We start from the raw sequence: 115,343 nt of genomic DNA, 5'->3' as shown, positions 1-115,343 counted from the left end.
GGACATCATCGCCTACCTGGTGGAGCAGCGTGAGCCGAACCCAGGCGGGTTCAGTCTCGGGTCGCTCGGCCCCGTCTCTGAGGGCTTATGGGTATTCGTCGTCGGAATGGGCGTGCTCATCGGTGCCGCCGTCTGGATCGGAGCGCGGTCATCATGAGCTCACCTCAGCACACTGGCCACAACGAGCTGACAACTGCCGAGCCGGACCGGTTCGAGAATCCAGGCCTGGCACCGCACCGGCCCCGGCTCGGTGACGAGGACCCGAAGGCGGCGAAGCGGTCCGAGCGACAGGTCGTTGCACTGTTCACCGTCTCGATCCTCGCCACGATCGGCGGGATCGTCGGATATGTGGCGTTCCCGGTGGCCGACCCGGACGCCGGTAATCTCCGGATGAACACCTTGGTGCTCGGCGTCGGGCTGGGGCTGGGCATGCTCGGCATCGGCGTCGCCGCGGTCCACTGGGCCAAGACATTGATGAACGACCACGAGAAGGTCGAGGAGCGCCACGCCCAACGCGGAGACGACGCGACCCGCGAACGCGCCGTGGAGATGCTGCGCGAAGGCGCCGACGATTCCGGCATCGCTCGGCGTCCGGTCCTCAAGGGCGCCTTCGGTACGGCACTCGCCCTCGCCCCGTTGACCTTCCTGGTGCCGCTGGTCGGCAACCTCGGCGCCGACTGGAACGTCTCGAAGTTCCGCCACACCGCATGGGCCGGCGCCCCGGACGGAGGGCGCCGCTATCTGGCTACGGACCCCACCGACCGCCGCCTCAAGGCCTCCGACATCACGCGCGGCAGCATGGTTCACGTCATGCCCTGGCGCCTCCCGGAGGAGGAGCACTACCTCGAGGAGAAGGCGAAGGCTGTGGCCATCGTGATGCGGGTCGACCCCTCCATCCTGAAGGAGCCCGAGGAGCGTCAAGGGTGGTCCTACGACGGGATCGTCGCCTACTCCAAGGTGTGCACACACGTGGGTTGCCCTGTTGCCCTCTACGAACAGCAGACGCACCACGTGCTCTGCCCGTGCCACCAGTCCACCTTCGACGTCACCGATCAGGCCAAGGTGGTGTTCGGCCCCGCCAAGCGGCCCTTGCCCCAACTTCCGATCGCCGTCGATGACGAGGGATATCTGTACGCGCAGGACGACTTCAACGAGCCTGTCGGCCCGAGCTACTGGGAGCGTGAGCGATGAGCGCCCGTACTGAGGTCTCGAACGGACCCACGACCTCCCCCGCCGCCGCAGCCGGGGCCGACTACCTGGACACCCGGGTGGGCGCGTCCAAGATGGTCAAGGAGTTCGCCCGGAAGATCTTCCCCGACCACTGGTCCTTCCTGCTCGGTGAGATTGCTCTGTTCAGCTTCGTGGTGCTGATCCTGACCGGGATCTTCCTCACCATGTTCTTCGTGCCGAGCATGACCGAGGTGCACTATCCCGACGATGCTCTGCCCGTGACGATGCAGGGCCTGGAGATGTCCGAGGCGTTCGCCTCGACCGTCTGGATGTCGCACCACGTGCCGGGCGGGCTGCTGATGCGGCAGATCCACCACTGGGCGGCACTGATCTTCGTCGGTGCGATGACCGTGCACATGATGCGTGTGTTCTTCACCGGCGCCTTCCGCAAGCCGCGCGAGCTGAACTGGCTCGTCGGGTTCACGCTCCTGATCCTCGGCCTGGCTGCCGGCTTCTCCGGCTACTCACTCCCCGACGACGTGCTCTCCGGCAACGGCCTGCGCATCGCGGACGGGGTGCTGCGCGCGATGCCGATCATCGGCAGCTACGGCAGCTACATGCTGTTTGGCGGCGAGTTCCCCGGTACCGACATCATCCCGCGGCTGTTCACCGTACATATCCTGATCGTGCCGGGATTGATCCTGGCGCTGATCGCGGTGCACCTGTTCCTGATCGTCTGGCACAAGCACACCCAGTTCCCCGGCCCGGGACGCACCGACAAGAACGTAGTCGGCTTCCCGCTGTTCCCCGTCTACACGGCCAAGGCGGGTGGCTTCTTCTTCATCGTCTTCGGCGTCCTCTCCCTGATGGGCGCGTTGATGAGTATCAACAACGTCTGGGCCTACGGCCCCTACGACCCGTCGATCGTCGGTGCCGGTGCCCAACCGGACTGGTACATGCTGTTCCTCGAGGGCTCGCTGCGTCTGATGCCGGGGCAGACCGAGTTCGTGCTCGGTGGCTACACGCTCTCGCTCAACGTGCTGATCCCGGGTGTGGTCGTACCAGGAATCCTGTTCACTGCGCTGGCGCTGTTCCCCTTCATCGAGGCGTTCGTCACGAAGGACACCGGCGAGCACCACGTGCTGGACCGGCCCCGCAACGCCCAGGTGCGGACCGCATCCGGCGTCGCGATCCTCAGTGCGTTCTTCGTTCTCAACGCTGCGGGTGCGAACGACCTGATCGCCACCCACTTCAATTTGTCACTGAACGCGATCACCTGGGCGTTCCGGATCTTGATCTTCATCCTTCCGGTGATCTGCTTCATCGTGACTAAACGGATCTGCCTCGGACTCCAGCGCAAGGATCGCGAGCTAGCCCTGCACGGCCACGAGACAGGTCGTGTGGTGAGGTTCGCCTCCGGTGAGTACATCGAGGTGCACCGTCCGCTGGACGACTACGAGCGGTGGGTACTGGTCTCCCACGAGCCACGTCGCCCCGTTGAGATCGCCGCCGAAGAGGACTCTGCGGGCGTCCGCCGACCTGGATACCGCAAGGACCGCCTGCGGCAGCGCATCTCGCGCTTCTTCTACGAGGACCGCGTCGAGCCCGTCACCCCAGCAGAGCTTGCCGCCTCGCACTCCCACGGAGAGCATGACGAGCTCGAATCCGATCCAGCTCGCGAGACGCTCGAGGCGCGCTGACGCGAATGCGGGTTACGGTGGGAAGGCCTCGATACATCAGGGCAACATGATGTCCGTCTCCCCACCGCTCTGCGGTGCGGAGACGGTCAACGCGGCGCCCCACGCGTTGCGTATCACGGAACGTCACGTCTACACGGGAGGAACCCGATGGCCCAGTACACGCTTCCTGACCTGCCCTACGACTACTCGGCGCTCGAGCCGCACATCTCCGGCAAGATCATGGAGCTGCACCACGACAAGCACCATGCTGCGTACGTGGCGGGCGCCAACACTGCGCTGGAGAAGCTCGCGGCAGCACGGGAGTCGGGCGACCTCGGCACGGTGAATCTGCTCGAGAAGAACCTTGCGTTCAACCTCGGGGGGCACATCAACCACACCATCTTCTGGAACAACCTGTCCCCGGACGGCGGCGGTGAGCCGGAAGGCGAGCTGGCGGCTGCGATCACCGAGTTCTTCGGCTCGTTCAGCGCCTTCCAGCAGCACTTCGCGGACAACGCGGCCGGCATCCAGGGGTCTGGTTGGTCCGTGCTCGGGTGGGACAGTCTGGGCGAACGGCTGGCCATCTTCCAGCTCTTCGACCAGCAGTCCAACGTGCCGGTTTCCATCACACCGCTGCTCATGCTGGACATGTGGGAGCACGCCTTCTACCTCGACTACCTCAACGTCAAGGCGGAGTACATCAAGGCGTTCTGGAACATCGCGAACTGGCAGGACGTCTCCGCACGTCTGGAGAAGGCTCGCGCCCACTCCACAGTGTGAGCCGAACCGTTCCCCACGGGTCGGTGCCGTCACTGGAGCCGCGCACGCGCACCACAGAGGTACCAGTACCTCGTGACGGCCGGACTCAGGGCCTGCAGGCTCGCTGAGCTCGCCACGCAGCACGAGGGGCCCCTCACCACAGATCGTGGTGAGGGGCCCCTCGCTATGCGTTCGGTGCTTGAAGGTCAGTGGGCGAGCCCGGCCCTGCCGCTCTCAGTGGGCGTGGTGCCCGCGGCTGAACTCCATCACGTGACCGACCAGGCCGATCAGTGCGAGGCCGACGCCGATGCCGAACAGCCACCATCCGACGGCGACGCCCAGAAAGACGAATGAGACGGCGATCCCGAGGACCAATGGCCACCAGCTCCACGGCGAGAAGGTGCCGTACTCCCCCGCAGCGGTGTCCACATCAGCCATCGGGTCGTCCTCGGGCCGAGGATCGATCCGCCGGCTCAGCAGGAACAGGTAGAAGCCCACCATCGACCACAGACCGACGACCAACGCCAGTGCGGTCGACCCCACGGGTTCCCACCCGGACCAGAGCCCGTAGATCACGAACATCGGGATGAAGAACACCAGCAGGCCGAGGAAGAAGACGGCTTCGGTACGGATCGGCTTGTGCGGTTCCGTGCGAGGACCGTGGGTCTTGGCGCTCATCACTCGTCTCCGCTCTGTCGTTGCGCACGGTCGTGGGCGACCTCGGCCTGGCCGTCCCGTTCAGCCTCGCCGTAGACCTTGTCCAGCAGATCCCGCTCGGGCTGGGCGTGGTCTAGCGCTGACACCTCAGGATGATGGAGATCGAAGGCTGGCCGCTCCGAACGGATCCTCGGCAGCGTCACGAAGTTGTGCCGGGGTGGCGGGCAGGAGGTGGCCCACTCCAAGGAGTTGCCATGCCCCCACGGGTCATCCACGGTTACCTTCGGTGCCGAGCGCCAGGTCTTGTACACGTTCCACAGGAACGGCAACGTGGACAGCGCCAGGATCACGGCAGCGATCGTGGACAGCTGGTTCATCCACACGAAGTCGTCCTCGGGGAGGTAGTCGGGCACGCGGCGTTGCATGCCCATCACACCCAACCAGTGCTGGATCAGGAATGTCCCGTGGAAGCCGAAGAACAACAGCCAGAAGTGCACCTTGCCGAGTCGGTCGTCGAGCATCTTCCCGGTGAACTTCGGCCACCAGAAGTAGAAGCCGGCGAACATCGCGAACACGACTGTCCCGAACACCACGTAGTGGAAGTGCGCGACGACGAAGTAGGTGTCGGTCACGTGGAAGTCCAGCGGCGGGACAGACAGGATGATCCCCGTGAGCCCGCCGAAGAGGAAGGTCACCAGGAAGCCCACGCACCACAGCATCGGCGACTCGAAGGTCAACTTGCCGCGCCACATGGTGCCGATCCAGTTGAAGAACTTCACGCCAGTGGGGACGGCGATGAGCATCGTCATCAGGGAGAAGAACGGCAGGAGCACCTGACCCGTGGAATACATGTGGTGCGCCCACACCGTCACCGACAACCCTGCGATCGCGATGGTGGCGAACACCAGACCGACGTAGCCGAAAATGGGCTTCCGCGAGAACACCGGAATGATCTCCGAAACAATACCGAAGAACGGCAGGGCAATGATGTAGACCTCGGGGTGCCCGAAGAACCAGAACAGGTGCTGCCATAGCAACGCACCACCGTTCTCGGCAGCAAATATCTGCGCTCCGAGCACGCGATCCGCCCCGAGGCCGAACAGTGCGGCGGCCAGGATCGGGAACGCCATCAGCGCCAGGATCGAGGTGAGCAGGATGTTCCAGGTGAAGATAGGCATCCGGAACATCGTCATCCCCGGCATCCGCATGCACAGGATGGTGGTGATGAAGTTGACTGAGCCGAAGATCGTACCGAATCCGGTCATCGCCAGACCCATCACCCACAGGTCTCCCCCGAGTCCCGCAGAGTACGTGGCGTTCGACAGCGGTGTATAGGCGAACCACCCGAAACTGGCCGCGCCACGCGGCGTCAGGAATCCCGCGGAGGCGATGATGCCTCCGAACAGGAAGAGCCAGTAGGCGAACATGTTCAACCGCGGGAAGGCGACGTCCGGTGCTCCGATCTGCAGCGGGACGAGGATGTTGCCGAAACCGACGAACAGCGGTGTGGCGAAGAGCAGCAGCATGATCGTGCCGTGCATCGTGAACATCTGGTTGTACTGCTCGCCACTGGCAACGATCTGAATGCCGGGCTCGAACAGTTCGGCACGGATCACCAGAGCGAGGAGACCGCCGAAGCAGAAGAACACGAACGAGGTGATCAGGTACAGGTACCCGATGGTCTTGTGGTCGGTGGTCGTCACCCACGACACCACCGTCTTCCCGAGGCTCTGGCGTTCCGGCCGCAGACCGGGCACCGCGTCACCGGCCGGTTCCTCCGCACCGGCGTCTGCGCGCAGGTCGTCCTGGATCGCCATCAGTGGTCAGCTCCCTCGTCATCGACGCTGGTGGAGCTGGGTACATCGGCGGCGTTCTGCCGGTCGTACTCGGTTCCCAGCTCACCCGTCTGGCCTGCCTCGCGCAGCTCTTCAATGTGCGCCTGGTACTCCTCCGCCGAGACCACGGAGACGTTGAACAGCATGGAGCCGTGATACTCGCCGCACAGTTCGGCGCACTTGCCGATGAAGGTCCCTTCCTCACCCGGGGTGAGCTGGAAGGTGTTCACTTCACCGGGGATCATGTCCATCTTGTAGAGGAACGCGGGCACCCAGAACGAGTGTGCGACATCCCTGCTGCGGATCGTGAACTCCACCGTCTCGCCGACCGGAAGGTACAGAGTCGGCAGGTCCTCGGCGGGTGCCATCGTCCCGTCCAGCTGAGCCGGCACCCCGGTGTCCCAGACACCTTCGTCGGTGTAGACGAAGTCCCACGTCCACTGGCGGCCATAGACGTCGATCTGCACGTCCGGCTCGGCCTCGGGGTTGGTGATCTCCTCCTGGAGCGTGGCCGTGTAGTAGAAGAGCACGCCGACCATCACGAGCGGCACGAAGGTGTACAACAGTTCCAGGGGCAGGTGGTAACGCAGCTGGATCGGGAGACGGTCGTCCCCCTTGCGCTTGCGGTAGACGATGATGCACCAGATGATCAGGCCCCACGTGATCACGCCGACGGCCAGCGCGGCGATCCAGGATCCGTTCCACAGCGTGACCACATCGTCACTGAACTCGGTGATGCCTGGCGTTCCGGGCAGCCACCCTCTCGACACCTGTTCGGCGGAGCATCCGCCCAGTGCGAGGGCGGTCACGAGCCCGAGCGCCCCGAGGCCGACAGTGCGCCGCCTCGTGGTCTGGGGAGAGGGCGATGGCACGATCCTCAAGCCTTCCGACGTCACGATCTCAACTAGTACCGACTGGGTCCGGAACGCTCGTCCACCGCACGGTCTCGGGCGGTGTCCCAGCGTTCGTCTCCGGCGCCTGCTGGTCCGCTGCCACCTTATCGTCAAACAGGCCGGTCCGTGTGCAGGACGCTCGGTCGCGCAGCAGATTACCTGACGCTCTGTCAGGTCATGTGCTCCGCGTTTCAGGCTGTGCCCAGTACGTCCACCACGTAGGCCACCGCCGGTGCCTGCTCACTTGCCGGCGCGAGCACCAGAACGCGTGAGCCGACGGGGACGTCGACCGTAGCGTCCACGACCGTGCCGCGACCGACGACGTCCGAGAAGGGCCCCGATCCGGGCGTGCCATCCATGCTCCAGCTACTCCCGGCGGGCGATCCGTCCCAGGCGGTCCCGGCGATCCCGATGGCGACCGAGTCTCCGGCCTGAACCGGCTCACCTGAGCCCTCGGCGACGACGATCGTGACCACCTCCGTCGGTTCATCGGCACTCTCGGGCACGGTGATCGTGGCAGGCTCTCCCAGCGCCCCCTCGATCGTCACCGGCAGGTCCGCAGCGGGAGTCACCTCACTCGCCCCAGCCTCGCCGGCCTGCTCCGGGTTGTACACCTCGACCAGGTCGACCACGAACACAATGGTGTCCTCCGGCCCGATCCCTGCATCGGAGTTCCCGCCATTGGGCCCGTATCCGAGCTCAGCTGGGATGCTCATCAGCAGCCGTGAGCCAATCTGGTGCTCCGGGATCCCGTCAGTCCAGCCCTGCACCACTGCATTGAGGGAGAACATCGACGGCGCACCACGGCTGTAGGAGTCGTCGAAGGTTTCCTCCGCACCCCAGACGATCCCTGCGTAGTTCGCCACGACGACGGCACCCGGCTCCACGGCGGCACCGTCACCCTCAGAGAGCACCTCGACTTGCAGGCCCTCAGGTGGCGTCTCGCTGGAGAAGGTGAACTGCGGTGCCTCCCCGAAGGCACCTGACGCCTCGGCGTCAGTCACCTCACCCTCGACAGCCGTGGCGCTGGGCGACGTGCTCGGCTGGCTGGTCGGATCGGTGCTGCTTGGTTCGTCGGCGCATCCTGCGAGGGCCAGTCCACCGGCCACGAACAGGGCAAGGGCGCGCAAGGGTCGCACGGTCACGGTGTCACTCGTCTCGTTGTTCGGGGCGTCCCACGTGACGACGGCCGCGCTGCTCGACGAGGAGCGGCGCGGCCGTCGACGTGCGGTCGCTGGTCTGAATCAGATCAGTGGAAAGAGTCGCCACAGGCACAGGAGCCTCCGGCGTTCGGGTTGTCGATCGTGAAGCCCTGCTTCTCGATGGTGTCGGCAAAGTCGATGGTGGCACCTGCCAGATACGGCACACTCATCTTGTCCACGATCACCTCGACGCCCTCGAAATCGCGGACGGCGTCGCCGTCAAGGTAGCGCTCGTCGAAGTAGAGCTGGTAGATCAGTCCTGAGCACCCGCCGGGCTGTACAGCGACGCGCAGCCGCAGGTCGTCCCGGCCCTCCTGCTCGAGGAGCGCCTTCACCTTGGTAGCGGCCACATCGGTCAGGGCCACCTCGTGCTCGAGTGTTTCCGTGGTGGGTGTGGTCTGCGTCATCTGTCTCTCCGAAGGTCGTGCGCGCCGGTCGGACCGGCCTGCTGAGGGGGCAACGCACCGGAGCCCACTCCTGTTCCCGGCTCGGCATCGGGCGCGATCCGGTTCCTCCCAGGGTACGTCACTGCGTCCACGTCCGGCGGATCCGCTCTCCCCGTCTCACCAGCGCGGTCCATGGGTCCGATTCGACGGTCTGGCTGGTCCGGCTTCTCGTCGTGGGAGCGTCGACGACCGGGTATGTCGCACTCACCCCTACCCGGGCGCCGTCCCGGCGACTCGTCTGTACCTCGGCACCGACGGCCACCACCGGTAGCCCCACGGCCATCGCGGCCCGCCCGACCGTCGCGACCACGGACTCGTGCATCGCGCTCCCGTCCAACGTCGTGGTGCCGGTGACCACAAGGTCGGCGCTCTCGACGGCGGCGGCGAGCTCGATCTCCGCGGCAACGACGTCTGCGCCCGGCAGGAGCCGCGCTCCGAGCATCGCGAGCGCACTGGCAGCGCCACCGCCGGCGCCGGTGCCGTAGTCGCGGGACGGACGGACCACCGTATGCGGCGCGCGAACGGTCGGGACGAGCCCGCCGAGCCCGGGATCGGTCCGGTGACCGGCCTCCGCGACCGCGTCGGCTGCCTCTGCGGTCTGGAGCAGTCCGGCGGTGTATTCACCCACCACCCGCTCGGCGTCCTGAGCTGCGGCCGCGGTGATTCCCGGCCAGCGGGCGAGCGCCGCCCCCGCTCCCGTCAGGCCGAGCAGCGGCAGGTCGGTGGCCACCGCCACCACCAGGTGCACGCCGGCGAGGCGCGCACGCAAGGCCGACCACGGCGTCGAACTGCCGTCCCCCGCCAGCCCCCAGCGCTCGGTGAGACGGTCGAGGAGGCCGCGACCGCCGTCGTGCACGGCCGCCTGATCAAGGCCGAGGATGACGCGAGAGGCACCCGTACCCAGGGCCGCGAGCAGCAGGTCTGCCACCGGTGCCGTGGTCCCGGTGGCCAGCAAGCGCTCATGATCGTCCGTTCCCGCGCCCAGCACGAGCGAACCATCGACGTACGCCGTCCCCCCGCTACGACCGGGCACGTGCAGCAGTTCCACCGGCACGGGCCGGTCCCCGCTGCCCGCGCCGGCCGGAACCACGGGGACCGGCAGCAGATCGCCACCCCGCACGGCGCGGATCACTTCCACCATGCCGGCGCTGCCGTCACTCATCGGCCGTTCGAGCACCGTGTGACCGTGCTCGCGCCATGACTGGGCGAGGGCACGCGCGACCTCCCCGGCGGCCAACGGCGCGATCCGGTCCGGACTGATCAGCACATCCACCCCGTCATCCTCCCAGGCCGGCGGCACCGGAAGAGCCGAGGCTCGACTAGGCTGCTGGATGTGTTCGGACGGAAGAAGATCGAGGACGCCGCCCCTGCTGTCGAGGAGGAGTTGCCCGCTGGTAAGGGGCGCCCCACGCCCCGGCGACGGGACGCCGAGGCGCGGAACAAGCGACCCCTGGTGCCCACCGATCGGCGCGCAGCCCGCCGGGAGCAGCGCGCGAAGTACGCCGAGGCCCGGGAACGGATGAACCAGGCGATGGTCACCGGCGACGAGCAACACATGCCGGCCCAGCACCGTGGCCCGGTTCGACGTTATCTGCGTGACTACGTCGACGCCCGCTGGAACCTCGGCGAGATGTTCCTGCCCATCGCGGCGCTGATCGTGCTCATCATGCTCAGTGCTGGCTTCCTGCCGATCCCTCCCGATGTGGCGCTGATCGCGTTCTACTCGCTGTACATCCTGGTCTTCGTCGCCCTCACCGATGCCATCATCCTCGCCGTGCGGCTCCGCCGGAAGGTGCGTGCGAAGTACGGCACGGACCGGGTCGGTCGCGGCATCATCATGTACGTCGTGATGCGGGCATTCCAGCTCCGGCGCACCCGGCTCCCGAAGCCTCAGGTCGCGCGGGGGTCCTTCCCCAGCTGAGCTGAGGGCCAAGCGCACCCTGCGCGCTAGGATCGTGGAATGCGCTTTCGTCACCTCGGCCGCTCCGGCCTGAAGATCAGCGAGATCACCTACGGCAACTGGATCACCCACGGGTCCCAGGTCGAGAACGACACGGCCGCAGCGTGCGTGCGGGCCGCCCTCGATGCCGGCATCACCACCTTCGACACTGCCGACGTGTACGCGAACACGAAGGCCGAGGAGGTGCTCGGCGACGCGCTGGCCGGCGAGCGTCGGGAGAGTCTGGAGATCTTCACGAAGGTCTACTTCCCGACGGGCCCGAAGGGGCACAACGACACCGGCCTCTCGCGCAAGCACATCATGGAGTCCATCAACGGTTCGCTGCGCCGCCTCGGCACCGACTACGTCGACCTGTACCAGGCGCACCGGTTCGACTACGCGACGCCGCTGGAGGAGACCATGCAGGCCTTCGCCGACGTGGTGCGGTCCGGCAAGGCGCACTACATCGGTGTCAGCGAGTGGACGGCCGAGCAGCTGCGCTCCGGGCATGCCCTGGCACGTGAGCTGGGCATCAGTCTCGTCTCCTCGCAGCCGCAGTACTCGATGGTGTGGCGGGTCATCGAGGAGGAGGTCGTGCCTACCTCAGCAGAGCTCGGTATCTCCCAGATCGTGTTCTCGCCTGTGGCTCAGGGCGTTCTCACCGGCAAGTATCTGCCCGGTCAGCCTGCCCCGGAAGGCTCCCGGGCCGCTGACACCCAGGGCGGCGCGACGATGATCGGCGGTCTGCTCGGCAAGGAGGAGCTCTTGCGGCGCGTCCAGGACCTGCGACCCGTGGCGGAGGAGCTGAACCTCACGATGGCGCAGCTCGCCGTGGCCTGGGTGCTTCAGAACGACAATGTCGCCGCAGCCCTGATCGGCGCCTCACGCCCGGAGCAGGTGGCGGAGAATGTCGCGGCGTCCGGGGTGGAGATCCCTGAGGAGATGCTCACCCGGATCGACCAGATCCTCGGTGAGACCGTGGTGCGGGATCCGCGGATCACCGACGACGTGTCTCCGAAGGAACGCCTCTGCTGACCACGCGGTCGCGTCAGTCCCTGCGCAGTGCTCGGTTGACCTGACCGGGCCAGGCCGGCCCACCATAGATGAAGGCCGTGTAGGCCTGGACAGCCGTGGCCCCTGCATCGAGGTACGCCTGCGCGTCTGCCGACGTGGAGATACCACCGACGCCGAGCACGACCGGCTCGGGACCGAGGACGTCCCGCACCCGGCGCACCACCTGCAGGCCGCGCTCCCGCACCGGCGGACCCGACACTCCCCCGGGTCCGAGGTCGTGCGCGATGGTGGTGTTCACGGCCACCACGCCGGCGAGGTCGAGCTCCAGGGCGAGCCGTGCCACGGCGTCGACATCCGGGTCCGCGAGATCGGGAGCGATCTTGACCAGCACCGGGACCTCCCGGGCGGCCGCCGCCCGCGCGGCGTCCCGTACAGCCGCGAGGATCGGTCGTAGAGCGTCGCTCTGCTGCAGATCCCGCAAGCCCGGCGTGTTCGGCGAGGAGACATTCACCACGAGATAGTCCACGTGCGGCGCCACAGCCCGGGCACTCGCGACATAGTCACCCACAGCCTCGGCCGCCGGAGTCACCTTCGATTTACCGATGTTCGCCCCGATCAGCATGCGCCGGCCGTGCGGGGTGCGCCGCAGACGGCGCAGCCGGGCCGCGGCGGCCGCCGCCCCGGCGTTGTTGAAGCCCATCCGGTTGCGCAGGGCGCGCTCAGGCACCAGCCGCCACAGTCGAGGAGGCTCGTTGCCGGGCTGCGCCCTCGCGGTCACGGTGCCGATCTCCACGAACGCGAATCCCATCGCGTCCAGTGCCGTAGCCATCGTCGCGTCCTTGTCGAAACCCGCTGCGGCACCGAGAGGTCCCCTGATGTCACGGTCGAACAGACGCCAGGAGGGCCTGGCCGGACGACCTAGTGAACGGCGCAACGCCTCCCGAATCGGTGGCACGCGACCGGCAACCTGAATCAGCCGACCGGCAATGCGGTGGGCTGTCTCGGGATCGATCCGAGTGAAGACGGAGGAGAAGAACACGCTGTACGGGCTGGCCACGATTTCAGCGTACTGGCACCGGCCTACCGCTCAGGCCTGCGCGATACGGGCCGGAGAGGACCGCCACATCCAGAACAGTCCGAGCAGCGGGAGCACGGCCGGCACATAGCCGTACCCGGCACCGTACCGGGACCATACCGTGTCGTCGCCGAAGAGCTCGGTGTGCCAGAGGCTGAGGGTGCCCACGGCAAGCACTCCGGCCAGCTCGATGCCCACCGTGACCCACGCGAGGCGACGCATCCGCCGGCCGTTGTGTGCCATCGCGACGGCGGCAGCGATGTAGATCACCGCGGCAACGGCCGAGAGGGTGTAGGCCAGCGGGGCCTCGCTCGCGGACCGGATGAGCTGCACGCTCGCCCGCGCGGATGCCGAGAGCGCGAACACTCCGTAGACGAAGATCAGCACACGGCCCGCGCCATAGGCCGGCCGCCGGGTGTCCTCCGCGGAGTCCTGCTGCGTCACGGAATCACGGCCCATTCAGACACCCCCGGTCCACAGCTGGTGCACACGCACCTGCATCGCCACCACTGTCAGGCATGCGGCTCCGAGCACCACAGAGCTCCACCGGCTGCGTTCGGCCACAGCCACGACCGCGGCTGCCGGGAGCAACAGCAACGCCGTGATGAGGTATCCCCAGAGCAGCACGGGATCGACCTCATGGCCGCGGGCGATCTGCACCCCGGCCACAATCATCTGAACCACGAGGATTCCCTCCAGAACCGCCCCGGCGATCAGCTGGCGGAGGATTACCGGCTGGTCCCGGAGTGCTCGCCAGCCGGCCCAACCGGCCAGCACGAGCGACGCCGCGATGAGCACGACAGGCATGAAGGACACTGCAGCAGAGTAGTGGCTCGGCGCACGGTCTCGACGGAACCGCCCGCAGCGCGGGATGCGCCGGGCCGGTGCCCGTCGCCCCACCCGCACGCCTGGCTCGCCTACGATGCACGGTGTGACGGAACTCAAGCTCAGCACCAAGGACCCTGCCCGCCTGGTCACCGACGCGCTCGTCGTCGGGGTCGCCGCCGATGGCGGAGCACCACGGTTGGAGGGAGCCGAGGGTCTCAGCCGCTCCGCGCGCGCCGGAATCGAGAGAGCGATCACCCTGCTGGGCGTGACCGGTGAGGTCGGCGAGGTCACTAGGGTGCCCGCGGGTGGCGAGCTCAAGGCGGACCTGCTGGTGCTCACCGGGACCGGCGCTCCGGCCGAGGACGCCGCCACCGCCCGGGAACGGCTCCGCCGGGCGGCCGGGGCGGCGCTCGCGGCGCTCGCCGGTACGGCACGGGCCGCCGTGGCACTCCCGATCGCCGACCTCGACGATCTGCGTGCTGTGGCAGAGGGGGCGCTACTCGGCAACTACCGGTTCTCCGAAGGGCCCGCCGGCAAGGTGCCGGTGGAGACGATCGAGCTGATCGCACCCTCCGTGCGCGCGCGGGAGGGCAAGGAGGCCATCGCCTGGGCCGTGGCCGTCGCCGATGCCGTGCACGGCACCCGCGACCTGGTGAACCTCTCCCCCAACCGTCTCTACCCCGAGTCCTTTGCCGAACGCGCCACCGCCGCGGTGCGGGGCACCAAGGTCAAGGTCTCGATTCTGGACGAGAAGGATCTGCGTGCCGGTGGCTACGGCGGACTGGTCGGCGTCGGACAAGGTTCTGCCCGCGGTCCTCGTCTGGTCAAGCTCAGCTACCGGCCGGCGCGCGCCCGGCGGCACGTTGCCTTGGTGGGCAAGGGGATCACCTTCGACTCCGGCGGCCTTTCACTCAAGCCCGCCAAAGGTATGGAGGCGATGAAGAACGACATGGCGGGCGCGGCCGCCGTCCTGCACACCGTCGTGGCCGCCGCACGTCTGGGTCTGCCGGTCGCCGTCACGGGGTGGCTCGCCCTGGCCGAGAACATGCCGTCGGGTTCCGCGCAACGCCCCTCCGACGTGATCACGATCCGGGGCGGAAAGACGGTCGAGGTCCTCAATACCGACGCCGAGGGCCGTCTCGTGATGGCCGACGCTCTGGTGGCGGCCACGGAGGAGGGACCGGACGCCGTCATCGACATCGCCACCCTCACTGGTGCCCAGATGGTGGCGCTCGGGCACCAGGTGAGCGCGGTGATGGGCTCCGAGGTTGTCCGTGAGGACGTGGTGGCCTCGGCTGGTCGTGCCGGAGAGCAGTTCTGGCCGATGCCGTTGCCGGACGAGCTGCGCGCGTCAATGAACACACCGATGGCTGACATCGCCAACATCGGGGATCGTTTCGGCGGCATGCTCGTCGCTGGGCTCTTCCTCCGCGAGTTCGTCGGCGATACCCCGTGGGCACATCTCGACATCGCTGGACCGGCGTTCAACGACGGCGCCCCGCGCCACTATGTCCCCAAGGGCGGCACCGGCGTCGGCGTCCGCACACTCCTCGAACTGCTGAGCGGACCTCACTCGGCGTGAGGTACCCCACGGCCGGCCGCGGCGTTCCAAGTTGGGCGTGATCGCCGTCAGTGCCAAGATGGTGGTGCGCCCAGCGCCCGGTGGCGGTGGCGCACACCGGACCAGGAGGTGCACGTGACGCAGGACGAACCGTGGGACGTGCTCGTCCTCGGTGCCGGCAGTGGCGGGTACGCCACCGCACTGCGTGCTGCACAGCTCGGGTTGCGTGTTGCTCTCGTCGAACAGGACAAGGTCGGTGGGACGTGCCTGCACCGAGGCTGCATCCCCACCAAGGCTCTGTTGCATGCCGCTGAGGTGGCCGACCAGGTGCGCCACGCCCACGACGTCGGAGTGCGCGCCTCGTTCGAGGATGTCGACCAGGCGGCGCTGCAGCGCTACCAGGAGCAGGTCGTTCGGCGGCTGTACCAGGGCCTCCAGGGTCTCGTCTCCGCCAGCTCGGTCGACCTGTTCGCCGGCCATGGCCGGCTGGTCGGACCGGATGTCCTCCGGGTCACCGGCCCGGACGGGAGCACCCAGGACCTCACTGGTCGCCACGTGGTGCTCGCCACCGGGTCTCGGAGCCGCACCCTGCCTGGGATCACCGTGGGCGGGCGGATCATCACCTCGGACGACGCTCTCGAGAACGTGCAGGTGCCCCGGCACGCGATCGTTCTCGGAGGCGGCGTCATCGGTGTCGAGTTCGCCAGCCTGTGGCGCTCCTTGGGCGCGGACGTGACGGTGCTCGAGGCCCTGGAGACGCTCGTCCCTGCCGAGGACCCGTCGCTGTCCACCGGTCTCGCCCGTGCCTTCCGGCGGCGAGGTATCGACGTGCGTACGGGCGTGCGCGTGAGTTCGGCCACACAGGATGCCGACGGCGTCCGTGTCACCCTGGCCGACGGGAGCGCCGTCGACGGAGACCTGCTGCTCGTCGCAATCGGTCGAGAGCCCGTCACGGACGAGTCCGGACTTGCCGAGCAGGGCGTTCGCATCACCGACGCCGGGATCCACACCGACGCTGCCCTGCATACCGGGGTCGGTTCGATCTACGCGGTGGGCGACGTGGTCCCTGGGTTGCAACTGGCCCACCGCGGCTTTGCGCACGGCATCAGTGTGGCCGAGCGAATCAGCGGTATGACACCGCAGCCGATCGCCGAGGAGACGATTCCCCGGGTGACCTACAGCGATCCTGAGCTCGCCTCGGTGGGTCTTACCGAGCCCGAGGCCCGCGACCGGTACGGCGATGATGGTGTGCGGGTCCTGGAGTACTCTCTCGCCGGGAACGGGCGGAGCCAGATCTTGGGTTCGACCGGGCTGGTGAAGATCGTGCGGCAGACTGAGGGACCGATCGTCGGCGTTCACCTGATCGGCGCGCGCGTCAGTGAGCAGATCGGGGAAGCGCAACTGTGGGTGGGCTGGGAGGCATACCCTCAAGACATCGCCGCTTTCATCCACGCACATCCGACACAGAACGAGGCACTGGGCGAGGCCGCGTTGGCCCTGGCCGGTCAGCCGTTGCACTCTCACACCTGAAAGATTCCGCGAGAAGGAGACTGAAGAGGTCATGTCCCAATCCGTACAGATGCCCGCCCTCGGCGAGAGCGTCACCGAAGGCACTGTGACGCGCTGGCTCAAGGCCGTGGGAGACACGGTGGAGGTGGACGAGCCCTTGCTCGAGGTCTCCACTGACAAGGTCGACACCGAGGTCCCTTCACCGGTAGCCGGTGTGCTCGAGAAGATCCTCGTCGATGAGGACGAGACCGTCGAGGTCGGTGCCGATCTCGCCATGGTCGGCTCCGGTGATGGTGCTGCCGCTGAGGAGGCACCGGCCGCCGAGGAGGCCGCACCGGCAGCTGAGGAGGCACCCGCGAACGACGAGCCTGCTGCTGAGGAGGCTCCAGAACCGGCCGCCGAGGAGGCACCTGCACCACAGAGTGACGACGCGAGCTCCGGCGACCGGACCGCGATCACCCTTCCTGCGCTCGGCGAGAGCGTCACCGAGGGGACGGTCACCCAGTGGTTGAAGTCCGTCGGTGACTCGGTCGACGTGGACGAGCCCTTGCTCGAGGTCTCCACCGACAAGGTCGACACCGAAGTGCCGTCACCGGTGGCCGGAACCCTGGTGGAGATCCTCGTCAACGAGGACGACACTGTCGAGGTCGGTGGCACGCTTGCCTACGTCGGAGCAGCAGGCAGCGCACCGGCGCCCGCTCAGGAAGCGCCCGCCCAGGACGCTCCGGCTGACGAGGCCCCCGCCCACGAGGCTCCGGCCGCGCCTGCTCCGTCGGCACCGACTCCCGAGCCCGCTCCCGAGCCGACCCCGGCTCCCGAGAAAGCTCCCGAGCCTGCTGCGGAGGAGGCACCGGCACCTGCCGCGTCCGAATCCTCCGGTACTCCGTACGTGACGCCGCTGGTGCGCAAGCTGGCCGCGGACAAGGGCGTCGACCTGTCCTCACTCACCGGAACCGGGGTGGGTGGACGCGTGCGCAAGCAGGACGTGCTGGACGCCGCAGAGAAGGCTGCCGCCGCCGCGCAGCCGGCCGCAGCGGAACAGGCACCGTCGGCACCTGCTGCCCGCAAGCCGGCCGCTCAGCCCGCCGTCTCGCCGCTGCGTGGCACCACCGAAAAGATGTCCCGCCTGCGCAAGATCGTCGCGCAGCGCATGGTGGAATCACTGCAGACCTCCGCGCAGCTGACCACCGTCGTCGAGGTGGACGTGACCAAGGTGGCGCGACTGCGCGCTCGGGCCAAGTCCGAGTTCCAGGCCCGCGAGGGCGTCAAGCTCACATTCCTGCCGTTCTTCACGTTGGCCGCGACCGAGGCGTTGAAGCAGTTCCCGAAGCTCAACGCCAGCATCGACGGCGACGAGGTGGTCTACCACGGCAGCGAGAACGTCGGGATCGCGGTGGACACCGAGCGTGGCCTGGTAGTGCCCGTGATCAAGGATGCCGGTGACCTCAACATCGCCGGGATCGCCCGTAAGATCGCCGACTTGGCCGCCCGCACCCGGGACAACAAGGCCACGCCGGACGAGCTCGGTGGCGGCACCTTCACCATCACCAACACCGGGTCGGGCGGCGCTCTGTTCGACACCCCGATCCTGCTGCAGCCGCAGGTGGGCATCCTCGGCGTCGGCACGATCGTGAAGCGCCCTGTCGTCGTCGCCGACGCCGACGGTGCCGAGGTGATCGCGGTGCGATCGATGGTCTACCTGGCACTGTCCTACGACCACCGTCTCGTCGACGGTGCGGACGCCGCCCGCTTCCTCACAGCGATGAAGGATCGCCTCGAGGAGGGCGAGTTCGAGGCCGCGCTCGGCCTCTGACCGACCAAGGCGACCCGTACGCGGTCGCCCAGCAGCACCGATCAGGGTGCCCACGGCCACTGCCGTGGGTACCCTGACTCGTATCGAGCCAGGGAGGCACGTGTGGCTGTTGTGGTGATCGCCGGATCCTCTGGCTTCCTCGGCACTGCGCTGACCGAACGGCTGCACGCCAACGGGCACCAGGTTCGGCGGCTCGTGCGACGTCCCGCCACGGAGCCCTCGGAGATCTCCTGGGAGCCGGCTGCGGGACGATTTCCGGACGAGGCGCTCACCGGTGCCACCCACGTGATCAACCTCGCTGGCGCCGGGGTGGCTGACCGCCGGTGGACGTCGGCGCGTCGGCAGACGATCTTGACCTCACGTGTGGCCCCGACGACGCTGCTCGCCACGTCGATCGCAGCCACCGGCCGCACGGATCTCACCCTGGTGAACGCCTCCGCCGTCGGCTACTACGGCGATCGCGGCGAGGACGTGCTCGACGAGAGCGCGGCGCCGGGCGCGTCCTTCCTGGCCCGGGTGTGCCGCGCGTGGGAGGCAGCTACCGAACCGGCCGCGGAGGCCGGTGCGCGGGTCGTGAACCTGCGCACCGGGATCGTGCTGGACACTGGCGGCGGGGCGCTGGCGCAGATGCTTCCGCTCCTCCGCTTCGGTCTGGCGGGCCCACTGGGCAACGGACGGCAGTGGTGGCCCTGGATCACGCGCGCCGACGTGCTCAGCGCCATCCAGCACGTGCTGCTGGAGTCGGTGATCTCCGGTCCGGTGAACCTCTGCGCCCCCAACCCTGCGCGCAACCGAGACGTCATGGCGTCACTGGCTCGCGCCGTCGGTAAACCTGCCGTCCTACCAGTGCCCGGCACGGCCCTGCACATGGCGCTCGGCGGGTTCGCCGCCGAGCTGCTCGGGTCCCAGCGTGTGGTCCCCGACGCGCTGCTCGAAGACGGGTTTGGATTCACGTGGCCCGACCTGGATCAGGCGGCACAACATCTGCTCGGGGAGTGAGCTCACGGGCACGGCGTGACCTGCGCGACCCGCCACTGACCCTCAAACCGGCTGAGCAGCAGTTCCGTGCAACGCGGGTCCTGCGCCGGCACAGACCGCACACCTCCGGTCGCGGTCCTCCGCTCGTGCGAGGTCTGCGTGAGGACGGCCTGCACCCGCGCCTGGCCGTCGCCCACCTCTTCTACCGTGAGGTCTGTCACGCGGCTGACCAGGCCCACGACCCGCTCCTCCGTCGCCAGCAGGGACTCCAGCACGGTGGCGTCCTCCTCGGCTGCGGCCGAACCAGGAACGGTCACGCTCGCCAGGAGGACGGGGTCGGCGGCGCTGAGCGCCTCGTCTCGGGTGGCCGTCAGCGCCACCACACGGTTCGCCAACGTCTGGGCGCTCCCTGCCGGATGAACTGTGGCGACGGGCCGCGGCTCGGCCTCCCGCTCCGCCATGACCCATCCTGTTCCGCCGAGCGCCGCGCTCAGTACCACCACGACCAGCGCGACGACCACCGGAACTCGCGGACGTCGCCGGTGCCGCCCGCGGCGTCGCGGACGTCGCGCAGGTACCTGCCTGGTCGCCGCACGAGCGGCCCGCTCCCGCAACGTGGCGGCTGCCAACGCCTCCGAGGCAGCCGGGCGGATGGGCGCGGTCTGCGCCGACAGCGCCCGCGCCGCTGCTCTGGCGCCGGGACGACAGGTGGGATCGTCCTCGAGCAGATCGCTTAGTCCCTCCCGAACACGTTGGCGCTGCGACGGGGCCGCAGCCCACACCGCAGTGGCCGCTACCCCGTACACGTCAGCGGGTGCGCCAGGCGCGGACCCGCCGTGCAGCTCGGGTGCTGCGAAGCCCGGTGTCCCTCGCTCGCGTCCGGGGACGGGCACCAGGTCCACCAGGACCGGTCGCACAGCGCTGGGTGACGTCATCGCCGCACGGGGTCCTCCGCCGTCGGAGTCCAGCACCACATTCGCCGGTGCCACATCCCCGTGCACGACACCAACCTCGTGCAGGCAGGCGACAGCCTCGAGCAGGGTGCGTGCCAGGGAGAGGCACTCGGCTGCATCGAGGCCATGCCGGGCGGTGTGCAGGGTAGCCACGGTGGGCCCGTCGATCAGGCTGGAGATCATCGCCACCTGGTCACCTGGCAGATCGCGTCGTTCCCGCAGCCGTGCGACGGCGGGGTGAGCGACCTGCTGGACCGCCGCACAGCGCTGCGTGAGCACCGTGCGCTCGGACGTGGTGTCCACGCGCAGGATGCGGATCACCACGCGGTCGCCGTCGTCGGCCTGAGCCGCCCACACGGCACCACTTCCGCCGACACCCGCCACGCCGGTGACGTGATAGCCAGGCACTCGAGGTTGCTCGGTCATGGCTCCAGCCAACACCCGCGGGCTCCATCCGCGCAGCGGCTGTCCACAGGCCTCGTCCGAGCCGTGGACGAGGACCGAGCAGTGGCGCCCCGCGCATGCGGGTGGGCATACAGTGGGCTGATGCGGACGCAGCGCTGGAACCTCGGGCGGCAGCTGATCCCGTACATCGAGGCGTGGGAACACCAGCGTCGGCTGCACACCGCGGTGGTCGACGGCGAGGAGGACACACTCGTGCTGCTCGAGCACGAGTCCGTGTACACCGCCGGCAAACGCACCGCTTCCTGGGACCGCCCGACCGACGGCACCCCGGTCATCGACGTGGACCGGGGCGGTCGTATCACCTGGCACGGCCCCGGCCAGTTGATCGCCTACCCCATCGTCCGATTGGCCGAACCCGTGGACGTGGTGGCGTACGTGCGCGCCCTGGAGCAGGCCGTGATCGACACCGTCGCTGAGCTCGGCATCGACGCCGAACGGGTCGAGGGGCGCTCCGGTGCGTGGGTGCGGGGCGAGGAGGACCGGAAGGTCGCCGCGATCGGTGTGCGCGTGGCCCGTGGGGTGGCGATGCACGGCGTGGCGATCAACGCGTGCCCGGACCTGGGGGCGTTCGGGGCGATCGTCCCGTGCGGGATCACCGACGCGGGTGTGACCTCGCTCACCGCGCTCACTGATCGTGAGGTGAGCGTGTCCGACTGCGCGGACCTGTTCGAACCGCATCTGCGCCGCTGCCTGGCTCCTGTGCTCGTCACGGCGCCCGAGCCCGGTCGACGAGATGGTCGAGCACCAGCGCCGGCAAACGCACCGCACCCCGTAGGCTGACACCGCACATCGACGAAGGGAGTCTCGGGTGGCCATCGCTCCCGAGGGACGACGGATGCTCCGCGTGGAAGCACGCAACGCGGCCGTCCCGATCGAGAAGAAGCCGTCGTGGATCAAGACACGCGCCACGATGGGTCCGGAGTACACCGAGCTGCAGTCCTTGGTGCGACGGGAGAAGCTCAACACCGTCTGCGAAGAAGCCGGATGCCCGAATATCTTCGAGTGCTGGGAGGACCGGGAGGCGACGTTCCTCATCGGCGGTGACCAGTGCACCCGGCGGTGCGACTTCTGCCAGATCGACACCGGTAAGCCGGCCGCTTTCGATGCCGACGAACCACGCCGAGTGGCGGCGTCGGTACAGGCGATGGGACTGCGCTACTCCACGGTGACCGGCGTCGCCCGGGACGACCTCGACGATGGCGGCGCCTGGCTGTACGCCGAGACGGTGCGGCAGATCCACCAGGTCAACCCTGGTACCGGGGTGGAGCTGCTGATTCCGGACTTCAACGCCGAACCGGACCAGCTCGCCGAGGTGTTCTCCTCCCGGCCCGAGGTGCTCGCTCACAACCTCGAGACCGTGCCGCGCATCTTCAAACGGATCCGGCCCGGGTTCCGGTACGACCGCTCCCTCTCGGTGCTCACCTCGGCGCGCACGGACGGCCTGGTGACGAAGTCGAACCTCATCCTGGGGATGGGTGAGACGATCGAGGAGGCCGCGGACGCCCTGCGCGATCTGCATGAGGCGGGTTGTGATCTGGTGACGATCACCCAGTACTTGCGCCCCTCTCCCCGTCACCACCCGGTGGACCGGTGGGTACGGCCCGAGGAGTTCGTGGAACTCTCCGACGAGGCCGAGCGGATCGGCTTCGCCGGTGTGATGGCCGGTCCCCTGGTGCGCTCGTCCTACCGTGCCGGACGACTGTGGGCGCAAGCGATGGCCCGACGTGGCGAACAGATCCCGGAGGCTCTGGCGCACCTCACCGAGCCGGGCAGCGCCCGGCAGGAAGCCGCCTCGCTGCTGCAGCGCTGACGACGGCACCGGGCCAGGTCGGCTCCGTCGCCATGGTGGGGACGTCGTGCTGCCCGGCGAGCGGACGCCGTCAGGAAAGTGCGGGTGGACCGGTAGGCTGGACGCCATCATGGCGAAGAACACCTCCCCCGACGCGGACGCGACGAAGAAGCCCAAGAAGAAGCGCTGGTATCACCAGATCTGGGAAGTCTTCCAGATGGTCCGCAAGGCCCAGCCGAGCATCGTGGCCTGGCTGCTGCTGGTGTTCGTCGGCGTCGTCGCCGTCGGTGTGGTGCTCGGTCTGCTCTTCGACCAGGTGCTCTACTTCACGTTCCTCGCCGTCCCGTTCGCCGCTCTCGCCGCAATGTTCCTCCTCGCGCGCCGTGCCGAGACGGTGGCCTACCAACGCATCGAGGGTGAACCGGGCGCCGTCTCGGCCGCCCTGGGCACGATCCGTCGGGGCTGGAACATCCAGGACGAGCCGGTCGCGGTGGACCCGCGCACGCAGGACATGGTGTTCCGCGCCGTCGGACGCCCCGGCGTGGTGCTCATCTCCGAGGGACCGCCGCACCGGGTGCCGAAACTGCTCGAGGGCGAGCGCAAGAGGGTGGCGCGGGTGATCCCGAACGTCCCGGTGATCGTGCTGCAGTGCGGCAATGGCGAGGGCCAGGTGAAGCTCACCAAGATCGCCAATGCGGTGAAGCGGCAGAAGAACGTGCTGACCCGCAGCGAGGTGGCCGAAGTGTCGAAGCGGCTGCGGGCGCTGCGCTCGAATGCGATGCCGATCCCGAAGGGCGTGGACCCGCGCCGTGCCCGGCCGGACCGCAAGGGGATGCGCGGCCGCTGAGTTCAGAGCCGCCGGAGCGTGGTTCCGGCGGCCCGATCGTGCACCCCACGTCCGTCCGGGTCGGTGACGACCGCGGGGATCACCAGGCACACCAGCACGGTTCGCACGAGTGCGCGCAACGGCCCTGGGAAGCGACCATCCTCGGTACGCACACCGAGACCGAGGAGTCGGTGCCCGATGGTGCTTCCCGCTGTGCCGACCAGGAGCACTGTCATCGCGGCGAACACGCCGAGCGTGGCCATCGGGTCGAAGTCGAAGAACCCGGCGCTGATCGCCGAGGCGAGTGCCCAGTCGATCGCGATCCCGACCAGGCGCCGGCCCCACCCGGCGGTCTCGTGCTGCGGGGTCGAGCTCGTGCGTGCGTTCACTTCACCCAGCCTAGTGGGCTGGAGTAGCCGGTCCGCATGCAGGAACACCCGACGGCGGCAGTCCGGCACCGTTTAACATGGCCGACACATATCGGTCATGGTGGAGAAACGCCGTCCGCCTACCGTGAACGTGTCTGGAAGACGCATGTCCCACCATCAAGGAGCCATGGATGTTCAGTAGTGCCGACGAGGCCATTGCCTTCACCAAGGAGCAGGGCGTCAAGTTCGTCGACGTCCGCTTCTGCGACCTGCCGGGGGTGATGCAGCACTTCAACATCCCGGTCGAGGCGTTCAACGAGGACGCTTTCACCGAGGGCCTGATGTTCGACGGTTCCTCCATCCGTGGATTCCAGGCGATCCACGAGTCCGACATGAAGCTCATCCCGGACGTGACGAGCGCGTTCATCGACCCGTTCCGCGAGCAGAAGACGCTCGTGGTGAACTTTTCCATCGTGGATCCGTTCACCGATGAGCCCTACTCGCGTGACCCGCGCAACATTGCCGCCAAGGCGGAGGCGTACCTCGCCTCGACCGGTATCGCCGACACGGTATTCTTCGGCGCCGAGGCCGAGTTCTACATCTTCGACGATGTCCGGTTCCAGACCGGCCCGGATTCGAGCTACTACTTCATCAACTCGAACGAGGCCGCGTGGAATACCGGTCGCGACGAGGAGGGTGGAAACCTCGGGTACAAGACCCGGTTCAAGGGCGGGTATTTTCCTGTTGCCCCCAACGACCAGATGGCCGACCTGCGCGATTCGATGGTCACGATCATGCAGGAGAACGGTCTCGAGGTCGAGCGAGCGCACCACGAGGTGGGCACTGCCGGGCAGCAGGAGATCAACTACCGTTTCAACACGCTGCGCTCGGCCGCCGATGACCTGATGAAGTTCAAGTACATCGTCAAGAACACGGCGTGGCAGGCCGGGAAGTCCGCCACATTCATGCCCAAGCCGATCTTCGGTGACAACGGATCGGGAATGCACTCGCACCAGTCGCTGTGGAAGGACGGCGAGCCACTGTTCTACGACGAGCGTGGTTACGGTGGTCTGTCCGACCTCGCCCGCTGGTACATCGGTGGTCTGCTCAAGCACGCGCCGTCGCTGCTCGCGTTCACGAACCCGTCGCTGAACTCGTTCCACCGTCTGGTGCCGGGCTTCGAGGCGCCGGTCAACCTGGTGTACTCGGCCCGGAACCGGTCAGCCTGCATCCGCATCCCGGTCACCGGTGCGTCGCCGAAGGCGAAGCGCGTGGAGTTCCGCGTGCCGGACCCCTCCTCGAACCCGTACCTGGCGTTCTCGGCCATGTTGATGGCCGGTATCGACGGCATCAAGAACCGCATCGAGCCGCCCGAGCCGGTCGACAAGGACCTCTACGAGCTGCCGCCCGAAGAGCACTCGCAGATCGCGCAGGTGCCGGACTCGCTCCCGGGTGTGCTGGACGCGCTCGAGGCCGACCACGACTACCTGACCGAGGGCGACGTGTTCACCCCGGACTTGATCGAGACGTGGATCGACTACAAGCGCACCAACGAGGTCGACGCCGTGCGCCTGCGGCCGCACCCGCACGAGTTCGAGCTGTATTACGACCTGTGAGGAGTGAGCGGAGCTTGCGGAGCGAGCCCCGCACACAGGTCGCCACCAGCACCGCCCTGTGAGGAGTGAGCGGAACTCACGAAGCGAGCCCCGCACACAGGTCGCCACTGGGACTGACCTCTGACCAGCACAGTGCGCCCCCGGATCCCCTGCGGGTCCGGGGGCGCACTGCGTCAGCGGATGAAATTTGTTTTCGCGGAGACCTCCCGGTTGCGATAACCCTTGACAGTGACGCGCGTCACTCCTAGCGTCCAGAGCAGGCGCACTGGGCGAGGACGCCCACCGGTGATCACACCGTTGCGCCGTCGGGCACAGGAGGTTTCTCGTGAAGAACTCAGTCAGGCGCCGATTCGGGCGCCCAGCAGCGGTTGCGGTGGGCGCGGGCCTGTTGCTCAGCGGCATCGCACCGGCATATGCGGAACCGGAGACGCCACCGACCCACGACGTCGCGACCATCGTGGATTCGATGACCCTGCGAGAGAAGATCGGCCAGATGACGTGGACACACGTCTACGGCTCGTCCGCCCACGACACGTCCATGGCCGCCAGCAACCAGGCCAGGTACGGCGTCGATACCCCCGCCGAGGTGGTGCAGAAGTACGACCTCGGTGGTGTGCTCTACTTCGCCTGGTCCGGAAACACGAACCACCCGGCGCAGATCACCGAGCTCTCGAACGGGCTGCAGGACGCGGCGCTCGACGAGGATGGTCCCGGTGTCCCGCTGGCCGTGACGATCGACCAGGAGGGCGGCCTCGTTGCCCGGGTCGGACCACCGGCGACCCAACTTCCGGGCAACATGTCCCTCGGCGCAACCTTCGACACCGACCTCGCGCGAGCACAGGGCGAGATACTCGGCGCCGAGATGCAGGCGATGGGCATCAATGTCGACTTCGCCCCCGTGGTCGACATCAACTCCAACCCGGACAACCCTGTGATCGGCATCCGATCCATGGGCGAGGATCCCGACGCGGTCAGCGCGCTCGGTGCCGCACAGATCGACGGCATACAGCAGTACATCGGCGCCACGGCGAAGCACTTCCCGGGACACGGGGACACCGAGACCGACTCGCACTACGGTCTGCCCGTGGTCACCTACGACCGCGCCACGCTCGACGATCACCTGCAACCGTTCCAGGCAGCGATCGATGCGGGCGTCGACATGATCATGACTGCCCACATCATCGTCGAGGCGATCGACCCGGACCTGCCGGGCACCTTGTCTCCCGACGTGCTCACGGGTCTGCTCCGCGACGAGATGGGCTTCGACGGGATCATCACCACCGACGCACTGGACATGGCCGCGATGACCGACAACTGGTCCCAGGCGGAGATGTCCGTCATGGCGATCCAGGCGGGCTCGGACATCCTGCTCAACTCCCCCGACGTCGACGCCTCCATCGCCGGCATCGAGGAGGCAGTCACGGACGGGACCATCACCGAGGCGCGACTTGACGAGTCAGTCACCCGCATCCTGGAGTGGAAGGCCGAGCGTGGCGTCCTGGACGACCCATACGCCGACCCGGGCGCGGTCGAGGACGTCGTCGGGAACGACGAGCACCTCGCCACGGCAGCGACGATCGCGGACCGGTCCATCACGCTGCTGCGCAACGAGGACCGCCCGCTGCCGCTCGACGCCGACTCCGATACTGTCCTTGTCGTCGGTTCCGGGTCAGCATGGCCGGAGCGGCTCGGTCCGATGATGGCCGAGCGTGGGTTCGAGGTGATCGAGGAGTACGAGAACGGACGATCGCCGTCCCCCGCATACCGGGCACGAGCGGTCGCAGCGGCATCGGATGCCGATGCCGTGGTGTTCACGTCCTACAACGCCAGCGCGAACGCGGCGCAGCAACAGATGGTCGCCGAGCTGGCCGCCACCGGCACCCCAGTGATCGTCGTCGCGGCACGCAACCCCTACGACATCAACGTCTTCGACACCGCCGACGCCGTCCTGAACAGCTACGGCTACAACGTGGTGAACTACACCGCCGTCGTGCGGGCCATCGCCGGTGACATCAACCCATCGGGTGAGCTCCCCGTTGATGTCCCCACCGTGGACGGCAGCGAGACGCTACTGCCGCTCGGCTACGGCCGCCATTACCCAGGGCCACCGGACCACGCGGGAGCCCCTGGACACGCCGGACCGGACAACTGACACCGTCGACCCTCAGCGGAGAGGAACCACGATGCGTACACGAACATGGAGAGGACTGGCCGTCGGCGCGGCCCTGGCGCTGGGAGTTACGGGCTCGCTCTCCCCGATGTCTCCCGGCGAACGGCCCGACACCCCGCCCGGTCTCGACGAACCGCTGGAGCTCGGTGTCGAGGTCCTGCTCGACGATCTCGACCGGCTGGAGGGGCAGCGGGTCGGAATCATCACCAACCCCACAGGAGTCACCTCCGACCTCACCCACGTCGTCGATGCCCTGATCGATGGTGAGGCCGAGGGCGACTACGAGGTCACCGCCTTGTACGGCCCCGAGCACGGTGTCCGCGGTGGGGTCCCGGCCGGTGCCTATGTGGAGAGCTACGAGGACGAGCGGACCGGGCTGCCGGTGTACTCGCTGTACGGCCCGACCCGTCAACCGACTGCGGAGATGCTGGCTGACGTCGATGTCCTACTCTTCGACATCCAGGACATCGGCGCGCGCTTCTACACCTACATCTGGACGATGTACTACGCAATGGAAGCAGCGGCCGAGCACGACAAGCAGTTCATCGTTCTCGATCGGCCGAACCCGCTCGGCGACCGGATGGATGGACCCGTCCTGGAGTATCCCGAACTCAGTTCGTTCGTCGGCCTGCGGGAGATTCCCCTGCAGCACGGCATGACGGTCGGTGAGCTCGCACAGTTCTTCAACGGTGAGTTGCTCGAGACGCCGGCGGACCTGGACGTGGTGCAGATGTCCGGCTACGACCCGGACGAAATTGTCGCCGACTGGGACATGCCGTGGGTCCTACCCTCGCCCAACATCCCCACCCGGGAGACGGCGCTGGTCTACCCCGGCATCGGACTGATCGAATCGATCAACGTTTCCGAGGGGCGTGGCACGACCAAGCCGTTCCTCTGGTTCGGTGCGCCGTTCATCGACGAGACGGAGTCGTGGGAGCTGGCGGACGATCTCAACGCACGGGGCCTGGAGGGCGTGACATTCCGGCCGGCGTCCGCGACGCCGTCGTCGAGCAAGCACGCCGGGCAGTTCTCCGGTGGTCTCGAGGTGCACGTGACCGATCCGGCGGTGTATGAACCACTCCGGGTCGGTGTGCATGTCCTCGACGCCCTGTTCACCCATATCGACGAGGTGGACTGGCGTGAGGGTGGGGACTGCCGCGCTCCGGAGGACCGCTGCTGGATCGACCTGCTCTCCGGGACCAAGGACGTGCGCGCCCAGCTCGAGGCGGGCGTCGCTCCGGACGAGATCGTCGACGGCTGGGACGCCGAACTGGCCGCCTTCACCGCGCTGGCTGAGCCCTACCGGCTCTACGACGACCAGCACCCCGGCCGCGATCGCGACTGACCGGCCACGACCTGAGCCGAGCGGACTCTGCTCGGCTCAGGTCACGGTGTCAGGCCAGCGTGACGGTGAAACTCCTGCCGTGGGCCTGATACGTGCCGGCCGTGACCATGGTCCCGCCGGGGACTCGACTGACCGTGACGCCGTCATCGGCTGACTCCAGGGCCAGCGGACGGCCACGGACGGTCACCGAGACCGTGTCGCGGCGCATTGTCGGATCCGAGACGGAGAGCTCGACCGCACTGCCGTGCCGTCGCGCGATGACTGATGCGGGGCCGTCGATCGACAGTCGCTCGGCCTGCTGAGTCCCGTCGGCGAACACGTTCGCGGCCACCACGCCAAGACCGGCGTGCGCGACGGCCTGCACGCGCGGATCGTTGCGAATCACTGAGAGTTCGGCCGGGTACGCCGCCATCGCGGCGTCGTCGGCGTTCGGCACCAAGGCATAGGCGAGCGACGCCGGTCCGGCACCCGCCGGGTGCTCCACGCTGAGGCCGAACACCTGCTTGGTCACCTGGGTGTTGGAGTTGGAGAGCCTGATGGCTCGCCTGCTGCGCGTGACACGCTCGAGCGTGACGTCCACGTCCTGATCGTCCAGCAGGACGTACCCGACGGCGGCGCCGTGGCTGGCGTTCAGGTAACGCACCCAGGCCAGGGGTGCTTCTCCCGTGCCGGACCATGCGGTGCCGTCGCGATGCGCGCCAGTGATCTGGATATCGTCGCCGGTTCCGGCGATCCGGGAGTCGAGCGTGGTCACCGCATCGCGACCGGAGAGACCGTCGATCCCTGCCGCGAGGGCGATGATCTCGTCGTCGAACATGAACCAGGACTTGGTGGCGCTCGCGTTCTGGTAGACGACGAAGTCCTCCGGGAGGATGCCCGCCTGCTTGTCCCGGTAGCCGACGTCGTCGGAGAGCACCATGCCGACCGCACCGAGCGTGCCCAGCGTGGCACCGCCGGAGTGCACGTTCGTCCCACGTGGGAAATAGACGTAGGTGTTCTGGGACTCCGAGGAGGAGTAGAACTCGAGCGGGTGGTCCGGGTTCTCGTACCAGCGCTCACCGTAGAGCTCGGGAATGCTGCTGCGCTCCTGCACCGGTGCGGTCACACCGGCGAGGCGGTAGGGCGAGACGGTCGTGTAGTAGTCGACCCCGTAGCACTCGGACTGGTCCAGGCCGGTGAGATAGAGGTAGTAGGCGCCGTCGCCCTGGAACCAGGGCAGCAGGTTCTCCCCGTTCATGTACTCGTACTTGCTGATCCGGTCCGAGCTCCGAGCAAGAGCGAAGGCGTACCCGGGGCGGCGGTGCACCGTCCGGTCCATCGCGTCGAAAGCGACGTTGCGTTCGTCTGCGTTGAGGTCAGCGGCGGGGATCGAGGCGTCACCCACGATGTCGGCGAAACGCGCGATGCTGAGCGGTGAGGCGAACCTGCCCGAGTCGATCATCTCGGGCGAGGCGCCGTCGAGATGCTTGACGTAGGCCTCCAGGTCGCGGGAATCACCGCTGGGTGCGTAGCCGGACAGGTCCACGATCGCCTCGGCGATCACCCGCACGTCGGTGTACCCGGTCGTGGTCCTGGACACCGCACGCCCCTTGACCACCTCCATCATCCACCCCTCGTAGATCAGCGGTGCGAACCCGTTCCGGACCCATCCGGTGACAACCTCCACCAGGTCGGCGGTGCTGGCCTGTGACGCTCCGTCGAGAATCTTGACGGTCTGCACCACCCGGGTGAGCAGGCCCTTGCCGTAGGAGCCGGTGTAGGCGACGGAATGGTGCTGGATGAACGATCCGTCCGCGTAGTAACCATCGGTCACGCCGTGCTGCAGGTCGTACGGGTCGATCGTGGCGAACACTGTGGCCTGGTCGGTGATGGCCTTGGTGATCCGTCCTTCGTCACCGGTCAGCGCGCCCTGGAGGATCCGGTTGGTGGTGATGTCGGCGAGGTTCGCACCGGTGTGGAAGCGGGAGTCGAGGTCCACGTCCCCGTCGGTGCCGGCGCGCAGGTAAGCATCCATCGTGGCCACGTAGGTTTCCACCAAGCCGGGCCGGTAGGTGGCGACCTCCTCGGCGAGCAGCACGAAGGCGCGGGTCACATCTGTCGGGAAGCCGATCTCCCAGTTAAACCAGTTGCCGTAGTAACCGGCGTCGTGGTCAGCGAGGTAGTGCTCGTGCAGCCAGGCGAGGCCGTCGATCACCTGACGCTGGGTGGCGACGTCGTCGACCAGGCCGGATCCGGGTGTGCGGGTCGCCAGGGCGATCTCGTAGAGGAAGGTGGTGGTGCGGCGCAGGTTGGTGTCGTCCGAACCGAGCGGGCGGCCGGCGAACAGCTCGTCGGAGCCGGCGTCGACCATGTCCGCCAGCCGGCTGCGGGCGGTGGACTCGATGGCTGCCACTCTGGGTGCGACCTCGGGGCGCGCATTGGAGGCGGTCGTACCGGCCAGCATCTCCACCGTGTTGGCGAGCAGGCGGTCGCGATCGGTCGGGGTCTCGGCGTGTGCGAGCAGCGGCGCGCCAACAGTCAGCAGGCCTGCGGCGGGAATCATGGACAGGACGTGACGGCGGGTGAGCTGCATCGTTGCGGTTCCCTGGGTAGGTCGGAGCGGTCCGGTATAAACCACTTCGCATTCAATCAGGTCTGACCGGATCGCCCAAGGGCGGGTTGCTCACCCGTAGAAGACGCGCTCCATCACCGTGCGGGCGTGGCGTGCGGCACGCAGCCAGTCCTGTTCCAGGTCGACCGCGTGCCCCACCGGGTACCCGAGCAGGCGGGACACGGTAGCAAGGGTCTGCCGCTCGCTCGGCAGTACATCCACGCGTTGCCCGTGCGTGCGACCGGAGGCGAGCACGATGGCGTTGCGCAACCGGGTGGCCAGCTCCCACGCCCGGATCAGGCGGTCCGCGTCCGAACCGCTCAGCAACGTCAGGTCCCGAGCGGCCAGCAACGCCTCGCGAGTTCCTGTCACGCGAAGCTCCGGGTGTTGTCCGGCATGCTGGAGTTGGAGCAGTTGTGCCGTCCACTCGACGTCGGAGAGCCCGCCGCGGCCGAGCTTGAGGTGGTGGGTTGCCGGCACTCCACGCGGTAGTCGTTCGGCTTCCACCCGCGCCTTGATCCGGCGAAGTTCACGCAGCTCGCCGCTGTCGAGTCCCGCCGCGGGATACCGGTAGGGATCGATCAGCCGGGCGAACCGCTCCCCCAGTCCTGGGTCGCCTCCCGCCTGCCGCGCCCGCAGCAACGCCTGCCGCTCCCAGCCCAGGGCCCAGCGTTGGTAGTACTCGGCGTAGGAGTCCAGCGTCCGCACGACCGGTCCCTGCTTGCCCTCGGGGCGCAATGCCGTATCCACCTGCAACTGGGGCTCAGTGGACATGACCCCGAGCAGACTCCCGATCGCTCCGGCCACGTCCACGGCCCACTCCTTGGCGAGCTGCTGGTCGGCACCCGGACGAGGGTCGTGGACGAACATCACATCGGCGTCGCTGGCGTACCCGATCTCGCCGCCGCCGAGACGCCCCATGGCCACCACGAGAAAATCCGTCGGAGAGTCTTCGAGCCCATGCTTGGTGTTGGCCTCGTGCGCGGCGATCCGCAGCGCCCCGGCGAGGGCCATATCCGCTGCGGGGGCGATCACGCGACGGCAGGTATCCACCGGCACGTGCTCGAGGACGTCCCGGACCGATCCCCGGGTGAGCTCACGGCGTCGCAGGAAGCGGACCGCCGAGGCGGCCTTCTTCGCGTCGGCACGCCGCACCAGCATGGCGTCCATCTGTGTCTCCAGCGCCTCCGGCGTGCGCGGCTGCAGATCCTTGTCCTCGTCCAACCAGGCGACGGCGTCGGTCAGCTGGGCGAGGTTGTCGGCCACATAGGTGGAGGCGGCGAGCAGGTGGGCGAGCCGGTCCGCCGCTGCGCCGGAGTCGCGGAGCAGTTTGAGGTACCAGTGGGTACTGCCCAGGGAGTCCGAGAGCTTGCGGAACGCGAGCAGCGCGCCGTCGGGGTCGCTCCCCTCGGCGAACCAGCCGAGCATCACCGGCAGAAGCTGACGCTGGATCGACGCACGCCGGGAGACGCCCTCGGTGAGTGCCTTGATGTGTCGCGTGGCGCCGTCGGGGTCCTGGTAGCCGATCGCTCGCAGCCGGGCGGTCGCGGCCTCGGCGGTCAAGGTCACGTCGTCGGCCGAGAGGCGTGCGGTCTCCGGCAGCAGCGGCCGGTAGAACAGGTCTTCGTGCAACCGCCGCACCTGACGGCGGGTGGCTCGCCATCGCGCGTTCAGCCCGTCCGGGCCGTCCACCGTCAGACGTGCCGCGCGCGCGAGCCGAAGAAGCTCCTCCGCACTGGTCGGCATCAGGTGGGTCCGTCGCAGGCGGGCGAGCTGCACGCGGTGCTCGAGCACCCGTAGGAAGCGGTAGCAGCGGCCCAGCTCGGCGGCGTGGTCGCGCCCCACATAGCCGCCCGCGGAGAGCGCAGCCAGCGCGTCCAGGGTGTTCGCCGACCGGATCGCCGGGTCCACCCGGCCGTGCACCAGTTGCAACAGCTGGACGGTGAACTCCACGTCTCGAAGCCCGCCGCGCCCCAGCTTGATCTGCCGTTCCGCCTCGGCGACCGGCACGTGGTCCTCCACCCGCCGCCGCATCGCCTGGGCGTCCTCGACGAAGTTCTCCCGTCCGACGGCGTCCCACACCATCGGTCGAGTGGCCTCCAGGTACGCAGCGCTCAGTTGGGCGTCCCCGGCCACATGTCGCGCCTTCAGCAGCGCCTGGAACTCCCAGGTCTTCGCCCAGCGTTCGTAGTAGCTCACGTGTGAGCTCAGGGTGCGGACCAGTGGCCCGTTCTTCCCTTCCGGTCGTAGTGCCGCATCGACCTCCCATAGGGCTGGTTCGCGCGAGGGCATCGAGCACATCCGCGCCAGCGCCGCGGCGAGCTTGGTGCCGGTCCGCAGGGCGACATCCTCCGCCTCGTCACCGGCCGGTTCAGCCACGTAGATCACGTCGACGTCCGAGATGTAGTTGAGCTCGGCGCCACCCGTCTTGCCCATGCCGAGCACCGCCAACCGCACCCCCATGCCGCGGTCGGGCAGCTCAGCGCGGGCCAGCGCGAGCGCAGCCTCGAGTGCTGCCCCGGCAAGGTGCGCCAGCGCTGCAGCGACGTCGGGCAGCAGTGCCTCCGGATCATCGGAAGTCAGGTCCTCGGTGGCGATCTCGAGCAGCATCCGGCGGTAGCTGCGCCGCATCTCGTCCAGCGTGCCTTCGCCCCCGGGGGCACCCGCCACCGGCACCAGGGCGGTCGGGTCGGCACCCACCGATTCCAGCATCAGGGCGCGCACGGCCGACGGGTCGCGACGGACGCCGTCGGGACCATCGATCACGAGGCCGGCATCAGCCGGGTGGCTGACCAGCCAGTCCCCCAGCGCTGGGGACGCGCCGAGCACGGCCAGCAACCGGTCACGGTGGACCGAGTCAGTGGCCAGGACCTGTTGCAATCGGCCTTCCTCCGGCTGCGCAGCCTCACCGAGGCGGAGGAGACTCAGCAACGCCTGATCCGGGTCCGCGGCTCGACCGAGCGCGGCCACCAGGCGTTCCAACCCATCGGCCTCGAGCCGGTCGCACACTCCGGCGAGGAACGGCTCCGCGAACATGTCCGCATCGCGGCTCACCTCGCGGAAGCCGGCACGCGCGAGCAACCCGGTCAACGACACCGGCCGACCCATCAGGTCCTTCCCTTCGTTCGTTCGCGCGCGCACCGGCGATTCGCCCGGGCCCGCCGACGGTCTCAGATCAGGCCGACACGGGCCAGCTCGTACGGTGTCACCTGAGCGCGATAGTCGGTCCACTCCTGGCGCTTGTTCGCCAGGAAATGCGTGAACACCTGCTCACCAAGCGTCTCGGCCACCAGCTCGGACCGTTCCATCACGGCCACCGCCTCGTTCAGGCTGCCCGGCAACGGTTCGATCCCGAGCGCTCGACGTTCGGTGTCGGACAACTCCCAGACGTTGTCCTCGGCCTCCTCGGGCAGTTCGTAGCCCTCTTGCACACCCTTCAGACCAGCACGCAGCAGGACAGCGAATCCGAGGTACGGGTTGGCGGCCGCGTCCAGACCGCGGTACTCCACCCGCGCAGACTGACCCTTGGAAGGCTTGTACATCGGCACGCGCACCAACGCAGACCGGTTGTTGTGCCCCCAGCACACGTAGTTCGGCGCTTCCTGGCCACCCCAGAGGCGCTTGTAGGAGTTCACGAACTGGTTCGTGACCGCGGTGATCTCCGCGGCGTGCCGCAGCAGGCCGGCGATGAAGGCACGACCGGTCCCGGAGAGCTGGTACTCCCCACCCGGCTCGTAGAAGGCGTTCGAGTCCCCCTCGAACAGGGACAGGTGCGTGTGCATCCCGGAGCCGGGCTGACCGGCCAGCGGCTTCGGCATGAAGGAGGTGGTGAAGCCCTGCTCGATGGAGACCTCCTTCACCACCGATCGGAAGGTCATGATGTTGTCAGCAGTGCTGAGTCCGTCGGCATAACGCAGATCGATCTCGTTCTGTCCCGGTCCGGCCTCGTGGTGGGAGAACTCCACGGAGATCCCCATGGATTCCAGCAGGGTGATCGCCGCGCGCCGGAAGTCGTGGCCCTGGCCACGCGCCACGTGATCGAAGTAGCCGGCGTTGTCGATCGGGATCAGCGGATCGGTGTCGTTCTCGAGCGCCTTGAACAGGTAGAACTCGATCTCGGGGTGGGTGTAGAAGGTGAACCCCGCATCGCCGGCAACCGCGAGCGCGCGCTTGAGGACATTGCGCGGATCCGCAGCCGAGGACTCCCCGTCCGGTGTGAGGATGTCGCAGAACATCCGAGCGGTGCCGTGCTTGCCACCTCGCCAGGGCAGGATCTGGAAGGTGCTCGGGTCGGGCCGGAGGATGAGGTCGGACTCCGAGACGCGCGAGAGCCCCTCGATCGAGGAACCGTCGAAGCCGATTCCCTCGACGAACGCGCCCTCGAGCTCGGCCGGCGCGATCGCAACCGACTTGAGCACGCCCAGCACATCGGTGAACCAGAGCCGGATGAACCGGACGTCCCGCTCCTCGATAGCCCGAAGCACGTACTCCTGCTGCTTGTCCATTCCACTACTCCTGATGGTCGTGGCCCGTGCGGTGCGACACCGGCGGTGTGCTCTCAGGTCTGTGCCCCCATCATGGCAGGTCCGCTGGCCCGCTCGGGCGGCCTACGCTCCCACGTCCGCGCAGGCGCGGACCGGTGGCTACTCGGCCCCGGTTGTCCCATCCACGGCGCGAGCCAGCTCAGCCAACCAGACGGTCGCTGTGGCGTCCGAGGGTGCGCGCCACTCCCCCCGCGGGGAGAGCGCGCCGCCTGCGGCGACCTTCGGCCCGTTCGGGATCGCCGTCCGTTTGAACTGGCTGAAGCCGAAGAACCGGCGGACGAACACCTCGAGCCAGCGCCGGATCTCGGCGATGTCGTAGCCGTACCGTGCGTCGGCCGGGAACCCCGGTGGCCATGCCCCTGCGTCCGGGTCCTTCCACGCGTGCTCGGCGAGAAAGGCGATCTTGCTCGGGGCGAAACCGTGCCGCAGCACGTAGAACAGCGTGAAGTCATGCAGCGAGTAGGGTCCGATCGTGTCCTCGGTGCTCTGCACCTCCTCATCCTCACCCGTGGGTACCAGCTCTGGCGTGATCCGGGTGTCGAGGACCGATTGCAGCACCTCACCGGTCTCCTCGGGAAACTGGCCGGAGGCGATCACCCATCGGACCAGGTGCTGGATCATCGTCTTCGGGACGCCGACGTTGACCGCGTAGTGCGACATCTGATCGCCCACACCGTAGGTACACCAGCCGAGGGCCATCTCCGACAGGTCCCCCGTTCCGACCACGATCCCGCCTCGTGCGTTGGCGAGCCGGAACAGGTAGTCCGTACGCAAGCCGGCCTGCACGTTCTCGAACGTGACGTCGTAGACCGGCTCGCCGGAGGCGAACGGGTGGCCGATCTTCTCGAGCATCTCGCGCGCGGCCGGGGTGATGTCGATCTCTTCGAACGTCACGCCCAGCGCACGCCCGAGCGCCCACGCGTTCGAGCGCGTGTGCTCGCTCGTGGCGAACCCGGGCAGGGTGAATCCGAGGATGTCGGTGCGGGGGCGGCCGAGCCGGTCCATCGCCCGCGCAGCCACGAGCAGGGCGTGCGTGGAATCGAGGCCGCCGGACACGCCGATCACCAACTGCGGCGAGCCGATCGCACGCATCCGTTGTTCCAGTGCGGCGACCTGGATGTTGAACGCCTCGTAACAGTCCTGCGCAAGGCGCGCCTCGTCGTCGGGCACGAACGGGAACCGGTCGACGCCCCGGCGCAGACCCAGGTCCCCGCTCGGGGGGTTCACCCGGAACCGCACGGTGCGGAACTCCTCGGTACGGCGAGCGTGCGTGCGGCGGTTGTCGTCGAAGGTGCCTTGCCGCAGACGTTCCTGACGGAGCAGGTCCAGGTCGACGTCCGCCACGGCCCGTTGCGGCTCGTCGGCAAACCGCTGCGTCTGCGCGAGAAGCCGACCCGCCTCGTAGATCATCGTCTGACCGTCCCAGGCGAGGTCGTTGCTGGACTCCCCCGCACCAGCCGCGGCGTACACGTACGCGGCGAGACACCGCGCTGAGGCCGAACGGCACAGCAGATGCCGATCCTCGGCCCGGCCGACGGTGATCGGACTTCCGGACAGGTTGGCCAGGACCGTGGCTCCGGCAAGGGCGGCCTCGGCGCTCGGCGGGATGGGAACCCACATGTCCTCGCACACCTCGGCATGCAGCACGAGCCCGGGCAGATCCTCGGCCTCGAACAGCAGGTCCGGCCCGAACGGCACCCGGTGCCCGTCGATCAGGCACTCGCTGCCACGCTGATCGTCGCCCGGGGCGAAGTGTCGGCGCTCGTAAAACTCGCGATAGGTCGGCAGCAACGACTTCGGAGCCACACCGAGCACCCGGCCGCGGTGAATCACGATCGCGGCGTTGTACAGCCTGTTGCGGTGCTGGATCGGCGCCCCCACCACGAGCACCGGCAGCAGGTGGGCGCTCTCAGCGACGAGCCTCCCCAGCGCGGCATCCGTAGCGCGCAGCAACGGGTCCGCGAGGAACAGGTCGTCGATGCTGTAGCCGGTCAGGCAGAGTTCGGCGAAGACCGCCACCGCGACGCCGTCGCCATCACAGGCACGCGCCTGGGCGAGCACGGCGTCGACGTTGTGCTCCGGGTCGGCCAGACGCAGGTCGATCGTGCACGTCGCCACACGGGCGAAGCCATGGCGGTACAGGGAGTGAAAGCCAGGGGCAAGCGTTCGGGCACTCATGGGCTCAGTCTGTCAGGCCCACGGGGATAGGCTGGCTGCATGGCACAGGTGAACGGTGAGTCGAGTTCGTCCACGCTCCCCCCGGTCGGTGGTGGCAAGCGGGTCCGGGTGCACCACCTGACGGCGGCCAAGGCGGCGGGTGAGCGCCTCACCATGCTGACGGCCTATGACGCCCCGACGGCGCGCATCTTCGATGCGGCCGGGATCGACATGCTGCTGGTGGGTGACTCTGTCGGGGACAACATGCTCGGCCACGAGAGCACCATCCCGGTGACGATGGAGGAACTGTTGCCCGCGGTTCGCGCAGTCTCGCGGTCGACCCAGCGAGCGATGGTGGTGGCCGATCTCCCCTTCGGTTCCTACGAGGCAGGTCCGCAGCAGGCGCTGGCCAGCGCCGTGCGCATGCTGAAGGAGGGTGGCGCTCAGGCCGTGAAGTTCGAGGGGGGCACCCGGGTCGCCGAGCATGTCCGCCTGATCACTGGCGCCGGCATTCCCGTCGTCGGGCACATCGGCTTCACCCCGCAGTCTGAGCACATGCTCGGCGGCAAGCGGGTGCAGGGCCGCGGTGACGACGCCGCCGGGCGGTTGTGCGAGGACGCGGTCGCCCTGCAGGAGGCCGGTGCTGTGGCGGTCGTCCTGGAGATGGTGCCGGCACCGGTCGCCGCACGTGCCTCCGAGGTCCTGCAGATCCCCACGATCGGTATCGGTGCAGGTCCCAGCTGCGACGGCCAGGTTCTGGTCTGGCTCGACATGGCCGGAATGGGCGACTGGTCACCGCGGTTCGCGAAACAGTTCGCCCAGATCGGCGCGCAACTGCACCAAGCGGCCTCGGACTACGCCGCCGAGGTGCGTGGCGGGGTCTTTCCCACGCAGGATCACTCCTACGCCGACTGACGACCGGCGCGCAGTCCCGTCACCTCAGCACGGGCCGCACGCGCCCGCCCGCTGACGCCGGGGCTCAGCGGTTCTCGTCCACCCAGGTGTGTACGCCGTCGAGAAGCGCGTCGGCATACCGTTGGCGACCTTCCTCGGTCTCCATCACGGCGGCTTCTTCGGGATTGCGCATCTCACCGAGCTCGAGCAGAACGGTCGGCCGACGGGCGAAGTTCAGGGTCGCGAGGTCGTCACGTTCGAGGACTGCATCCTCGTCCAGGTCGCTCTGGGCGAAACCGGCCGTGCCGAGCGCTTCGATCATGACGGTGGCGAGGTCCTGGCTCGGTTCCTGCTGGGAGTCCGAGAGCGGCGGCTCGGCGACGATCGCGAAGAAGCCCTGCTGCTCGCGGTCGGTCGAACCGTTCGCGTGCAGGGAGAGCATCAGGTCGACGTCATGATCCTCGGCGAAGGTACCGCGACGATCCACGCACGGCCCGACGCCCTCGTCGTCCTCGCGGGTGAGGAACACCACCGCGCCTTGGTCCCGGAGCTGCTCGGCCAGTCGGGTGGAGACGTCGAAGGTGAACGCATGCTCGGGGTACCCGGTCGCCGAGGTGGTACCGGCCGTGTTGCAGGCCTTCTCACCGCCACGTCCATCAGGCACACGCTCGTTGATCTCCTCCGGGTTCTGGCCATTGCCCCCGTTGTGACCTGGGTCGATCGCGATCCGCAGGCCGACCAGCGGTCGCGCCCCGATGCCGGCGCCGACCTGCTTGACGTCGTCCTCCTGCTCCGGTGCGGCACTGGCGGCCGGGGCCACCATGAGGAGTCCAGCCAGCGCGAGGGCAGGCACGCCCAGTAGACGGCGCACACTCGAGCGCATCGGTTCTCCTCGTCCTGGGCGGTTGATCACATCGTCGGTGGTGATTATTCGTGCTCGTCCGGATCGTCGTACCACTGCCTGTCCTCGGCCTCCCACGCCTCGTTGCGGGCGTGTGCTCGTTCAAGCGCTGAGGCCGCCTCCGTGGCGGTGGCGTATGGCCCGATCCGGTCGTGCCAGTCGCTCACGTAGCCGTGCTCGATCTCACCAGTTCTCAGATTGTAGTAGTACCCCTCGCTGGAGTCACCCCGATGCCTCACCGATACCACCGCCCTTCTCGCGATCTGATTATCCACGCGCGCCGATCGAGGCGCACTCCAGAGCACCCATAGACTGTTTCCCGGGCTGTGGACGCGTCGCCGCGACCACCGCTTCCTGCCCAGACCCTCCGGACGAAAGCACCGCCCATGAGCAAGGACACGCAGGCCGTCGCCGAGACCGACCCGGCACAGATCGGGTTCGGTATCGACATCGGCGGTTCCGGGATCAAGGGCGCTCCGGTGCACCTCAATTCGGGCGAGCTGATCACCAAGAAGTTCCGGATCCCCACCCCGGAGGAGTCCAGCCCGGAGGCTGTCGGAGAGGTGCTGGCGGCCGTGGTCGAGCACTTCGACCTGCCGGCCGATGCGCACATCGGCGTGACCTTTCCCGGCGTGATCAAGCACGGTGTGGCGCACACCGCCGCCAATGTGGACAAGCGTTGGATCGGTACCGATGTGGCCGAGGTGACCCGCCGGGCCACCGGGCATCGCGCCCATGTGGTCAATGACGCCGACGCCGCTGGTTATGCCGAGACGGTGTACGGCGCGGCGAAGGTGCAGCAGGGCAGCGTGCTGGTGCTCACCCTCGGCACGGGGATCGGTAGCGCGATGATCCACAACGGGGTGCTGGTGCCGAACTTCGAGCTCGGGCACCTCGAGATCGACGGCTATGACGCCGAGAAGCGTGCCGCATCCTCGGTCAAGGACAAGGAGGAGCTCACCTACCCCGAATGGGCGGAGCGACTGCAGCGGTATTTCTCCCACGTGGAGTTCCTCTTCTCCCCCGACCTGTTCGTGGTCGGAGGTGGCGTGTCGAAGGATCACGAGGAGTTCCTCCCACTGCTGGACCTGACGACGCCCATCGTTCCCGCCCAGCTGCGCAACAAGGCCGGGATCATCGGTGCCGCGGTGCTGGCGGCCCAGAACGCCTGAGATCTGCAGGAGTCGGAACTGCCAGGACGGAGAGTGGATGAGCCGGCCGGTACGCCGGGTTCTGTCCCGAGGCGTATGCCTCGGTGGCGGCCATCCATCTACGACGTACGTTGCCGCACGCCTCCAGCGACCTACCCGGAAGCTCGGGCGGGCTACCCTCGTGCGCTTCCTGTCTGGTCTTGCTCCGAGTGGGGTTTACCTAGCCGCACCGGTCACCCGGCACGCTGGTGGTCTCTTACACCACCCTTTCACCCTGACCGTCCGGCGGACCGGACGGCGGTCTACTTTCTGTGGCACTGTCCCGCGGGTCACCCCGGGTGGGTGTTACCCACCACTCTGCCCTGTGGAGCCCGGACGTTCCTCGGCACGAGTTGCCTCGTGACGCGGCCGCCTGGCCGACTCATCCACCCGTACTCTACCGCCCGTGAGGTTATCTGACCGTGCTCATCCTGCTGCCACCCTCTGAGGGCAAGACCGCTCCCGTCCGCGGCCGACCGGTGGACCTGGACCGCCTCACCCGCCCTGAACTACGCACAGCTCGTAGCGAGGTCCTCGACACACTCGCCGACGTGAGCAGCGCACCAAACGCCGTCAGGGCCCTGGGTGTGGGGACCTCGCTCACCGAAGAGGTGGCCCACAACACCCGGCTGCGCACTGCTCCGAGCGCGCCGGCCGCGCAGGTGTACACCGGTGTGCTGTACGAGGCCGCCGGGCTCGGCGCGCTTACCGGAGGGGCCCGTCGCCGGGCCAATGCCGATGTCCGGATCGTCTCGGCACTGTGGGGCGTCCTCTCCCCTGCCGACCGGATCCCCGCCTACCGGTTGTCGATGTCCACCCGGCTGCCCGGCTTGGGTTCGTTGCCGAACTACTGGGCCTCGACCCTGGGAGAACGTCTCGTCGACCGTGACCCGGGAGTGGTGATCGATTGTCGGTCCAGCGCCTACGTGCCAGCCTGGCGACCGCCGTCGGGAATGCCGTGGGTGACCATACGGGTGGTCCAGGAGATCGACGGCGTGCGCAGCGTGGTCTCCCACCACGCCAAACACACCCGAGGTGTCCTCACCCACCATCTACTGACCCGGCCGGGCGCTCCGCCGCGCACCACACGCGGGGTGCAGCGCGCGGCCGAGGAACTGATCGGGTCGACGTTGCAGCAGGTTGGCCTGGAACGCACGCCGGGCGCCGGACCGGACGTGCTGGAGCTCGTGGTCAGTCCCCCGGCAGGCCGCTGACGATCCGTTCGACGATTCGGTAGAGCGAAAAGACCACCGCGATCGCCACCGTGATGTGCACCAGGAACGCCAATGCGATCCCGGTGATGGTGCCGGCGAGAGCGAGCCTGCCCCAACTCAGGGAGAGCGCGGCGGGGATCACCACGGCAGCGGCCGCGCCTCGGGCGAGTTCGGCGCCGAAGGAGTGCTCCCCCATCCACGGAAGGACCGACCACAGGTCCAGCAGGTCGCCGGTGGCCACGATGCCGAGGATGGTGATCACGCTGATGAACGCGATCACCACCGCTCGGTGTGCCGCGCGGTGGGTTCCGGCGTTCCACTTGGTCGCGATGCTCACCGCTGCCCACATCAACCAGGAGCGCACCACCGGTGTGCCGGTGTCGCGCAGTGCCGCCCGGAAGATGCGATCCGCCTCCACCCGATCGACCGGTGGACCCAGGTAGTCCCCGGGAACCACCAGGGCGTCGTGCAGCACCGCCGCCGGGGTGTAGCGCCCGCTGCGCGGCACCAGCCACGTGAACATCCAGGGCACGGAGGCGAAGTCGGTACGGAAGGACGTCAGGTCGCCCGGCACCTGGAACGGTTCGGGATAGTCGTCGCTGCGGTAGCCGATCGGGCGCAGCAGCGAGAACTGCCGTCCGTCGATACTGCGCACCTCGAGGCGAGATGGACCATCGCTGGCCGGGTCGAAGAACTCGCCCACCTCATACCCCGCAGGGCAGCCCGGCAGCGAGCACCTGTGTGAAGCCATCGGGGTGGACCTGCAGCACGCTGGTGGAGGCGGGTGGCAGGCGGAACCTCCACCAGCCACCGGGCGGGGCCAGCAGGGCGCGTCCGAGCATGGATCTGATGCTCACCGCGTGCGCCACGACGAGTACGGTCCGCCCCGCATACTGAGCCCGAAGGTCGGTCAGGAGTTCCGTGGTGCGCTCACCCACGTCGGCGGTGGACTCCCCGCCGCCCGGTGCGGCGATCATGCCATCGGTGTGCCACACCTGGCGTTCACCCGGCCACCGGGCATCGATCTCGGCGGGGAGGAGGCCCTCCCAGTCGCCGAAGTCGCACTCGCGGGCGCGGGCATCGGTATCGACGCTCAGTCCAGTCGCCTCGGCCACGGCTGCTGCCGTCTCCTGGGTGCGCACCATGGGTGAGGCGATGAGCGCCGACGGCGCGGGGAGGTCTGGGTAGTGCGCCTGACCAACGCCCGCCACGAGTCGAGCAGCCCCGGCGACCTGTGCTTGCCCGAGCTCGGTCAGGGACGGCCCGGGCACCCCGGAACCGGAGTAGGCGCCGTGCGGGGTCAGCGGGGTCTCACCATGGCGCACCAGGACGGCGGTGAGAACCTCGGTCTGGCCGGCGGTCACGGCAGCCGGACGAGGATGTAGCCGTAGTCCTCGCTACGGATCACCTCGTCCTCGGCGGCGGCGGCGATGGCGGCCTTCTCGGTGAGGCTGAGGCTGAGTTGGACGCCCACGGTGGCCTCTCCCTGCAGGGCGACCGCCGCCAGTCCCCCGGACTGGGTGCGCACGCGCTCGTACAGCGCCATCAAGGTGGCGTCAATCCCCTCGGCGGCCACGGCACGCTTGTGCGTGACGTCAGCGATCTCGGCGTCCAGGTCGGCGAATGCGGTGTCGCGCTCGGACTCCACCCGGGTGGTGTCGGCCTCCAGGGCGTCAAGCTGCTCGTCGATGGCTGCTGCATCCCGCTCTGCTGCTTCCAGACGCTCCATCACCTCCAGCTCCACCTCCTCCAGGTCCGACTGACGCTTGGCGAGCGTCTCCAGCTCGTGGCTGAGCGCCTGCATGTCCTTGGCCGAGCCGGCCCCGGACTCCAGACGTTGCCGGTCGCGTGCCGCCCGGAGCTCCACCTGCTCGACATCGGCCTCCGCCTTGCGCAGCTCGCGGCGGATGTCGGAGACGAGGGTGTCGGTGGCGGTCTTGGCACGGCCGAGGTCTTCGGCGCGCCCGGTCAGTTCGGCGAGCGTGGTCAGGGTCGGGTGCGCTTTGCGCTGGTGGGCCAGCTGCGCGAGTCGCGTGTCGAGCGCCTGGACGTCAAGAAGTCGGCGCTGATCAGCGGCGGGGGCGGTAGTCACAGATTTCCTCCGGTGTCGGCTGTTCCCAGCCTAAGGGTCCACGGGTCGGTCACTCGGGTGCTGACGATGGTCTCCACCCGACCGTCGCAGTCGGTGTCCAGGGCTCGGGCAGCCATGGGTAGCCATGGCCACTCGGTGGCCCAGTGGGCGGCGTCGATCAGGAACGGTGCCGCCTCCTCGGCGCGGGCGTCCGACGCGCGGTGGTGGCGCAGGTCCGCGGTGACGTACACGTCGGCTCCCGACCGGTGCGCAGCATCGAGGTACGCATCGCCCGAACCGCCGCTGACCGCGATGGTCTCGACGATGGCACTGCTGTCCCCCGAGGCGCGGATGCCGTGAGCAGTGGCGGGCAGGGCGGCAGCCACCCGGGCTGCGAACTCACCGAAGGTGACCGGTTCCTCGAGCCGTCCGAGGCGACCGCTGCCCACAGACGACGACGGCGGGTGGGTGGCCAGGAATGAGAACGCAGGCTCTTCGTACGGGTGCGCCTGTCGAAGGGCTGCGGTGACTCGGTCCCGCAACCCTGGTGGAACCACCATCTCCAGGCGCCGTTCGGCCAGTCGTTCATGGGTGCCGACTGCCCCGATGGCCGGCGTTGCTCCGGGTCGTGGCGTGAACTCCCCGGTGCCCGTGACCGACCAGGCACAGCCGGTGTAGTCGCCGACGGCGCCGGCTCCTGCCGATGCCAACACTTCTGTGAGCGATTCGGCGTCGTCCTCGGGTACGTAGACGACGAGGACGTCGAGGTCACGACCGGGTGCGGGCACCAGCGGTCGGGTCTCGACCAGCTCCAGCGCATCGGCCAGGGCGTCGTTGACACCTCCGGCAGCGATATCGGCATTCGTGTGTGCCACGTACAGGGCGATGCCCTCACTGATCAGGGTGTGCACCACGCGCCCTTTCGCCGTCGTGGCGGCGACCGAGCTGACCGGTCGCAGCAACAGCGGGTGATGGGTCACGAGCAGGTCCGCCCCGGCCGCGGCCGCTTCGGCCACGACCTCTTCGGTGGGATCCACCGCGAATAGCACCCGTTGCACCGGCGCGCCCAGCTCACCGGTGACCAGCCCGACGGCGTCCCATGCCTCTGCGGTGGAGGGCGGGTAGCGACGCTCCAGCAGCTCGATCACGTCTCGCAGATGTAGCGGTGCTTCCATGTGCCGAACCTACCGCGCGGGGCCGTGCCAGGTTGAGCAGCGACGACTCAGTAGCGAGCAGGACGTCCGCACCTGCCAGTAGTCGTCGATCTCGAGGAGAGCCTCGGTCACCAGCGCTGGGCGTCGTACTCAGTCGTGCACCGTCCAGCACAGGCAGAACGGATGACCGGCCGGGTCGGTGTACACCTGGAACCGGTCCGGTTCGCCGGTGTCCTCCGCTCGTTGCAGAACCTCCGCACCGAGTTCCAAGACATGGGCGTGCGCTGTCGGGAGATCCTCCACCCACAGATCGAGGTGGATCTGCTGAGGCGGGGATCCGTCCGGCCATCGCGGCGGCACATGCTCGGGGGCCAGCTGAACTCCCACTCGTGGCACGCCGTCGACCATCACCATGTGCCAGTCATCGTCGACGTCCACCGTCCCGCCGAGGACGCCTGCCCAGAACGTGCTCTCGGCGTGCAGGTCGGCTGCGTCGAACACCACGACCTGATGCTTGATCTGGATCCCACTCATCGCCTGCCCCACCACCCGGTCGCTCAGAACGAACATCACGCTACTCCGGCGCAGAACACCTCGCACCGGCGCGATGAGGCGTGAACCAGGGCCACCACGTGGCATCTGAGCAACGACGCGGCATGGACGCCCGTCCGATGGGGGCCCCTCGGCGCACAACTCGACCGCTATCCGGCACTCCGGTTGCCGCGGTGGGATGTTCCTGCGTGTCGATTCTCACGGTCGAATGTCACACCTCGCTGGGAGGATTCGAGTATGAGGACACCTACCGATTGCGCACTCTCGGCCCCGGCTGGGACGTGGGTGGCAATGGTGCGGCCAGGCGTTCCTGTGTTGCGAATTGACCGATCCCACATCGACATTTCAGGGGCGTCTGGTCCATGTGCCGGTCAATGCGAGAGTTTTCCACAGGTGCCGATGCTGTCCGGCGCATTGTCGGTGCCTTCTGGGAGAATAAAGACATGACCTCGACAGCCACTGGTTCCGCATTCTCGGCCCCGGCCGGGAATGCGGTGCTGGCTGCCCTGCGGGAGAACGTCACCACGGCTCGGGCGGTCGATGTCGAGCGTGCTGAGCTGGTGATCGCCTGGGTGGGTGAGCGGGCGATCGACCCGGCCACCATGAATGGCACGGCTGGTGGGCCAGTGTTCGACCCGGACGAACACGCGGGCATGCCGGTTCCGGATGAGCACGCGGGCCTGCCGGGAACTGCGCAGCCGATGCGCCTGGCCGGGGATGGTGCCCCGTTGGTCTCGGATCTGGAGTTCACCCGGTTGGCGACTGCGTTGGGGCAGTCGAACGAAGCAGCCCTGGCCTATGTGGGTGTGGTGGTCGAGCTCGCCTACCGGCTACCCCAGTTATGGTCCCGGGTACGGGCCGGGCAGGTCAGCATCTACCGGGCCCGGGCAGTGACTCGGATGAGCAAGAGGCTCCCGTTCGCGGGTGCGGCGTGGGTGGATGCGCAGGTGGCGTGGACGATCGGGTCCTGCACGGTGGCGCAGATTGAGCGGACCGTGAGTGCGGCGATGGCCACGTTTGATCCCGAACAGGCCGCCAAGGACGAACAAGCAGCGTTGGAGGGGCGCCACTTCGACATCCGTCTCGATGAGGCAGGCACCACCGCGGGACCGGGACTGGGATTGGGTGTGGGGTCGGTGGTGCGGGTCGAGGGCGGCCTCGACCTCACCGACGCGTTGGATCTCGAGGCTGCGGTGTCCGACCAGGCCCGGGTGCTGGCAGGGTTCCTTCCCGGCACCAGCGAGGACGTGCGCCGCTCCATCGCCATCGGTGACCTCGCCCGCGGACACACCACACTGCCCATCCCCGACACCAGCACCAGCAGCGGCGACGCAGTGACGGGCCCGGACGGAGGTTCGACCGGGGGTGAGGCCCCGGCTGGCGGAACGACCGGCGGCACCGCCACGACCAGCCCCAGCATCGAGGGGGCGACTGGTGCTACTGGTGGGATGGGTCGGACCGTGATGCTCTACCTCCACCTGCCCGCCGACGCCCTCAACAACCACACCGGTCCAGGGGCGGACGGCGCCGGGAACGGCTCCGGGATCGTGGGCCGGTGCGAAAACACCAACTCACCGGTCACCAAAGAACAGATCCGTCAATGGTGTTCCACTGCCGGCCGAATACTGGTCCGTCCCGTCATCGATCTCGCCGGATTCACCTCCGCGTCCACGTATGAAGCCAGTCCGACACTGCGCGAACAGATCATTCTCCGCGACGGCCAGTGCCGGTTCCCCTACTGCAATCGCAGCGCACGTTCTGCCGATCAGGATCATAGTGTTCCCTACGACCGCGGCGGCCGAACCAGTTCGGTGAATATGGCCGCCTTGTGCCGCCGTCACCACCGGGCAAAAACCCACGCCGGGTGGTCATATTCCATGATCACCCCCGGCGTCTATCACTGGGCCGCACCCGATGGTGCGCATTACCTGGTCACGCCCACCGGCACCTACCCCATTCCCACCGCCGGCACCAGCGTGGGGGCGCGAAACGGGCGGAGCAGCCCTCGTGGCGGCAGTCCGCCCGAAAGCAGGCACGACCAGCCACGCAGCGAAACGGTCACGGATCCACCGCGCCTAAACTCGCCCGGCCACACCGACCCACCACCAGACTGACCACCCCGCCCCGAACCCCGCCGACACCACCCGTCGACGGGGCCACCGGCATGTCCGGATGCGCGCGCGGCGATCCACCGGCAGTCGACGTCGCTCCACCCGCCGATCGTGACGAGGCATCACCGAAGACGTTCATCGAACCACCGCAGCACGTGCGTAGGCGTCGCACCGGAACGACACTGGACCCGAATCTCCAATCGAGGCGCAAGGAGACGGTCACCATGGGCGAACTGCACGTGAACATGAACATCACGCTCGACGGGGTGATCCAAGCCAACGGTGGACCCACCGTGCAAGACGGAGACTTCCCCTACGCCGGATGGGAGCGCCCGTTCGGTGACCCGGAGTCGGGTGCCCAAGTGGTCGCCGATGTCCAGACATCCGATGCACTGTTGCTGGGCCGGATCACCTACGACATCTTCCGCGCGTACTGGCCCGGCAAGACCGACCCGATCGGCCAGGCCTTCGACCGGATTCCCAAGTACGTCGCCTCTCGCGGCACACCAGAACTGTCCTGGGCCACCAGCACACTGGTGGCCGATGTGGTGGCCCAGGTTCATGACCTACGCGAGCGGCATCAACAGATCCACACCTGGGGCAGCGCGAACCTGCTGCACACTCTGTGGGCCGAAGGCGTGGTCGACCAGGTGAACCTCTGGGTCTGCCCCATCGTGATCGGACGCGGAAAGAGGTTGTTCCCGGACGGCACGGCACCGACCCTGTTCGAGCTTGTCGAGCCACCGAAGGCGTATCCCGCTGGTGTCCTGCTGATGCGTTACCGGCGACTCCAGGATCTCAAACCCGTGGAGACGGGGCCCTGACCTGAGCGTCCTACTCTGGTCCGGACGCCTCACAATCGATCTCCTGAGGCCCTGCCGTGGCTGAAGAGCCGATGTGGGCGCTTAGTTCGCCGCTGGCCGTCATGGCCAGCGATGGAACCGGAAGGACCAGTGAATGAACGAGCCGCCGAGCGACGGTGAGGACGAGATCGTCGACTCCACCCCCGAGGTGATTCTCGATGTGGTGGAGAAGACGTTAGAGCGCCCGTTCTCCGATGACGGCGACGAGTGGCGCATCGATGGGATCGACGGTCAGTCCTTGCGGATGGCGCACGCAATCCCGTTGGGCGCCACCTCGGACCAAGCAGCCCTGGCCGCGCTGACCATGCCCCTCGCCGAGGCCGCGGACCGCCGGTGGGGACCGCGCCGCGACTTCGGTTGCTCCCCCTATCCCAGCGAGCTGCTGGAGAGCGACGGATACGACCCTCGAGCAGTACCGGCGCGGCTGGTGCAAGCCGTGGGGGCCGAACGAGCCCTGTGGTGGCGGACCGGGGCCTTCGCGATCCTCCTGGTCGATACCAGTGCGACAGCGCCCGCCGGTGCCGACGGCGCCGCTGCTCTGATAGTGCTGCCGTTGCCCTGCTTGGACGGGCCACCGGCTGATCTTGTCCGCTGGCGTCAGTTGCAACAGAGCGGAGGGGCGGCCCCTTGGCCCACTGGCTTCCGCATGCTGGATCGTGGTGAGGATCCTAAAGCACTTGGTGGCGACGTGCTGGTGGGCGCCGACGACGTTGAGGCAATGATCCGCCGTGAGGCGATTCTCCAGGTGGCCGACATGATCGACTGGGTCGCTGAACAGGATGGTCGGGCGTTCGGCTACTGGCTCGGCCCAGGAAGAACCCTGCGGGACGAGGCTCCCATCGTCACCTTCGCCGCGGACCGTGGTTTCGACGTGATCCCGGGACGTACCCTCTCCCAGGCATTGTGCGCCTGGTATGCCAAGGAGACCAGCCCCGACGCCGGATACGCGAGGCTGGCACTGGCCTGCCGCGACTTGGGGGTGGCCGTTCCCGCAGGCAGGCCCGGCCCACCGGCGCAGGCTGAGGGCCTGACGCCGCACGATCTGCTCGAGAAGGGCGAGGCGGCGCTCGGTACCGAGGACGTCTGGAAACGTGCGGCCGCGACGCCGCTGCTCGCGGACCTCCTCTCCCGCGAACGCGCCCGGGTGCTGCACGCGGTGTGGGAGATCGTCGCGACCCGCGATCCGGCCGTGCTCGAACCACTGGCTACCAGCCTGTCCGCGATCGACCGCGCCGCCTCACGCCTCGACCTCGGCGGTGCGCTGCACGCGAATGCCAGTTCGCTGGAGCACGCGCTGCAGCGCCTGCGGCTGTTCCGGGACGGCACCTGCCTGTGCGTCGCGTACACGCTGCGGCTGCCTTTCTACGATCCGGCCAAGGAGGCCGGTCGCGGGCACATCCGCATCGAGGGAGAGGTGCCGCGCAAGGACTGGGTGCCCGACCGCATCTGTGCGTGCACGGCCTGCGGTCGCCGATTCGAAGTGGAGCAGGGCGAGTACCACTACACGTGGTGGAAGTGGGTACCGCTGTCGGAGAGCGAGGAGACGGCCGCCTTGGAGGAGCTTCATCGGGTGATCCTCCGCGAGGGCCTGCCCACCCCGCTCATCCGCGACCGCGAGGGAAGGCTGCTGAACCGGGACTGGGTGAGGTACCAGAACGTGGACATGGTCGTGCTCCACTGGACCGAGAACGGGTGGGAGGTCTACCTCCAGGGCGAGCGGGGCACCGCCTACGAGGCCACCCGGCGATCTGTTGCCACCATGGCCGACGGCGTCACCCAGGTTCTCCAGGAGCTGCGGTTCCTTGCCAGGCTAGGCACGTAGTGCGCCTTCCCGTGCGCGGCGGTCGCCACTGGGAGCGCGCCGACGACGTTGCCTGAGTCCGCACTCCGATCGGTGGGCCCAGAGGGACTCGAACCCCCGACATCCGCGGTGTAAACGCGACGCTCTAACCAACTGAGCTATAGGCCCTGGCAAGGGGAAACAGTACCAAGCCGCGGGCCTACTCCCCCAACGTTGGTGCCGGCCACTGGCCACGCTCGACCAAGACGTCCCGCAGTACGTCCACCCGGTCCGAGACGATGGCGTCCACGCCCCGATCCAACAGCAACCGGATAGTCGCGGCATCGTCGATCGTCCACACGTGCACCTGCATGCCCTGCCGGTGCACACGCCGGATGAAGGCAGGGGTGACCATCTCTTTCCCACGCCAGCGCCGTGGCACCTGGACGGCGACGGCACCGTTACGCACCGCGGACCTGGAGAAGCCCATCAGCATCGCCGCCACTTCGAGGGGGGAGGCAGAGGTGGCGAACTCGGGAGCCAGGCGACGCACCTGCGCCAGTCGGGAGGTGCTGAACGAGGCCACCACGACCCGTTCGGCCATCCCGTGCCGGCGCACCGTGGTGATCGCGGGCTCCACCGCGTCGTCGGACTTCATATCCAGGTTCAGCCAGAGATGCCCGAACTCCTCCAACACCTCGTCCAGGGTCGGGATCGCGGCACCACCGGTGAGCGTCGCGGCACGCAGCTCCGCCGCCGTGAGGTCCGCCACCCGGCGGACATCGCCCGTGATCCGGCGCAGATCCTCATCGTGCACGATGAACGGCACTCCGTCACGGCTGGCACGGACGTCCGTCTCGATGTAGGTGTATCCCAGGTCGACAGCGTTCCTGATCGCAGCAAGGCTGTTCTCGATCCCAGCGTTGGCAGGCAGCCCGGCCCCACCTCGGTGAGCGAGCGCGAGCGGCCCTGCGGGGAGCCTCACCGCACGACCCCAGGCGCGCTCACGCCGCTCCCCGCCAACGACCGGATCGCCGTCAGGTACTCCTCGACGTCACGCGCCTGTCCGCGAGGGCTGCTGGTGGTCCACCGGACCACCCCCTCGGCGTCGACCAGCACGCTCAGCCGATCGGGCGCTCCATCACCGGCACCGAATGCACCGTACGAACGCGCGATCGCGCCGTGCGGCCAGAAGTCCGAGAGAAGATCGAACGGGAGATCCTCGGCCTCCGCCCAGGCGCGAAGCGTCATCATCGAGTCGCACGTGATCACCAGGACCCGCGCACCGCCTGCCGTGAGCTCAGCGTGCCTGTCCCGCAGAGCAGCGACCTCGTTGCCACAGACCCGGGTGAAGGCGAACGGGATGAAAACCAGCAGCACCGGCGCCCCACGCAGCTCCACCAGGGAAACAGTGGCGCCGTGGGTGTCGCGGGCCTGGAACGCCGGCGCTGTACGCCCGACGGCGGGACGTGCCTGTGCAGGCTCGCTCACCGGCCGCGCCCGCGGGTGGTGAGCCGGAACCCGGACCAGTTCTCCGCGGCCGAGATCGTGCTCGTCGAGTGCAGGCCCGCAGTCCGGGCAGCCTCGTCGACCTCCGGGGGGCGCACATGACCGTCGCGGCCCGGCTTCGGCGTGAACACCCAGATCAGGCCACCGTCTTCGAGCGTGGTGAGTGAGTCCGTCATCAGATCGGTGAGATCGTGCACATCTCCGTCGTCCTCGCGCCACCACAGCACGGCGGCGTCAGTGACGTCGTCGAACCCTTCGTCCACGAGCTCATGCCCCGTGGCAGCCTCCAGCTCCGCGCGCAGCTCCTCATCGACGTCGTCGTCGTAACCGAACTCTTGGATGATCTGCCCCTGCTTCACCCCGAACCGGGAACCGTCGCGGTTCTCGGTGCTCGCGGTCCCTGCCACGTCTGCCCTCTCCTTCGCTGTCCCCGCCCGAATGGCGGAGGTGTGGCACAACCGAACCGCACTTGCACGCCTGAGCGCAACCGCAACCGTCTGTGAGTCGCTCCGGTCCAGTCGACGGACCCGGTGTCGGGGATGTCACATCTGCCCCACAATGTTGAGACCACACCAAGGCGGGACAATAGGATCGTCAGCGCAGTCCCTTGCGGTGTCCACACACCGGCCAGGATGGATCGCCGAGCGCCGTAACCCGGTGCGGAGAGAAGAGAAGAGTCGTGACCTCACGCAACGAAGCCGGACCTCTGATCAATGGCCTGCTCAGCCAGGTACCGGACATCGACCCGGACGAGACCGGTGAATGGCTCGAGTCCCTCGACGGCCTGATCGAGGCCCGAGGTGGACCCCGCGCTCGCTACATCCTGCTGAACATGCTGAAGCGGGCACGCGAACGAGACGTGGCCGTTCCCTCCGCCATGACCACGCCGTACGTGAACACCATCGGTGTGCACGACGAGCCGTACTTCCCCGGCGATGAGGCGGTCGAGCGCCGTTACCGCTCCTACCTGCGGTGGAACTCCGCCGTCATGGTGACGCGTGCGCAGCGGCCGGGGATCGCCGTCGGCGGCCATATCTCCTCCTACGCCTCCGTGGCCACGCTGTACGAGGTGGGCCTGAACCACTTCTTCCGCGGCAAGGACCACCCGGGCGGCGGCGACCAGATCTACTTCCAGGGCCACGCGGCCCCCGGAATGTACGCCCGCGCCTACCTCGAGGGCCGCCTCACCGAGGACCAGCTGGACGCGTTCCGCCAGGAGCTCTCCCGCCCCGGCGGTGGCCTCCCCTCCTACCCGCACCCCCGCAACATGCCCGACTTCTGGGAGTTCCCGACAGTCTCGATGGGACTGGGGCCGGCCAGCGCGATCTACCAGGCGTGGGTCAACCGGTACATGCAGTTCCGTGGCATCAAGGACACCTCGCAGCAGCGCGTGTGGGCCTTCCTCGGCGACGGCGAGATGGACGAGCCCGAGTCCCGCGGCATGCTGCAGCTCGCTGCCCAGCAGAACCTGGACAATCTGACCTTCGTGGTGAACTGCAACCTGCAGCGCCTCGACGGGCCGGTGCGCGGCAACGGCAAGATCATCCAGGAGCTCGAGGGCTTCTTCCGCGGTGCCGGCTGGAACGTCATCAAGGTCGTCTGGGGCCGCGAATGGGACGCCCTGCTCGAGGCCGATAAGGATCGCGCTCTCGTGAACTTGATGAACAACACCCCGGACGGTGATTTCCAGACCTACCGGGCCGAGGACGGCGCCTTCATCCGCGAGCACTTCTTCGGGCGCGATCCGCGCACGAAGTCGCTCGTGTCGAACATGAGCGACGACGACATCTGGGCGATGAAGCGTGGCGGCCACGATTATCGCAAGCTCTTCGCCGCCTACAACGCCGCGGTGAACCACACGGGAGCGCCCACGGTGATCCTCGCGCACACCGTGAAGGGCTACGGTCTCGGCTCCTCGTTCGCGGGTCGCAACGCCACGCACCAGATGAAGAAGCTCAAGGAGAACGACCTCAAGGGCCTGCGCGACTCCTTGCGCCTGCCCATCACGGACGAGGCGATCGAGGCGGACCCGTACCTGCCGCCGTACTTCCACCCCGGCATGGACGCCCCGGAGATCGAGTACATGATGGACCGGCGCTCCAAGCTCGGCGGGTTCCTGCCCGAGCGCCGCTCCAAGTACACGCAGGTGACCCTCCCCGCGGACAAGGCCTACGAGCGCCTCGCCAAGGGCTCGGGGCAGCAGGAGGCCGCCACCACGATGGCTCTGGTCCAGCTGTTCAAGGAGCTGCTTCGTGACAAGGAGTTCGGTCACCGCATCGTGCCGATCATCCCGGACGAGGCCCGCACCTTCGGTCTGGACGCGATCTTCCCGAGCCTGAAGATCTTCAACACCAACGGCCAGAACTACCTCTCGGTCGACCGCGAGCTGCTGCTCAGTTACAAGGAGGACGAGTCCGGTGGTCTGCTGCACACCGGGATCAACGAGGCAGGGTCCGCGGCCGCGTTCCAGGCCGTGGGTACCTCCTACGCCACGCACGGCGAGCCGATGGTGCCGTTCTACTTCTACTACTCCATGTTCGGTTTCCAGCGCACCGGTGATCAGTTCTGGGCCGCTGGCGATCAACTCACCCGTGGGTTCCTGATCGGTGCCACCGCCGGCCGGACCACCCTGACCGGTGAGGGCCTGCAGCACGCCGACGGGCACTCCCCCGTCCTGGCCGCCACGAACACGGCCGTGGTGCAGTACGACCCGGCGTACGGGTACGAGATCCGCCACATCGTCAAGGACGGTCTGGAAAGGATGTATGGAACCGATGCCACGTCTGATTCTGGCCGCGACCCGAACGTCATGTACTACCTCACGGTGTACAACGAGCCGATGATCCAGCCGGCCGAGCCGGAGGACGTGGACGTCGATGGGATCCTGAAGGGCATCCACCGCCTGGAGGCCCCGTCCGACGGCGAAGGTCCGGTCGTCCAGTTGCTCGCCTCGGGTGTGGCCGTGCCGTGGGCGTTGGAGGCTCGCCAGATCCTCGCCGAGGACTGGGGCGTGCGTGCCGCCGTGTGGTCGGTCACCAGCTGGGGCGAGTTGCGCAAGGACGGCCTGGAAGCCGACCGGCAGGCGTTCGTCGACCCGAACGGTGAGCAGCGCGAGGCGTACGTGAGCGCCAAGCTGCGCGACGCCGGCGGCCCCTTCGTCGGGACCTCGGACTATGACTTCCAGGTGCCGGACCTGATCCGGGCCTGGGTCCCGGGCGACTACTGGACCCTCGGGGCCGACGGGTTCGGCTTCTCCGACACCCGTCCGGCGGTGCGGCGGCACTTCCTGATCGACACCCAGTCGATCGTCACCCGTGCCCTGCAGGCCCTCGCTGCGCGCGGCGAGGTGGACGCCTCCGCACCCGCGCAGGCGGTCGAGAAGTACCAACTGCTCGACGTCAACGCCGGCACCACCGGCACCGCGGGCGGGGACGCCTGAGGCACCTCAGCAGGACGGCGGGGCGCTCACCTTCGGGTGGGCGCCCCGCCGTCGTGGTGATCTTTGCCGCGTGTTAGTGGGCGGTCGAGTCGACATCGGCCTCGGCCGCCGCGACGAACGGCTCCAGCTCGGCCACGATGCGCGCGGTCGCCGACGACCTCCCACCGAGCTCGGCGAGATCGGTCAGGTGTCGGCGCGCCTCGCCGGACCGGCCGGCGTCGAGTGCCGCCTCGACGATCTGCCGACCTGCTTCGGGATCTTGTTCGGCCGGAGACCAGTGACCCACGCCAAGACCCAGTGCGTCGGCCGGCAGGTGCGCGGCGCGGAGCATTCTGATCCCCTCGATCAGTGCCTTGCCGTCCGTCTCACGCTCGCAGGCGGCGCCGAGGCGACGCATGGCCCCTTCCTTGTCGTCGTCGAGGGAGAGCCGCGCCAGTTCGATCAACGGGTACCATCCGTGCGGGCGGCCGGCGAGCTCTTCGGCCAGCGCCCAGTGTGCGGTGTCCTCCGCGCGCGTCGTCGGGACCGGTTCCGCCTCCGCGCTCAGCGGGTCGGGGTGTGCCACCTCTGCGGCGCGCCGACGCACGATCTCCGCCAGGCGGGTGAACGCCTGCACATCGTTGGGATCGTCGTCGAGGCGTGCACGCAACTCGGCCTCAGTGGCCGCATCCGGGGGCGGCGGAGCGCTCGTCGGGCGTTCCGTCACGGCAGGCGTGCTCGGTGTGGAACGCAGAGCGTGTCGAAGCCGGTTGAAGATGGACATGGCCCCAGAGTATCGCCAGGCACCCCTCCCCAGCCTGAGGAAGGACAGATCACGCTGCTGACCTGTCTCGCAAGGCATTTGTGGGAATCCCACAATCTCGCCGGTAGGCTCGGGGTGTGACCCGCGCTGCGAAAGACCCGGAGAGCACCGGAGAGATGATCCGGCGCCTCCGCGGTGGCACCGACCTGCTCACCGCGGCCGCTCTGCGCCGGCTGGACGCCGATCTGGCGTGGTACCGAGCACTGCCTGCCGAGGATCGTTCCTGGATCGGGTTGGTCGCTCAATCGGGTATCGCCAGCTTCATCGCCTGGTACGAGAACCCGGGCCGTGGTTCCTACAACGCCGCCGAGATCTTCCGCGCTGCACCCCCGGAGCTGACCCGCTCGATCTCCCTGCAGCACACCCTGCAACTGGTCCGGATCGTGGTGGAGATCGTCGAGGAGCACACCGAAGAGCTCGCTGCGCCCGGGCAGCACTCCACCCTGCGCGAGGCGGTGCTGCTGTACTCCCGCGAAGTGGCGTTCTCGGCGGCAGAGGTCTACGCACGGGCAGCCGAGAGTCGCGGTGCGTGGGACGCGCGCCTGGAGGCCCTGGTGGTCGACTCACTGCTGCGCGGCGACCCGGACGACTCCCTGCACTCGCGGGTCGCTGCTCTGGGCTGGGCAGGGCGGGGAAGCACGCTGGTGCTGGTGGGGACAGCCGACGGACCGATGGATGAGGTGGGCGCCGCCGATCTGCGACGAGCGGCCAGGCGCGCCGCCCAGGATGCTCTGGTGGGCATCCAGGGCAGTCGCCTGATCGTGGTGCTCGGCGGCGAAGGGAATCTGCGGGACAAGGCACGCGACCTGCTCGACAGGTTCGGGCCGGGCCCGGTGGTCATCGGTCCCGAGGTGCCCGAGCTCGCCGACGCCGGCCGATCTGCCCGTGCGGCACTGTCTGCCCTCGACGCGGTCCGGGCGTGGCCGTCCGCACCCCGCCCTGTCCACGCCGACGAGATCCTTCCCGAGCGCGTCCTCATCGGCGACTCCGACGCCCGGCGCACGTTGCTCACCGATGTCTACGGGCCGCTGCAACAGGTGGGCGGCCCACTGCTGCAGACGCTCAGTGTGTACCTCAACGAAGGCCGTTCGCTGGAGGCGACCGCGCGCCAGCTCTATGTGCACCCCAACACGGTGCGCTACCGTCTCCGCCGGATCGCCAGCGTGACCGGATGGGACCCGGTGGACCCCCGCGAGGGCTTCGTCCTGCAGATCGCGATCGCTGTCGGTCAGCTTGCGGACGGGGTCGCCCTCTGATCGGGGTCGTCACCGGCTCCCGCGCTTTTGTAGGATGCGCACAAACGCCCTTCATGAACCTGGTGCGATCCGTCGTGCCCAGAACCCCGACCACACCGGAAAGGTGAGTACGGTGATCGCACTCCTCAGCCCTGGTCAGGGCGCCCAGTCTCCCGGCATGCTCGCGCCGTGGCTCGAGCTCGATGGCGCTGCCGCATTCCTCGAACAGCTCTCCGAGGCTGCCGGCGTGGACCTGCACGCCCTGGGCACCACGGCCGACGCGGACACCATCAAGGACACTGCGGTAGCCCAGCCGCTGATCGTGGCCACCTCGTTGGTCAGTCTGCACGCCCTGGAGACACGCCTGAGCGACCGCGACCACGCTCCCGCCGATCGCACCGACTGGGTGGACGTGACCGCGGGTCACTCCGTCGGTGAGTTCGCTGCAGCGGCCGTGGCCGGCGTTCTCTCTCCCGCCGACGCGCTACGGCTGGTGGGCGTGCGCGGGTCGGCGATGGCCGAGGCCGCGGCACACGCGCCGACCGGGATGAGCGCCGTCGTCGGCGGTGTCCCGGACGAGGTCGAGGCCGCACTGACCGCGCACCACCTCGTGGGCGCGAACGTCAATGGCGGTGGTCAGGTGGTTGCCGCTGGACGCCTCGAGGACCTCCAGGCACTCGAGGCGGAGCCGCCGGCTCGAGCACGCGTGATTCCGCTGGCAGTCGCCGGGGCGTTCCACACCGAGCACATGGCTCCGGCGGTCGATCAGGTCCGGGCCGCCGCCGACGCGCTCGTCCCCACCGACCCTCGCGTCCGCCTGCTCAGCAACGCCGCCGGCAACACGGTCACCTCGGGCGCGGAAGCCCTGGACGGGCTCGTGGCACAGATCTCCTCCCCCGTGCGCTGGGACAAGTGCCAGGACGCCATGCTCGAGGCCGGCGTGCAGGCAGCCATCGAACTCGCCCCCGGAGGTGTGCTGGCCGGGCTCGCCCGCCGCAGCATGCGCGGTGTCGAGACCGTGGCACTGAAGTCTCCCGACGACCTCGACGCAGCCGTCGACCTGATCACCCGCAACCGCCGCAGTGCACCCGAGGAGTCCTGATGCCCACGCCCACGCTCTCCGTCCGACCCACGGTGGCCGGCAGCAGGCTCCTCTCCGTCGGCGGTGCCCGCGGTGAGAACCTGGTGCCGAACGACGACATCGTCGGTCCGATCAACTCCTCGGACGAGTGGATCCGCCAGCGCACCGGGATCAAGACCCGGGCACGCGCGAACCGGGAGACCTCCGTCAAGGAGCTCGCCGTGGCCGCGGCGACCGATGCCCTCGGCAAGTCCGGGCTCACCGGCGCGGACATCGGCGCGGTGATCGTCTCCACGGTCACGCACTTCGAGCAGACTCCCTCGTTGGCCGCCCTCGTCGCAGACGCCGTCGGAGCAACTCCGGCTGCCGCGTACGACATCTCCGCTGCCTGCGCCGGGTACTGCTACGGCATCGCTCAGGCAGACGCGATGGTTCGTGCAGGCACGGCCGAGCATGTGCTCGTCATCGGGGTGGAGAAGATGAGTGATTTCATCGATCCCACCGACCGGTCCATCTCGTTCCTGCTCGGCGACGGGGCCGGTGCGGCTGTGGTCGGCCCGTCCGACACGCCGGGTATCGCCCCCACGGTGTGGGGCAGTGACGGCGGCCAGGCCGGCGCGATCTACCAGACGCACTCCTGGCTCGACTACCGCCGGGCCGAGCTCGGCGAGCCGGTACCCACGGATACGCCCGAGCTGGCCGAGGAGGTCAGCCAGATCACCTCCCCGACGCTTCGCCAGCAGGGACCGACGGTGTTCAAGTGGGTCATCTCCACGATGCCCGGGGTCGCCCGGCGTGCGGTGGAAGCGGCCGGTCTGCAGCTGTCCGACATCGATGTGTTCATCCCGCACCAGGCGAACATGCGCATCACCGACCAGCTGCTCAAACTCATCGACTTCCGCGACGACGTCGTGGTGGGGCGGGACATCGCCGACACCGGCAACACCTCCGCTGCCTCGATCCCGCTGGCCACCGAGCGGCTCCTCCGTGAGGGGCAGGCGCACAGCGGTGACATCGCCCTCCAGATCGGATTCGGCGCCGGTCTGGTGTACGCCTCGCAGGTGGTGGTACTGCCGTGACCTCCCTGACACCCGCCCCTTCCCCGCGCGCCGTGTAGCGAGCCGCGGCCACAGTCGGGAACACTGGACCCGTTCCACAACGACACGACACACCACGAGAAACGGAGCAAGCATGGCGCACAGCAACGAGGAGATCCTCGCCGGCCTGGCAGAGATCGTGAACGAAGAGACCGGTCTGGCCACGGACGCCGTCCAGTCGGACAAGTCGTTCACCGACGATCTCGACATCGACTCGCTGTCGATGATGACCATCGTCACCCTCGCCGAGGAGAAGTTCGAGGTGCGGATCCCCGACGACGAGGTGAAGAACCTCGCCACCGTGGGCGACGCCGTCTCCTTCATCGCGCAGGCTCAGTCCTGACACATCCCCGTCGGTTCGCCGACGCAGCCGGGCGCGTCCCCTTCGAGTGACGCGCCCGGCGTCACCCTCCACTCGACGTCCTTCCTCAGGAGAACTCACATGACGGACCAGCCGAACGTCGTCGTCACCGGTCTCGGGACCACCAACCCGCTCGGTGGCGATGTCGAGAGCACGTGGGCCGGCGCCCTCGCGGGCCGGTCCGGTGTACGCACCCTCGAGCAGGACTGGGTGGCCAGGTACGAGCTGCCGGTGACCTTCGCGGGCCAGCTCGCGGTGCCGCCGGAAGATGTCCTGCCCCGGCCCGAGATGCGCCGGATGGACCCCAGCGCCCAGTTCGCGATGATCGCCGCACGCGAGGCCTGGTCCGACGCCGGCAGCCCCGACCTGCCCGGTGAACGTCTCGGCACCGTGATCGCCTCCGGTATCGGTGGCGTCACCACCCTCGTGAACGCCTGGGACACCATCAAGGAGAAGGGCGCCCGACGGGTACTCCCCTTGACTGTCCCGATGCTCATGCCGAACTCCCCCGCTGCCTACGTCTCGATCGAGGTCGGCGCCAAGGCGGGCTCTCACACTCCCGTATCGGCTTGTGCCTCCGGTGCCGAGGCGATCGGCTACGCGCTGGAGATGATCCGCACCGGACGTGCCGACATGGTGGTGGCCGGCGGCACCGAGGCGGCCACGCACCCGTTGCCGATCGCCTCGTTCGCCAAGATGCAGGCCCTGTCCACCCGCAACGACGATCCAGCGGGTGCATCCCGGCCCTACGACGTCAACCGCGACGGTTTCGTGCTCGGTGAGGGAGCCGCGGTCGTGGTGCTGGAGCGGGAGGACCATGCCATCGCCCGCGGCGCCACCATCTACGCCCGGATCGCCGGCGTCGGGATGACGTCGGACGCCTACGACGTCGCTCCTCCCGACCCCTCCGGTGCCGGTCAGTCCCGTGCGCTGCAGCTCGCCCTGGAGAACGCCGGGATCAACGCCGCCGATCTGGTGCACGTGAACGCCCACGCGACCTCCACCCCCGCCGGCGACGGCGTCGAGGCCGCTGCAATCCGGAGCACCCTCGGTGACGATGCCGACCACATCGCCGTCTCGGCCACCAAGTCCATGACCGGTCACCTGCTCGGTGGCGCCGGCGCCCTGGAGTCGCTGCTGACGATCCTCGCCGTGCGGGACCACCAGGCCCCGCCCACGATCAACGTCAGCGAACCGGAGCCCGGCCTACCGATCGATCTGGTCCGCGACACCCCGCGCGATCTCCCGTCCGGGCAGATCGCCGCAGTGAACAACGCGTTCGGGTTCGGTGGGCACAACGTCGCCCTGGTCGTCACCAGCGCCTGAGCAACCACGCACGACGGCGGCCGGTCACCTTGTCCAGGTGACCGGCCGCCGTCGTGTGGGCTAGGGGGGCCTCAGCCCACCCGGTGCAGCCAGCGGACCGGCACGCCTGCCCCGGCGTACCGGAACGGCTCCAGTTCGTCGTCCCAGGCCTGCCCCAGGGCGAGCTCGAGCTCACGGGTCATCCGCGCCGGCTCGCCGGCATGTTCCATCGCGGCCCGGACCCGATCCTCGGGGACGACGATGTTGCCGTGCACGTCGACCTGGGCATGGAAGATCCCCAGGTCCGGGGTGTGGCTCCACCGGCCACCATCGGCGCCGCGACTGGCCTCCTCGGTGACCTCGTAGCGCAAGTGGTTCCAGCCGCGCAGCGCGGACGCCAGGCGCGCGCCGGACCCGGCCGGCCCGGTCCAGGACAGTTCCGCCCGGAACATCCCTGGTGCGGCAGGCTGCGCGGTCCAGTCGAACGACGCGCGCGCGTCCAGCACGGACCCCGCCGCCCACTCGACATGCGGGCAGAGCGCACGGGGCGCAGAGTGCACGAAAACAACGCCGCGGGTGATCACACCTGACATGCCGTTCCCTCCTGTTTCTGGTCGAGATGCGTCTTCCCCAACGATCTCGGTCCATCCACAGTCGCCGAACAGCTCACGGCTTCCGGACACCATCATGCCTCATCGGAGGGCATTCGTGCATCCTTCCGCGCCACGAACCCGTCAGAACTGCTCGCGCACGGCCCTCATCGCCTCACGGCGGACGTCCCCGGCGAGCCGGGAGATGTACAGCCGGCCGTCCAGGTGGTCGCACTCGTGCTGGAGGCAGCGGGCCATCAGCCCTTCACCTGCCACAGTGACCGGGGCGCCGTCCAGGTCCGTCCCTTCCACCTTCGCGTACTGGGCTCGCGCCGTCGGGTACCAGAGGCCAGGAACCGACAGGCACCCCTCGTCACCCTCCTGGATCTCGTCCGAGGTGGCCACCACGCGCGGGTTCAGCACATAGCCGATGTCTCCCTCGATGTTCCAGGAGAAGGCGCGCAGACTCACCCCGATCTGATTCGCTGCCAGGCCGGCTCGGCCGTCGTGGTCAACGGTCTCGAGCAGGTCTGTCACCAGGCGACGGACCCGATCGTCGATCACGGTGATCTCATCGCACGGAGTGCGCAGGACGGGGTCTCCGACCACGCGAATGTCACGGAACGCCATGACACGATCCTTTCATGGCGCCACGCCCGACCGGTGTCAGTAGTCCGCGAGCAGCCACACATACGGCGGCGGTTCGGGATAGGTGTACCGGTCCTCCCACAGGATCGCGCCCGGTTCGCGTGGCGCCTCGAGCACGGCCCAACCGGTCACGACCTCGTCCGGTCGCAGGTCGCCAGGTGCCCGGTCCTCTTCGTCGAAACAGAAGGAGTCGCCACGCACATCAGCGATCTTGTGACCCGCGGTATCCACCAACCCGAGCTCGGAACCGTAGAAGGTGTAGTAGGGCCGTGCGTCCGAGATCACGGTGAACTCGAGCTGGACGGCGATCTGCTCCCCGGTCGCGTCCTGGCACACGTAGTCCCGGTCCGACTCCCACTGTCGTTCCACTGCGAGCAAGCGCACCTCCACCTGTGGTTCGCCGTCGTAGTCGTTGACGATGGCGGGTTCGTCGCCGGTGAGGACGGTGTAGCCGTCGGTTGGCACCGGGCCGTCGGAGTCGGGAGTGTCGGTCGGCTCTGGGTCAGGGGTGTCGGTGGGCTCCGGGCTCGGGTCGTCCGTCGGCTCGGGGCTCGGGTCGTCCGTCGGCTCGGTCGTGGTGGGCGTCGGTGTCGCCGTCGGCCCCGGGTCCCCGCCCCCGGTGATCAGGTTGACCGCGAGCAGCACCACCAGCACCACGGCCACCAGGGACACGGCACCGACGCCGATGATCAGTCCCGTGCGTCGCGGCGGCTGGGGCGGCGGCGCAGCCTCGGCAGGTCCGGCGCCGGTGGCACTCGAGGCAGGGACTGCGACGTACGGGGACTGGGCCGGGCTGTCGAGAGTGCCGCTCGGAGCGTACTCGTACAGGGACGGCGGCCTGCTCCTGGCAGATTCGGAGGGCGCGCCGCCCACGCTTTCGGTGCCACTGGAGCCGGAGGCGCCGGACTCGTCCGGCACCCAGAACTGCCACCCTGGCGGCGCGGGGGGCCAGGAAGGATCGGGAGTCCACCCCTGCGGTGGCTCCCACCCCTCCGGCGGGGCCGGCCATCCCGGCGGCGAGTTGTACCGGAATCCCATCAGTCTCGGTTCCCTTCGGCTCCATGGTGGTGCTCAGCGGCCGGACCGCTGGCGCACACCGCTGACGGCGGCCCTGCAGCCGCCGTCAGCGGTGTCGATCAGTAGTCGGCCAGATCCCAGGCATAGGTCGGCTGGGTGCCGCTGAAGTCGAGCCACGGCTCCCACAGCACACCGCCCGGCTCCCGTGGCACGTCGACGAGCGCCCACCCGGTGTACACCTCACCAGGCACCATCTCGGTCGGGGTTCGCTCGTCCGAGTCGAGACAGAGGATGCCGGCGATCCCGGAGACATCGGCGATCTTGTTACCGTCCGTGTCCATCATGCCGAGCTCGAATCCGGCGAAGGAGTACGTGCCCTCCGAGTAGTCGGCCAGCGCAGGCAACGTGGTGAACTCGAACTCCATCGCCACATAGTCGCCGTCGGGCTCACTGCACAACGCGGAGCCGGACGGTTCCCAGTTGCGATCGACCTGGAGCATCCGCACCTCGACGATCGGCTCACCGCCCGTGTCGGCGACCACAGCGGGGTCCCCGACGGCGAGGAACTCATAGTCTCCGCTCGTCGTCGAACCACCGGTGTCGTCGGTGGCCTCCTCCGTGGCGTCCTCGGTGGGCTCCTCCGACGCTTCGTCGGTGGTGGGCTCGTCGGTGGGCTCAACGCTGGTGGGGCTCGGATCCGCCGGACCCGCCTCGTCGTCCCCACCGCCGGTGATCATCTTCACGGCCAGCACGATGAGGAGGATGATCGCCACGACGCCGATCGCGAGGCCGATGTACAGACCGGTGCGCTTCGGCTTCCCGCCGCCTGGGCCGCCTGGGCCGCCAGGGCCGCCTGGAGTCCCGGGGCCGCCCGGTGCGCCGGGCGCGGCAGCGGCGCCCCATGGCCCACTGCTCCCCGGTGGCGGGGCGGCAGCGTAGCTCGGCCCGGGCTGCGACGGCGCGCCGGGCCCCTGGAAAGGACCACCAGGAGTTCCTGGACCCGGCGGAACGCCGGGGCCGGCAGCTCCATCCTGCTGCGGCGGGCTGCTCGGTCCCGGCTGGGGCTGGTACGGGCTACCAGGCGCCGGAGGGTGACCCGACCCAGCCCAGCCTGCCGGCACAGAGGAGGCACCGAACGGCGCCTGCTGGGGAGGTCCCTGTTGGGGAGGCATCTGTTCGGCCGGTGCCTGCCCCTCCGGTGGCGGGCCTTCCGGGGCGGGAGGGGCGGCCGGGAACGCCTGCGTCGGCGCCACGCCAGGGTCACTGAACTGTTCGGTCGGCTGATCGGGCTGCACGGGTGCCTGCTCCGGCGGCACCTGGGCCTGCCCCGTGGCGGGCTCTCCGGGAACACCTGGTGGCGTCGCCGCGGGCGCGTCATCCGGCATCGCAGTGTCCGGCTCAGTGAGTTCCGGCTCAGCGGTGTCCGGCGCAGGCTCCGGAGCGGGTGCGCCCGCTGCTGAACCGTCCGGGACCCAGAACTGCCAGTCCGGTGGGGCCGGCGGCCATGAGGGGTCGGGAGTCCACCCCTGTGGCGGTTCCCACCCCTCGGGCGGCGCCGGCCATCCCGGCGGCGGATTGAAGCGGTGTCCCATCTCATCTCCCCTGGTCGTGGCCCATACTCGCCTCATCGTAGAGTCACGTACCGCCCACCGCTGCCTCCTTCGATGGGGAGGCCTCCCCCGACGGTCAGTCCACCCCCACGCTCACTGTCACGAAGGAGTGCGCCGGCATCGGAACCCGCACGCCGGTCTCCGTCACCTGCACGTCGGAGTAGTCGCACGGGGTGACGTTCTCCGGGGAGTCGGAGGTGTTGTGCGCAGCCAACGTCTCCGCCGTCAGGATCCGCGCCCGGACCGTACCAACGCTACTGCCGCGCAGGTCCACGTCCACCTCGGTGGCGTCGGCCGCGTCGAGGTTGGACAGGGAGATCAGCACCTGCCCGTCCTTCCTGCTGGCCGACACCGAGACCGTCTCGAGCTGGTCACCACCCACCTCGCGCGCGGGGAGGTCGCCGAGCGTGTCCACCCGTAGCGAGGCAGCGTCCTGGTGCCCGGCGTTCATCTCGAACACGTGGTACGTGGGGGTGAGCACCAGCGCTCCGGTGTCCGGGTCGGTGAGGATCATCGCCTGCAGCACGTTCACGGTCTGCGCGATGTTCGCCATCACCAGCCGGTCCGCGTGCCGGTGGAAGATGTCGAAGTGCAGGCTCGCGACCAGCGCGTCCCGCATGGTGTTCTGCTGGTACAGGAAGCCGGGATTGGTGCCGGGCTCGACGTTCCACCAGGTGCCCCACTCGTCGAGCACCAGACCCACCTTCTTGCCCGGGTCGTAGTTGTCCATCACTGTCGAGTGCCGACGCAGCAATTCGTCGGTGTGCGCGGCCCGCACCATGGTCGTGTAGTAGTCGTCCTCATCGAACTCGGTGGCGTTGCCCTTGTCGGCCCAGGTGCCGGGGATCGTGTAGTAGTGCACGGAGATGGCCTGGTAGATCCCGCGCGGGTCTCGTCCGCAGCCGCCGAGTTCGTTCAGTGCCTTCATCAGCGTCTCGGTCCACACGTAGTCGCCGGAGTTCGCGCCGGCGGCGATCCGGTACAACGTGTTGTCCCCGTGGTCGCGGCAGTACGTGGCGTAGCGGCGCGCTTCCTCGGCGTAGTGCTGCGCGGACATGTTGCCGCCGCACCCCCAGGCCTCATTGCCGATCCCCCAGAACTTCACCGTCCAGGGCTTGTCACGCCCGTTCTGCTTACGCAGCCGTACCATCGGCGAGTCCCCGTCCCGGGTGAGGTACTCGACCCAGTCCGCCATCTCGCGCACGGTGCCCGAGCCGACGTTGCCGTTGACGTAGGCCTCGGCGCCGAGCATCTCGCACAGTGCCATGAACTCGTGGGTGCCGAAGTGGTTGTTCTCCTCCACGTTGCCCCAGTGGGTGTTCACCATGGCCGGGCGGTCCTCCTTCGGACCGATGCCGTCCATCCAGTGGTACTCGTCGGCGAAGCATCCGCCGGGCCAGCGCAGGTTCGGGATCTTCAGCGCGCGCAGCGCATCCACGACGTCCAGCCGGATACCGCCCTCGTTCGGGATGTCGCTGTCTGGACCCACGTAGAAACCGCCGTAGATGCAGCGGCCGAGGTGCTCGGCGAAGTGCCCGTAGACGTGGCGGTTGATCACCGGCCCCTCGACGTCGACGTTAATGATGGCGCGGACCGGTGAACTCACGGGTGACTCCATGGAGATCGGCAGATACTTGTCTGTGAACGTTAACAGGATCGGGGTGTCGTGAGAAGGACCACAGGGTGGTTCACATCGCGCGCCGGTACTCCCCGCCGACCTCGTAGAGGGCATGGGTGATCTGTCCGAGGCTGTGCGTCCCGACCGTCGTCATCAGCTCAGCGAACACGTTCCCGCCCGTGTGGGCCACGTGCTGCAACCGGGTGAGCGCCTCCGGGTCCGCTCGGTTCCTGGCCTGCCGCCACTGCGCCACGGAATCTACCTGCGCGTCCTTCTCCGCCGGCGTCGAGCGCACCAGCTCCCCGGACTCCGTCCGCGCTCGATCCTGCTCCGGTGGCAGGAAGGTGTTCACACCGACCAGCGGCAACGAGCCGTCGTGCTTGCGGTGCTCGTAACGCATCGACTCGTCCTGGATCCGACCCCGCTGGTAGGAGGTCTCCATCGCCGCCAGCACTCCGCCTCGCTCGCTGATCGCATCGAACTCGGCGTACACGGCTTCCTCCACGAGGTCGGTGAGCTCACTGATCACGAAGCTGCCCTGCCACGAGTTCTCGCACTGGTTCAGCCCGAACTCGGCCTCGAGGATCAGCTGGATCGCCACCGCCCGGCGCACGCTCTCCTCCGTGGGGGTGGTGACGGCCTCGTCGTAGGCGTTCGTGTGCAGGCTGTTGCAGGAGTCGAGCACGGCGTAGAGCGCCTGCAGGGTGGTGCGGATGTCGTTGAACTCGACCTCCTGGGCGTGCAACGACCTGCCCGAGGTCTGGATGTGGTACTTGAGCATCTGCGAACGCGGCGAGGCACCGTAGCAATCCCGCATGGCGCGCGCCCAGATCCGGCGGGCAACCCGACCGATCACCGCGTACTCGGGGTCCATCCCGTTGGAGAAGAAGAACGACAGGTGCGGGGCCACGTCGTCGATCGTCATGCCACGGGAGAGGTAGTACTCCACGAGCGTGAACCCGTTCGCCAGGGTGAAGGCGAGCTGGGTGATGGGGTTCGCCCCGGCCTCGGCGATGTGATAGCCAGAGACGGACACGGTGTAGAAGTTGCGCACCCCGGCGTCGGTGACGAACTGCTGCACGTCACCCATCATCCGCATCGCGAAATCGATACCGAAGATGCAGGTGTTCTGTGCCTGGTCCTCCTTGAGGATGTCCGCCTGCACCGTCCCGCGCACGGCAGCCAGCGCGTCGTCCCGGAGCCGCGCGTAGGTGTCGGGGTCCACCAGGTCGGCACCATCGACGCCCAGGAGCGCGAGACCGAGCCCGTCGTGCCCCTCCGGCAGCTCCGCCCGATAGGCGGGCTGAGCGCGTCCGTCCAGCAGCTCGGTGATGCGTTCCTGGGCGGCCTCCCATCGGCCGGCGTCATCACGCAGGTACTGCTCCACCCGCTGGTCGATGGCGGTGCGGAAGAACATGGCGAGGATGATCGGTGCCGGGCCGTTGATCGTCATCGAGACCGACGTGCTCGGCGCGCACAGGTCGAACCCGGAGTAGAGGCGTTTCATGTCGTCCAGGGTGGGCACGCTGACGCCGGAGTTGCCGACCTTGCCGTACACGTCCGGGCGGGTCGCGGGGTCCTCGCCGTACAGGGTCACCGAGTCGAACGCGGTGGACAGCCGCGCTACCGACCCGTGGCGCAGGTAGTGGAAGCGCCGGTTGGTTCGCTCCGGCGGCCCCTCGCCGGCAAACATCCGCGTGGGGTGCTCCTCGCCGCGCCGGTACGGGTACACCCCACCGGTGTAGGGGAAACCGCCCGGCAGGTTCTCCGCGTGCAGGTAGCGCAGCAGGTCGCCGGCGCTCCGGTAGGTCGGTGCCGCCACCCGCGGCACCAGGGTGCCGCTCAGCGTGGCACGGCGATTGTCGACGGCGATCTCCCGTCCGCGCACCGTGTACCGCGCCGTATCACTCGCCAGGGCGGCCGCTCGGTCGGGCCACTCCCGCAGGAGTGCCAGGGAGTCAGGCGAGAGGTCGTCGAGCGCGGCCGTGTAGCGGTCCCGGAGCGCGGCGGCGGTGGCATCCGGCGGGTCCCCCGCGCCGTCAGTGATCGGCTGCCACTCCCGCGGGAGCGCCGAGTCGTCGAGCGTCTGCATCGCGCGCCAGAGGCTCTGGGCGAGGTCAGCGGTCGCTGCGTCGCGTTCGACCCGTGCGGTGAGTTCACGACCCTGGGCGGCGATCTCGGCGAGGTACCGCGTGCGCTCCGGTGGAATCGTGGCCACGACGGCGACCGGTGTGGTGTCCTGCTCCCCTCCCGATGGTCCGGCGTCCCACTCGCCCGGGAGGGCTGCGCACAAGGCACGGAAGGCAGCCGTGACCCCGGGATCGTGGAACTGGCTGGCCACTGTGGGATACACCGGCACGTCCTCGTCCGGCACCTCGAAGGCCAACCGGTTCCGGCGCCACTGCTTGCGCACGTCCCGGAGCGCATCGGCCGAGCCGCGGCGGTCGGCCTTGTTCAGGATGATCAGTTCGGCCAGGTCCAGCATGTCGATCTTCTCGAGCTGGGTGGCGGCTCCGTACTCGCTGGTCATCACGTACACCGGCACGTCCACGAGCTCCACCACGGCCGAGTCCGCCTGCCCGATCCCGGCCGTCTCGACCAGGACAAGATCGAAACCCACGGCGCGCACCGCCTGCACGCACTCGGCGAGCACGTCGCTGAGCGAGGCGTGCCGCCGTCGGGTAGCGAACGATCGCATGAAGACCCGGCCGGACCGGAGCGCATTCATCCGGATCCGGTCCCCGAGCAGCGCACCCCCGCTGCGGCGACGGGTCGGATCCACGGCGAGCACGGCGATCCGCACGTTCGCGAAGGTGGTGAGGAACCGCAACAACAGCTCGTCGATCACGGAGGACTTGCCCGCTCCCCCAGTTCCGGTCACCCCGATCACCGGTGCGTGACCGCCCGAGGCGACCGCGCCCGCCACGCCGTCCTCGATAGCACTCAGCAGCGCACCGACCCCGAGGCCATCGGACGGGTCCAGCAGGCCGGCCGGTGCTGCGCTGGCGCGCCGGCGGGACTCGGTACGGGAGATGACATCGGAAATCATGCCGTCCAGGCCGAGACGCAGTCCGTCGTCGGGGTGGTAGACCTGCTCCACGCCCGTGGCGTGCATCGAGGCGATCTCCTCGCGGGTGATCGTGCCACCTCCGCCGCCGAAGACGCGCACGTGCTCGGCGCCGTGCTCGGCCAGCTCGCGCACCAGGTAGTCGAAGTACTCCAGGTGACCGCCCTGGTAGGAGGAGACCGCCACGCCGTCGGCGTCCTCCTGCAGCACCGCGCGCACCACGTCGGCCACGGATCTGTTGTGCCCGAGGTGGACCACCTCGGCTCCGCGGTCCTGCAGCAGCCGGCGGATCAGGGTGATCGCGGCATCGTGGCCATCGAAGAGGCTGGCCGCGGTCACCATCCGCAGCGGGACGGTGGCTTCACCGTTCGGCTCTGGGTCGGTCTCGGGGACAGGCACGAACACCCTCCTTCGTCCGTGCGACATCGCATCGGACACCGCGATCGTAACTCTCAGACCTGGAGGCGGCCTGTCCGTTCTTCGATTCGAAACCGCGGCGTCATGCAGCGCCACTACGCTGGCGGCGACCCGAGACGAGAGGCGACGCGTGAAGATCGGACTCCTGACCAGTGGCGGCGACTGCCCCGGCCTGAACGCTGTGATCCGCAGCGCTGTGCTGCACGGCATCAAGTCCTACGGCGACACTTTCCTCGGCTTCCGGCACGGGTGGGCCGGGGTGCTGGCCGATGACGCGGTGAGCCTCGTGCGTGCTGACGTGAAGGGCCTCGCACGCGAGGGCGGCACGATCCTCGGGTCCTCTCGGACGAATCCGTTCGACGGACCGAACGGTGGCGCGGACGCCGTGGCCGAGGTGCTCGAGCGCCGCCAGGTCGACGCCCTCGTCGCGATCGGCGGCGAGGGCACCCTGGCGGGCGCGAAGCGCCTCGCCGACGCGGGGCTGCCCGTGATCGGTGTTCCGAAGACGATCGACAACGACCTGCGCGGCACCGACTACACGTTCGGTTTCGACACGGCTGTGTCGATTGCTACCGACGCCATGGATCGGTTGCGCACCACCGGTGAGTCGCACCGCCGCTGCATGGTCGCCGAGGTGATGGGACGCAACGTCGGCTGGATCGCGCTGCACTCCGGCCTGGCCGCGGGTGCGCACGCGGTGCTGATCCCGGAGCAACCGGTCTCGATGGACCAACTGTGCGCCTGGGTCACCGAGGTGCACGAACGCGGCCGGTCTCCCCTGGTGGTCGTGGCCGAGGGGTTCGTCCCCGAGGGTACGGAGACGGCGCCGGCCCTGGCCACGGCGGCCGATGGACGGCCCCGCGGGGTCGGCGAGGTGATCACCGCCGCGATCGAGGAGCGCACGGGGATCGAAACCCGCAACACCAGCCTCGGTCACGTGCAACGAGGTGGGAACCCGACCGGCTTCGACCGCGTGCTCGCCACCCGGTTCGGGATGGCCGCCGTCGACCTGGTACGAGATCGGCAGTGGGGACGCATGGTCTCCATCCAGGGCACCGAGATCGTGCGGGTGGACCTGACCGCCGCGCTGGACGGGCTGAAGACGGTCCCGGCCGAGCGCTGGGCCGAGGCCCGCGCGCTGTTCGGGCGCTGACGAACAAAGGCCCGGAACCGCTGTGGTTCCGGGCCCTTCTCGGCTCCCTCAGTTGGACTCGAACCAACAACCGTCCGATTAACAGTCGGATGCTCTGCCAATTGAGCTATGAGGGATCGCTCGAAAAATACTAGCAGGGGGCCAGAGGTGCTCCGGCCCCCGTCGCCGGATCCCGAGCAGGTGTGCGCGGGCCCACACCTGGCCTCGGTCAGAGTTAGTCGAGCCCGACGGCGGCCCTGATCCGTGTCTCGAGCGCGGCTGCCCGGGCGTCCACGTCAGCCGGCGGCCGACGCACTCCGGAAATGGTCACCTGGGAGAACAGGGATCCGTCCGGGTTGCGCCGGATGGCTCCGCGCAAATAGCCGCCACCGGTGATCTGCACGGTTTCCAGCAGTACCAGCGAATGGTCCACCCGCTCTTTGAGGGCGTAGACGAAGTCGCTCACCGCGGCGTCGTCACCCACGGACAGCGTGGTGGGTTCCGACCCGTCCACCCAGGTCACCGTCACGTGACCGGTCTCGCTCGACCATGCGGCGGTATCCACGTCTGACCACGGACGATCGACCGTGACCGTCTCGGCGGACCCGACGATCACCGTGTCGGACGTGAGCACCGCATGTCCGCCGTCGGGCAGGGGCAGGACTCGCAGCGCCCGCGCTCCGGACGGAACTCGGCCGTGGAGGGAACTGGGCAGATCTCGGCGACGCATACCTTGACCGTAACCTCTCCCGCGGGCGACTAGGCTGTCTGAGCCGCCCCAGTAGCTCAGCCGGTCAGAGCAGCGGACTCATAATCCGTCGGTCGTGGGTTCAAGCCCCACCTGGGGCACTCCCTGACCTGCGGAAACGCCGGATTCGGCAGCAGCTGCCAACCCGCCTGGTGGGAGTTTGGTGGGAGTTTCTTACCCACCCCGGCGCGCGATGATGGTGACGCGGTGGGTGCGGACGCTGTCACGCACCGATCAGTTGCTGATAGACGGCCAGTGTCCGCTGCGCCATCTGCGCCCAGGTGTGCTGCTCGGCGTGGGCCCGTCCCCCGCGGGCCAGGCGCGCGACCCGGGCCGGATCCGTCAGCAGCGCCTGCAACGCCCCGGTCCACGCATCCGGGTCACGGGTGTGCAGCAGCAGTCCGGTCTCGCCGTGCCGGACCGCCTCGACGAGACCGCCGGACTCGGCGGCCACCACCGGCACCCCGCTCGCAGCGGCCTCGAGGGCCGTCAGTCCGTAGGTCTCGGAGTGCGAGGGGTTCAGGAAGATCCGCGCACCACGCATCAAAGCAGCCAGCTCATCCCGGCTGCACGGACCGAGGAATCGCACCCGACCTGAGAGTCCCCGGGCAGCGACCAGCTGGTGCAGCTGGTCCGGGTAGTCCTCGAACCCGCTGGTCGCTCCGCCGCAGATCACCAGCTCCGGCGCGACCTGCGGATCCAGCCCGGCCACCGCCTCGATGGCCAGATCGATGCCTTTCAGCGGTTCCAAGCGTGCGGCCGCGAGCAGGTAGCCAGCCCCGGATTCGCGCTCGCCCGCAGGGTGGAACTGCGTGACGTCCACGCCCGGTCGCACCACCGTGACCCGATCTGGTGCGGCGCCGAGCCGGTCGACGATCGTCCGGCGTTCAGCGCTGCTGACGGCGAGCAAGGCGTTGGCCTCACGTGCCAGCCGCGCCTCCCCCACCATTCTGCCCGGAGACTCTGGCCGCTCCCCTTCGGCGAGCGCGGACTCCGGAGCGGCCGCGATGCTGTGGAACGACTGCACCATGCCGGTCCCCCACGCGCGTGCCACGTCGAGTGCGGCGAGCCCGGAGAACCAGTGGTGCGCGTGGATGAGGTCGTACCCGCCGCAGGTGGACATCGCGTCCCCGAACTCGTGGATGTACGCCTCGTGCTCGCTCTTGGGTCGCACCTGCGCCGGCCCCGCATCGAGATGACGCAGGCGCACACCCGCGGCGAGTTCGACGACGGTCGGAGCGGCCGGATCGGTGCGCCGGGTGAGGATGTCGATCTCACACCCCAGTGCCGCCAGCTCGCCGGCCAGGTGCCGGATCACCACGTTCATCCCGCCGACGTCGCCGGCCCCGGGGTCGGCGCCCGGCGAGGTATGCAGACTGACCATGGCGACGCGGAGAGGCACCCGGGCAGTCTACGGCGCCCCTCCGCTCGTCTCAGGTGTGTCCATCCTGCGGCCCACGAGGCAGAAGCGCCTACCGGTCCTCGAAGTAGGCGATGTCGCCGGTGGAGTCCTCGACCCGCTCGGCGATCGCCCAGGTGCCGTCGCCGGTGTCCTCAGCAGGAATCTCGAAGATGTACGTGCCGGAGACCTCCTGCCCCGGGTCCACCGGGTCGAGCAGGAACACATCATCCGGTGCCACAGCCTCGGAACTGGTGTAGGCCTCACCGGCGGTGTCGAAGTACCCCATCGCCAACGAGTCCCAGACCTCCAGTGCTTCTGATCCGTCGTTGGTCACCGTGACGTAGACGTAGCTGTACTTCGTGCCGGACGGCGGTTCGGGCTGGCCGTCACCGACGACCTCGTCGGTGGCGTCCAGGACCGGATCGTGTACCGACACCGTCCAGTCACCGACGGTGGTCGACTCTCCCAGCGCAAGGAACTCCGGGTTGCCGCTCGGTTCCTCGGTGGGGCCTTCGGTCGGGTCGTCCGTGGGCTCCTCGCTCGGGTCCTCCGTGGGCTCCTCGCTCGGGTCCTCCGTGGGCTGCGTGGTGGTCGGATCCGTGGTCGGATCCGGCCCGTCCCCTCCCAGAGCGCGGGACAGTCCGAAGATCAGCAACGCGAGTAGAACCACACCCACGATCACGCCACCGACGATAATCGCCGTCCGATTCGATCCTGGCCCCTGACCGCCGCTGCCGCCCGGTCCACCTGGCGCGCCGTAGCCGGGTTGTCCGGCCTGCTGCCCGTAGACCGGCTGCCCGTACGCCTGCTGGGCCGGCTGCCCGTAGCCCGGCTGCTGGGCCGGCTGTCCATAACCTGGTTGGGCCGGCTGCCCATAGCCCGGCTGCTGGGCCGGCTGTCCATAACCTGGTTGGGCCGGCTGCCCGTATCCCGGCTGCGGGCCCGGCTGGCCATACCCGGGTTGCCCCTGCCCGGGTCCAGGGGGTGGCGGAACCGGGGGCTGCCCCGGCTCCCCGCTCGGTGGTTGACCGTACGACCCGTCAGGATTCTGATGACTCATGCCGCCAGGCTAGACCGAACAGGTACCGGCGGTACACCTGGGCCCTGGGTACAACTCCCCGCTCACCCACGGCCGCCGCCCCAGCGACCCCGCGCGCCGGTCAGGCCAAGTCCTGCAGCGTGCGACGCCGGTCCTCCAGGGTCAACAGCTCACTGAACGTCTCGGCATAGGCAGGATCGTCCGGGTCCATCCGCTGCAGCCGGCCCTTCGCATCCGCGATCTGCCGGGTGATCCCCATCTTCAGCAGTGCCACCAGCACGCCCCGCGCGTACTGGCCGAGCGCCTCCGGACGGTCTTCGGGCAACGGGGACACGGCCAGCTCGGTCACCAGCACCGCGACCGGGCCGTCGGCGGCTTCCCGCACCTGCTCCGCCCACAGGGCAGCCGCGCGCTCACCCGCCTGCCCACCGGCCCCGGCAGCAGCCTGCTCGGCCGTCAGCTCGCCGAACCGGCGCAGCCCACCGGCTGCGCGGATCGCATCGTGCACAGCGCGATGGGCGGGCACCACGAAGGTATCCGCACCCAGGTCGTCAAAACCCGCTTCCAAGGCGTGTTGCGGCAGCTGGACGACCACCTCGAGCACCTGGCGCTCCAGGCGTGCCACCGGATCTCGAGGATCTGCACCGCGGTGAGATCCGCCGTCGGGAACCTGCCCCGGCCGCCCACCTGCCCGGGGCGAACCGGACTGGTCCCGGTGACCTCCGCCGTCGGGGCCATCCTGGCGTGGCGCCGTTCTCGGCGCCCGCCCCACGGCCTGACGCACCGTGGACTCGTCCAAGCCGAGCCACCCGGCGAGCTCTCGGGTATACCCGGCTCGCAGCACCTGGTCCCGGATCCGGGCCACCACCGGTGCACCGACGCGCAGGCCGGTGGTCCGTCCCTCCACCGTGTCCAAATCCACCTGCTTGAGCACTGAACGGATCGCGAACTCGAACAACGGTTCCCGGTCGGCCACCAGGGCCCGCACGGCCTCGTCGCCCCGCTGCTGGCGCAGCTCGCACGGGTCGGCACCGCTGGGCTCGACCGCTACGAAGGTCTGCGTCGCGAACTGCTGGTCCTGGTCGAAGGCCCGCAACGCTGCCTTCTGTCCGGCCGCATCGCCGTCGAAGGTGAAGATCACCTCACCACCCAGGGCAGCCCCTGAGGAGAGCATCAGTCCCGCCGTAGCTCCCGCAGTGTCGCCGAGCAGACGGCGCACCACCTTGATGTGCTCGGTACCGAACGCGGTCCCGCACGTCGCGACGGCGGTGGGCACCCCGGCCAGGTGCATCGCCATCACATCGGTGTACCCCTCCACCACCACGACGCGCTTCCCCTTGGCGATCTCCCGCTTGGCCAGATCGATCCCGTAGAGCACCTGGGACTTCTTGTAGATCGTGGTCTCGGGGGTGTTCAGGTACTTCGGACCCGGATCGTCCTCGAACAGCTTGCGGGCACCGAACCCCACCACGTCCCCCGCGAGGTCGCGGATCGGCCACACGAGGCGTCCGCGGAACCGGTCGTAGGAGCCGCGGTTGCCCTGCGAGAGCAACCCGCTCGCCGTCAGCTCGGGCTCGGTGAAACCCTTCCCGCGCAGATGCCTGGCCAGGTTGTCCCACCCCTGCGGGGCGAAGCCCACCCCGAAATGTTCCGCAGCGGCCCGGTCGAAGCCACGTTCGGCAAGGAACTCTCGCCCGATCCGAGCACCCGGGCTGGTGAGCTGCTCGGAGTAGAACTCCGCGGCCACCCGGTGCGCCTCGATCAGACGCTGGCGCCGGCCCGGCTCCTCCCGCGGGCGGCGCGGGCCGCCATCGTCCTCGTAGCGCAGCTGCACACCGACCCGGCCGGCGAGGTGCTCCACGGCTTCGGTGAACGGCAGGTGATCGATCCTCTGGATGAATGAGATGACGTCACCGCCCTCGTCACAACCGAAGCAGTGCCACAGACCCAGCTGTGGACGCACGTGGAAGGACGGAGTGCGCTCGTCGTGGAACGGGCACAACCCTTTCATCGAGCCGACCCCGGCACTGCGTAACGTGACGTGCTGGCCGACGATCTCCTCGATCTTCGCGCGCTCACGCACGGCCGCGATGTCCTCGCGGCGGATCAGACCAGCCATGAGCCGAGTGTAAGTCGTTCCCGGCCGTGGGCGGCCCCGATCACAGGGATGTGCCCACGTCCGGCCCGCACATGCGCGCGTGCCACTCCAGGGCGGAGAGATCGGTCAACGAGGCCACCTGGTCCACCACCACGCGAAGGCGGATGTCGTCGTCGCCGGCATGCCCGAAGTCCTCGGCGAACATCTCCGCAAGTGCGATCTCGGCGCGGTCGTAGAGCACCGCCACCAGGTCGGTGAGGATGAGGCGCTGACGCCGGTAGAGGGCGTCCTCCTCGCGCGGGGCCATCACGTAGGTCGCAGCGATCCCCTTGAGCACGCTGATCTCGGCGATCACCGAGTCCGGGATCACGACATCCGCGTCGTAGCGCACCAACGGGCCGTCGCCGAACTTCTCCCGGGTCGCACGGGCCGCACCGTCACAGAACCGGCCGATCAGCTGGCTGGTCATGTCCTTCAGCCGCGCCTGCCCACGCCGGGTGCCGTCGTAGCGGGTCACCCAGTAGTCCAGCGCGGACAGGTCGTCGATCGCGGCGTCCAGGGCGGCATCGCTCACGGCTGGGTCGTACCAGCTGCGCACCTGGGTGATCACCCGGTCCCGTTCGCGCTCGGTGGTCACCTCCTCCAGGTCCACCCGGCCGGAGAAGATCGCGTCCTCCACGTCGTGCACCGAATAGGAGACATCGTCAGCGAGGTCCATCACCTGCGCCTCGATACACCGGGTCAGCGCCGGGGCGCCCTCCCGCAGCCAGCGGAACACGGGGGCGTCATCGTCGTATACCCCGAACTTGGCCGAGCCGCGCCCATCAGCCCGCATCGGGCCGCGGCCGGCGAGCCACGGGTACTTCGTGGACGCATCCAGGCTCGCGCGCGTGAGGTTCAGGCCCACGCCCACGCCGTCGGGCGTGAACGTCTTCGGCTCCAACCGGGTGAGCAGACGCAGCGTCTGGGCGTTCCCCTCGAAGCCCCCGATGCCGGAGGAGACCTGGTGCAACGCGGTCTCGCCGTTGTGACCGAACGGGGGGTGGCCCAGGTCGTGGGCGAGACACGCCGTGTCCACCACGTCCGGGTCGCAGCCGAGCGACTTGCCGAGCTCGCGGCCCACCTGTGCCACCTCGAGGGTGTGGGTCAGCCGGGTACGGGCGAAATCGTCCGTACCCGGGCCGAGCACCTGCGTCTTCGCACCGAGCCGCCGCAGCGCCGAGGAGTGCACGATCCGGGCCCGGTCCCGTTCGAACGGGGTGCGCTGCGCGGACTTGGGAGGCTCGGCGTACCACCGCTCCACGTCGGCGGCGCCGTAGCCCGCAGGCTCCGCAGTGTTGTCCGTGTGCACGCGCTCCACCCTAGTCAGTCAAGGTGGCGAGTCGGTTCGCCCCTGTGGAGGGCCGTCAGCCCTTCACCGAGCCTGCCGTCAGCCCTCCGACGATGTAGCGCTGCAGGAACTGGAACAGCAGCAACACGGGGATCGCGCTGAGGATCGCACCTGCGGCAAAGATCCCCCACCGGGCGTCGAACTGGCCGGCGATGAACTGGTACAGCCCCACCGCGATAGTCAGCTTGTCCTGGTCCTGCAGGATCACTCCCGCCAGGATGTAGTCCGAGAAGGTCCCCACGAATGCCAGGAGCGCCACCACTGCCAGCACCGGTGCGGCCAGGCGCAGGATGATGGTGAAGTAGATCCGGGCGTGGCCGGCACCGTCGATCTTCGCGGCCTCGTCGAGCTCCTTCGGGATGGAGTTGAAGAACCCGAACATGAGGAAGGTATTCGCGCCGAGCGCCCCACCGAGGTATACCGCGATCAGCGCCAGACGTGAGTTCAGCCCCAGCCACGGCACCACGTCGCGCAGGCCGAGCAGCAGCAGGAAGATCGCGACGAAGGCCAGCATCTGGGGGAACATCTGCACCAGCAGCAGGAACGTCAGCCCGGAGTCCCGCCCGGCGAACCGGAACCGGGAGAAGGCGTAGGCGGCCGCCGCCGCCATCATCACCACACCCACCGAGGTGACGGACCCGATGATCAGGGTGTTCACCAGCCATTGCGGGTAGTGCGTGGCGAACAGCGCCGCGTACTGCGCGCCGGTCACGGTGGTGAACAGGCTGTTCGACCCGGTCAGCGTGCCCCGCTCGGAGAACGAGGCGGACAGGACGTACACGATCGGGAACGCGGCGTAGACGATCGCGATCGCCGCGACGACGTACCGCCAGCTCACCTCGCGCCACCAGCGGCGCCGACTCATCTCCACCACTCAGATCACGTCCTCGAGCTTGCGGGTCTGCCGGAAGCCGAGCCAGGAGACCAGCCCGACCAGGGCGAAGATCAGGATCGACATCGCCGACGCCAACCCGTACCGGGTCGACCCGGACTCGATGGCCACCGAGTAGACCATCGAGATCAGGATGTCCGTGGCACCGACCGCGATCGGTGACCCCGGGAAGTTCGGACCGCCCTCGGTCACGAAGTAGATGAGGTTGAAGTTGTTGAAGTTGAAGGAGAAGGAGGCGATCAGTAGTGGCGCCACCGAGATCATCAGCATCGGCAAGGTGATCGCGCTGAACACCCGCGGCGCCTTCGCCCCGTCCAGCTTCGCCGCCTCGTACATGTCCGCCGAGATCGCCTGCAGCGCCCCGGTGCAGATGAGGAACATGTACGGGAAGCCGAGCCACAGGTTCACTCCGATCACCGACAACCGCGCCAGCCAGGCATCGGTGAGCCACGGCACCTCCGCGCCCCCGAGCAGCACCTGGTTGATGAACCCGAACTTCCGGTTCAGCAGGCCCGCCCAGACCAGCCCGGAGAGGAAACCGGGGAAGGCGTACGGGAGGATCAGCAGCGAGCGGATGATCTTCCGGCCGCGCACCCCGGGATGATTGAACACGATCGCCAGGATCAGGCCGAGAAAGAAGGTCGTGGCCACCGAGAGAAACGCGAAGGCGAACGTCCACACCAGCACCGAGAGGAACGGGCCGCTGAGCCGGGCGTCGGTGAACATCGCGAGGAAGTTGTCCACGCCTACCGCCACCCGCCACCCGACCGCGAGGGTGGACCCGTCCGGTGCGGCGAAGGACCCTCGCCCGTTGTCGCTGTAGACGACGCCGGTCTCGGTGTCGGTGATCGTCCCGGCCGCCTCGTCATAGCTGAGCGTGGAGCGGTACAGGTACCCGTTCGAGCCGTCCTGGGTGCGGACACTATCCTCCCCCTCCGGGTCGAAGGTCACCCGCAATGCGGTGATCTCGCTCTGCTGCTCCAGCACCTGGGCAAAGCTCAGCACTGTGTACCCGGGAACCTCGGTGACGTCGCTGCCCGCGACCTGTGCGTCCGGCACTGGCTCGAAGGGCTCGTCGGCGGTCCCGACCAGCACGCCCGTGTCGTCGATGATCGCGAAGCCGAGATCGCCGTCGGCGTCGATCACCACGGTGAGCGGGTAGGCCGGGGATCCCTCGACCCGCTCTACCGACTGGGCGAGGTTGGCGGCGACCGCGTCCTCCTGGGTCGCGATGTGCCCGGTGCCGTAGTTCGTGAACGCGATGTAGCCGGTGTAGCCCATCACGAACAGCTGGTACACCACCAGGAACACCAGTCCCGGCACGAGGTACTTGGCGGCCAGGTGGCGCCGGGAGAAGTACACCCAGTTCGCGACGGCCGCGAAGATCACCATGGTGGCGAAGATGCCCCAGTGCTGCACCTGCCAGGACGCGAACAGGACGTACAGGGCGAAGGCGTTCACCAGCGCCATGATCGCCAGCTTCACCCAGAAGGCCGGGCGGAAGTCTCGGGCGTGCGAGGTGCTGCCTCTCGAGTGGTCTGTCCTCGGGGTCGTGGTCACGAAGTGCCTTCCGCGTGAGGTGTGCGAGCCCCGACGGCGCAGGCTCGCCGGGCAGGGCATCGCACCTCAGGAACGAGGTGAGGTGGGACGGGATGCGCACCGGACGCCGTCGGGCGTAGGCGGGTGCGGCCGGCGTCGCGCCGGGGCATGGTGCCCCGGCGCTACGCGGTCAGGCGGCGTCGATGGCGCCCTGGATGTTGCCGACCATGGTCTCCCAGGCGGCCGCGGGATCGTCCGCGGCGCCGGAGATGATGGCCGCCTGGGTGGTGCCCCAGAACTCCCACACGGAGTTCATCTCGGCCAGGGACGGCATCGGCACGCCCACCTCACCGGCAGCGGCGAACCCGGAGATGATGGGGTCCTCGGTGAGGGTGTCGGCCGCGGCTGTGAGCGCCGGGATGCGTCCACCGGACTCGTACAACGCCACCTGGACCTCTTCGGTGGCCACGTAGTTGACGAGGAACTCGTTCGCGAGGATCGCGTTCTCCGAGTAGGCGCTGACGTAGAAACCCTGCACCCCGACGAACGGAGCTGCGGTCTCCCCACCGGCGGACGGGATCGGCAGCACGCTCACGTCCAGCCCCGCATCGGTGAAGGTGGAGATGTTCCACGGGCCGGTGATGATGTAGGGCGACTCGCCGTTGGCGAAGGCCTCCTTGGCGATGTCGGCCGTGATGGCCGTGTCCAGGGCTCCGGATCCGGTCTGCCCGACCGTGGCGAGCCACTCGGCGAAGGCGGTGCCGCCGTCACTGCCCAGGGTCAGCTCGGGGACATAGGAGCCGGAGTCGTCGGTGGCGAACACCTCAGCTCCGAAAGAGGTCTGCAACGGGTACAGGTGATAGGCATCGCCCTCCTCACCGGTCTGGAGAAGCACCGGGTACTCCGCGCCGGAGTCCTCACCCTGGGCGATCAGCTCGTCGAAGGTCTCCGGGGTCTGCGAGGCGAGGTCGTTGTTGCGCACCAGGGCGATGTTCTCGATCCCGTACGGCACGCCGTAGACGCTGCCGTCGTAGGTGAAGCCGTCCACGGCCACCTGGGAGAACTCGCCGGCCCGGTCCCCGAGCTCCACCGGGCTCACCACGCCGTTCGTGACGAGCTCGCCGGCCCAGTCGTGCGCACCGACGATGATGTCCGGGCCCTCGCCCGTGGGTGCCTGGGCGAGGAACTGCGGGCGGATGTCGTCGAAGTTCTGCTGGACGATCTCCACGGTGACGCCCGTGTCCGTCTCGAACTGCGCGGCGATGTCGGCGAGCGGCTCGGCGCGCAACTCGTCCGCCCAGACGGTCAGCGTGCCGCTGGCCCCTGCCGTGGTCTCGGACTCTTCGGGTTCGGTGGAATCCTCCGAGCCGGTCGTTCCCCCGCACGCGGCCAGGACCAGGGTGAGGCCTGCAGCCGCTGTTGTGATGATGCTCCGTCGCATCGGTGTCTCCTGTCAGGTCGTGACGGCGTCGTCGTGGGTGCACGGCGCGCCTGGATGAATGGACCGTAACGGCAGAGTTGTCGCCTTGCAAGACCTTGCTGTAACTTTCACGTCACACTTGCAGGCGGCATCGGCGCGCCGTCGGCGCCACCAACGAGGGAGGTCCGGTGTCCGGACGCACGCGACTCACCGACCTGGCCGAGCAGGCCGGGGTCAGCACCGCCACCGTCTCGCGGGTGCTGAACGGGAAGCCGGGCGTGTCCAACGCCACGCGCGGTGCTGTGCTCGCGGCCCTGGACGTGCTCGGCTACGAGCGCCCGGAGAAGCTGCGCGGACGGTCCGCCGGCCTGATCGGACTGGTGGTGCCGGAGCTGACCAACCCGGTCTTCCCGAACTTCGCTCAGAAGATCGAATCGGCACTCGCCCATGCCGGGTACACGCCCTTGCTGTGCACCCAGTCCCCCGGCGGCACCACCGAGGACGAGTACGTGGAAATGCTGCTCGAGCACGGGGTGGACGGCATCATCTTCGTCTCCGGCCTCCACGCCGATGCGCAGGCCGGCCGGGATCGGTACCACCGGATCGTCGGGCTGGGCACGCCGATCGTGCTGGTGAACGGCTTCGCCGAGGGCCTGGACGCCCCGTTCATCTCCTCCGACGACATCGCCAGCATGGACATCGCGGTCCGCCACCTGACAGCTCAGGGGCACACCCGGATCGGGCTGGCCGTGGGGCCCGAGCGGTTCGTCCCCGCAGCCCGGAAGGTCGCGGGATTCGCCCAGGCCCTGGCGGAGCGGTTGACGGTCACCAGCGCGGAACCACACATCGCGACCTCGCTCTTCACGCTGGAAGGTGGCCAGGCAGCCGCCACCCAACTGCTGGACGGCGGTCACACCGCGATCGTGTGCGCCTCGGACATCATGGCGCTCGGCGCGATCCGGGCGGTGCGCGCCCGCGGCCTGCAGGTACCCGACGACGTCTCGGTGGTCGGGTACGACGACTCTCCGTTGATCGCGTTCACGGACCCACCGTTGACGACGATCCGCCAGAGCGTGGAGGCGATGAGCACCGCGGCGGTGACCTCCCTGCTCGCCGAGATCAGCGGCCAGCCCGCTCCACGGACCGAGCTGCTGTTCACCCCCGAGCTGATCGTGCGCGGGTCGACGGCTGCCTGCCCTCGCTGACGTCAGCCGCCGGAGACGGAGGACTCCGCCTGCTCCAGCATGGCGCGAAGTTCGTCGTCGATGTCCCTCGAGTCCAACCAACCGGAGGGCACGTGCGGGACCTTGGCGCTGCCTGCTCGACCGCGCGGTCCTTCGGCACCCTCACCCGGGTATGCCTGGTCGAGCTCGAGCGCACCGAGACGCTCGTCCAGCTCCGCCAGGGTGCTCACCAGGCCCAAAGCGGCACGGGCCTGGCCACCGACCACATACCCCTTGAGGTACCAGGACATGTGTTTGCGCAGCTCCCGCAGGGCCTTCAGCTCGTTGCCGAAGTGGTCCACCATGAGCTCGGCGTGCCGGCGGATCACCGCGGTCACCTCCCCGAGCCCCGGACGCACCCGCACGTCCGATCCCGCGAACGCCGCCACCAGATCCGTGAACAGCCACGGCCGCCCTTGGCAGCCACGACCCACGACGACGCCGTCGCAGCCGGTGTGGGCCACCATCGCCAACGCATCCTCGGCGGACCAGATGTCACCGTTGCCGAGCACCGGAACGTCAGTGACCGTCTCCTTGAGGCGTGCGATCGAGTCCCAGTGCGCGGTGCCGGAGTAGTAGTCAGCAGCCGTGCGCGCGTGCAGCGCCACCGATGCCACGCCGGCATCCTGCGCACGCAGCCCGGCGTCGAGGTAGGTGAGGTGGTCGGCGTCAATACCCATCCGCATCTTCACGGTCACCGGGATGCCGCTACCGGCGGCCTCCTCGCATGCGCCCGAGACGATCGCGGAGAACAGCTCGCTCTTCCACGGCAGCACCGCTCCCCCGCCCTTGCGCGTGACCTTGGGCACCGGGCAACCGAAGTTCAGGTCGATGTGGTCGGCACGCTCCTCGGTCACCAGCATCCGCACAGCCGCACGCACCGTGGCTGGGTCCACCCCGTACAACTGCACGCTGCGCACCCCTTCACCGGCATCGTGGGAGATGATCCGCATCGACTCCGGGGTGCGCTCCACCAGTGCGCGGGAGGTGACCATCTCGGCCACGTAGAGCCCGGCCGGCGCGGGGCTGGCGGCCACCTCGGTCGCACGGTCGGCGGGCAGGCCGGCAGCACCCGCCTCGCGGCACAGCCGCCGGAACGGGGCGTTCGTCACACCGGCCATCGGCGCGAGCACCACGGGGGTCCCGACGGCGATAGGTCCGATCTGCAGCACACTCACCCTGGCAGTATCTCAGGTCGACCGGGAGTGATTCGCGGGCGCAGTCGACGCTGATACGTCGAGCCGCGCAGCATCTCGCACGGCTCGACGTATCAGCGTCGTTCAGGTCACGACTGTCGCTCGTCAGCCGACTGGTCGCCAATTCCTCCGGCTGGGGTGGCATCGCCGTCGCCGGAGCGCCTCACATCACCTTCCCGGGAGGGTGCCGTCCGCACCAGCACCGCGGCCAGCGCCGTGGTGGCAGGGATCGCCAGCACCAACCCGATGGAGGAGACCAAGGTGCGCACCACCTCCTCGGCAATCTCCCCGCCGTCAGCGTGCTGGCCAGCGACCGGTCATAGAGCATCACGACCATCAGCGTCGGCAGGGCCGTGCCCACGTATGCGAAGGCGAGCGTGTACACGGTGGAGGCGATGTGGTCCCGGCCGATGCGCATGGCACGGGCGAAGACCCGGGTACGGGACGTCGTCGGGGAGGCCGCGTGCAGCTCCCACACGGCGGAGGCCTGGGTGATGGTCACGTCGTTGAGTGCGCCGAGGCCGGCGATCACGATGCCGCAGAGCAGCAGCTCGCGCAGTCCGACCCCTGGCAGCAGGGTGTTCAGCATGATGGAGGCGTCCGTACTGCCCCCGCTCAGCTCGGCGGCGCTGGTGGACCACCCGGCCAGCAGGGTGGTGACGGCGAGTCCGACGAAGGTGCCGAGTAACGCCGTCGTGGTCCGGATCGAGACACCGTGCGCCAGATACACGGCCACGAACATCATGGCACTCGCTCCCACCAGGGTGACCGGCAGCGGCGGCCCGCCGGCCATCAGTGCGGGCACCAGGAATGCCACCACCACGGCCAAGGACAGCAGCAGCCCGACGATCGCCATCAGACCGCGCCACCGCGCGACGGCGAGCACCAGCAACGCGTACACCGCGCCCAGCAGCAGCAGCGGCACGTTCCGGACGAAATCGACGAAGACGTACGGACTGCCCGAACCGAGTGCGCTTGCGGTGAAGAACACCCGGATCTCATCGCCCGGGTCGATCCCGCCCGCCATGATCTCCGGCGCCACCTGAACCGGCACCACGTCCCCGCTGCCGTCCTGCAGCTCGGCGCGGATCTCCTCACCGACCTCGCCGGTCACCTCCACCACGGTGGCCACCGAGAAGTTCGGCCCCGCGATCGGGTTCGGCTGGGAGCCCACCGGGGTCTCGCCCCGCGGCCAGAGCACCGCCAGTCCGATCAGGGTGCCGATCAGCAGCGGGAGGGTGATCGCCAGCAGGATCTTGCGAGCACGGCGAGCCTCGCCGTGGTCCAGGCTCAGCTCACCGGGCTCGTGACCCATGCGGTCAGGCGCCGACGAGGCGCGCAGCGAGGTAGGACTCGACCTGGTCCAGGGCCACCCGCTCCTGGCTCATCGTGTCTCGCTCGCGCACAGTGACGGCCTGGTCCTCGGCGGTGTCGAAGTCCACGGTGATGCAGAACGGGGTACCCACCTCGTCCTGACGGCGGTACCGGCGCCCGATCGCTCCGGCGTCGTCGAAGTCGACGTTCCAGTTCTTGCGCAGGTTCGCCGCGAGGTCACGCGCCACCGGGGAGAGCTGCTCGTTCCGGGACAGCGGCAGGACGGCGGCCTTCATCGGCGCGAGCCGGTGGTCCAGCCGCAGCACCGTCCGCTTGTCCACGCCGCCCTTGGTGTTGGGCGCTTCGTCCTCGGTGTAGGCCTCCACGAGGAAGGCCATCAGGGAGCGGGTCAGACCGGCTGCCGGCTCGATCACGTACGGCGTGTAGCGCTCGTTCGTGGCCGGGTCAAGGTAGCTGAGCTCCTTGCCGGAGTGCTCCGAGTGCGTGGACAGGTCGAAGTCGGTGCGGTTCGCGATGCCCTCGAGCTCACCCCACTCGCTTCCCGTGAAGCCGAACCGGTACTCGATGTCCACGGTGCGCTTGGAGTAGTGGGAGAGCTTCTCGGCCGGGTGCTCGAAGTGACGCAGATTGTTCCGGTCGATACCGAGACCGGTGTACCAGTCGGTACGGGCCTCGATCCAGTATTGGTGCCATTCCTCGTCACTGCCGGGCTGGACGAAGAACTCCATCTCCATCTGCTCGAACTCGCGGGTGCGGAAGATGAAGTTCCCCGGCGTGATCTCGTTGCGGAACGACTTACCGATCTGCCCGATGCCGAACGGCACCTTCATGCGGGACGTGCGCTGCACGTTGTCGAAGTTGACGAAGATGCCCTGCGCGGTCTCCGGGCGCAGGAAGTGCAGCCCGGACTCGTCCTCGGTCACACCGAGATAGGTCTTGAGAAGTCCGTTGAACATCTTCGGCTCGGTCCACTGCCCGCGGGTACCACAGTTGGCGCAGGCCACGCCGGCCAGACCCCCCTCCGGCGGGCGGCCCTTCTTCTCCTCGAACTCCTCCAGCAGGTGATCCTCGCGGTACCTCTTGTGGCAGCTCAGGCACTCCACGAGCGGGTCGACGAATGCCTTCAAGTGCCCGGAGGCCTCCCAGACCTTGGACGGAAGGATCACCGAGGAGTCCAGTCCCACGATGTCGTCGCGGCTGGAGACCACCGTGCGCCACCACTGGCGCTTGATGTTCTCCTTCAGCTCCACCCCCAGTGGTCCGTAGTCCCACGCGGAGCGGGTACCGCCGTAGATCTCCCCGGACGGGAACACGAAACCTCGGCGCTTGGCGAGGTTGACGACGGCATCGAGACGAGACTGCTCCTTGGCCACAGCGAGAACTCCTGGGTCGGGGGCCCGGACCTGGCTGGCTCGGGCATGACGTACCCCTGAGGCTACCGGCACAGTCCTCGATCACCGGCCCGCGCAGGTGCGGCGTGGTGGATCTCTCACCGCTCCCCTTTGACACCCCTCCTCTGCGGAGTGAGAATCGTTCGCATGACACTGCGTCCCGGCCAGCGTGCCGTCCAGACGGAGGCGTCGAACTGTCCGGCCGCGACGACGACCGACCAGGCGCAGCATCATGCACCGACGCCGCAGCCCTCGGACGACCGCGACGTCGTCGTCGCCGCGCATCGCTTGGACGTGGCGTACCAGAGTGCACGGATCCTGCGCGAGGTCACCCTCACGGTTCGATCCGGCGAGGCGGTCGCCCTGCTGGGCGCCAACGGTTCCGGGAAGTCGACCCTGATGCGCGCACTCCTCGGCATGGCACCGATCACCAGCGGTCAGGTACGCCTGTTCGACCACGGCCTGCAGAGCCCTGGAGCAGTGCCCTGGCATCGGATCGGTTACGTGCCGCAACGCACCCCCGCCTCCACGGGACTGCCGGCCACCGCACTGGAGATGGTACTCACCGGGCTGCTGCAGCGCCGTCGCCTGTGGCTGCCCCGCCACGCCCGCACACGCGCACTCGAGGCGCTGGACGCCGTCGGTCTAGCCAGCCGGGCCGGCAGTGCCCTGCACGAGCTCTCCGGTGGGCAGCAGCAACGGGTCAGCATCGCGCGAGCCCTGGTGCGTGACCCCGACCTGCTGGTGCTCGACGAACCCGTGGCCGGGGTCGACTCCGCCACCCAGCGAGCCTTCGCGGGCGTGCTGGGTGAGTTGCATGCCGGCGGCACCACCGTGGTGGTGGTGCTGCACGAGATCGGCGAGATGCGCGGACTGCTGCAGCGTGCTGTGGTCCTCCGGCACGGCCAGGTGGTGCACGACGGCGCTGTTCCCGAACCAGCACCGGGGCACGCGGGGGCCGACCACCAGCACGTGCACGCCGACCACGGCACGGTCGACGAACCAGCCACCATCCAACGGAGTCTGCCGTGATCGACTGGATCACCGAGATCGGGAGCGCGTTGACCAGCCCGCTGCTGCAGCGTGCGCTGATCGCCGCCTTCGTGGTCGGGCTCACCGCACCGGTGGTGGGCACCTTCCTCGTGCAGCGCCGCCTCTCCCTGCTCGGCGACGGCGTGGGTCACGTGGCTCTGACGGGCGTGGCGATGGGCTGGCTCGTCGGCAGCTGGACCCACGCCTCCCAGAACGACGCCTACGCGCTGGTGGGGGCCGTCGTCGCTGCGATCATCGGCGCGGTGCTGATCGAGGTGGTCAGCGCCCGGGGCCGGACGAACGGCGATGTTGCCCTCGCGCTGCTCTTCTACGGCGGTATCGCCGGTGGCGTGGTGATCATCAGTCTCGCCGGCGGGACGAACGCCAACCTCATGGCCTACCTGTTCGGATCACTCTCCACTGTCTCCACCGGGGACCTGGTGACGACGATGATCATGTCCGGTGTGATCCTGCTGGTCGGTCTGGGGTTGCGCACCGCACTGTTCGCCGTGAGCCAGGACCAGGAGTTCGCACGCTCCACCGGGGTGCCGGTGCGCTTGCTCACCATCGCCATCGCGGTGGTGGCCGCGCTCACGGTGACCGCCTCGATGCGGGTGGTGGGTCTGCTGCTGGTGAGTGCGCTGATGATCGTGCCGGTGGCGATCGCCCAGCAGCTCACGACGTCCTTCCGGCGCACCATGACCGCGGCGATGGGGATCGGTGCGGCGGTGTGCGTGGGTGGCCTGCTGATCACCTTCACCGAGCCACTCGCCCCCGGAGCGACGATCGTGGTGCTCGCCGTGACCGTCTACGCTGGAGTAGCCGCCGTGCGGGCCGTGATCCGACCCCGACGGCGACACGACGTCGATCCGCACCCCGATGTGGCGGACGACGTCCAGTTGGGCTCGACACACGGATAGGAAGGTCTCGCCATGCAACGCATGACCCGCCAACGCGCAGCGGTGAGCGACCTCCTCTCCGGCACCGACGATTTCCGCAGCGCCCAGCAGCTGCACGAGATGCTCCGGGACCGCGGCGAGGGCATCGGCCTCGCCACCGTCTACCGGACGATGCAGGCTCTTGCCGAGAGCGGCGACGTGGACGTACTGCGCAACGCCGAGGGTGAGTCGCTGTACCGCCGGTGCGCCACCCAGGAGCACCATCACCACCTGGTGTGCCGCCGGTGCGGGGCCACGGTGGAGCTCGACGCCGCCAGCGTGGAGCGGTGGGCGGCCACCGTGGGAGCCGAGCACGGTTTCACCGCTGTGGAGCACACGGCTGAGCTGTTCGGCATCTGCGCCGAGTGCACCGCTGCCGAGCGGCCCGACGGCGGCCGGTGACCTCTCGTGCGCTCGTCACCGAGGGAGTGAGTCACCATTCCTGACTTCCTCACCGATCTGCCCTTCCTCGTCGCACTGCTCGCGCTCTCAGCCGGTGCCTGGGTACGGGGCCAGCTGTTGTACTGGCTCGGGCGGGTGCCGACCGATCAGGCACTGCGCCGCACCCACCCCACGATCGGCTGGCGCAAGCGGGTTCACGACTGGCTCGCCGACGGGGGCGCGGATGCGGGCATCGCCGCCATCCGCCGGTGGGGTCTGGTCGCGGTGCCGGTCTGCTATGTGACGATCGGGTTCCAGTCGATGGTGCAGGCCGCGGCCGGGATCCTGCGGATCACCTGGTGGAAGTACGCGCTCGCGCAGGTTCCCGGGGCGCTGGCGTGGGGCACGATCTACTCCACGATCGGGTTCGTCTGGTGGAAGGCAACCCTCGCTGCTGCGGCCGGGAGCCCCTGGGGGATCGCTGTGATCGTCGCCCTGGTGGCGACCGCTGTCGCGGTCGTCGTCCTGGCACGACGGCGCCATGGTGACCGGCCCGCGCGAGCCGAGGACCGGCCGATGAGCGGCGAGGCTCCGCGCGACAGGGACGCGACCCTCCGCTAACATCGGGCGCGATGCGACGCAACGATGCTATTCACAAGCCCCTGACCTGGACCGTGGCGCTCGGGATCGGCCTCACCATGGTGACCTCCTCCCCGGCCGAGGCCTCCCCGGAGCGCGGATGCGCGCCCGCATCCAGCGGTATCGACCTCGGCGGTCTGGTCGAGACCGTCGGTGCGCTGGACATCGGCCAGATCCTCGGCGAGGTCGACGTGGTCGCATGCGACCTGGTCGGGGTCCCGATCGAGCTGCCGGGCGGCCTCGAGGTCCCGATCCCGGCAGCCGGGGAGAGCGTCACGATCGCCGTCGACGACTCCGGTGGGACGAGCCAGGTCGAGACCGTCATGACCGACGCCGACGGGGTGCTGCATCATGCCTCGGACAGCCACGGCGCCGCCGGGCACGGCGGGTCCGCAGCGCTCGGGCTGCCGCCCATGGGTTCCCCTCGCGCCCAGCCGGGTACGACCGAGACGACCTCGGAGGATTCGCAGCGCTGCAATGACCCCGAGAACGCCGCGTACGGCTACCGGTGGATGTCGGACTCGGTGCCATTCTCGGTGAACGGCTCTGAGCGCCGTCCCGACGGGGTGAGCTCGGCAACACTCGGCAGCACGGCCGGCACCGCTGCCGAGCGATGGAACGAGGGCAGCAACAGCTGTGGGCTCAGCGGTGCACCGAGCCAGCTGAACCTCGTGCACGAGGGGTCCACGTCGAGGGATGCCAACATCAGTGGGTCCTCCTGCACGGCCCGGGACGGCCGGAACGTGGTCGACTGGGGTCCGCACAGCGGGAGCGTGTACGGCGTCACCTGCTTCTGGGCTTACAGCAGCGGCGAGATCGTCGAGTTCGACCTGCGGATGGACTCCTCCGACCGCGAGTATGCGCTCGACGCCGACTCATGCTCCGACCAGGTGGTCTTGATCGCCGGTGTGATGCACGAGTTCGGGCACGCCACCGGGATGGCGCATGTCACGGAACGGGGTGAGGGCGATCTCACGATGAGCCCGAGCACCACGCGCTGCGACGATTCCGCCGCGCTGCTCGGCTACGGCGACCATCTGGGGATCATGGACCTGTACGGCTGACCGAGCACGTCTAGCGTGGCGCATCCACCGCACCACCGTAGCGGCGGTCGCGGCGGGCGTACTCCTCGACGGCGCGCCACAGGTCGCGCCGGTCGCAGTCGGGCCACGGCTTGTCCACGAAAGCCAGCTCGGCGTAGGCGGACTGCCAGAGCAGGAAGTTCGAGATCCGCTGCTCCCCGGAGGTACGCAGGAACAGGTCCACGTCCGGCATGTCCGGCTCGTCCAGGTGCCGTGCCACGGTGCGTTCGCTGATCCGGTCCGGGTCGAGCTGGCCCGCCGCCACCTCACGACCGATCGAGCGCACGGCATCGACGATCTCCGCCCGGCCGCCGTAGTTCACGCACATGGTCAAGGTGCAGGTGGAGTTGCCCTCGGTGAGGCGTTCAGCCTCCGTGAGCTCGTTGATCACCGACCGCCACAGCCGTGGGCGACGCCCGGCCCAGCGCACCCGCACCCCCCAGGCGTTCATCTCGTCCCTGCGGCGGCGCAGCACGTCCCGGTTGAATCCCATCAGGAACCGCACCTCGCTGCGCGAGCGCTTCCAGTTCTCGGTGGAGAAGGCATAGGCGCTGATGTGGGAGATGCCCAGCTCGATCGCTCCGGCCACCACGTCCAGCAGGACCGCCTCTCCCGCGGCGTGTCCTTCGTTGCGGGTCAGTCCACGCGCGTTGGCCCAGCGCCCGTTGCCGTCCATCACGATCGCCACGTGCCGGGGTACCAGGGCAGCCGGGACCGACGGCGGCCGGTCCCCGGAAGGGTGCGGTGGTGGAGGCGTGGGCGCCGTCATGCGCGTTCGACCAGGCGCAGCGACCGGAGCTGACGTTCCAGGTGCCACTGCGTATACACAGCCACCAGTCCGGAGGCCTCCCGCCGATGCTTCTCCTCGCTCGCCTCGGCGACCGGCCACTCGCCCGTGAGCAGTGCACTGAGCAGGGTGAACGTCTCCGGTGCGGGAGCCGCCGCACCCGGCGGGCGGCAGGTGCCGCACACCGCGCCGCCGGCAGGGGCGGAGAACGAACGGTGCGGGCCCGGCTCGGTGCACCGGGCGCACTCGGCGAACGACGGCGCCCAGCCGGCCACCGCGAGGGCGCGCAACAGATACGAGTCAAGTACCAGACCTGCCGGATGACGCTGCTCCGCCAACGCACGCAACGCACCACAGAGCAACAGGTACTGCTGAGTGGCGGGCTCTCCCGGCACCTCAGTGAGCCGCTCCGCGGTCTCCACCATCGCCGTGGCCGTGGTGTACAGGCCATAGTCGGCGCCGAGCGCGCGCCCGTGCGGGGCCATCGTGTCCACCTGGGTGACCACGTCCAGGGTCCGCCCGGAATAGAGCTGGACGTCCACCACCGCGAACGGTTCGAGCCGGGCACCGAACTTCGAGGACGTGCGGCGCACACCCTTCGCCACAGCGCGCACCTGGCCGCGCATCCGCGTGAGCAGGGTGACGATCCGATCGGCCTCACCCAGCTTATGGGTGCGCAGCACGATGGCTTCGTCCCGGTACAACTTCACCGCGCCATTGTCTCCCACCCGGGTGACATCGCCGCCCCGGCACGCCGCCGAGCGTCACGAGGGCGCCACCGCCAGCCGTGACTGGTGACGCCCTCGTTCGGCGAGCACAGGCACCTGCGACAGGATCGCCGTCGTCAGTGCCGTGCGCCGGCCCGCTGGCCCTCCGGGTCACAGGGTCCTGCGGGAGATCTCGTGGACGAGCCGGCACGGCCCGCCCGGGAGCTGGTGCGGCTCAGCGCACCGCGCGGTTGACGGCGGAGACGATCGCCTTGAGCGAGGCCGTGGTGATCGAGGGGTCGATCCCGACGCCCCAGATCACCTGCTCAGCCACCTCGCACTCCACGTACGCCACCGCTGACGCGTCGCCTCCCTCGGAGAGAGCGTGCTCGGCGTAGTCGAGCACGGCCACCTCGACGCCGAACTGCGCCAACGCCGCGGTGAACGCCGCAACGGGGCCGTTCCCGCGTGCCTCGACGGTCCGCTCCACCCCGGAGTCCACGATCGTCGCGGTGAGGACATCGTCGCTGCCGTCACCGGCGGAGGACACCTGCGTGGCGCGCAGGTCGAACCGGCCCCACGGGGTCAGCCCGTCGTGCTCGCCGGCGGGCAGGTACTCGTCGGAGAAGATCTTCCAGATCGTCTCGGCCGTCATCTCCCCGCCGAAGGAATCAGTGTGCTTCTGCACGCTCTGGGAGAACTCGATCTGCAGCCGTCGTGGCAGATCCAGGTTCTTCGTGCTCTGCAGCAGGTAGGCCACACCGCCCTTGCCGGACTGCGAGTTCACCCGGATCACGGCCTCGTAGTTGCGGCCGACGTCCTCGGGATCCACCGGCAGGTAGGGCACGTTCCACGCGATCGCCGTGTCGTCGCCACCGGCGGCAGCCACGCGTTCGGAGCGGACGTTGAACCCCTTCTTGATGGCGTCCTGGTGCGAGCCGGAGAACGCGGTGTAGACCAGATCACCGCCGTAGGGGTGGCGCGGGTGCACGTCCATCTGGGTGCAGTGCTCCACGATGCGACGAACATCGTCGATGTCGGAGAAGTCGATCAGCGGGTCGATGCCCTGGCTGTACAGGTTCATGCCCAGCGTCACCAGGTCGACGTTGCCGGTGCGCTCGCCCTGACCGAACAGGCACCCCTCGATGCGATCGGCGCCGGCCATCACGGCCAGCTCGGCGGCCGCCACACCGGTCCCCCGGTCATTGTGCGGGTGCACTGACAGGGAGACGAACTCACGGCGGCTCAGGTGCCGGCTCATCCATTCGATCTGGTCCGCGTACACGTTCGGGGTCGCACGCTCCACCGTGGCGGGCAGGTTGAGGATGATCTCGCGACCGGCCTCGGGGGCCCACACGTCCATCACGCCCTCGCAGACCTCGAGGGCGTAGTCCAGCTCGGTGTCGATGAAGATCTCCGGGGAGTACTCGTACCCCAGCTCGGTGTCCGGGTCGAGGATTTTCTCGCCGTAGTCGATCACGTGCTGGGTCCCGGCGGTGGCCAGCTCCTTGGTGGCGTCCTTGTCGTTCCGGAAGACGATGTCGCGGAACACCGGTGCCGTGGCGTTGTACATGTGCACGGTCGCCTTGTGAGCCCCGACCAGGGAGCGCACCGTACGTTCGATCAGCTCGGCGCGGGCCTGGGTGAGCACCGAGATCGTCACGTCTTCGGGGATCGCATCGTCTTCGATGATGGAGCGGACGAAGTCGAAGTCGGCCTGCGAAGCGGACGGGAAGCCGACCTCGATCTCCTTGTAGCCCATCTGCACGAGCAGGTCGAACATGATCCGTTTGCGGCTCGGGTCCATCGGTTCGATCAGGGACTGGTTGCCGTCGCGCAGGTCGGTCGAGAGCCACCGCGGAGCCTGGGTGATCGTCTTGGTCGGCCAGGTACGGTCCGGCAGGTCGACGCCGACGAACGGACGGTACTTGGCCAACGGCATCCCGTGGATGCTGTGCGTGCTAGAACTCATCTGCTGATCCTTCATCGCTGGTTGTTCGGGTGGGGCCGGGCACCACACCACTCCGCGACGAGGATCCGGCCTAGTGGGCCTCGTCGCGGCAGCGAAGGAGGAGGCTGACGCGCGTCTGCATGTCTGGCATGCTACCGCACCACTCCAGGTCCGCCGCACAGGGGCGGCTCCGCACGTCGCGGAGTGTCCGAGGTCGCTACTCAGTCGCCGTCGCGGCTGAGCGTGGCTGCACCGGGCGCCCGGTCGAGCTCCACCCGCAGCACCGAGGTGCCCACGTGCAGCGCCTCGCCCGGCGCCACCGGCGTCTCCTCCCACGGCACCAGGCGGCGTTCCTCCCCAGCCGAGGTCACGAGCAGGGTGCCGTTCGTGGAGGCCCGGTCGGTCACCCATGCCCGTGCACCCTCGATACGCAGGGCGAGGTGCGTCTTGGAGACGGCGGAGTCGGCGAGGGTGACCAGAGTGGCGACGGGCTCGTCGTCGCGGGCGGCGGGCGATCGGCCGAGCAGGCTGACCCCTTCACTACCCATCACGCGGCCATCGTCCATGTGGAACCGCACCCTGGCCGGCTCGTTCGATCCGGCCACCAGCCGCGTGTCATCCACATCGGCAGCACCATCGAGTCCCGGATCCTCGGCGCCCGGCCGTACCGCGGTCGCCTCTAGTCCGCTCGGCGGCCCACCAACAGGCGTGCCGGGTGCTGGCGCTTCACCGAGGGGCGCCGGAGTCGGTACAGCATCCGGCGGCGGTGCCCAGTCCCCCGGCTCCGGTGCGCCCGGCTGCTCCATGTCGGCGCGCATGTGGGTCTGTTCGAGCGCAGGTCCACCCTGAGCGCCGTGCTCCGGCTCACCGTGGGGGCCTCGGCGCCGGCCGGTGCCGACGGGCCATAGCCCCCCTGCCAGGGAGCCTCAGGCTGCTGTGCGGAAGCACCTGCCCCCGCCTCGAAGGGCTGTGCTGGCGGGCCGTACCCCGCCTGTTCTGCTGGTTCTGGTGGGACGGCCCCGGTGGCCAGAGATCCGTACCCGGCCGCGCCGTAAGCAGACCGGCCCTGGCCGGGTTCTCCAGGTCCGGCGGCCCACGGCGCCTGCCCCTGCGGGGCGGTCGGCACGCCCGGTGCGCCAGGTGCACCAGGCATCGGCGGAACAGGAGGAGTGCCCTGGGCGGGTGCGCCGCCAGGAGCAGCCGCACCTCCGCCGTCGGGCTCTGCGGCAGGACGGCCCGCGCCCTTCCCGGCCGGGATCCGCCGGACCGCGGCGGCAACCAGCACGAACCCGAGCAGCGCGACCACCCCGGCGATCACACCCATCCCGGCCGCGGCCCAGGAGGCGAACCGCCCACCCGGAGACTCCAGCACCGGGTCGACCACGTCGAGCAGTCCCAGCACCAGCCACACACCACCGGTGAGCGCCAGCACGGCCAGCACCACACGGACCACGCCCGCAGCAGTGAACAGCGCGCGGACCCCGGGACCACCGTCCTGGGCCCGGATCGCCGCCCACGCGCGCAGGGCACCCACCACGGTCAGCCCGGTCACCAGCACCACGCCGCACGCCAGCAGTCCCACGAGACCGATCAGCACACCGGCGATGGTGAGCACGATCGAGACCCAACCGGCGTCGCCGTCCAGCCCCATCCCCAGCAGGTACGCGCCGCCGATCACCAGCACGGGTGCGATCCCGCCGGCGATGGTGCGCTGCCACCCGGCATACGCAGCGAGCAACCGGCCCAGTGCCTCACCGCGGGTCCGGCGCAGGGTCCAGGTGTCCGGCCAGCGTGGCCGGTCGGCCGGCGGGTTCAAGTACCCCTCGGCCTGCCTGTTCAGGTTGAGGAAGGACATGACGCCTCCTAGTCGTGCATCTCGTGGTCGGCGCGGGAGGCCAACCGGTCGCTGGTGGACCACAGCCCGGCGGACGGGGTGGAGATGAAGAAGACACGTTCGCCGTCGGGCATCGTGTTCCACCCGTCCTTCATCACGGCCGGGTCGTACCGGCGCAACGCCTCCTCGATATCGAGATAGCCGTAGCCGACGGACTCCACCTCTTCCTGGGTGAGCTTGCCCGGGGCATAGGTGATCCGGAACCGGCCCTCGGCGCTGCCGTGCACCAGGTGGGCGGTCGCATGCGGGATGTCCTGCATATCGGCTTCGGTGGCGTACTTCTCGAGCACCTCGTGCTTGCTCAGGTACCCGTACTTGCGGATCAGGGCATCCACCTCGGGCTGCTCACCGAACCGTTCCACACCGGGCGCGATGATGACCAGCTCACCACCGTCGGCCATCGCCATCCGGGTGCGGTAGACCGCCTTGTTCGCCACCCACGTGGCGTGGAACTCGTCGGGCTGCATCACGGCGACGATCTTGTCCACCGGCTCGTCGAAGGCCGTGATGTTCTGCGCCATGCTGGCTCGTGCGGCGCTGTAGTAGGTGTCCAGGCCGTCACCCACGTACACGCCGGTGTGCACGAGCGAGCCGCCGTCGTCGTAGGCCATCACCACCTGCAGGTACACGTCCGGCAGATCGGCGAGGAACTCTTCCTCGGCCCAGTTGAAGCAGGCCCGCACCGGGGTGAGCAAGTTGCCGAGATTGTTCTCGATCCCGTACACGGCCGAGGCCATATGTGCAGCACCGAGGGTGCGCTTGCCACCGAGGCCGATGAAGTAGTTCTTGTTGTGATTGGCGAATCCGAGCACCTCGTGCGGCACCACATGACCGACGTTGATGATCAGGTCCCAGTCCTCGGTGACCGTCATCGTGTTCAAGTCGATCGGCATCTCCCAGGTGACCGCTCCCCCGGTGCGTTCGGCCACGACCTCGGCCGGCACGGTCCCCACGTGGGTGACCCCGTTCTTCCAGTCGTGGGCGTGGATCCGCTCGTTCGGGATCGACCCGAACATCCACGTGTTCTCCTGCGCCGAGTGCGGGACGTGCTGGCCCAGGGTGGGGATCACGTGCACCTCGGCCCCGGCTCCGTCGAGCCGATGGTAGAGATGCTCCGTCATCCAGCCCACGCCCGCATGCGCCCGGGTAATGTCCGGCGGTAGCAGCAGCACCCGACGCAGCTCGGAGATGCCCAGACGTTTCTTCGCCTCGTCCACGAGGCGGTCGCAGAGCGCCTCGATCGTCGGCCGATCGATCGACGTGTCTTCATGGGAGAACCAGACCATGACCCTGACCCTATCCGCCGCGCTCTGCCGGCTCGACTCAGTGCCGGCGCCGCAGCGACCGCCACGACACCAGGGCTCGTAGCCGAGCCTTCCACCCGACGGCGTCCCGCACCCTCCGCAGGCTGCGTCGCACCTCGTCCCAATAACTGCCGACGTGCTCGTCCCCGGGGTTCACCGGTGCGAAGACCGCCTCGTCGGCACGCTCGGCCAGCACCAGCACACCCGCGTTCGGGAACTGCTCGGCCAAGCCCGTGGCCGACTCCCGGCGGGTCTGCCCGCGAGGGACCGCCACACCGAGGTCGAGCATCTGGTCCTGCACCTCATCCCACCCCTTGGCGAGCCGTTCGTGCGGGGTCCCACGGGTGCGGCGGCGGGAGCGACGGAACGCCTTCAGCATCGCAATCAGCAGCACCGGCACACCGACCAGCACCAGCGGGACCGAGGCTGCGACCAGCCCGATCATCACCGGGTTCGGCGTCACCGCCTTCTCTCGCCCGAAGGCGTCCACGTCGGCGTCATCGCGATCCTGCGGCGGCACCTCTGGCGGCTCACGCGGCGGCGGGGGCGGCTGCAACACCTGTGGTTGCGGCTGGTCGGTCTTCTCGGGTGTCTCCTCTTGCGGGATCTGGTCCTCCGGCGGGGTCGGGAAGAACGGCACCCACCCGACCCCCTCGAACGGGACCTCCACCCAGGCGATCATGTCATCCCCGGTGAGGGTGACCGTGCCGGCATCGGTGGTCTCGAAACCCATCACCACACGTGCCGGATAGCCCAGCGAACGCACCATCAGGGCCATGACCGCGGCGTACTGTTCCTCGTCACCGACCATCTCCTCGCCGTCGAGCATCTGCGCGAGGCGAGCAGAGCCGTGCCCGGGCCGGGACGTCGTCTCCCCCTCCAATCCGTGCGAGAAGAACCCGCCGTTGCGCAGGGAAGCGGCGACCGCCTCGATCGCCGCATACGGGGAGTCGGCACCGTCCGCCCACTGGCCCGCGAGGCTGCCCACAGTGTCCGGCACTCCGCGCGGCTCCGGCAGATCGATCTCGCTGACGAGGAGCTCGGTGACGTTCGTCGGCTCGGCCTGCGCGGCCGGGTCAGCCACCACCTGGAACTGGTCGCCGCGGTCCAGCCGAGCCGTGACCAGGCCGGTGTCGGTCACGGTGTTGTAGTAGAACGTCTCGGTCAGGTCGGCCACATCGCCGCCGGTGAACGTCACGTCGGCGCTGCCGCCACCGTTGAGCACCCACACATCCGAGTAGGCATCCACGCTCACGTCCAGCGTGTAGGCACCCGGCGGCACCTCCACCTCGATCCGTTCGCCGATGCGCCGGAACACCCCCGTGCCCGGGGTGGAGGCTCCGGTCACGTTCCAGACCGTGCCGTCGTAGGAGTCCAACGCCGCGACCCGCAGTAAGGTCTCCTCGCCCGGCACGCCGGTCACGGTGAACAACTCCTCGTCACTGAGCCGATCGGCATAGGTCCGGAAACCGGCGAGCGGACTGGGCAGATCACGCGGATCCGGTGGTGGCTCCACATAGTCACGGAGCACCACCCGGGTGTTCTCCGGGGGCGCCAGCATCGATGCGGCGGTGCCACCGACTGCAGCCACAGCCAGCACGATCGCGATGGCGAGCACCCGGTGCAGCTCCAGTCGCCCAGCGCGCCACGCCACCCAGACGAGAGCGACCACCGCGCCGAGCACCCCGATCACCCCGGCGAGCACGGACAGGTGGGTACCGAACAGGATGGCGGCCACCAGGACCAACGGCGGGATCACCAGCATCAGGCTGTAGTGCCGGGCCCGCAGGGAGATCGTGACGGCCAGGAGCGAACCGAGGAAGGAGAGGAGGTACGGCAGCAGCAGCACGGCACCGATCGCGCCCAACGGCGGGGTGACGGTGAGGACCTGCTTCCACACGGTCACCACGCCGATCCCCATCAGCTGCCAGGTGGTCGGCGTCGGGAGCACACCGAGCAGGGCGCTGCCCGGTGCTGCAAGAGCGCCACACAGGAAGAAGACCACCACCGCCACCGAGGTCATCGTGATGATCCCGAGCCGGAAGACGGCGCCCGTGACCGCGATCGCGGCACCCAGGATCAGCCCTCCGAGGATCGTCACGTACAACCCGCGGTCCAGGTAGACGGCATCCAACGGCAGCAGCGCCACCATCAGCAGCACCATCGGCACCAGTGTGTTCACCCCGCGGGCGATCGTCCACCAGGAACGGAACCGGCGCAGCACGTGCGCAGCACCAGCACCGCCCTCCGCGTTGGCCGTGCGGGCACCTGCGACACGTGCCGCCTTCTGGGCCGCCTCCTGCTGACGGCGTCCCCTGCGCGTCTCCTTCACCGTTGCAGCCTCCGGAACCCTCGAGGCAGGTCCTCCAGCCGGCCCAGCTCCAGCACGGTCACCGCACCCAGGCGATGGGCGGAGAAGTCCACACCGCTCCGGCACTGCACAGCCAACGCACGCACACCGACGGGGAGCACCGCCCCTGCGGCGCGCAGCTGGTCCGCCCCGACTCCCCCGCCGCACACCAGGATCGCCACGGTCGCGCGGGTGACATCCCTGGTCACCACGCGGGCGAGATCCGGCAGCCGGCCCGGCCGGCGCACGGTGTCCATCCGGGTGAGCGAATCCAGCAGGTCGCGCGGGCTCCGGGTGCCGATCGCGCCGAGCTGGGTGATGGCACTGAGCTCGGACTCCGAGCGCAAGGTGTGCAGCCCCAACGATCCGACCACACTCACGGCCAGTTCGAACTCGTCCTCGTCCTCGTAGTCGTGCCCGTGCACGGACAACGCGGTGACCAGGTGCGTGCGCCGGGTCTCCTCGAACTGGCGCACCATTAGTTCGCCCACGCGGGCGGAGGACCGCCAGTGCACGTAGCGCCGGTCATCGCCGGGCACATATTCACGCAGGGCGTGGAAGGAGAGGTCGCTGTTGGTGACGTCCTTGGAGGCGAGCCCTTCGAGGTCGTGCAAGGACCCGGCCGATGCCGATCCCAGAGTCACCGTGCGGGGGTGGACGTAGAGCTCCTGCGGCTCGGTCCACTGCACCGCGCGACGGATCAGCCCGAACGGGTCGCCGCGCACCGAACGCACCGGCCCCACCACGAGCACCGCACGACGTTCGGTCGGGATGGCGAACAGCTCGTCGTGCTCGCCCCCCGGTCCGAGTGCAGGGAGCGCGAAACGGGCCAGGCTGGGCCCCACGGGCAGCTCCATCCGGGCGGGCATCACGGGCGCGGATCCGGTGTTGCGCACCTCGATGCCGCCCATCGCACGCTCGCCCGCGACGACGCGTCCGTCGCGGAGTCGCAGCGTGATGGCATACGGATGGCGACCGATCGCGAAGAACCCGCACACCACGAAGGTGGCCACCAGGGCAGCGCCGAGCACCACCAGCTCCAGCCAGCCGAGCACCACTCCAGCGATCCATGCGATCCCACCGAGCGCGAGCAGGACCCAGGCAGCCCACGTGATCCAACTGAGCACGGAGGTGGTGCGCCGCATCGATCCGCGTAGGGAGTCCACGGCACGGGTGACCGAGCTGGTGCTCAGACCGAGCCTGGTGATGCCGACGTTCCCCCGCGATGCGCCGGAACGCTCTCTTGTCGGGATGGTCATGACGGTGTCGCGGCACCTCGCTGGGTGGGCGGAGCCACCTCGGAGACGATCCGGGAGATCACGGCGGCAGGATCAGCACCCTCGAACTCGGCCTCGGCGTCCAGGACGATCCGGTGCGCGAGCACGGGCTCGGCCAGGGCCTTGATGTCGTCGGGAATCACGTAGTGCCGTCCGTGTGCCGCCGCCCACGTCTTCGCACAGCGCACCAGCGCCAGCGCGCCACGGACGGAGACACCGAGGGCGGCCTCCGGCGCGGTGCGGGTGGCCTCGGTGATGGTCGTGACGTAGCCGAGGATCGCCGAGTCCACATGGGCGGCGGAGGCCAGGTTCGCCATGTCGGTCACGGCGGCGCCGGCAATCACCGGGCTCAGGGTGCTGGCACGATCCCGGACGGCGGAGCCCGCCAGGATCCGCACCGTCGCCTCCGAGTCGGGGTAACCGAGCGAGGACCGCATCAGGAACCGGTCCAACTGGGCCTCGGGCAGCTTGTAGGTACCCGCCTGCTCGATCGGGTTCTGGGTGGCGAGCACGATGAACGGCTGCGGCACGCTGTGCGGCTCACCGTCCACGGTGACCCGCCCCTCCTCCATCACTTCCAGCAGGGCGGACTGCGTCTTCGGGGAGGCCCGGTTGATCTCGTCAGCCAGGACGACCGAGGCGAAGATCGGGCCCTGGTGGAACTGGAACTCCTTCGTCGCCTGGTCGTAGATCGTCACGCCCGTGACGTCCGAGGGCAGCAGGTCCGGGGTGAACTGGATCCGGCTGTGGCTGGCCTGCACCGTGGCCGCCAGGGACCGCGCCAGCGACGTCTTTCCGGTGCCCGGGAAGTCTTCGAGGAGCATGTGACCGCCGGAGAGCAGACAGGTGAAGGCGAGGCGCACCACGTGCGACTTGCCCAGCACAGCGGCGGAGACGTTGCTGACCATGCGCTCGAAGGTCTCCGAGAACCAGGCGGCCTGGTCGGGCGTGAGCTGCGCAGGTGCAGTGCTGGTGGCGGTCATCGGTGCCTTCCTCTGAGGTCGTGGCTCACCACGACGAGTTCTGTGCGTAGTGGCCGTTCGGGCTGATCGTGAGGTTGACGGTGCCCCCACAGTTCGCCCCGAAGTGCGGTGGCGTGTAGCCCGCGTGGCCGATCTCGGTGTTGCCGTTCGCGGAGTTGACGTTCTCGGTGTACCCGCTCCGGGAGAAGCCACCACAGCTGTCGCCAGTGATCGAGAAGGAGACGTCGTAGTTGCCTCGGTCGCCGCCCGGAATGTCCGACCAGTTCAGCTGTAGTGTGCGGCACCCGGACCCACCGCTGTCACAGTTGATCTGGCGGCCCTGGGTGACCCACATCCGTGGCGGGTCGGGTGGGGGCGGTGGGTTGGGATCAGCCTCGGCACTGCGAGTCCGTTGCACGACGGAACTCTGCTGGCCGTGATTGTTCACCACCCGAACGCGGACGCGGTACTCCTCCTCCCAGCTGCCCGTGCGACTCACCGAGTCGGAGGGGTTCGCGTTGCGCCAGTCACTCCAGGATCCGTCGTTCCAGATGCGGAACTGGCTGCGCTCAATGGTGGCACCGTTCCCGCCAGGCGGGGTCCACGAGAACGTCACTTCACGACCGTTGGCCGACGACGTCACGTTTGGTTCACCCGGCGGTCCGTAGGTGGAGAACGCCGCCGAGGGCTGGCTCCACTGCCCGCAATAGGTGTTGCAGGCGCGCACCTCGGCGCGGTAGTTCTGGCCGTCCCGCGGAACGGAGATGGTGCTCGGATTGCCACTAGGCAGGTTCTGCACCGACCCGCCGTTCAACCGGTACTCATATCGGCTGATCGCCTGGCCGTTGTTGTTCGGCGCCGTGTACGAGATCCTCGCCTCGTTGTCGTTCCCGGTCGGTTCACCGCTGACCCCTGTGGTCTGCCCGGGGGCCCCGAAGGAGCGCACCTCATTCGAGGCAGGAGAGGTCTCGGAGTTGCCGGACCGGTTGAGAGCCACGAGGGTGAAGTGATAATCGTGCCCGTTCTGCACCTGCACCTCACGCGACGTCTGTCCACCACCCGGTGTGAAGGTCTGCGCGAGAGCCCCGTCCTTGTACATGCGCAGCTCGTAGGACTGGATCGCTGCCCCGTTGTTGTTCGGCGCGGTCCACTCCACCTGGAGGCGACCGCCGGCAGAGTCGTCGATGCGCGTCGTGCGCGGTGCAGCAGGTCGCGCAGGTGGCCCGGACGGATGCTCGGGCGCGGACCACTCGGACCACTCACCGGGGTCGGGAGCGTCGTTCAGCGCGCGCACCCGGAAGGTGTAGTCCTGCCCGTTGGTGAGCCCGTCCCAGGTCATCGACGTCTGGTTCACCTGCTGCTGACCTGCACCGTCGGCCGGGGAGATCTGCACGTCATAGTGCGTGATCGGTGTGCCTTCGTTCCGTGGGGTGTTCCAGGTGACATCCAACTCCCCGTCACCGAACTCGACGGTCGGAGCACCCGGTGCCTCCGGGCGCACGTCCGGGGTGGCCTCGGCCGAGGCGGGGCTCGCCGGGGAGTCCCCGACCTCGTTGGCGGCCGTGACCGTGAAGGTGTAGGTGGTGCCGTTGGCCAGGCCGGTGATGGTGCAGGTGGTCGTCGGGCATGCCTGCGAGCCGCTGCCGTAGGTCACCGTGTAGCCGCTGATCGATGCGCCATTGTCCTCCGGCGCGGTCCAGCTCAGCGTCACCTCACGATTGGCGACGTCCTCGATCAGCGGGATCGTCGGTGCCTCCGGTACGCCGAGCACCGCGGCGGTGATCTGCCCCTCGACCGCCCGGTCGGGCTCACCGGTCACATCCACCACCGTGTACGTGGCCGTCAGACGTCCGACGAAGTCGGCTGCGGGGGTCAGCACCACCTGATCACCCTCGACGGACACCGTGCCGTTCCCGTCACTGATCGCGACCGACAGGATCTCGCGCGGCTCGCCGGGGAACGGGTTGGAGTCGTTCTCCAGCACCGGCACACTGACCGAGCTGCCCTGATGCACCTCCCCGACGTCGTCGGAGTTCGTGGAGATCAGAGGCCTGTTGCTCGCCGTGGCTCGTAGAGAGATCACGGCTCGAACCGGGTCGCTCTCTCCGTCGGTCACCTCGATCACCAGGTCCTGCGAGGACCCGGCCGGGGTGTCCTCATCGGCGGTGACGGTCAGGATGTAGTCCTCCAGGCTCGCCTCGAAACCGTCGGCCTCCTCCGCGATCCGATACTCCAGATCGGTGGACCGCCCATCCGGATCCTCCGCCAGCCGGGCGATGTCCAGGGTGACCGCCTCGCCACCCTGCTCGGCCTCCACCGAACCGTCCCGCATCCGCGGGGGCTGGTTCTCGTTCGAGACCACCATGATGTCCAACGTCAGCACCGACGTCAGGATGTCATCGTCATTGATGTCCTCAGCATCGGTCACCTCAAAGGTGATCGTGGCAGGACCGACATAGTTCGGGTCCGAGGTGTACTGCAGAGTGTCACCGTCCTGCACGGGCGAGGACCCGTCAGAGTTCGTCGCCCGCACACCGGCCGTGTCCGACAGCTGCACCGGCTGGCCACTGAGCGCCACCACGTAGTCATTGATCTCGATGGTCTCCGGTTCCCCGGCGAGCACCTCGATCACCTCAGTACCCGGGCGCAGCACCGGACCGGTGTCCTCGGTCCCAGGCACCTCGATGAACGCATACGACGTCAGATCATCCTCATCAGTCACCCGATACGTGACCACCTGACGGGTCGGCGCCAGGGTCACCGTCACCGTCTCCCCGTCGTCGGAGCGCGCATTCTCCTGATCGTCCGGAACATCCACGGTGAGGGCCTCGACACTGCCGTCCGGGTCGGTGTCGTTCGGCAGCACCTGCACCTCGACCTCGTCCTGCTCGAGGATCGCTGACGGCGGCACCACATCGTCGACGGCGACAGGGGGCAGCCGTGGGCTGTCCGGATCCACGGTCACCGTCAGCAGCCCACTCGCAGTGCCACCGTGCAGGTCCGTCACGTGGTAGGTCACGAGATGCTCCCCGGCGTTGCCGGGAGAGGTGAACGTCAGCTTCCCGTCCCGGCTACCGACATCTTCGACCGCGCTCTCGGAAACCACCGGGTTGTCGAAGGTGAGCAGGTCACCATCCGGGTCCGTGTCGTTCGCAAGGACATCCACCTCGACCGGACGGTTCGGAGGCACCTCGATCTCGTCGTCGACGGCAACCGGGGACCGGTTCTCGCCCGGTGGGGGGATCACCCCCACCGACACCTGCGCGTCGGCGATGTCGCCCATCCGGTCCCGCACCGTGTAGGTGAACTGGTCCGGGCCGGCCGAATCGGTGAACGCCTGATAGTCGATATAACTGGGACCCACCTCGACGATCCGCCCAAGAGCTGGTGGCTCGTCCACCCCGAGCAGCTGCACCGAGTCCCCGTCCGGATCGATCCCGTACAACTCGATCGGAATCCGGATCCGCTCACCGGAGAACGCCCGGGTGTCCACATCGCGGGGCTCCGGCGGAGTGTTCGCGCCCTCCGCTCGCGCCTGGACATGCACGCGGATGGTTGCCGAGTCCTCGCGTCCGTACTCGTCGGTGATCGAGTACACCGCGGTGTAGGTCCCGGCTTCCTGCGGCGCCTGATACCGAATCACCTCACCGGCGGTGAACATCAGCCCCGCCTGTGGTTCCTCCGACAGCTCCGGGTCCAGGGTGAACTCGAAGCCGTTCGGGTGCGTGTCGTTGCTCAGCACCGGGATCGTCACATGGTCCCCGGCCCGTACTCGGGTCTCGTCCTGCACCGCGACCGGTGCACGGGTGCCACTCTCGGTCGCCATCGGCTGCACCAGGACTTCACCCTCGGCGGAGCGTGTGCCGTTGGAGACCGTGTAGGAGATGGTGACGGGCTCGTTCAAGGTGCGGTCGGTGCTGATCCGCAGGATCCGGTGCTCCAGCACGGCGACACGCAGGCCAAGTCCCGATGGCACGTCGATCTGCTGCACACCGAGCACACCTCCGGCCGGGTCCTCATCGTTGGCGAGGACGTCCACCAGTGTGGTTCCCCCCGATGGCAGGAAGGCCGTGTCCGAGGCTGCGATCGGGTCCTGGTTCTCCGGCGCGAGCACCCGCACCCGCACCAGACCCGTGGCGGAGAGCCCGTCATCGTCGGCCACGACGTACACGAGGTAGTAGTCCCCGGCCGAGGACGCCGAGAAGGTGAAGGTCGAATCCTGCTGACGTACCGTCGCACCCTCGGCGGATCGCACGTTCGCGAGCCGCAGCGGCCGATCGTTCGGATCCAGATCGTTCGCGATCGGGTTGATCTCGATGGTCTGGTCCACGAACGTCGTGGCGTAGTCGAAGACGGCCGTCGGTGGCTGCGCCGCATCGGGCAGGACCTCAACATCGATCTGCACGTCCGCACTCGCTCGACCGTCAGTGACCTGCACGAAGACGGACTTGATCCCGGTGGATCCCCCGGGATGGGTGATCGAGACAGTGCCGTCCGGCTGCGGACGGACCTGCAGCCCGGCAGCGTCGGTGGTCCCTGCCAGGAACAACGCGTCCCCGTCCGGGTCGATCACGCTCTCGAGGACGTTCACCTCGACCGATTCACCGACAGCGATCTGCGCGGTGATGGGATCGCCCTGCTGCTCCGGCGGGTTGTTCGTCCCCGAGGGCACGACCTCAAGCCGGACGGTCGCACTATCGGTACCACCACGACCGTCGTCGGCCGTGTACTGGAACGAGGTACGGCCGGAGGCATCCGGGCTCACTCGAATCTGGATCGCACGGCCGCCGTGAACGGCCTCCACCGAGCCGAAGGACTCGGGAATGGCCTCGCTCACCGACGCCGTCAGCAGATCGCCGTCGGCATCGGAGTCGTTCCGCAGGACGGGCAGCACCACGACCCGGCCGGCCCGGGCGCCGAACTGGTCGTCCTGGGCCACCGGTGGACGATTCTCCGCGTCCCGGTCCAGCTCGACCTCACGTTCCTCGAGGTCCTGGGACTGCTCCTCCTCTTCCTCCTCCTGATCAGTCGGCGGTGTCGCGTCTTCCCAGTTGTCCACCAGGATCAGCGCATCCTCCACCATCCAGGAATTGCCGGAAGCGAGCTCGTTGAGCACCACATAGTGGCGGTTCACCCGGAACACCAGGTCGCCACCGGTCGCGCCCGGAACCTCCAGCACCTCCGGCACGGCGTCGCCGCACTGGCGCAGATAGCCCGAGGGGCCACCTGCCCAGGCACTGTGCACGCACCCGGCCACCTGCACCGGTTGTGCCGGATCACCGGCCGCCGGCGATCGATGTACCTTCGGGGTGGACCCGTCGAGGGGAACGGTGATCAACGCATCAGAGGTCGCCACTGCGACCTTGTCACCGTCGCGGCTGGGCGCCTGCAGGCGAGCAGAGGCACCGTCGACGTCCAGGCCGGTGAGCGAGACAGGATCCTCGCCAGGCCGGACCACGGTGAGGTCCTCGGTGGTGGGGTCGAAGGCCAGGGCCACCGGCTGGTCCCCGACAACGGTGAGCTGGGTGGTGGTGTCGGCAAACAGTCCCGGGTCGAACTCGGTGACCTCGGGTTCCTCACGGTTTCCCGGTGGGAAGGTGACCAGTTCGCCGTCCGCCACGTCGAGACCATAGGCCGTGCCGTCGTCGGCGATCGCCTGGGCCGCCCCCTCACCCAGCACCGCCTGCGGCTCCTCAGCCGCCTCGGCCAGCACGTTCAACTGGTTCAGGGCCAGGACGCGCCACTCACCGGTCTCCTCCACGAGCACGCCGACCGTGTTGTCGCCGAGCTGCACGTCCGACCCGGTCGGCAACGGCACGGCCGAGCCTCGGACGCCCACCGACACCGGGTCCACCTGCTGCAGGGTGTTCCCGGCACGATCGCGGATCAGGACCGTTTCCTCACGCTGCAGAAGGTCGACGTCCTGGCTCAACGCCGCCAGGGTGGCGTCGATCTCCTCCACCGGATAGTTCAGCCGGCCCACCAGGATGGACTCGTTGTTCGAGACCCACACCCCACCGTCGTTCAGATCGACGTCGGCGGTGGCGACTCCCTCGTAATTGAGGCTGAGCGCGACGACCGTCCCGAGCACGAGCGACATCACGGTCGCACTGGCCACGGTGCGCCGGTTCCGGCGCAGCCCAGCCTTCCAAGTCACGATGTCCCCAACTCGTTACGCAGCAGATCCCGCCGCACAGTTTACTTTCTCCTCAGCGATCTTCCGAGGGAGAGAACTCCCCATCCGGGTCGGTCAGTCGTTCTCGTCCTCGGCGGCGGCCCGTTCGGCGTTGGCCTCCAGCAGCTCCAGGTCTGCGGCGACCACCAGCCGGGACGCGACCGCGTGCTCCACCAGGCGTGCCCGCCGGTTCACCGCCAGCTGCCCAGGGGCGCCGCGGAGTCCACGGACCCCGAACCGGGAGAGCTTCTCGCAGACGTTGTCGAGTTTGCGGTTGAAGCGGGTGATGGCCCAGCCGAGGCGGGCCGCTGCCTGTGCCGAGGTGGGGATGGAGGCGGTCGAGCCGCGTCCCCGAAGCACCGGCTCGGCGAGGGCGATCACGAGCAGCTTCTGCGTCTCCGTCATCGTGACCGGGCCGATGGTGGTCTCCCCCACCTGAGTGGTCGACGGGGAGGACGCCTCGAAGCTGGGCGAGTCTCCCACGATGCCGAGCTCGTAGGTGGTCGGGCCAGCGGTGAACAGCACAGAGGTGTGCGCGAACACCAGCGGGAGTCGGGCGCCCGGCGCCAGCCACGCCTGCATGTTGCCGTCCGAGTCGGCCACGGTGGCGGAGATGCGGCTACCCACATTCTCCAGCCACCACAGGTCGTCGTGGAAGGAGATGGTCAGGAACCGACGGTGCAGGTAGGGATTGTCGTCGATCTCGAGGTCACCCTCACGACCGATCTGGAACGTCTGCCCGTCGACGACGTCGAACCATTCCCCACAGAACTCCACCTGGACGTTCATGTCCGTGTTCCTCCCTGCCACCTCATACGCACTCCTGCGGACTGTCTGCTTCGTCCGAGAACTGCCTGTCCTCGTTGATGCTCACCACCAGGATGCACACCCGGTCGGCTCCGTCCTCGATCGCGACGGACGTGGTCGAACCGACCGAGGTGAGGCCCCCTGCCGAGTCCCCTTCGGTCACCTGGTAGGCGTACTCCAGTTCGCCATCGTATTCGGGAACGCTCCAGGCCGCGTGCACGTCGCCGCCGTCCCGCTCCAAGGTGAGGCCCTCCGGCGGTGGGGGCGCCGCACGCGTCGTCACCGTCGGCGCGGTGATCGGTTCGGTGGTGGGCTCGGTCGGGTCGATCGGTGTCCCCGAGTTCAGCGCCCCGTAGGCGATCACCGTGACCGTGCCTGCCACGAGCACTGCCGCGGCCGAGGCGATGAGGGCTGTCCGGGTACGAGGACGCAGGCGCGAGCCGTCCCCGGCCGCCGAGGCGGGCACTGCGGGGTCGGGCACCGCGGGGTCGGCCGGTGCGGGAGCCTGCTCGGCGGCACTGGGCGCCTCAGGCGCGGCGTAGGCCACCCCGCGCAGCCGAGTGGCGTCGTCCTGAACGGGCCCGCGTTGCGGCACGGTGCTGATCGAACGAACCCGGGTCTGTTCGCCGTCGTCGCCGTCTGCCGGCCCGTCCATCCAGGAGGTGTCCGGGATGTCGAGGGCGGTCGGTGTCAGGTGCAACTCCTGCTCCACCTGATGGATGGCACGGGCGAACTCCGCCGCCGAGCCGTAGCGTTGTGCCGGATCCTTGGCCATTCCCCGCGCGAGGACGGCTTCCAACGAGGCGGGCACATCGTCGCGTCCGATCGGCGGCACCCGGTCCCGCTCGATCCTGGTGATCAGATCGAGCGCCGTGTTGGACCGGCCGGGGAGCTCGAACGGCGATCGCGCCGCGAGCAGGGTGTAGATCGTGGCAGCCAACGCGTAGACGTCCGCCGGCACCCCGCGGGGGGCGTCGTCGGCAAAGAACTCCGGCGCCGCCCACGGGATCGACATACCGGCCTGCTCGGTGTCCTCCGCCGCACTCGTGCCGGTCGCCACGGAGATGCCGAAGTCTGTGAGTGCCGGCCACCCATAGGCGGTGGTCAGGACGTTCGCTGGTTTGATGTCCCGGTGCAGGATGCCGGCCCGGTGAGCCGTCTCCACGGCACCAGCCAGGCGCACGGCGATCCGCAACCCTTCAGCCACCCCGATCCGCTCGTTGCGGTAGCGCACCGAGAGGTTCGGGCGTGGGCAGTACTCCATGACGAGGTACGGGCGGCCGTCCTCGGTGGTGGCCGCGTGGAAGACGGTGACGATCGACGGGTGGGTGGAGAGCTGGGCCATGAGGTTCGCCTCGGCCGTGAACTGCTCCAGCCCGTCGTCCGTGACGGCGCTCGCCAACAGGGCTTTGACCGCCACCTCGCGACGGGGCATGTGCTGGTGGTAAAGGAAGACGTCAGCAAAACCACCGCTGCCGAGCAAGCGATCGTGGGTGTACCCCGGAATCTCCGGGGGCCGGGAAGGAGGTCGTCGCGCCACGTCGCTCAGGCCTGCTCCGGCGCTTCGATGGTGCCGGAGATCCCATCGCCCAGATCGATGACGGTACCGGTGGGCACCGGCACCGCTTCGCCGGCGTGCAGCCGTCGCGGCTGTCCGCCCGGGATGACCACGATCGTTCCGTTCGTGGAGTTCAGATCGGTCACCAGGAGGTGGTCACCTTCGACTCGCAGCTCAACATGCGTCCGGGAGATGTCCTGCTCGGGGCTGGGCACCGTGACCAGGCGCGGTTCCACATTCACCCCGAACCGGCTCGACTCGGGTGCCCGTCCGATCAGCACCGGCCGGTCCAGCGGGATCCGCGCACCCGTGGAGAGTGCGAGGATGCCGAGAGCGTCGCCCGGTGGAGAACCGGTGAGGTCGTCCGGCTCACCGGTGCCGGGCACGATCGTGGCGTCGCGCATGCTCGCCAGGTCCGAAACCATCACGGTGGACCCGTCGTGATCACCCTCGAGGTCACCGCCCCCCGTGGGTGCAGCCGCGGGGGCGTCATCCTGCTGCCCCCCTCCACGTCCGCGCAACGGCACACGCACCGTGTGTTCGTCGATGTCCGCGGCCCCGCTGCCAATGGCGTCACCACCCATCCCGCCAGCGTCCGGAGCGTGCGGTTCGGGCTCCAGGCTGCCCTGCCGTGCAGCGTCCGCGACGGTCCACGGCACCGAGTCGATGATGCCGCTCGGTGGCTCGGGTGCCGGTTCGACCGAGGGGTGCACCGTCGCCTCGGACACCTCCTCCTCGACCGCTGACTCAGGCTCAGGCTCGGACTCGGGCTCGGGCTCGGGCTCTACGACGGGCTCTTCCTGCGGCTCCGGGCCTGTCTCCGGCTCGGGAACGACCTCAGGCTCGGGCTCGTCCGCCGATGGCGAGGACGGCTCCTCCGGCTCCATCTCGACCACCGGCTCGGGCATGTCAGGCACCACCGGTGATGCTTCGGGCTCCGCGGCAACCGGGGCAACGACCGGCGCCGCCGCTCCGGCGGGGCGCACATCGCCCGGTTCCGCCGTCGCAACACCGACGGCATCGGCCGCCACGACACCCAGGGACCAGGGCAAGCCATCCTCCTCCAGGTGCCGTCCGCCGTCGGCTGTACCCGACTCGAGCCGGAAGTCCTCCGCAGGAAGCACAGCCTCGCGCCAGGTGCTCATCCCTTGGGCCCGCAACGACTCCTCACCGCAGACGACCACGGCACCACCACGAACCAGCACGCGCAACTGATCGCCGGACCGCTCCACGAGGGCGAAGTCGGCGAGGCTGGTGAGGCCACCGCCGGCCAGAATCTCCAGCCAGGAGCTGAGCGGACGACCACCCGCCATCGCATCCCAGAGAGTGCGCACATGCACGGAGCTGAATGACGGGTGCAGCAGGGCCGCACCAGCGTTGGTCACGATCGCCGACCATGATCCGGTCAGATAGCGCGCCTGAACCTGAGTCACTGCTGCCATGACGCCTCCCCTTCCTGCGTGAGCCGCTTCCCTCTGGGCACCGTATCGGCGAAGTCGTCCTCCGTGCGCGTTCGAGGCGCCGTCATCGAGATGTCCGCTCCTTCCAGATCCACCACGATCACCGAGACATTGTCCCGAGCTCCCTCGGCGACCGCACCGTTCAGCAGACGTTCCGCTGCCGCCGTCGCCGACGATTCCTCGGCGAGCACGGTCGCGATCTCGGCATCGGTGAGCTCGCCGCTCAGGCCGTCGCTACAGATCACCAACCTGTCCCGGGCACCGGCATGGAGCCGCCAGAAATCGGCCTCGGCATCGGTGTGAGTGTCCACGGCCCGGGTGATGACGTTGCGCTGCGGATGGTGCCGCGCGGTCACGTCGTCGATGGCACCCGAGTCCACCATCTCCTGCACGAGCGAATGATCGACGCTGATCTGGGTCAGGGCGTCATCGGAGTACCGGTACACCCGCGAGTCGCCGACATTGAACACCAGCCAGAACGGTGCCCCCTCGTGGACCGTGATCAGCGCCCCGGAGACGGTGCTGCCAGCCGTGACCGGCACCCCCTCGGAATCGACCTCCCCCTGGAGCGCCAGCCGCATCCGATCCTGCGCCGCCCGAATGGCCTGTTGCACCTGGTCCGGACGGACCTCGTGGTTCGGGTCGAAGGCATCGATGAACTCCTCGAACGCCTGCACCACCGCAGCCGACGCCAGGGCGCCGTGGATGTGGCCGCCCATCCCGTCGGCCACGAGGAACAACGGCGGCTTCGCGAGCACGGCGTCCTCGTTCACGGCACGCCGACCGCCTGCGTCGGTCCCGACTCCCCACGCCACCTGCACCGGTTCGCTCATCCTTTCTCGCCCAGCCCTTCCGACTTGAGCTGCGGTCGATCCTACGGTGGTCAGAAGAGGGTCGGGAACACCCCCCAGTACGCGGCGATGATCAGCAACGACGTCGCACCGAGATGCGCGCTCCACCAGATCACCGCCTGCCTGGCGCTGAACGCGGTCCGGCCGAGCGTACGACGCGCGTTCGCAGCGGCATCCACCGATCGCACCCCTACTCCGACGGTGAGGATGCCCAGCGCGTGCAAGGCGATCCAACCACCGTGCACGACGAGGTCGTCGGTGCGGTAGTTGAGCGCCAGCGAGGCCACATAGGCGACGTAGGCCGCGAAGACCACCATGATCGCCACCGAGCTCAGTGACACTGCGGCCGTGAATCGCGCCAGCGGTGGTGGGAACGTGTGCGGGTGACGCCCCCGGATCCGGGCCACGCCACGGCCCGCCAACCACACCACCGGGGCAACCAGCAGGAGCACGAACGACCCCAGGAGCGTCCAGACCAGCATGTCGCCGTCGGCGTACCAGTGTGGGTGGTCCAACGGTGCCGCACGGAAGCGCTGCTCCGGCTGCGCACCGGCGATCCTCGGTTCGGCGTCCGCGGTCTCCGGCAGCCCCAGCGTCCAACGGGCCAGCACGTCCACGAACCCCTCGACCAGCTCCCCGTCGAGACGCAGGCCGTGATTCGCACCCTGAAAGTAGCGCACCGTGTAGTCGGTGTTCCCCGCCTCGGCCATGCTGTCGATGAACACCAACGGGCCCTGCACGATCGGCATCGACGGATCGTCGGTGCCGTAGGTCATCAGCACCGGCTGAGTGACACGGCTGTGCCATGGTTCAGCGTCGAAGTCCGCGTACTCGAACCCCCCGCCGGGCGGCTGAGCTCCCACTCCGCGAGGGATGGCGCGCAACAACGACTCCGGCACACCCACATTGCGCAGGTACGAGTCCGCCGCGAAGGCCACCTGTTCTCGCGGCGCCACCACTGGCGCGGAAACGAGGATCACGAACGCCACCGCAGGCTGTTGCACGGCAGCGATCGGGGCGATCCAGGCCCCTTCGCTCTCCCCATAGACGCCCACCCGGGCCGGGTCGACCCCGGGCCAGTCCCTCAGCACCTCCCACGAGGCCAGGTAGTCCTGTGCCATCGCGGGGTAGTCCCGACTCGCCGTGGTGTACGTGTCCAGCCGCTTCGCCGGCACCAGCACGTACACGCCGGCGCTGGCCAATGCTTGCGCCTGGTCGGCGAAGTTGGTGTGCGCCCCGGTGCCCGCACCGTGCATGAAGAGCATCCCGGGGCGCTCCCCCGGCGCCCCGACGGGGAACGTCAGGGTGGCCAGCACCTGGGCGCCATCCAGAGCGACCTCGAAGACCTGCTGGTCGATCTCATACGTACCGACCGGGTCCGTGCGCACGGGTCCACCGATCGCCACGTCCTCGCTCTCGGGGACGATGGTCTCTTCGAGCGGCTGTGGTGTCCACCGGGGACCGCTGAGCGAACCGATCATCCCGAAGACGATGACGATGACCAGCGTCACCACGATCTTCCGGTACTTCACCGTGTCAGATTATCCATCTCTGATCGGCGCCAGGCGTCGAAGCGCCTGAACGGGCACACTCGCGTCAGAACCCCAGGCGCTGGAGGTGCTTGGGGTCCCGCTGCCAGTCCTTGGCCACCTTCACGTGCAGGTCCAGGTAGACCG

At 68.6% G+C, this 115,343-nt stretch carries 94 protein-coding genes, 3 tRNA genes, 1 other RNA gene and 1 pseudogene (2 of these 99 cut by a window edge); 36 read left to right on the top strand and 63 right to left on the bottom strand.

Annotation, left to right across the window (positions count from 1 at the left end; all coding sequences use genetic code 11):
• The 4 genes from qcrC to BLU77_RS06565 form a co-directional block, all read left to right on the top strand.
• Positions 1-157, top strand: partial view of a cytochrome bc1 complex diheme cytochrome c subunit gene (qcrC, locus tag BLU77_RS06580; RefSeq protein ID WP_089772214.1) — the final stretch only. Its footprint begins 623 nt before the window's first position; 157 of the gene's 780 nt are visible here — the last part of the coding sequence; the start codon falls outside the window, past its left edge; its stop codon occupies positions 155-157.
• Positions 154-1,191: a cytochrome bc1 complex Rieske iron-sulfur subunit gene (gene qcrA / locus BLU77_RS06575; RefSeq protein WP_089772213.1), complete on the top strand. Its 1,038-nt coding sequence runs from the start codon at positions 154-156 to the stop codon at positions 1,189-1,191. Before qcrC ends, qcrA begins: the two co-directional genes overlap by 4 nt.
• Positions 1,188-2,870: a cytochrome bc1 complex cytochrome b subunit gene (qcrB, locus tag BLU77_RS06570; protein WP_089772212.1), complete on the top strand. Its 1,683-nt coding sequence runs from the start codon at positions 1,188-1,190 to the stop codon at positions 2,868-2,870. Before qcrA ends, qcrB begins: the two co-directional genes overlap by 4 nt.
• Positions 2,871-3,017: 147 nt before the next feature.
• Positions 3,018-3,629, top strand: a complete 612-nt coding sequence (locus tag BLU77_RS06565; RefSeq protein ID WP_089772211.1) for a superoxide dismutase — start codon at positions 3,018-3,020, stop codon at positions 3,627-3,629.
• 213 nt (positions 3,630-3,842) lie between these two features.
• Here BLU77_RS06565 and BLU77_RS06560 read toward each other — a convergent pair whose 3' ends face one another.
• The 6 genes from BLU77_RS06560 to BLU77_RS06535 all read right to left on the bottom strand — a co-directional run bounded on the left by BLU77_RS06560 (position 3,843) and on the right by BLU77_RS06535 (position 9,914).
• Positions 3,843-4,286 (bottom strand): cytochrome c oxidase subunit 4, encoded by a 444-nt coding sequence (locus BLU77_RS06560; RefSeq protein WP_245708700.1) that lies wholly within the window; start codon positions 4,284-4,286, stop codon positions 3,843-3,845.
• Positions 4,286-6,082, bottom strand: a complete 1,797-nt coding sequence (gene ctaD / locus BLU77_RS06555; protein WP_089772210.1) for an aa3-type cytochrome oxidase subunit I — start codon at positions 6,080-6,082, stop codon at positions 4,286-4,288. The genes BLU77_RS06560 and ctaD overlap by 1 nt, the downstream gene beginning before the upstream one ends.
• Positions 6,082-6,909: an aa3-type cytochrome oxidase subunit II gene (ctaC, locus tag BLU77_RS06550; protein ID WP_245708699.1), complete on the bottom strand. Its 828-nt coding sequence runs from the start codon at positions 6,907-6,909 to the stop codon at positions 6,082-6,084. The genes ctaD and ctaC overlap by 1 nt, the downstream gene beginning before the upstream one ends.
• A 275-nt stretch (positions 6,910-7,184) precedes the next feature.
• On the bottom strand, positions 7,185-8,138 hold the full coding sequence (locus tag BLU77_RS06545; RefSeq protein ID WP_089772209.1) for an FKBP-type peptidyl-prolyl cis-trans isomerase: 954 nt from the start codon (positions 8,136-8,138) through the stop codon (positions 7,185-7,187).
• Positions 8,139-8,242: 104 nt separating this feature from the next.
• Entirely contained in the window at positions 8,243-8,602 is a 360-nt protein-coding gene (erpA, locus tag BLU77_RS06540; protein ID WP_089772208.1) for an iron-sulfur cluster insertion protein ErpA, read from the bottom strand.
• 118 nt (positions 8,603-8,720) lie between these two features.
• Positions 8,721-9,914 carry a glycerate kinase gene (locus tag BLU77_RS06535; RefSeq protein ID WP_175476962.1) on the bottom strand — a complete coding sequence of 398 codons (1,194 nt, stop codon included), beginning with the start codon at positions 9,912-9,914 and terminating at the stop codon, positions 8,721-8,723.
• 60 nt (positions 9,915-9,974) lie between these two features.
• On the opposite strand from BLU77_RS06535, the gene BLU77_RS06530 reads away from it, so the two are divergent.
• Together BLU77_RS06530 and BLU77_RS06525 are read left to right on the top strand one after the other, a co-directional pair.
• On the top strand, positions 9,975-10,562 hold the full coding sequence (locus tag BLU77_RS06530) for a DUF3043 domain-containing protein (RefSeq protein ID WP_245708698.1): 588 nt from the start codon (positions 9,975-9,977) through the stop codon (positions 10,560-10,562).
• 39 nt (positions 10,563-10,601) lie between these two features.
• Complete coding sequence (locus BLU77_RS06525; RefSeq protein WP_089772205.1) at positions 10,602-11,615, top strand: aldo/keto reductase family protein; 1,014 nt, start codon at positions 10,602-10,604, stop codon at positions 11,613-11,615.
• A gap of 13 nt (positions 11,616-11,628) precedes the next feature.
• Here BLU77_RS06525 and BLU77_RS06520 read toward each other — a convergent pair whose 3' ends face one another.
• From BLU77_RS06520 to BLU77_RS06510, 3 genes are read right to left on the bottom strand one after another with little or no spacing between them, the layout of a single operon-like run.
• Entirely contained in the window at positions 11,629-12,633 is a 1,005-nt protein-coding gene (locus BLU77_RS06520) for a quinone-dependent dihydroorotate dehydrogenase (RefSeq protein WP_342741463.1), read from the bottom strand.
• Positions 12,634-12,681: 48 nt separating this feature from the next.
• A complete protein-coding gene (locus BLU77_RS06515; RefSeq protein ID WP_089772203.1) occupies positions 12,682-13,128 on the bottom strand; it encodes a hypothetical protein in 447 nt (148 codons plus the stop codon).
• A complete protein-coding gene (locus BLU77_RS06510) occupies positions 13,129-13,476 on the bottom strand; it encodes a hypothetical protein (RefSeq protein ID WP_089773031.1) in 348 nt (115 codons plus the stop codon).
• Positions 13,477-13,591: 115 nt separating this feature from the next.
• On the opposite strand from BLU77_RS06510, the gene BLU77_RS06505 reads away from it, so the two are divergent.
• From BLU77_RS06505 to BLU77_RS06490, 4 genes are all read left to right on the top strand, one after another.
• Complete coding sequence (locus BLU77_RS06505) at positions 13,592-15,079, top strand: leucyl aminopeptidase (protein ID WP_089772202.1); 1,488 nt, start codon at positions 13,592-13,594, stop codon at positions 15,077-15,079.
• Positions 15,080-15,187: 108 nt separating this feature from the next.
• Positions 15,188-16,588 carry a dihydrolipoyl dehydrogenase gene (gene lpdA / locus BLU77_RS06500; RefSeq protein ID WP_089772201.1) on the top strand — a complete coding sequence of 467 codons (1,401 nt, stop codon included), beginning with the start codon at positions 15,188-15,190 and terminating at the stop codon, positions 16,586-16,588.
• Positions 16,589-16,619: 31 nt separating this feature from the next.
• Entirely contained in the window at positions 16,620-18,380 is a 1,761-nt protein-coding gene (gene sucB / locus BLU77_RS06495; protein WP_089772200.1) for a 2-oxoglutarate dehydrogenase, E2 component, dihydrolipoamide succinyltransferase, read from the top strand.
• A 102-nt stretch (positions 18,381-18,482) separates the two neighbouring features.
• Positions 18,483-19,379, top strand: coding sequence for a TIGR01777 family oxidoreductase (locus BLU77_RS06490; protein ID WP_089772199.1), 897 nt, complete (start codon positions 18,483-18,485; stop codon positions 19,377-19,379).
• 2 nt (positions 19,380-19,381) lie between these two features.
• Here the strand turns inward: BLU77_RS06490 and BLU77_RS06485 are convergent, their stop codons facing one another.
• Complete coding sequence (locus BLU77_RS06485; RefSeq protein ID WP_089772198.1) at positions 19,382-20,737, bottom strand: protein kinase domain-containing protein; 1,356 nt, start codon at positions 20,735-20,737, stop codon at positions 19,382-19,384.
• Positions 20,738-20,857: 120 nt separating this feature from the next.
• On the opposite strand from BLU77_RS06485, the gene lipB reads away from it, so the two are divergent.
• The 3 genes from lipB to BLU77_RS06470 all read left to right on the top strand — a co-directional run bounded on the left by lipB (position 20,858) and on the right by BLU77_RS06470 (position 23,412).
• Positions 20,858-21,556 (top strand): lipoyl(octanoyl) transferase LipB, encoded by a 699-nt coding sequence (lipB, locus tag BLU77_RS06480; RefSeq protein ID WP_089772197.1) that lies wholly within the window; start codon positions 20,858-20,860, stop codon positions 21,554-21,556.
• A gap of 28 nt (positions 21,557-21,584) precedes the next feature.
• Positions 21,585-22,586, top strand: a complete 1,002-nt coding sequence (lipA, locus tag BLU77_RS06475; protein ID WP_175476961.1) for a lipoyl synthase — start codon at positions 21,585-21,587, stop codon at positions 22,584-22,586.
• Between the two features lie 109 nt (positions 22,587-22,695).
• Positions 22,696-23,412, top strand: coding sequence for a DUF4191 domain-containing protein (locus BLU77_RS06470; protein ID WP_089772196.1), 717 nt, complete (start codon positions 22,696-22,698; stop codon positions 23,410-23,412).
• Positions 23,413-23,414: 2 nt separating this feature from the next.
• Here BLU77_RS06470 and BLU77_RS06465 read toward each other — a convergent pair whose 3' ends face one another.
• Positions 23,415-23,780 (bottom strand): RDD family protein, encoded by a 366-nt coding sequence (locus BLU77_RS06465; protein WP_245708697.1) that lies wholly within the window; start codon positions 23,778-23,780, stop codon positions 23,415-23,417.
• A gap of 170 nt (positions 23,781-23,950) precedes the next feature.
• On the opposite strand from BLU77_RS06465, the gene glnA (BLU77_RS06460) reads away from it, so the two are divergent.
• The 3 genes from glnA (BLU77_RS06460) to BLU77_RS06450 all read left to right on the top strand — a co-directional run bounded on the left by glnA (BLU77_RS06460) (position 23,951) and on the right by BLU77_RS06450 (position 28,890).
• Positions 23,951-25,375 (top strand): type I glutamate--ammonia ligase, encoded by a 1,425-nt coding sequence (gene glnA, locus BLU77_RS06460; RefSeq protein WP_089772195.1) that lies wholly within the window; start codon positions 23,951-23,953, stop codon positions 25,373-25,375.
• A 325-nt stretch (positions 25,376-25,700) separates the two neighbouring features.
• On the top strand, positions 25,701-27,527 hold the full coding sequence (locus tag BLU77_RS06455; protein ID WP_245708696.1) for a glycoside hydrolase family 3 protein: 1,827 nt from the start codon (positions 25,701-25,703) through the stop codon (positions 27,525-27,527).
• Between the two features lie 31 nt (positions 27,528-27,558).
• Positions 27,559-28,890, top strand: coding sequence for an exo-beta-N-acetylmuramidase NamZ family protein (locus tag BLU77_RS06450; RefSeq protein ID WP_089772194.1), 1,332 nt, complete (start codon positions 27,559-27,561; stop codon positions 28,888-28,890).
• Between the two features lie 49 nt (positions 28,891-28,939).
• Here the strand turns inward: BLU77_RS06450 and BLU77_RS06445 are convergent, their stop codons facing one another.
• The 4 genes from BLU77_RS06445 to BLU77_RS06430 all read right to left on the bottom strand — a co-directional run bounded on the left by BLU77_RS06445 (position 28,940) and on the right by BLU77_RS06430 (position 38,202).
• A complete protein-coding gene (locus tag BLU77_RS06445; RefSeq protein ID WP_089772193.1) occupies positions 28,940-31,462 on the bottom strand; it encodes a polysaccharide lyase family 8 super-sandwich domain-containing protein in 2,523 nt (840 codons plus the stop codon).
• A gap of 90 nt (positions 31,463-31,552) precedes the next feature.
• Positions 31,553-34,588: a bifunctional [glutamine synthetase] adenylyltransferase/[glutamine synthetase]-adenylyl-L-tyrosine phosphorylase gene (locus BLU77_RS06440; protein WP_089772192.1), complete on the bottom strand. Its 3,036-nt coding sequence runs from the start codon at positions 34,586-34,588 to the stop codon at positions 31,553-31,555.
• A 62-nt stretch (positions 34,589-34,650) separates the two neighbouring features.
• Complete coding sequence (glnA, locus tag BLU77_RS06435) at positions 34,651-35,985, bottom strand: type I glutamate--ammonia ligase (RefSeq protein WP_089772191.1); 1,335 nt, start codon at positions 35,983-35,985, stop codon at positions 34,651-34,653.
• A 138-nt stretch (positions 35,986-36,123) separates the two neighbouring features.
• Positions 36,124-38,202, bottom strand: coding sequence for an NAD(+) synthase (locus BLU77_RS06430; protein ID WP_089772190.1), 2,079 nt, complete (start codon positions 38,200-38,202; stop codon positions 36,124-36,126).
• Between the two features lie 39 nt (positions 38,203-38,241).
• Between BLU77_RS06430 and panB the strand changes: the two genes are divergently transcribed.
• Positions 38,242-39,096, top strand: coding sequence for a 3-methyl-2-oxobutanoate hydroxymethyltransferase (panB, locus tag BLU77_RS06425; RefSeq protein ID WP_089772189.1), 855 nt, complete (start codon positions 38,242-38,244; stop codon positions 39,094-39,096).
• A 64-nt stretch (positions 39,097-39,160) separates the two neighbouring features.
• Here panB and BLU77_RS06420 read toward each other — a convergent pair whose 3' ends face one another.
• Together BLU77_RS06420 and BLU77_RS06415 are read right to left on the bottom strand one after the other, a co-directional pair.
• A complete protein-coding gene (locus BLU77_RS06420) occupies positions 39,161-39,958 on the bottom strand; it encodes an N-acetylmuramoyl-L-alanine amidase (protein ID WP_089772188.1) in 798 nt (265 codons plus the stop codon).
• 44 nt (positions 39,959-40,002) lie between these two features.
• On the bottom strand, positions 40,003-40,215 hold the full coding sequence (locus BLU77_RS06415) for a hypothetical protein (protein WP_089773027.1): 213 nt from the start codon (positions 40,213-40,215) through the stop codon (positions 40,003-40,005).
• A gap of 147 nt (positions 40,216-40,362) precedes the next feature.
• On the opposite strand from BLU77_RS06415, the gene ppgK reads away from it, so the two are divergent.
• Complete coding sequence (gene ppgK, locus BLU77_RS06410) at positions 40,363-41,148, top strand: polyphosphate--glucose phosphotransferase (RefSeq protein ID WP_089772187.1); 786 nt, start codon at positions 40,363-40,365, stop codon at positions 41,146-41,148.
• A 34-nt stretch (positions 41,149-41,182) separates the two neighbouring features.
• Here the strand turns inward: ppgK and rnpB are convergent.
• Positions 41,183-41,551: RNase P RNA component class A (rnpB, locus tag BLU77_RS06405), an RNA gene on the bottom strand.
• 37 nt (positions 41,552-41,588) lie between these two features.
• On the opposite strand from rnpB, the gene BLU77_RS06400 reads away from it, so the two are divergent.
• Positions 41,589-42,380 (top strand): YaaA family protein, encoded by a 792-nt coding sequence (locus tag BLU77_RS06400; protein WP_089772186.1) that lies wholly within the window; start codon positions 41,589-41,591, stop codon positions 42,378-42,380.
• Here the strand turns inward: BLU77_RS06400 and BLU77_RS06395 are convergent.
• The 5 genes from BLU77_RS06395 to BLU77_RS06375 form a co-directional block, all read right to left on the bottom strand.
• On the bottom strand, positions 42,358-43,131 hold the full coding sequence (locus BLU77_RS06395) for a DUF1353 domain-containing protein (RefSeq protein ID WP_089772185.1): 774 nt from the start codon (positions 43,129-43,131) through the stop codon (positions 42,358-42,360). The two genes, BLU77_RS06400 and BLU77_RS06395, sit on opposite strands and share 23 nt — an antisense overlap.
• A complete protein-coding gene (locus BLU77_RS06390) occupies positions 43,085-43,744 on the bottom strand; it encodes a histidine phosphatase family protein (protein ID WP_089772184.1) in 660 nt (219 codons plus the stop codon). The genes BLU77_RS06395 and BLU77_RS06390 overlap by 47 nt, the downstream gene beginning before the upstream one ends.
• Positions 43,741-44,472 (bottom strand): zinc ribbon domain-containing protein, encoded by a 732-nt coding sequence (locus BLU77_RS06385; RefSeq protein WP_089772183.1) that lies wholly within the window; start codon positions 44,470-44,472, stop codon positions 43,741-43,743. Before BLU77_RS06385 ends, BLU77_RS06390 begins: the two co-directional genes overlap by 4 nt.
• Positions 44,469-45,626: a Nif3-like dinuclear metal center hexameric protein gene (locus BLU77_RS06380; protein WP_089772182.1), complete on the bottom strand. Its 1,158-nt coding sequence runs from the start codon at positions 45,624-45,626 to the stop codon at positions 44,469-44,471. Before BLU77_RS06380 ends, BLU77_RS06385 begins: the two co-directional genes overlap by 4 nt.
• Before the next feature lie 129 nt (positions 45,627-45,755).
• Entirely contained in the window at positions 45,756-46,175 is a 420-nt protein-coding gene (locus tag BLU77_RS06375) for a VOC family protein (RefSeq protein ID WP_245708695.1), read from the bottom strand.
• 425 nt (positions 46,176-46,600) lie between these two features.
• Here BLU77_RS06375 and BLU77_RS06370 point away from each other — a divergent pair, with 425 nt between their 5' ends.
• The 3 genes from BLU77_RS06370 (at position 46,601) to BLU77_RS06360 (ending at position 50,953) form a co-directional block, all read left to right on the top strand.
• Complete coding sequence (locus BLU77_RS06370; protein WP_089772181.1) at positions 46,601-48,271, top strand: HNH endonuclease; 1,671 nt, start codon at positions 46,601-46,603, stop codon at positions 48,269-48,271.
• A gap of 221 nt (positions 48,272-48,492) precedes the next feature.
• Positions 48,493-49,092 carry a dihydrofolate reductase family protein gene (locus BLU77_RS06365; RefSeq protein ID WP_089772180.1) on the top strand — a complete coding sequence of 200 codons (600 nt, stop codon included), beginning with the start codon at positions 48,493-48,495 and terminating at the stop codon, positions 49,090-49,092.
• Positions 49,093-49,225: 133 nt separating this feature from the next.
• Positions 49,226-50,953 (top strand): hypothetical protein, encoded by a 1,728-nt coding sequence (locus tag BLU77_RS06360; RefSeq protein ID WP_089772179.1) that lies wholly within the window; start codon positions 49,226-49,228, stop codon positions 50,951-50,953.
• 73 nt (positions 50,954-51,026) lie between these two features.
• On the opposite strand, the gene BLU77_RS06355 is transcribed toward BLU77_RS06360, so the two are convergent.
• The 4 genes from BLU77_RS06355 to BLU77_RS06340 form a co-directional block, all read right to left on the bottom strand.
• Positions 51,027-51,100: transfer RNA gene (locus BLU77_RS06355), tRNA-Val, on the bottom strand.
• Between the two features lie 31 nt (positions 51,101-51,131).
• A complete protein-coding gene (locus tag BLU77_RS06350; RefSeq protein ID WP_089772178.1) occupies positions 51,132-51,896 on the bottom strand; it encodes a glycerophosphodiester phosphodiesterase family protein in 765 nt (254 codons plus the stop codon).
• Entirely contained in the window at positions 51,893-52,402 is a 510-nt protein-coding gene (locus tag BLU77_RS06345; RefSeq protein WP_089772177.1) for a redoxin domain-containing protein, read from the bottom strand. The genes BLU77_RS06350 and BLU77_RS06345 overlap by 4 nt, the downstream gene beginning before the upstream one ends.
• Positions 52,399-52,827, bottom strand: a complete 429-nt coding sequence (locus tag BLU77_RS06340; RefSeq protein ID WP_089772176.1) for a DUF3052 domain-containing protein — start codon at positions 52,825-52,827, stop codon at positions 52,399-52,401. Before BLU77_RS06340 ends, BLU77_RS06345 begins: the two co-directional genes overlap by 4 nt.
• Positions 52,828-53,099: 272 nt before the next feature.
• On the opposite strand from BLU77_RS06340, the gene aceE reads away from it, so the two are divergent.
• Complete coding sequence (gene aceE, locus BLU77_RS06335; RefSeq protein WP_089772175.1) at positions 53,100-55,859, top strand: pyruvate dehydrogenase (acetyl-transferring), homodimeric type; 2,760 nt, start codon at positions 53,100-53,102, stop codon at positions 55,857-55,859.
• Between the two features lie 73 nt (positions 55,860-55,932).
• Here the strand turns inward: aceE and BLU77_RS06330 are convergent, their stop codons facing one another.
• Positions 55,933-56,622, bottom strand: coding sequence for a hypothetical protein (locus BLU77_RS06330; RefSeq protein WP_089772174.1), 690 nt, complete (start codon positions 56,620-56,622; stop codon positions 55,933-55,935).
• Between the two features lie 155 nt (positions 56,623-56,777).
• Between BLU77_RS06330 and BLU77_RS06325 the strand changes: the two genes are divergently transcribed.
• The 5 genes from BLU77_RS06325 (at position 56,778) to BLU77_RS06305 (ending at position 61,761) form a co-directional block, all read left to right on the top strand.
• A complete protein-coding gene (locus BLU77_RS06325; RefSeq protein ID WP_089772173.1) occupies positions 56,778-57,917 on the top strand; it encodes a PucR family transcriptional regulator in 1,140 nt (379 codons plus the stop codon).
• Positions 57,918-58,029: 112 nt separating this feature from the next.
• Positions 58,030-58,998, top strand: coding sequence for an ACP S-malonyltransferase (locus BLU77_RS06320; protein WP_089772172.1), 969 nt, complete (start codon positions 58,030-58,032; stop codon positions 58,996-58,998).
• The gene (locus BLU77_RS06315) at positions 58,998-60,056 is read left to right on the top strand and encodes a beta-ketoacyl-ACP synthase III (protein WP_089772171.1); all 1,059 of its coding nucleotides are present in this window, start codon (positions 58,998-59,000) and stop codon (positions 60,054-60,056) included. The genes BLU77_RS06320 and BLU77_RS06315 overlap by 1 nt, the downstream gene beginning before the upstream one ends.
• Before the next feature lie 112 nt (positions 60,057-60,168).
• Positions 60,169-60,417, top strand: a complete 249-nt coding sequence (locus BLU77_RS06310; RefSeq protein ID WP_089772170.1) for an acyl carrier protein — start codon at positions 60,169-60,171, stop codon at positions 60,415-60,417.
• A 99-nt stretch (positions 60,418-60,516) separates the two neighbouring features.
• Positions 60,517-61,761 carry a beta-ketoacyl-[acyl-carrier-protein] synthase family protein gene (locus BLU77_RS06305; protein ID WP_089772169.1) on the top strand — a complete coding sequence of 415 codons (1,245 nt, stop codon included), beginning with the start codon at positions 60,517-60,519 and terminating at the stop codon, positions 61,759-61,761.
• A gap of 71 nt (positions 61,762-61,832) precedes the next feature.
• Here BLU77_RS06305 and BLU77_RS06300 read toward each other — a convergent pair whose 3' ends face one another.
• The 6 genes from BLU77_RS06300 to BLU77_RS06270 form a co-directional block, all read right to left on the bottom strand.
• A complete protein-coding gene (locus tag BLU77_RS06300) occupies positions 61,833-62,333 on the bottom strand; it encodes a DUF3145 domain-containing protein (protein ID WP_089772168.1) in 501 nt (166 codons plus the stop codon).
• Between the two features lie 141 nt (positions 62,334-62,474).
• On the bottom strand, positions 62,475-62,960 hold the full coding sequence (def, locus tag BLU77_RS06295; protein ID WP_089772167.1) for a peptide deformylase: 486 nt from the start codon (positions 62,958-62,960) through the stop codon (positions 62,475-62,477).
• Between the two features lie 36 nt (positions 62,961-62,996).
• A complete protein-coding gene (locus tag BLU77_RS06290; RefSeq protein WP_175476960.1) occupies positions 62,997-63,896 on the bottom strand; it encodes a hypothetical protein in 900 nt (299 codons plus the stop codon).
• A gap of 218 nt (positions 63,897-64,114) precedes the next feature.
• Positions 64,115-65,587, bottom strand: a complete 1,473-nt coding sequence (locus tag BLU77_RS22000) for a hypothetical protein (protein WP_175476959.1) — start codon at positions 65,585-65,587, stop codon at positions 64,115-64,117.
• Positions 65,588-65,681: 94 nt separating this feature from the next.
• A complete protein-coding gene (locus tag BLU77_RS06275; protein WP_089772164.1) occupies positions 65,682-67,223 on the bottom strand; it encodes an alpha-N-arabinofuranosidase in 1,542 nt (513 codons plus the stop codon).
• 70 nt (positions 67,224-67,293) lie between these two features.
• Entirely contained in the window at positions 67,294-70,689 is a 3,396-nt protein-coding gene (locus tag BLU77_RS06270; RefSeq protein ID WP_217632367.1) for a methylmalonyl-CoA mutase family protein, read from the bottom strand.
• 148 nt (positions 70,690-70,837) lie between these two features.
• Between BLU77_RS06270 and BLU77_RS06265 the strand changes: the two genes are divergently transcribed.
• A complete protein-coding gene (locus BLU77_RS06265; RefSeq protein ID WP_089772163.1) occupies positions 70,838-71,860 on the top strand; it encodes a 6-phosphofructokinase in 1,023 nt (340 codons plus the stop codon).
• Between the two features lie 43 nt (positions 71,861-71,903).
• On the opposite strand, the gene BLU77_RS06260 is transcribed toward BLU77_RS06265, so the two are convergent.
• Positions 71,904-71,976, bottom strand: a tRNA-Asn gene (locus BLU77_RS06260).
• Positions 71,977-72,074: 98 nt separating this feature from the next.
• Positions 72,075-72,569, bottom strand: coding sequence for a hypothetical protein (locus BLU77_RS06255; RefSeq protein WP_139177641.1), 495 nt, complete (start codon positions 72,567-72,569; stop codon positions 72,075-72,077).
• Positions 72,570-72,614: 45 nt separating this feature from the next.
• Between BLU77_RS06255 and BLU77_RS06250 the strand changes: the two genes are divergently transcribed.
• Positions 72,615-72,688 (top strand) — tRNA-Ile (locus BLU77_RS06250).
• 122 nt (positions 72,689-72,810) lie between these two features.
• Here BLU77_RS06250 and BLU77_RS06245 read toward each other — a convergent pair.
• The 7 genes from BLU77_RS06245 to BLU77_RS06215 all read right to left on the bottom strand — a co-directional run bounded on the left by BLU77_RS06245 (position 72,811) and on the right by BLU77_RS06215 (position 82,388).
• Positions 72,811-73,989, bottom strand: a complete 1,179-nt coding sequence (locus BLU77_RS06245) for a glycosyltransferase (protein WP_245708694.1) — start codon at positions 73,987-73,989, stop codon at positions 72,811-72,813.
• A gap of 70 nt (positions 73,990-74,059) precedes the next feature.
• Positions 74,060-75,049 carry a DUF4352 domain-containing protein gene (locus tag BLU77_RS22890; protein ID WP_089772161.1) on the bottom strand — a complete coding sequence of 330 codons (990 nt, stop codon included), beginning with the start codon at positions 75,047-75,049 and terminating at the stop codon, positions 74,060-74,062.
• Between the two features lie 100 nt (positions 75,050-75,149).
• The gene (gene dnaG / locus BLU77_RS06235; protein ID WP_089772160.1) at positions 75,150-77,147 is read right to left on the bottom strand and encodes a DNA primase; all 1,998 of its coding nucleotides are present in this window, start codon (positions 77,145-77,147) and stop codon (positions 75,150-75,152) included.
• A gap of 40 nt (positions 77,148-77,187) precedes the next feature.
• On the bottom strand, positions 77,188-78,477 hold the full coding sequence (locus BLU77_RS06230; protein ID WP_089773023.1) for a deoxyguanosinetriphosphate triphosphohydrolase: 1,290 nt from the start codon (positions 78,475-78,477) through the stop codon (positions 77,188-77,190).
• Between the two features lie 55 nt (positions 78,478-78,532).
• Positions 78,533-79,381: a sugar ABC transporter permease gene (locus tag BLU77_RS06225; protein WP_089773022.1), complete on the bottom strand. Its 849-nt coding sequence runs from the start codon at positions 79,379-79,381 to the stop codon at positions 78,533-78,535.
• A 9-nt stretch (positions 79,382-79,390) separates the two neighbouring features.
• The gene (locus tag BLU77_RS06220) at positions 79,391-80,968 is read right to left on the bottom strand and encodes an ABC transporter permease subunit (protein WP_245708693.1); all 1,578 of its coding nucleotides are present in this window, start codon (positions 80,966-80,968) and stop codon (positions 79,391-79,393) included.
• 169 nt (positions 80,969-81,137) lie between these two features.
• Positions 81,138-82,388 carry a sugar ABC transporter substrate-binding protein gene (locus BLU77_RS06215; protein ID WP_089772158.1) on the bottom strand — a complete coding sequence of 417 codons (1,251 nt, stop codon included), beginning with the start codon at positions 82,386-82,388 and terminating at the stop codon, positions 81,138-81,140.
• Positions 82,389-82,555: 167 nt separating this feature from the next.
• Between BLU77_RS06215 and BLU77_RS06210 the strand changes: the two genes are divergently transcribed.
• Positions 82,556-83,572 (top strand): LacI family DNA-binding transcriptional regulator, encoded by a 1,017-nt coding sequence (locus BLU77_RS06210; RefSeq protein ID WP_089772157.1) that lies wholly within the window; start codon positions 82,556-82,558, stop codon positions 83,570-83,572.
• A 2-nt stretch (positions 83,573-83,574) separates the two neighbouring features.
• Here the strand turns inward: BLU77_RS06210 and dusB are convergent, their stop codons facing one another.
• The 4 genes and pseudogenes from dusB to BLU77_RS06195 all read right to left on the bottom strand — a co-directional run bounded on the left by dusB (position 83,575) and on the right by BLU77_RS06195 (position 87,494).
• Positions 83,575-84,711, bottom strand: a complete 1,137-nt coding sequence (gene dusB, locus BLU77_RS06205) for a tRNA dihydrouridine synthase DusB (protein ID WP_425441217.1) — start codon at positions 84,709-84,711, stop codon at positions 83,575-83,577.
• Between the two features lie 164 nt (positions 84,712-84,875).
• Complete coding sequence (locus BLU77_RS22885) at positions 84,876-85,055, bottom strand: hypothetical protein (protein ID WP_281242055.1); 180 nt, start codon at positions 85,053-85,055, stop codon at positions 84,876-84,878.
• Between the two features lie 80 nt (positions 85,056-85,135).
• Positions 85,136-85,813 (bottom strand): annotated as a pseudogene (locus BLU77_RS06200) (YibE/F family protein); the annotation flags it as partial.
• Between the two features lie 292 nt (positions 85,814-86,105).
• Positions 86,106-87,494 carry a glycine--tRNA ligase gene (locus BLU77_RS06195; RefSeq protein WP_089772155.1) on the bottom strand — a complete coding sequence of 463 codons (1,389 nt, stop codon included), beginning with the start codon at positions 87,492-87,494 and terminating at the stop codon, positions 86,106-86,108.
• Between the two features lie 165 nt (positions 87,495-87,659).
• Between BLU77_RS06195 and BLU77_RS06190 the strand changes: the two genes are divergently transcribed.
• From BLU77_RS06190 to BLU77_RS06170, 5 genes are all read left to right on the top strand, one after another.
• On the top strand, positions 87,660-88,544 hold the full coding sequence (locus BLU77_RS06190; RefSeq protein ID WP_089772154.1) for a metal ABC transporter ATP-binding protein: 885 nt from the start codon (positions 87,660-87,662) through the stop codon (positions 88,542-88,544).
• The gene (locus tag BLU77_RS06185) at positions 88,541-89,464 is read left to right on the top strand and encodes a metal ABC transporter permease (RefSeq protein ID WP_425441207.1); all 924 of its coding nucleotides are present in this window, start codon (positions 88,541-88,543) and stop codon (positions 89,462-89,464) included. Before BLU77_RS06190 ends, BLU77_RS06185 begins: the two co-directional genes overlap by 4 nt.
• 12 nt (positions 89,465-89,476) lie before the next feature.
• Complete coding sequence (locus BLU77_RS06180; RefSeq protein ID WP_089772153.1) at positions 89,477-89,884, top strand: Fur family transcriptional regulator; 408 nt, start codon at positions 89,477-89,479, stop codon at positions 89,882-89,884.
• A gap of 135 nt (positions 89,885-90,019) precedes the next feature.
• Positions 90,020-90,484: a hypothetical protein gene (locus BLU77_RS06175; RefSeq protein ID WP_342741455.1), complete on the top strand. Its 465-nt coding sequence runs from the start codon at positions 90,020-90,022 to the stop codon at positions 90,482-90,484.
• An 11-nt stretch (positions 90,485-90,495) separates the two neighbouring features.
• Positions 90,496-91,566, top strand: coding sequence for a zinc metalloprotease (locus BLU77_RS06170; protein ID WP_139177639.1), 1,071 nt, complete (start codon positions 90,496-90,498; stop codon positions 91,564-91,566).
• A gap of 10 nt (positions 91,567-91,576) precedes the next feature.
• Here BLU77_RS06170 and BLU77_RS06165 read toward each other — a convergent pair whose 3' ends face one another.
• The 16 genes from BLU77_RS06165 to era form a co-directional block, all read right to left on the bottom strand.
• A complete protein-coding gene (locus BLU77_RS06165; protein WP_089772150.1) occupies positions 91,577-92,353 on the bottom strand; it encodes an isoprenyl transferase in 777 nt (258 codons plus the stop codon).
• Entirely contained in the window at positions 92,350-93,081 is a 732-nt protein-coding gene (gene recO / locus BLU77_RS06160) for a DNA repair protein RecO (RefSeq protein WP_089773020.1), read from the bottom strand. The genes BLU77_RS06165 and recO overlap by 4 nt, the downstream gene beginning before the upstream one ends.
• Before the next feature lie 232 nt (positions 93,082-93,313).
• Positions 93,314-95,050: a 2-isopropylmalate synthase gene (leuA, locus tag BLU77_RS06155; RefSeq protein ID WP_245708691.1), complete on the bottom strand. Its 1,737-nt coding sequence runs from the start codon at positions 95,048-95,050 to the stop codon at positions 93,314-93,316.
• 200 nt (positions 95,051-95,250) lie between these two features.
• On the bottom strand, positions 95,251-95,652 hold the full coding sequence (locus tag BLU77_RS06150; protein ID WP_089772148.1) for an FHA domain-containing protein: 402 nt from the start codon (positions 95,650-95,652) through the stop codon (positions 95,251-95,253).
• 56 nt (positions 95,653-95,708) lie between these two features.
• Positions 95,709-96,884, bottom strand: a complete 1,176-nt coding sequence (locus tag BLU77_RS21995; RefSeq protein WP_089772147.1) for a hypothetical protein — start codon at positions 96,882-96,884, stop codon at positions 95,709-95,711.
• A gap of 8 nt (positions 96,885-96,892) precedes the next feature.
• On the bottom strand, positions 96,893-98,209 hold the full coding sequence (locus tag BLU77_RS06140; RefSeq protein ID WP_089772146.1) for a nickel-dependent putative hexonate epimerase: 1,317 nt from the start codon (positions 98,207-98,209) through the stop codon (positions 96,893-96,895).
• Positions 98,210-98,246: 37 nt separating this feature from the next.
• A complete protein-coding gene (locus tag BLU77_RS06135; RefSeq protein WP_089772145.1) occupies positions 98,247-100,559 on the bottom strand; it encodes a transglutaminase-like domain-containing protein in 2,313 nt (770 codons plus the stop codon).
• On the bottom strand, positions 100,556-101,836 hold the full coding sequence (locus tag BLU77_RS06130) for a DUF58 domain-containing protein (protein WP_245708690.1): 1,281 nt from the start codon (positions 101,834-101,836) through the stop codon (positions 100,556-100,558). The genes BLU77_RS06135 and BLU77_RS06130 overlap by 4 nt, the downstream gene beginning before the upstream one ends.
• Positions 101,833-102,837, bottom strand: coding sequence for an AAA family ATPase (locus BLU77_RS06125; protein ID WP_089772144.1), 1,005 nt, complete (start codon positions 102,835-102,837; stop codon positions 101,833-101,835). The genes BLU77_RS06130 and BLU77_RS06125 overlap by 4 nt, the downstream gene beginning before the upstream one ends.
• Positions 102,838-102,862: 25 nt before the next feature.
• A complete protein-coding gene (locus BLU77_RS06120; RefSeq protein ID WP_089772143.1) occupies positions 102,863-108,973 on the bottom strand; it encodes an Ig-like domain-containing protein in 6,111 nt (2,036 codons plus the stop codon).
• Between the two features lie 93 nt (positions 108,974-109,066).
• Entirely contained in the window at positions 109,067-109,780 is a 714-nt protein-coding gene (locus BLU77_RS06115) for an FHA domain-containing protein (RefSeq protein ID WP_089772142.1), read from the bottom strand.
• A 22-nt stretch (positions 109,781-109,802) separates the two neighbouring features.
• Entirely contained in the window at positions 109,803-111,338 is a 1,536-nt protein-coding gene (locus tag BLU77_RS06110) for a serine/threonine-protein kinase (protein WP_089772141.1), read from the bottom strand.
• Positions 111,339-111,343: 5 nt separating this feature from the next.
• Positions 111,344-112,798, bottom strand: coding sequence for an FHA domain-containing protein (locus tag BLU77_RS06105; protein ID WP_089772140.1), 1,455 nt, complete (start codon positions 112,796-112,798; stop codon positions 111,344-111,346).
• The gene (locus BLU77_RS06100) at positions 112,786-113,649 is read right to left on the bottom strand and encodes a PP2C family protein-serine/threonine phosphatase (RefSeq protein ID WP_089772139.1); all 864 of its coding nucleotides are present in this window, start codon (positions 113,647-113,649) and stop codon (positions 112,786-112,788) included. Before BLU77_RS06100 ends, BLU77_RS06105 begins: the two co-directional genes overlap by 13 nt.
• A gap of 50 nt (positions 113,650-113,699) precedes the next feature.
• Positions 113,700-115,199: an alpha/beta hydrolase family protein gene (locus tag BLU77_RS06095; protein WP_089772138.1), complete on the bottom strand. Its 1,500-nt coding sequence runs from the start codon at positions 115,197-115,199 to the stop codon at positions 113,700-113,702.
• 64 nt (positions 115,200-115,263) lie between these two features.
• On the bottom strand, positions 115,264-115,343 hold the final stretch of the coding sequence (era, locus tag BLU77_RS06090; RefSeq protein WP_089772137.1) for a GTPase Era. The gene runs 856 nt beyond the window's last position; only the last 80 of its 936 coding nucleotides appear in the window; its start codon lies beyond the right edge, outside the window; its stop codon occupies positions 115,264-115,266.

It is taken from the genome of Ruania alba, assembly GCF_900105765.1.
Taxonomy (GTDB): Bacteria; Actinomycetota; Actinomycetes; order Actinomycetales; family Beutenbergiaceae; genus Ruania; species Ruania alba.
The sequence above is the reverse complement of the archived record's forward strand: the minus strand, read 5'-3'. Positions and strand labels throughout refer to the sequence as shown.

Bases quoted from the DNA above. Each gene is read 5' to 3' on its own strand.
- BLU77_RS06165 (WP_089772150.1), bottom strand. From the start codon at position 92,353: ATGACGGCGCCCACGCCTCCACCACCGCACCCTTCCGGGGACCGGCCG.
- BLU77_RS06525 (WP_089772205.1), top strand. From the start codon at position 10,602: ATGCGCTTTCGTCACCTCGGCCGCTCCGGCCTGAAGATCAGCGAGATC.
- BLU77_RS06100 (WP_089772139.1), bottom strand. From the start codon at position 113,649: ATGAGCGAACCGGTGCAGGTGGCGTGGGGAGTCGGGACCGACGCAGGC.
- leuA (WP_245708691.1), bottom strand. From the start codon at position 95,050: ATGAGTTCTAGCACGCACAGCATCCACGGGATGCCGTTGGCCAAGTAC.
- BLU77_RS06215 (WP_089772158.1), bottom strand. From the start codon at position 82,388: ATGCGACGGAGCATCATCACAACAGCGGCTGCAGGCCTCACCCTGGTC.
- BLU77_RS06325 (WP_089772173.1), top strand. From the start codon at position 56,778: ATGATCCGGCGCCTCCGCGGTGGCACCGACCTGCTCACCGCGGCCGCT.
- BLU77_RS06395 (WP_089772185.1), bottom strand. From the start codon at position 43,131: ATGGCTTCACACAGGTGCTCGCTGCCGGGCTGCCCTGCGGGGTATGAG.
- BLU77_RS06560 (WP_245708700.1), bottom strand. From the start codon at position 4,286: ATGAGCGCCAAGACCCACGGTCCTCGCACGGAACCGCACAAGCCGATC.
- BLU77_RS06125 (WP_089772144.1), bottom strand. From the start codon at position 102,837: ATGACCGCCACCAGCACTGCACCTGCGCAGCTCACGCCCGACCAGGCC.
- BLU77_RS06130 (WP_245708690.1), bottom strand. From the start codon at position 101,836: ATGACCATCCCGACAAGAGAGCGTTCCGGCGCATCGCGGGGGAACGTC.
- BLU77_RS06140 (WP_089772146.1), bottom strand. From the start codon at position 98,209: ATGGTCTGGTTCTCCCATGAAGACACGTCGATCGATCGGCCGACGATC.
- ctaD (WP_089772210.1), bottom strand. From the start codon at position 6,082: ATGGCGATCCAGGACGACCTGCGCGCAGACGCCGGTGCGGAGGAACCG.
- BLU77_RS06360 (WP_089772179.1), top strand. From the start codon at position 49,226: ATGAACGAGCCGCCGAGCGACGGTGAGGACGAGATCGTCGACTCCACC.
- BLU77_RS06380 (WP_089772182.1), bottom strand. From the start codon at position 45,626: ATGGAAGCACCGCTACATCTGCGAGACGTGATCGAGCTGCTGGAGCGT.
- lipB (WP_089772197.1), top strand. From the start codon at position 20,858: ATGCGGACGCAGCGCTGGAACCTCGGGCGGCAGCTGATCCCGTACATC.
- glnA (WP_089772195.1), top strand. From the start codon at position 23,951: ATGTTCAGTAGTGCCGACGAGGCCATTGCCTTCACCAAGGAGCAGGGC.
- BLU77_RS06510 (WP_089773031.1), bottom strand. From the start codon at position 13,476: ATGCCTGTCGTGCTCATCGCGGCGTCGCTCGTGCTGGCCGGTTGGGCC.
- BLU77_RS06190 (WP_089772154.1), top strand. From the start codon at position 87,660: ATGACACTGCGTCCCGGCCAGCGTGCCGTCCAGACGGAGGCGTCGAAC.
- BLU77_RS06105 (WP_089772140.1), bottom strand. From the start codon at position 112,798: ATGGCAGCAGTGACTCAGGTTCAGGCGCGCTATCTGACCGGATCATGG.
- BLU77_RS06115 (WP_089772142.1), bottom strand. From the start codon at position 109,780: ATGAACGTCCAGGTGGAGTTCTGTGGGGAATGGTTCGACGTCGTCGAC.
- BLU77_RS06370 (WP_089772181.1), top strand. From the start codon at position 46,601: ATGACCTCGACAGCCACTGGTTCCGCATTCTCGGCCCCGGCCGGGAAT.
- BLU77_RS06565 (WP_089772211.1), top strand. From the start codon at position 3,018: ATGGCCCAGTACACGCTTCCTGACCTGCCCTACGACTACTCGGCGCTC.
- BLU77_RS06310 (WP_089772170.1), top strand. From the start codon at position 60,169: ATGGCGCACAGCAACGAGGAGATCCTCGCCGGCCTGGCAGAGATCGTG.
- BLU77_RS06445 (WP_089772193.1), bottom strand. From the start codon at position 31,462: ATGCAGCTCACCCGCCGTCACGTCCTGTCCATGATTCCCGCCGCAGGC.
- BLU77_RS06275 (WP_089772164.1), bottom strand. From the start codon at position 67,223: ATGGAGTCACCCGTGAGTTCACCGGTCCGCGCCATCATTAACGTCGAC.
- BLU77_RS06505 (WP_089772202.1), top strand. From the start codon at position 13,592: ATGCACGGTGTGACGGAACTCAAGCTCAGCACCAAGGACCCTGCCCGC.
- ppgK (WP_089772187.1), top strand. From the start codon at position 40,363: ATGAGCAAGGACACGCAGGCCGTCGCCGAGACCGACCCGGCACAGATC.
- BLU77_RS06485 (WP_089772198.1), bottom strand. From the start codon at position 20,737: ATGACCGAGCAACCTCGAGTGCCTGGCTATCACGTCACCGGCGTGGCG.
- BLU77_RS06330 (WP_089772174.1), bottom strand. From the start codon at position 56,622: ATGTCCATCTTCAACCGGCTTCGACACGCTCTGCGTTCCACACCGAGC.
- BLU77_RS06430 (WP_089772190.1), bottom strand. From the start codon at position 38,202: ATGAGTGCCCGAACGCTTGCCCCTGGCTTTCACTCCCTGTACCGCCAT.
- BLU77_RS06300 (WP_089772168.1), bottom strand. From the start codon at position 62,333: ATGTCAGGTGTGATCACCCGCGGCGTTGTTTTCGTGCACTCTGCGCCC.
- sucB (WP_089772200.1), top strand. From the start codon at position 16,620: ATGTCCCAATCCGTACAGATGCCCGCCCTCGGCGAGAGCGTCACCGAA.
- BLU77_RS06170 (WP_139177639.1), top strand. From the start codon at position 90,496: ATGCGACGCAACGATGCTATTCACAAGCCCCTGACCTGGACCGTGGCG.
- def (WP_089772167.1), bottom strand. From the start codon at position 62,960: ATGGCGTTCCGTGACATTCGCGTGGTCGGAGACCCCGTCCTGCGCACT.
- BLU77_RS06305 (WP_089772169.1), top strand. From the start codon at position 60,517: ATGACGGACCAGCCGAACGTCGTCGTCACCGGTCTCGGGACCACCAAC.
- BLU77_RS06515 (WP_089772203.1), bottom strand. From the start codon at position 13,128: ATGGGCCGTGATTCCGTGACGCAGCAGGACTCCGCGGAGGACACCCGG.
- dusB (WP_425441217.1), bottom strand. From the start codon at position 84,711: ATGGCCGGTGTGACGAACGCCCCGTTCCGGCGGCTGTGCCGCGAGGCG.
- BLU77_RS21995 (WP_089772147.1), bottom strand. From the start codon at position 96,884: ATGTCCTTCCTCAACCTGAACAGGCAGGCCGAGGGGTACTTGAACCCG.
- BLU77_RS06315 (WP_089772171.1), top strand. From the start codon at position 58,998: ATGCCCACGCCCACGCTCTCCGTCCGACCCACGGTGGCCGGCAGCAGG.
- qcrB (WP_089772212.1), top strand. From the start codon at position 1,188: ATGAGCGCCCGTACTGAGGTCTCGAACGGACCCACGACCTCCCCCGCC.
- BLU77_RS06180 (WP_089772153.1), top strand. From the start codon at position 89,477: ATGCAACGCATGACCCGCCAACGCGCAGCGGTGAGCGACCTCCTCTCC.
- glnA (WP_089772191.1), bottom strand. From the start codon at position 35,985: ATGGACAAGCAGCAGGAGTACGTGCTTCGGGCTATCGAGGAGCGGGAC.
- BLU77_RS06255 (WP_139177641.1), bottom strand. From the start codon at position 72,569: ATGCGTCGCCGAGATCTGCCCAGTTCCCTCCACGGCCGAGTTCCGTCC.
- qcrA (WP_089772213.1), top strand. From the start codon at position 154: ATGAGCTCACCTCAGCACACTGGCCACAACGAGCTGACAACTGCCGAG.
- BLU77_RS22000 (WP_175476959.1), bottom strand. From the start codon at position 65,587: ATGGGACACCGCTTCAATCCGCCGCCGGGATGGCCGGCGCCGCCCGAG.
- BLU77_RS06375 (WP_245708695.1), bottom strand. From the start codon at position 46,175: ATGTTCGTTCTGAGCGACCGGGTGGTGGGGCAGGCGATGAGTGGGATC.
- BLU77_RS06420 (WP_089772188.1), bottom strand. From the start codon at position 39,958: ATGCGCTCGAGTGTGCGCCGTCTACTGGGCGTGCCTGCCCTCGCGCTG.
- BLU77_RS06470 (WP_089772196.1), top strand. From the start codon at position 22,696: ATGGCGAAGAACACCTCCCCCGACGCGGACGCGACGAAGAAGCCCAAG.
- BLU77_RS06225 (WP_089773022.1), bottom strand. From the start codon at position 79,381: ATGAGTCGGCGCCGCTGGTGGCGCGAGGTGAGCTGGCGGTACGTCGTC.
- BLU77_RS06365 (WP_089772180.1), top strand. From the start codon at position 48,493: ATGGGCGAACTGCACGTGAACATGAACATCACGCTCGACGGGGTGATC.
- erpA (WP_089772208.1), bottom strand. From the start codon at position 8,602: ATGACGCAGACCACACCCACCACGGAAACACTCGAGCACGAGGTGGCC.
- BLU77_RS06440 (WP_089772192.1), bottom strand. From the start codon at position 34,588: ATGGGTCGGCCGGTGTCGTTGACCGGGTTGCTCGCGCGTGCCGGCTTC.
- BLU77_RS06450 (WP_089772194.1), top strand. From the start codon at position 27,559: ATGCGTACACGAACATGGAGAGGACTGGCCGTCGGCGCGGCCCTGGCG.
- BLU77_RS22890 (WP_089772161.1), bottom strand. From the start codon at position 75,049: ATGAGTCATCAGAATCCTGACGGGTCGTACGGTCAACCACCGAGCGGG.
- panB (WP_089772189.1), top strand. From the start codon at position 38,242: ATGGCACAGGTGAACGGTGAGTCGAGTTCGTCCACGCTCCCCCCGGTC.
- dnaG (WP_089772160.1), bottom strand. From the start codon at position 77,147: ATGGCTGGTCTGATCCGCCGCGAGGACATCGCGGCCGTGCGTGAGCGC.